The sequence below is a fragment of the Streptomyces sp. NPDC014764 genome (genome assembly GCF_043082785.1).
GTDB classification, from domain to species: Bacteria; Actinomycetota; Actinomycetes; order Streptomycetales; family Streptomycetaceae; genus Streptomyces; species Streptomyces althioticus.
Genome location: NZ_JBIBXY010000011.1, coordinates 55,245 through 168,146, shown reverse-complemented (window position 1 = coordinate 168,146; position 112,902 = coordinate 55,245). Strand labels below are relative to the sequence as shown.

Annotated in this window: 101 protein-coding genes (1 of these 101 cut by a window edge); 48 read left to right on the top strand and 53 right to left on the bottom strand. The window is 73.3% G+C overall.

Translation table 11 applies throughout. The features are described 5' to 3' along the window. Positions 1 to 4 precede the first annotated feature (4 nt). Positions 5 to 2,962, top strand: a complete 2,958-nt coding sequence (locus ACF1AG_RS24520) for a BTAD domain-containing putative transcriptional regulator (RefSeq protein ID WP_359605606.1) — start codon at positions 5 to 7, stop codon at positions 2,960 to 2,962. A gap of 209 nt (positions 2,963 to 3,171) precedes the next feature. Further along, positions 3,172 to 3,360 carry a sigma-like protein gene (locus ACF1AG_RS24515; RefSeq protein ID WP_359605608.1) on the top strand — a complete coding sequence of 63 codons (189 nt, stop codon included), beginning with the start codon at positions 3,172 to 3,174 and terminating at the stop codon, positions 3,358 to 3,360. 129 nt (positions 3,361 to 3,489) lie between these two features. Here the strand turns inward: ACF1AG_RS24515 and ACF1AG_RS24510 are convergent, their stop codons facing one another. From ACF1AG_RS24510 to ACF1AG_RS24500, 3 genes are all read right to left on the bottom strand, one after another. Next, positions 3,490 to 4,035, bottom strand: a complete 546-nt coding sequence (locus ACF1AG_RS24510) for a hypothetical protein (RefSeq protein ID WP_391810392.1) — start codon at positions 4,033 to 4,035, stop codon at positions 3,490 to 3,492. Between the two features lie 184 nt (positions 4,036 to 4,219). After that, complete coding sequence (locus tag ACF1AG_RS24505; protein ID WP_359606094.1) at positions 4,220 to 6,580, bottom strand: PQQ-binding-like beta-propeller repeat protein; 2,361 nt, start codon at positions 6,578 to 6,580, stop codon at positions 4,220 to 4,222. 222 nt (positions 6,581 to 6,802) lie between these two features. Next, positions 6,803 to 7,525, bottom strand: coding sequence for a VOC family protein (locus tag ACF1AG_RS24500; RefSeq protein ID WP_359606092.1), 723 nt, complete (start codon positions 7,523 to 7,525; stop codon positions 6,803 to 6,805). A 134-nt stretch (positions 7,526 to 7,659) separates the two neighbouring features. Between ACF1AG_RS24500 and ACF1AG_RS24495 the strand changes: the two genes are divergently transcribed. The 3 genes from ACF1AG_RS24495 to ACF1AG_RS24485 all read left to right on the top strand — a co-directional run bounded on the left by ACF1AG_RS24495 (position 7,660) and on the right by ACF1AG_RS24485 (position 9,623). Further along, positions 7,660 to 8,295 (top strand): TetR family transcriptional regulator, encoded by a 636-nt coding sequence (locus ACF1AG_RS24495; protein WP_359606099.1) that lies wholly within the window; start codon positions 7,660 to 7,662, stop codon positions 8,293 to 8,295. 218 nt (positions 8,296 to 8,513) lie between these two features. Further along, positions 8,514 to 8,939 carry a pyridoxamine 5'-phosphate oxidase family protein gene (locus ACF1AG_RS24490; protein WP_359606090.1) on the top strand — a complete coding sequence of 142 codons (426 nt, stop codon included), beginning with the start codon at positions 8,514 to 8,516 and terminating at the stop codon, positions 8,937 to 8,939. A gap of 18 nt (positions 8,940 to 8,957) precedes the next feature. After that, complete coding sequence (locus ACF1AG_RS24485; protein WP_359606089.1) at positions 8,958 to 9,623, top strand: pyridoxal 5'-phosphate synthase; 666 nt, start codon at positions 8,958 to 8,960, stop codon at positions 9,621 to 9,623. A gap of 42 nt (positions 9,624 to 9,665) precedes the next feature. Here the strand turns inward: ACF1AG_RS24485 and ACF1AG_RS24480 are convergent, their stop codons facing one another. Then, entirely contained in the window at positions 9,666 to 10,265 is a 600-nt protein-coding gene (locus tag ACF1AG_RS24480; RefSeq protein WP_359606087.1) for a GNAT family N-acetyltransferase, read from the bottom strand. Between the two features lie 102 nt (positions 10,266 to 10,367). Here ACF1AG_RS24480 and ACF1AG_RS24475 point away from each other — a divergent pair, with 102 nt between their 5' ends. Continuing rightward, positions 10,368 to 11,567: an NAD(P)/FAD-dependent oxidoreductase gene (locus ACF1AG_RS24475; protein ID WP_359606085.1), complete on the top strand. Its 1,200-nt coding sequence runs from the start codon at positions 10,368 to 10,370 to the stop codon at positions 11,565 to 11,567. A 28-nt stretch (positions 11,568 to 11,595) separates the two neighbouring features. On the opposite strand, the gene ACF1AG_RS24470 is transcribed toward ACF1AG_RS24475, so the two are convergent. Beyond that, on the bottom strand, positions 11,596 to 12,903 hold the full coding sequence (locus tag ACF1AG_RS24470; RefSeq protein ID WP_359606083.1) for an MFS transporter: 1,308 nt from the start codon (positions 12,901 to 12,903) through the stop codon (positions 11,596 to 11,598). A 72-nt stretch (positions 12,904 to 12,975) separates the two neighbouring features. Between ACF1AG_RS24470 and ACF1AG_RS24465 the strand changes: the two genes are divergently transcribed. After that, positions 12,976 to 14,019, top strand: a complete 1,044-nt coding sequence (locus ACF1AG_RS24465) for a helix-turn-helix domain-containing protein (protein WP_359606081.1) — start codon at positions 12,976 to 12,978, stop codon at positions 14,017 to 14,019. Positions 14,020 to 14,434: 415 nt separating this feature from the next. Here the strand turns inward: ACF1AG_RS24465 and ACF1AG_RS24460 are convergent, their stop codons facing one another. The 3 genes from ACF1AG_RS24460 to ACF1AG_RS24450 all read right to left on the bottom strand — a co-directional run bounded on the left by ACF1AG_RS24460 (position 14,435) and on the right by ACF1AG_RS24450 (position 16,465). After that, on the bottom strand, positions 14,435 to 14,902 hold the full coding sequence (locus ACF1AG_RS24460; protein ID WP_359606097.1) for an ATP-binding protein: 468 nt from the start codon (positions 14,900 to 14,902) through the stop codon (positions 14,435 to 14,437). Positions 14,903 to 15,397: 495 nt separating this feature from the next. Beyond that, a complete protein-coding gene (locus ACF1AG_RS24455; RefSeq protein WP_359606079.1) occupies positions 15,398 to 15,910 on the bottom strand; it encodes an EF-hand domain-containing protein in 513 nt (170 codons plus the stop codon). 174 nt (positions 15,911 to 16,084) lie between these two features. Next, positions 16,085 to 16,465, bottom strand: a complete 381-nt coding sequence (locus tag ACF1AG_RS24450; RefSeq protein ID WP_359606077.1) for an STAS domain-containing protein — start codon at positions 16,463 to 16,465, stop codon at positions 16,085 to 16,087. A 363-nt stretch (positions 16,466 to 16,828) separates the two neighbouring features. Between ACF1AG_RS24450 and ACF1AG_RS24445 the strand changes: the two genes are divergently transcribed. Both ACF1AG_RS24445 and ACF1AG_RS24440 read left to right on the top strand, forming a co-directional pair. Next, positions 16,829 to 17,410 carry a sigma-70 family RNA polymerase sigma factor gene (locus ACF1AG_RS24445; protein ID WP_359606075.1) on the top strand — a complete coding sequence of 194 codons (582 nt, stop codon included), beginning with the start codon at positions 16,829 to 16,831 and terminating at the stop codon, positions 17,408 to 17,410. Then, positions 17,407 to 18,585 (top strand): maleylpyruvate isomerase N-terminal domain-containing protein, encoded by a 1,179-nt coding sequence (locus ACF1AG_RS24440; protein WP_387797707.1) that lies wholly within the window; start codon positions 17,407 to 17,409, stop codon positions 18,583 to 18,585. The genes ACF1AG_RS24445 and ACF1AG_RS24440 overlap by 4 nt, the downstream gene beginning before the upstream one ends. Positions 18,586 to 18,807: 222 nt before the next feature. Here the strand turns inward: ACF1AG_RS24440 and purU are convergent, their stop codons facing one another. Both purU and ACF1AG_RS24430 read right to left on the bottom strand, forming a co-directional pair. Next, entirely contained in the window at positions 18,808 to 19,689 is an 882-nt protein-coding gene (gene purU, locus ACF1AG_RS24435; protein ID WP_391810391.1) for a formyltetrahydrofolate deformylase, read from the bottom strand. A 47-nt stretch (positions 19,690 to 19,736) separates the two neighbouring features. Next, positions 19,737 to 20,183, bottom strand: a complete 447-nt coding sequence (locus tag ACF1AG_RS24430; RefSeq protein WP_359599979.1) for a hypothetical protein — start codon at positions 20,181 to 20,183, stop codon at positions 19,737 to 19,739. A 172-nt stretch (positions 20,184 to 20,355) separates the two neighbouring features. Here ACF1AG_RS24430 and ACF1AG_RS24425 point away from each other — a divergent pair, with 172 nt between their 5' ends. Beyond that, positions 20,356 to 21,663, top strand: coding sequence for an ABC transporter substrate-binding protein (locus ACF1AG_RS24425; RefSeq protein ID WP_359599978.1), 1,308 nt, complete (start codon positions 20,356 to 20,358; stop codon positions 21,661 to 21,663). A 90-nt stretch (positions 21,664 to 21,753) separates the two neighbouring features. On the opposite strand, the gene ACF1AG_RS24420 is transcribed toward ACF1AG_RS24425, so the two are convergent. Further along, positions 21,754 to 23,469 (bottom strand): hypothetical protein, encoded by a 1,716-nt coding sequence (locus ACF1AG_RS24420; protein ID WP_391810390.1) that lies wholly within the window; start codon positions 23,467 to 23,469, stop codon positions 21,754 to 21,756. Positions 23,470 to 23,657: 188 nt separating this feature from the next. Then, a complete protein-coding gene (locus tag ACF1AG_RS24415) occupies positions 23,658 to 25,043 on the bottom strand; it encodes a transcriptional regulator (RefSeq protein ID WP_387797710.1) in 1,386 nt (461 codons plus the stop codon). Positions 25,044 to 25,352: 309 nt separating this feature from the next. On the opposite strand from ACF1AG_RS24415, the gene ACF1AG_RS24410 reads away from it, so the two are divergent. The 4 genes from ACF1AG_RS24410 (at position 25,353) to ACF1AG_RS24395 (ending at position 29,426) form a co-directional block, all read left to right on the top strand. Continuing rightward, positions 25,353 to 26,015 carry a bifunctional DNA primase/polymerase gene (locus ACF1AG_RS24410; protein ID WP_359599986.1) on the top strand — a complete coding sequence of 221 codons (663 nt, stop codon included), beginning with the start codon at positions 25,353 to 25,355 and terminating at the stop codon, positions 26,013 to 26,015. 93 nt (positions 26,016 to 26,108) lie between these two features. Beyond that, on the top strand, positions 26,109 to 26,885 hold the full coding sequence (locus tag ACF1AG_RS24405) for an ABC transporter ATP-binding protein (RefSeq protein ID WP_359599973.1): 777 nt from the start codon (positions 26,109 to 26,111) through the stop codon (positions 26,883 to 26,885). Then, on the top strand, positions 26,882 to 28,474 hold the full coding sequence (locus ACF1AG_RS24400) for a transporter (protein WP_359599971.1): 1,593 nt from the start codon (positions 26,882 to 26,884) through the stop codon (positions 28,472 to 28,474). The genes ACF1AG_RS24405 and ACF1AG_RS24400 overlap by 4 nt, the downstream gene beginning before the upstream one ends. Positions 28,475 to 28,679: 205 nt before the next feature. Then, positions 28,680 to 29,426, top strand: coding sequence for an alpha/beta hydrolase (locus ACF1AG_RS24395; protein ID WP_391810389.1), 747 nt, complete (start codon positions 28,680 to 28,682; stop codon positions 29,424 to 29,426). Positions 29,427 to 29,463: 37 nt separating this feature from the next. Here the strand turns inward: ACF1AG_RS24395 and ACF1AG_RS24390 are convergent, their stop codons facing one another. Together ACF1AG_RS24390 and ACF1AG_RS24385 are read right to left on the bottom strand one after the other, a co-directional pair. Further along, complete coding sequence (locus ACF1AG_RS24390) at positions 29,464 to 30,342, bottom strand: alpha/beta fold hydrolase (protein ID WP_391810388.1); 879 nt, start codon at positions 30,340 to 30,342, stop codon at positions 29,464 to 29,466. A 592-nt stretch (positions 30,343 to 30,934) separates the two neighbouring features. Further along, positions 30,935 to 31,627, bottom strand: coding sequence for a metal-dependent transcriptional regulator (locus ACF1AG_RS24385; protein ID WP_359599968.1), 693 nt, complete (start codon positions 31,625 to 31,627; stop codon positions 30,935 to 30,937). Between the two features lie 232 nt (positions 31,628 to 31,859). Between ACF1AG_RS24385 and ACF1AG_RS24380 the strand changes: the two genes are divergently transcribed. Then, positions 31,860 to 32,615 carry an SIS domain-containing protein gene (locus ACF1AG_RS24380; RefSeq protein ID WP_387797716.1) on the top strand — a complete coding sequence of 252 codons (756 nt, stop codon included), beginning with the start codon at positions 31,860 to 31,862 and terminating at the stop codon, positions 32,613 to 32,615. Positions 32,616 to 32,847: 232 nt separating this feature from the next. Here ACF1AG_RS24380 and ACF1AG_RS24375 read toward each other — a convergent pair whose 3' ends face one another. Together ACF1AG_RS24375 and ACF1AG_RS24370 are read right to left on the bottom strand one after the other, a co-directional pair. Then, entirely contained in the window at positions 32,848 to 34,242 is a 1,395-nt protein-coding gene (locus tag ACF1AG_RS24375) for a PAS domain-containing protein (protein ID WP_359599966.1), read from the bottom strand. 585 nt (positions 34,243 to 34,827) lie between these two features. Further along, positions 34,828 to 35,928, bottom strand: coding sequence for a citrate synthase 2 (locus ACF1AG_RS24370; protein ID WP_359599964.1), 1,101 nt, complete (start codon positions 35,926 to 35,928; stop codon positions 34,828 to 34,830). A gap of 287 nt (positions 35,929 to 36,215) precedes the next feature. Between ACF1AG_RS24370 and pdxH the strand changes: the two genes are divergently transcribed. Further along, positions 36,216 to 36,902, top strand: a complete 687-nt coding sequence (gene pdxH / locus ACF1AG_RS24365) for a pyridoxamine 5'-phosphate oxidase (protein ID WP_387797719.1) — start codon at positions 36,216 to 36,218, stop codon at positions 36,900 to 36,902. A gap of 338 nt (positions 36,903 to 37,240) precedes the next feature. Here the strand turns inward: pdxH and ACF1AG_RS24360 are convergent, their stop codons facing one another. The 10 genes from ACF1AG_RS24360 to ACF1AG_RS24315 all read right to left on the bottom strand — a co-directional run bounded on the left by ACF1AG_RS24360 (position 37,241) and on the right by ACF1AG_RS24315 (position 50,033). After that, positions 37,241 to 37,855, bottom strand: a complete 615-nt coding sequence (locus ACF1AG_RS24360) for a TetR/AcrR family transcriptional regulator (RefSeq protein WP_359599961.1) — start codon at positions 37,853 to 37,855, stop codon at positions 37,241 to 37,243. A 7-nt stretch (positions 37,856 to 37,862) separates the two neighbouring features. Further along, the gene (locus tag ACF1AG_RS24355) at positions 37,863 to 38,597 is read right to left on the bottom strand and encodes an enoyl-CoA hydratase family protein (protein WP_359599960.1); all 735 of its coding nucleotides are present in this window, start codon (positions 38,595 to 38,597) and stop codon (positions 37,863 to 37,865) included. Continuing rightward, positions 38,594 to 40,177 (bottom strand): 4-coumarate--CoA ligase family protein, encoded by a 1,584-nt coding sequence (locus ACF1AG_RS24350; RefSeq protein ID WP_391810387.1) that lies wholly within the window; start codon positions 40,175 to 40,177, stop codon positions 38,594 to 38,596. Before ACF1AG_RS24350 ends, ACF1AG_RS24355 begins: the two co-directional genes overlap by 4 nt. Before the next feature lie 36 nt (positions 40,178 to 40,213). Continuing rightward, positions 40,214 to 41,377, bottom strand: a complete 1,164-nt coding sequence (locus ACF1AG_RS24345; protein WP_359599958.1) for an acyl-CoA dehydrogenase family protein — start codon at positions 41,375 to 41,377, stop codon at positions 40,214 to 40,216. Positions 41,378 to 41,596: 219 nt separating this feature from the next. After that, a complete protein-coding gene (locus ACF1AG_RS24340) occupies positions 41,597 to 43,444 on the bottom strand; it encodes a biotin carboxylase N-terminal domain-containing protein (RefSeq protein WP_359599957.1) in 1,848 nt (615 codons plus the stop codon). An 8-nt stretch (positions 43,445 to 43,452) separates the two neighbouring features. Next, the gene (locus ACF1AG_RS24335; RefSeq protein WP_359599956.1) at positions 43,453 to 45,051 is read right to left on the bottom strand and encodes a carboxyl transferase domain-containing protein; all 1,599 of its coding nucleotides are present in this window, start codon (positions 45,049 to 45,051) and stop codon (positions 43,453 to 43,455) included. Then, positions 45,048 to 46,739, bottom strand: coding sequence for an acyclic terpene utilization AtuA family protein (locus ACF1AG_RS24330; RefSeq protein ID WP_391810386.1), 1,692 nt, complete (start codon positions 46,737 to 46,739; stop codon positions 45,048 to 45,050). Before ACF1AG_RS24330 ends, ACF1AG_RS24335 begins: the two co-directional genes overlap by 4 nt. Beyond that, on the bottom strand, positions 46,736 to 47,536 hold the full coding sequence (locus ACF1AG_RS24325) for a TIGR03084 family metal-binding protein (protein ID WP_391810385.1): 801 nt from the start codon (positions 47,534 to 47,536) through the stop codon (positions 46,736 to 46,738). The genes ACF1AG_RS24330 and ACF1AG_RS24325 overlap by 4 nt, the downstream gene beginning before the upstream one ends. A gap of 396 nt (positions 47,537 to 47,932) precedes the next feature. After that, positions 47,933 to 48,652, bottom strand: a complete 720-nt coding sequence (locus ACF1AG_RS24320; RefSeq protein ID WP_391810384.1) for a hypothetical protein — start codon at positions 48,650 to 48,652, stop codon at positions 47,933 to 47,935. 424 nt (positions 48,653 to 49,076) lie between these two features. Continuing rightward, positions 49,077 to 50,033, bottom strand: a complete 957-nt coding sequence (locus ACF1AG_RS24315; protein ID WP_359599951.1) for an EamA family transporter — start codon at positions 50,031 to 50,033, stop codon at positions 49,077 to 49,079. A gap of 244 nt (positions 50,034 to 50,277) precedes the next feature. Here ACF1AG_RS24315 and ACF1AG_RS24310 point away from each other — a divergent pair, with 244 nt between their 5' ends. Next, positions 50,278 to 50,730: an NUDIX domain-containing protein gene (locus ACF1AG_RS24310; protein WP_359599949.1), complete on the top strand. Its 453-nt coding sequence runs from the start codon at positions 50,278 to 50,280 to the stop codon at positions 50,728 to 50,730. 25 nt (positions 50,731 to 50,755) lie between these two features. Here the strand turns inward: ACF1AG_RS24310 and ACF1AG_RS24305 are convergent, their stop codons facing one another. Beyond that, complete coding sequence (locus ACF1AG_RS24305) at positions 50,756 to 52,816, bottom strand: restriction endonuclease (protein ID WP_359599948.1); 2,061 nt, start codon at positions 52,814 to 52,816, stop codon at positions 50,756 to 50,758. Between the two features lie 139 nt (positions 52,817 to 52,955). Here ACF1AG_RS24305 and ACF1AG_RS24300 point away from each other — a divergent pair, with 139 nt between their 5' ends. Next, entirely contained in the window at positions 52,956 to 53,420 is a 465-nt protein-coding gene (locus tag ACF1AG_RS24300) for a VOC family protein (protein ID WP_387797826.1), read from the top strand. Positions 53,421 to 53,429: 9 nt separating this feature from the next. On the opposite strand, the gene ACF1AG_RS24295 is transcribed toward ACF1AG_RS24300, so the two are convergent. Beyond that, positions 53,430 to 56,300, bottom strand: coding sequence for an FAD-binding and (Fe-S)-binding domain-containing protein (locus tag ACF1AG_RS24295; protein ID WP_391810383.1), 2,871 nt, complete (start codon positions 56,298 to 56,300; stop codon positions 53,430 to 53,432). Positions 56,301 to 56,587: 287 nt separating this feature from the next. Between ACF1AG_RS24295 and ACF1AG_RS24290 the strand changes: the two genes are divergently transcribed. The 7 genes from ACF1AG_RS24290 (at position 56,588) to serC (ending at position 63,922) form a co-directional block, all read left to right on the top strand. Next, entirely contained in the window at positions 56,588 to 58,834 is a 2,247-nt protein-coding gene (locus ACF1AG_RS24290; protein WP_391810382.1) for an ATP-binding protein, read from the top strand. Beyond that, positions 58,831 to 59,238, top strand: a complete 408-nt coding sequence (locus ACF1AG_RS24285; RefSeq protein ID WP_359599941.1) for a roadblock/LC7 domain-containing protein — start codon at positions 58,831 to 58,833, stop codon at positions 59,236 to 59,238. Before ACF1AG_RS24290 ends, ACF1AG_RS24285 begins: the two co-directional genes overlap by 4 nt. Then, the gene (locus ACF1AG_RS24280) at positions 59,235 to 59,582 is read left to right on the top strand and encodes a DUF742 domain-containing protein (protein ID WP_359599939.1); all 348 of its coding nucleotides are present in this window, start codon (positions 59,235 to 59,237) and stop codon (positions 59,580 to 59,582) included. Before ACF1AG_RS24285 ends, ACF1AG_RS24280 begins: the two co-directional genes overlap by 4 nt. Next, positions 59,563 to 60,198: an ATP/GTP-binding protein gene (locus ACF1AG_RS24275; RefSeq protein ID WP_387797731.1), complete on the top strand. Its 636-nt coding sequence runs from the start codon at positions 59,563 to 59,565 to the stop codon at positions 60,196 to 60,198. The genes ACF1AG_RS24280 and ACF1AG_RS24275 overlap by 20 nt, the downstream gene beginning before the upstream one ends. Continuing rightward, complete coding sequence (locus tag ACF1AG_RS24270; protein WP_359599938.1) at positions 60,195 to 61,427, top strand: cytochrome P450; 1,233 nt, start codon at positions 60,195 to 60,197, stop codon at positions 61,425 to 61,427. The genes ACF1AG_RS24275 and ACF1AG_RS24270 overlap by 4 nt, the downstream gene beginning before the upstream one ends. After that, positions 61,424 to 62,674 carry a cytochrome P450 gene (locus ACF1AG_RS24265; protein WP_391810381.1) on the top strand — a complete coding sequence of 417 codons (1,251 nt, stop codon included), beginning with the start codon at positions 61,424 to 61,426 and terminating at the stop codon, positions 62,672 to 62,674. Before ACF1AG_RS24270 ends, ACF1AG_RS24265 begins: the two co-directional genes overlap by 4 nt. 129 nt (positions 62,675 to 62,803) lie before the next feature. Beyond that, positions 62,804 to 63,922, top strand: coding sequence for a phosphoserine transaminase (gene serC / locus ACF1AG_RS24260; protein WP_391810380.1), 1,119 nt, complete (start codon positions 62,804 to 62,806; stop codon positions 63,920 to 63,922). A gap of 73 nt (positions 63,923 to 63,995) precedes the next feature. Here serC and ACF1AG_RS24255 read toward each other — a convergent pair whose 3' ends face one another. The 3 genes from ACF1AG_RS24255 to ACF1AG_RS24245 form a co-directional block, all read right to left on the bottom strand. Beyond that, the gene (locus ACF1AG_RS24255) at positions 63,996 to 65,117 is read right to left on the bottom strand and encodes an IS30 family transposase (RefSeq protein ID WP_391810404.1); all 1,122 of its coding nucleotides are present in this window, start codon (positions 65,115 to 65,117) and stop codon (positions 63,996 to 63,998) included. A 168-nt stretch (positions 65,118 to 65,285) separates the two neighbouring features. Next, positions 65,286 to 66,107, bottom strand: a complete 822-nt coding sequence (locus tag ACF1AG_RS24250) for an ABC transporter permease (RefSeq protein ID WP_359599933.1) — start codon at positions 66,105 to 66,107, stop codon at positions 65,286 to 65,288. Continuing rightward, positions 66,104 to 67,078 (bottom strand): ATP-binding cassette domain-containing protein, encoded by a 975-nt coding sequence (locus tag ACF1AG_RS24245; RefSeq protein WP_359599932.1) that lies wholly within the window; start codon positions 67,076 to 67,078, stop codon positions 66,104 to 66,106. The genes ACF1AG_RS24250 and ACF1AG_RS24245 overlap by 4 nt, the downstream gene beginning before the upstream one ends. 86 nt (positions 67,079 to 67,164) lie before the next feature. Between ACF1AG_RS24245 and ACF1AG_RS24240 the strand changes: the two genes are divergently transcribed. Then, positions 67,165 to 67,956: a TetR/AcrR family transcriptional regulator gene (locus ACF1AG_RS24240; protein ID WP_359599930.1), complete on the top strand. Its 792-nt coding sequence runs from the start codon at positions 67,165 to 67,167 to the stop codon at positions 67,954 to 67,956. A gap of 18 nt (positions 67,957 to 67,974) precedes the next feature. Here ACF1AG_RS24240 and ACF1AG_RS24235 read toward each other — a convergent pair whose 3' ends face one another. Then, positions 67,975 to 68,304: a hypothetical protein gene (locus tag ACF1AG_RS24235; RefSeq protein ID WP_359599929.1), complete on the bottom strand. Its 330-nt coding sequence runs from the start codon at positions 68,302 to 68,304 to the stop codon at positions 67,975 to 67,977. Positions 68,305 to 68,342: 38 nt separating this feature from the next. Beyond that, on the bottom strand, positions 68,343 to 69,332 hold the full coding sequence (locus ACF1AG_RS24230) for a WD40 repeat domain-containing protein (RefSeq protein WP_359599927.1): 990 nt from the start codon (positions 69,330 to 69,332) through the stop codon (positions 68,343 to 68,345). A gap of 88 nt (positions 69,333 to 69,420) precedes the next feature. Here ACF1AG_RS24230 and ACF1AG_RS24225 point away from each other — a divergent pair, with 88 nt between their 5' ends. Both ACF1AG_RS24225 and ACF1AG_RS24220 read left to right on the top strand, forming a co-directional pair. Further along, entirely contained in the window at positions 69,421 to 70,098 is a 678-nt protein-coding gene (locus tag ACF1AG_RS24225; RefSeq protein WP_359599925.1) for a GDSL-type esterase/lipase family protein, read from the top strand. A 72-nt stretch (positions 70,099 to 70,170) separates the two neighbouring features. Then, positions 70,171 to 71,163 (top strand): aldo/keto reductase, encoded by a 993-nt coding sequence (locus ACF1AG_RS24220; protein ID WP_359747089.1) that lies wholly within the window; start codon positions 70,171 to 70,173, stop codon positions 71,161 to 71,163. A gap of 132 nt (positions 71,164 to 71,295) precedes the next feature. Here ACF1AG_RS24220 and thpR read toward each other — a convergent pair whose 3' ends face one another. The 3 genes from thpR to ACF1AG_RS24205 all read right to left on the bottom strand — a co-directional run bounded on the left by thpR (position 71,296) and on the right by ACF1AG_RS24205 (position 73,959). Continuing rightward, positions 71,296 to 71,868 carry an RNA 2',3'-cyclic phosphodiesterase gene (thpR, locus tag ACF1AG_RS24215; protein WP_359599923.1) on the bottom strand — a complete coding sequence of 191 codons (573 nt, stop codon included), beginning with the start codon at positions 71,866 to 71,868 and terminating at the stop codon, positions 71,296 to 71,298. 253 nt (positions 71,869 to 72,121) lie between these two features. After that, positions 72,122 to 73,486 carry an MFS transporter gene (locus ACF1AG_RS24210; protein ID WP_359599921.1) on the bottom strand — a complete coding sequence of 455 codons (1,365 nt, stop codon included), beginning with the start codon at positions 73,484 to 73,486 and terminating at the stop codon, positions 72,122 to 72,124. A 35-nt stretch (positions 73,487 to 73,521) separates the two neighbouring features. Further along, on the bottom strand, positions 73,522 to 73,959 hold the full coding sequence (locus ACF1AG_RS24205; protein ID WP_019524522.1) for a MarR family winged helix-turn-helix transcriptional regulator: 438 nt from the start codon (positions 73,957 to 73,959) through the stop codon (positions 73,522 to 73,524). A 226-nt stretch (positions 73,960 to 74,185) separates the two neighbouring features. Between ACF1AG_RS24205 and ACF1AG_RS24200 the strand changes: the two genes are divergently transcribed. After that, a complete protein-coding gene (locus ACF1AG_RS24200; RefSeq protein WP_033276586.1) occupies positions 74,186 to 74,368 on the top strand; it encodes a hypothetical protein in 183 nt (60 codons plus the stop codon). Positions 74,369 to 74,389: 21 nt separating this feature from the next. Here the strand turns inward: ACF1AG_RS24200 and ACF1AG_RS24195 are convergent, their stop codons facing one another. Beyond that, the gene (locus ACF1AG_RS24195) at positions 74,390 to 75,841 is read right to left on the bottom strand and encodes an NCS2 family permease (protein ID WP_359599920.1); all 1,452 of its coding nucleotides are present in this window, start codon (positions 75,839 to 75,841) and stop codon (positions 74,390 to 74,392) included. A gap of 221 nt (positions 75,842 to 76,062) precedes the next feature. On the opposite strand from ACF1AG_RS24195, the gene ACF1AG_RS24190 reads away from it, so the two are divergent. From ACF1AG_RS24190 to nhaA, 3 genes are all read left to right on the top strand, one after another. Continuing rightward, entirely contained in the window at positions 76,063 to 76,356 is a 294-nt protein-coding gene (locus ACF1AG_RS24190) for a DUF2530 domain-containing protein (RefSeq protein WP_359599918.1), read from the top strand. 142 nt (positions 76,357 to 76,498) lie between these two features. After that, positions 76,499 to 78,907 carry a cation-translocating P-type ATPase gene (locus ACF1AG_RS24185; RefSeq protein ID WP_359599916.1) on the top strand — a complete coding sequence of 803 codons (2,409 nt, stop codon included), beginning with the start codon at positions 76,499 to 76,501 and terminating at the stop codon, positions 78,905 to 78,907. Positions 78,908 to 78,988: 81 nt separating this feature from the next. Further along, positions 78,989 to 80,893: a Na+/H+ antiporter NhaA gene (gene nhaA / locus ACF1AG_RS24180; protein ID WP_359599914.1), complete on the top strand. Its 1,905-nt coding sequence runs from the start codon at positions 78,989 to 78,991 to the stop codon at positions 80,891 to 80,893. Between the two features lie 79 nt (positions 80,894 to 80,972). Here nhaA and ACF1AG_RS24175 read toward each other — a convergent pair whose 3' ends face one another. After that, complete coding sequence (locus tag ACF1AG_RS24175; RefSeq protein WP_359599913.1) at positions 80,973 to 84,128, bottom strand: sacsin N-terminal ATP-binding-like domain-containing protein; 3,156 nt, start codon at positions 84,126 to 84,128, stop codon at positions 80,973 to 80,975. A 98-nt stretch (positions 84,129 to 84,226) separates the two neighbouring features. Here ACF1AG_RS24175 and ACF1AG_RS24170 point away from each other — a divergent pair, with 98 nt between their 5' ends. Further along, a complete protein-coding gene (locus tag ACF1AG_RS24170) occupies positions 84,227 to 85,489 on the top strand; it encodes an SLC13 family permease (RefSeq protein WP_359599911.1) in 1,263 nt (420 codons plus the stop codon). 349 nt (positions 85,490 to 85,838) lie between these two features. Then, complete coding sequence (locus ACF1AG_RS24165) at positions 85,839 to 86,513, top strand: M23 family metallopeptidase (RefSeq protein ID WP_391810379.1); 675 nt, start codon at positions 85,839 to 85,841, stop codon at positions 86,511 to 86,513. Between the two features lie 67 nt (positions 86,514 to 86,580). On the opposite strand, the gene ACF1AG_RS24160 is transcribed toward ACF1AG_RS24165, so the two are convergent. From ACF1AG_RS24160 to ACF1AG_RS24150, 3 genes are all read right to left on the bottom strand, one after another. Continuing rightward, the gene (locus ACF1AG_RS24160; RefSeq protein ID WP_359605867.1) at positions 86,581 to 86,766 is read right to left on the bottom strand and encodes a DUF397 domain-containing protein; all 186 of its coding nucleotides are present in this window, start codon (positions 86,764 to 86,766) and stop codon (positions 86,581 to 86,583) included. After that, the gene (locus tag ACF1AG_RS24155) at positions 86,763 to 87,641 is read right to left on the bottom strand and encodes a helix-turn-helix domain-containing protein (RefSeq protein ID WP_391810378.1); all 879 of its coding nucleotides are present in this window, start codon (positions 87,639 to 87,641) and stop codon (positions 86,763 to 86,765) included. The genes ACF1AG_RS24160 and ACF1AG_RS24155 overlap by 4 nt, the downstream gene beginning before the upstream one ends. Positions 87,642 to 87,761: 120 nt before the next feature. Beyond that, on the bottom strand, positions 87,762 to 88,127 hold the full coding sequence (locus ACF1AG_RS24150; protein ID WP_033276156.1) for a VOC family protein: 366 nt from the start codon (positions 88,125 to 88,127) through the stop codon (positions 87,762 to 87,764). Between the two features lie 95 nt (positions 88,128 to 88,222). Here ACF1AG_RS24150 and ACF1AG_RS24145 point away from each other — a divergent pair, with 95 nt between their 5' ends. The 4 genes from ACF1AG_RS24145 (at position 88,223) to ACF1AG_RS24130 (ending at position 90,944) form a co-directional block, all read left to right on the top strand. Further along, positions 88,223 to 89,221 carry a helix-turn-helix transcriptional regulator gene (locus tag ACF1AG_RS24145; RefSeq protein ID WP_391810377.1) on the top strand — a complete coding sequence of 333 codons (999 nt, stop codon included), beginning with the start codon at positions 88,223 to 88,225 and terminating at the stop codon, positions 89,219 to 89,221. Between the two features lie 244 nt (positions 89,222 to 89,465). Next, positions 89,466 to 90,350, top strand: a complete 885-nt coding sequence (locus ACF1AG_RS24140; RefSeq protein ID WP_359605875.1) for a helix-turn-helix domain-containing protein — start codon at positions 89,466 to 89,468, stop codon at positions 90,348 to 90,350. A gap of 88 nt (positions 90,351 to 90,438) precedes the next feature. Next, positions 90,439 to 90,786 carry a hypothetical protein gene (locus tag ACF1AG_RS24135; protein WP_359605877.1) on the top strand — a complete coding sequence of 116 codons (348 nt, stop codon included), beginning with the start codon at positions 90,439 to 90,441 and terminating at the stop codon, positions 90,784 to 90,786. Then, entirely contained in the window at positions 90,783 to 90,944 is a 162-nt protein-coding gene (locus tag ACF1AG_RS24130; RefSeq protein WP_359605879.1) for a hypothetical protein, read from the top strand. The genes ACF1AG_RS24135 and ACF1AG_RS24130 overlap by 4 nt, the downstream gene beginning before the upstream one ends. Before the next feature lie 55 nt (positions 90,945 to 90,999). On the opposite strand, the gene ACF1AG_RS24125 is transcribed toward ACF1AG_RS24130, so the two are convergent. After that, complete coding sequence (locus ACF1AG_RS24125) at positions 91,000 to 91,926, bottom strand: DUF3027 domain-containing protein (protein ID WP_359605881.1); 927 nt, start codon at positions 91,924 to 91,926, stop codon at positions 91,000 to 91,002. Positions 91,927 to 92,279: 353 nt separating this feature from the next. Between ACF1AG_RS24125 and ACF1AG_RS24120 the strand changes: the two genes are divergently transcribed. From ACF1AG_RS24120 to ACF1AG_RS24105, 4 genes are all read left to right on the top strand, one after another. After that, complete coding sequence (locus ACF1AG_RS24120) at positions 92,280 to 93,710, top strand: MFS transporter (RefSeq protein ID WP_359605883.1); 1,431 nt, start codon at positions 92,280 to 92,282, stop codon at positions 93,708 to 93,710. A gap of 82 nt (positions 93,711 to 93,792) precedes the next feature. Further along, positions 93,793 to 94,248, top strand: coding sequence for a hypothetical protein (locus ACF1AG_RS24115; RefSeq protein WP_033276150.1), 456 nt, complete (start codon positions 93,793 to 93,795; stop codon positions 94,246 to 94,248). Between the two features lie 23 nt (positions 94,249 to 94,271). Next, positions 94,272 to 94,961, top strand: a complete 690-nt coding sequence (locus tag ACF1AG_RS24110; protein WP_359605885.1) for a futalosine hydrolase — start codon at positions 94,272 to 94,274, stop codon at positions 94,959 to 94,961. Further along, a complete protein-coding gene (locus ACF1AG_RS24105; RefSeq protein ID WP_359605887.1) occupies positions 94,958 to 95,815 on the top strand; it encodes a 1,4-dihydroxy-6-naphthoate synthase in 858 nt (285 codons plus the stop codon). Before ACF1AG_RS24110 ends, ACF1AG_RS24105 begins: the two co-directional genes overlap by 4 nt. A gap of 24 nt (positions 95,816 to 95,839) precedes the next feature. Here ACF1AG_RS24105 and ACF1AG_RS24100 read toward each other — a convergent pair whose 3' ends face one another. Continuing rightward, positions 95,840 to 96,223 carry a cold-shock protein gene (locus tag ACF1AG_RS24100; RefSeq protein WP_019523900.1) on the bottom strand — a complete coding sequence of 128 codons (384 nt, stop codon included), beginning with the start codon at positions 96,221 to 96,223 and terminating at the stop codon, positions 95,840 to 95,842. Between the two features lie 164 nt (positions 96,224 to 96,387). Here ACF1AG_RS24100 and ACF1AG_RS24095 point away from each other — a divergent pair, with 164 nt between their 5' ends. Then, a complete protein-coding gene (locus tag ACF1AG_RS24095; RefSeq protein WP_359605889.1) occupies positions 96,388 to 96,675 on the top strand; it encodes a hypothetical protein in 288 nt (95 codons plus the stop codon). Here ACF1AG_RS24095 and ACF1AG_RS24090 read toward each other — a convergent pair. Together ACF1AG_RS24090 and ACF1AG_RS24085 are read right to left on the bottom strand one after the other, a co-directional pair. Continuing rightward, entirely contained in the window at positions 96,645 to 97,328 is a 684-nt protein-coding gene (locus ACF1AG_RS24090) for an HAD family hydrolase (protein WP_359605891.1), read from the bottom strand. The two genes, ACF1AG_RS24095 and ACF1AG_RS24090, sit on opposite strands and share 31 nt — an antisense overlap. Positions 97,329 to 97,660: 332 nt before the next feature. Beyond that, complete coding sequence (locus ACF1AG_RS24085; protein ID WP_359605893.1) at positions 97,661 to 98,647, bottom strand: hypothetical protein; 987 nt, start codon at positions 98,645 to 98,647, stop codon at positions 97,661 to 97,663. 117 nt (positions 98,648 to 98,764) lie between these two features. Here ACF1AG_RS24085 and ACF1AG_RS24080 point away from each other — a divergent pair, with 117 nt between their 5' ends. Together ACF1AG_RS24080 and ACF1AG_RS24075 are read left to right on the top strand one after the other, a co-directional pair. Beyond that, the gene (locus ACF1AG_RS24080; RefSeq protein WP_359605895.1) at positions 98,765 to 101,437 is read left to right on the top strand and encodes a helicase-associated domain-containing protein; all 2,673 of its coding nucleotides are present in this window, start codon (positions 98,765 to 98,767) and stop codon (positions 101,435 to 101,437) included. Between the two features lie 162 nt (positions 101,438 to 101,599). Next, positions 101,600 to 103,243: a DNA repair helicase XPB gene (locus ACF1AG_RS24075; protein WP_359605897.1), complete on the top strand. Its 1,644-nt coding sequence runs from the start codon at positions 101,600 to 101,602 to the stop codon at positions 103,241 to 103,243. A 19-nt stretch (positions 103,244 to 103,262) separates the two neighbouring features. Here the strand turns inward: ACF1AG_RS24075 and ACF1AG_RS24070 are convergent, their stop codons facing one another. The 4 genes from ACF1AG_RS24070 to ACF1AG_RS24055 form a co-directional block, all read right to left on the bottom strand. Next, positions 103,263 to 103,631, bottom strand: a complete 369-nt coding sequence (locus tag ACF1AG_RS24070) for a hypothetical protein (RefSeq protein WP_359605899.1) — start codon at positions 103,629 to 103,631, stop codon at positions 103,263 to 103,265. 87 nt (positions 103,632 to 103,718) lie between these two features. After that, positions 103,719 to 104,513 carry an ABC transporter permease gene (locus ACF1AG_RS24065; protein ID WP_359601397.1) on the bottom strand — a complete coding sequence of 265 codons (795 nt, stop codon included), beginning with the start codon at positions 104,511 to 104,513 and terminating at the stop codon, positions 103,719 to 103,721. Next, complete coding sequence (locus ACF1AG_RS24060; RefSeq protein ID WP_391810376.1) at positions 104,510 to 105,466, bottom strand: ATP-binding cassette domain-containing protein; 957 nt, start codon at positions 105,464 to 105,466, stop codon at positions 104,510 to 104,512. The genes ACF1AG_RS24065 and ACF1AG_RS24060 overlap by 4 nt, the downstream gene beginning before the upstream one ends. Before the next feature lie 29 nt (positions 105,467 to 105,495). Then, positions 105,496 to 106,164, bottom strand: a complete 669-nt coding sequence (locus tag ACF1AG_RS24055) for a DUF4097 family beta strand repeat-containing protein (protein WP_387797760.1) — start codon at positions 106,162 to 106,164, stop codon at positions 105,496 to 105,498. A 224-nt stretch (positions 106,165 to 106,388) separates the two neighbouring features. Between ACF1AG_RS24055 and ACF1AG_RS24050 the strand changes: the two genes are divergently transcribed. Then, positions 106,389 to 107,135, top strand: coding sequence for a helix-turn-helix domain-containing protein (locus ACF1AG_RS24050; protein ID WP_387797762.1), 747 nt, complete (start codon positions 106,389 to 106,391; stop codon positions 107,133 to 107,135). On the opposite strand, the gene ACF1AG_RS24045 is transcribed toward ACF1AG_RS24050, so the two are convergent. After that, positions 107,132 to 107,317, bottom strand: coding sequence for a hypothetical protein (locus ACF1AG_RS24045; RefSeq protein ID WP_359601401.1), 186 nt, complete (start codon positions 107,315 to 107,317; stop codon positions 107,132 to 107,134). The genes ACF1AG_RS24050 and ACF1AG_RS24045 overlap by 4 nt on opposite strands. A 273-nt stretch (positions 107,318 to 107,590) precedes the next feature. Between ACF1AG_RS24045 and ACF1AG_RS24040 the strand changes: the two genes are divergently transcribed. Next, positions 107,591 to 109,669, top strand: a complete 2,079-nt coding sequence (locus ACF1AG_RS24040; protein ID WP_359601402.1) for an AAA family ATPase — start codon at positions 107,591 to 107,593, stop codon at positions 109,667 to 109,669. Between the two features lie 176 nt (positions 109,670 to 109,845). Here ACF1AG_RS24040 and ACF1AG_RS24035 read toward each other — a convergent pair whose 3' ends face one another. The 3 genes from ACF1AG_RS24035 to ACF1AG_RS24025 form a co-directional block, all read right to left on the bottom strand. Then, positions 109,846 to 110,535, bottom strand: a complete 690-nt coding sequence (locus tag ACF1AG_RS24035) for a copper homeostasis protein CutC (RefSeq protein WP_359601403.1) — start codon at positions 110,533 to 110,535, stop codon at positions 109,846 to 109,848. 94 nt (positions 110,536 to 110,629) lie between these two features. Continuing rightward, the gene (locus ACF1AG_RS24030; protein ID WP_391810375.1) at positions 110,630 to 111,307 is read right to left on the bottom strand and encodes a maleylpyruvate isomerase family mycothiol-dependent enzyme; all 678 of its coding nucleotides are present in this window, start codon (positions 111,305 to 111,307) and stop codon (positions 110,630 to 110,632) included. An 83-nt stretch (positions 111,308 to 111,390) separates the two neighbouring features. Next, a complete protein-coding gene (locus tag ACF1AG_RS24025; RefSeq protein WP_359601405.1) occupies positions 111,391 to 112,266 on the bottom strand; it encodes an alpha/beta hydrolase in 876 nt (291 codons plus the stop codon). Between the two features lie 243 nt (positions 112,267 to 112,509). Between ACF1AG_RS24025 and ACF1AG_RS24020 the strand changes: the two genes are divergently transcribed. Then, positions 112,510 to 112,902: the beginning of a virginiamycin B lyase gene (locus ACF1AG_RS24020; RefSeq protein ID WP_359747144.1), read on the top strand. Its footprint extends 507 nt past the window's final position; the window shows 393 of its 900 coding nt (coding positions 1-393); its start codon is at positions 112,510 to 112,512; its stop codon lies beyond the right edge, outside the window.

Here is a 112,902-nt window from a genome sequence, read left to right as displayed (position 1 = left end):
CTGCATGGACGGTGTGCCGCGAGGACCCGAGCAGCGGGGTCCCGGCTCCTCCCCGGAGCCGGCGGCGCTGCGGTTCGGGGTGCTGGGCCCGGTGCGCGCCTGGCGTGACGACGTACCGGTCGCCACCGGCAGTCCGCAGCAACGCGCCCTGCTGGCCGCACTGCTGCTGCGCGAGGGCCGCACCGCGACGGCCGCCGAGCTGATCGACGCCCTGTGGGGCGAGGAACCGCCCTCGCAGGCGCTGGCCGCGGTGCGCACCTACGCGTCCCGGCTGCGGAAGGTGCTGGACCCCGGCGTCCTGGTCAGCGAGTCCGGCGGCTACGCCGTGCGGGGACTCGGCGAGGGCGCGCTCGACCTCGCGTCCGCGCAGGAGCTGGCGGCGGAGGCGGAGAAGGCCCGCGCCGCCGGGGACCTGAGCCGAGCCCGCGACCTGCTCAACCAGGCGCTGGCGCTGTGGGACGGCGAGACGCTGGCCGGGGTGCCCGGCCCGTACGCGGAGGCGCAGCGCGTCCGTCTGGAGGAGTGGCGGCTCCAACTCGTCGAGACGCGGCTGGACATGGACCTGGAGCAGGGCTGCCACGCGGAGGCCGTCTCCGAGCTGACCGCGCTGACCGCCGCCCACCCCCTGCGGGAGCGGCTGCGTGAGCTGCTGATGCTGGCGCTGTACCGCAGCGGCCGCCAGGCGGAGGCGCTCGCGGTGTACGCCGACACGCGCAGGCTGCTCGCCGACGAGCTGGGCGTCGACCCGCGCCCGGACCTGAGCGAGCTGCAGCAGCGCATCCTGGAGGCCGACCCGGCCCTCGTCGAACCGCCCGCCAGGCCGTCCACCACGGAGCCCGTGACCGTACGCCCGGCGCAACTTCCGGCGTCCGTGCCGGACTTCACGGGCCGTGCGGCGTTCGTGCGGGAGCTGGGCGAGGTCCTCGCGTCGGCCACCGGTGACCAGGCGCAGGTGATGGCGGTGTCCGCCCTCGCCGGCATCGGCGGCGTCGGCAAGACCACCCTGGCCGTGCACGTGGCGCACGCCGCCCGGGACGCGTTCCCCGACGGCCAGCTCTACGTCGACCTTCAGGGCGCCGGCGCGCGCGCCGCGGAGCCGGAGACGGTCCTCGGCTCCTTCCTGCGGGCGCTGGGCACGGCCGACTCGGCGATCCCGGACCCGCTGGAGGAGCGGGCGGCGCTGTACCGCTCGGTGCTGGACGGCCGCCGGGTGCTGGTGCTGCTGGACAACGCCCGCGACGCGGCGCAGGTACGGCCGCTGCTGCCGGGCACGGCGGGATGCGCGGCGCTGGTGACGTCCCGGGTGCGGATGGTGGGCCTGGCCGGGGCGCACCTGGTCGACCTGGACGTGATGTCGCCGGAGGAGGCGCTGGCGCTCTTCACGAAGATCGTCGGCGAGGAGCGGGTGCGTTCCGAGCGGGAGGCCGCCCTGGACGTGGTGGCCGCCTGCGGCTTCCTGCCGCTGGCCATCCGTATCGCCGCGTCGCGGCTGGCCGCCCGCCGCACCTGGACCGTGTCGTTCCTCGCGGCGAAGCTCGCCGACGAGCGGCGCCGCCTGGACGAGCTGCAGGCCGGGGACCTGGCCGTGAAGGCGACCTTCGAGCTGGGTTACGGCGCGCTGGACGCGGCGCAGGCCCGTGCGTTCCGGCTGCTGGGACTGGCCGACGGCCCCGACATCTCGCTGGCCGCCGCCTCCGCCCTGCTGGACCTGGAGGCGGAGGCGACGGAGGACCTGCTGGAGTCGCTCGTCGACACGTCCCTGCTGGAGTCGGCGGCCCCCGGCCGCTACCGCTTCCACGATCTCGTGCGGCTCTACGCGCGTGCGTGCGCCGAGCGGGACGAGCAGCCGCCCGCCGAGCGGGAGGCGGCCAGGTCGCGGCTGCTGGACTACTACCTGGCGACGGCGGTGCGGGTGTACGGCATCGAGCGGCCGGGCGACCGGACCGTGGCGCACCTGGAGAAGGGCCGTTTCGAGGGCGAGGAGTTCTCCGGCGCGGCGAAGGCGCTGGACTGGCTGCACAGCGAGGCCGGGCCGCTGCTGGCGTGCGTGCAGCAGTCGCTGGGCGCGTCCATGGTGCGCCGGGCCGTGGACCTGCTGGTCGCCACCATCGACCTCGCGGAGTCCGGGGTGGACTCGCGCCAGTACCGCAAGACCGCGCGGGCCGCGTGCGAGGCGGCGGCCGCCCTCGGGGACGCCCGCGCCGAGGTGCGGGCCCGGGTCACCGTGGCCCAGGTGCTCAGCCAGGCGGGCCGGTTCGAGGCCGCCGAGGAGGAGACACGGCGGGCGGACGCACTGCTGCGGGAGGCGGACGACCCGTGGGCGAACGGCACCGCCCCGAACCAGCTCGGCATCATCGCCCTGTGCACCGCCCGGTACGCGGACGCCGAAGGGTACTTCCTGCGCGCGATCGACGCCTTCCGCGCCGACGGCAACCGGCCCGGCGAGGCCAGCGCGGTCTGCAACCTCTCCCGCAGCCTCGCCTCCATGGGCCGCAGCAACGAGGCCGTGGAACTCGCCCGGCGGGGCGTCGAGATCTACGACGAGCTGGGGATGTCGATGCGGCTGGCGAACGCCCGGTACGCGTCCGGGATCGTGCTCAGCCAGGCGGGGCGCTCCTCGGAGGCGCTGGCCCAGCTCGACGAGGCGCTGTGCATCTTCGCGGAGAACCGTCAGTCGCTGTGGGAGGGCACGACCCACTACCGCATCGCCGAGGTGCACCTGCGTGCCGGACGCCCGGCGCGGGCCGCCCGGCACGCGGAACAGGCCCTGGCGATGGGCTGCATCGGCGGCGACTGGATGCGGGCCAACGCCCTCACCCTGCTCGGCCGGGCGCTGGACACCCTGGACCAGGGCGACCGGGCGCGCGCCTGCTGGCGCGAGGCGCTGACCCTGTACGACGAGACGGGTTCCGCGGAGGCCGTCCAGGTGCGCAGGCTGCTCGCCCCGCTGTCGGCGGCCTGACGGCGGCCCGCCGGGGGCGTTCATCGAACGTTTATGGCGGGCTGCCACTCTCATGGAACGGATGCGTCGCGTCGGGGGGCAGGCGGATCCGAGGGGCTCATCTCCAGTCTGAGACCCGCTGGAACGCCCGTTCGGCGGCCTTCGGGGGAGTCGCCGAGCGGGCCGTTCAACCGCACGTCCCAGTCCACCTGTTGGGGGTTGTACACGTCATGACGGAAGCCACGAACGAGCCGGAGCTCACCACGCAGGACCAGCACGCGCCGACGCCGCCGAGCAAGGACGACCCGGAGGTCACCACGCTCGACCAGCACGCGCCGGCCCCGCCGAGCATCGGCGAGGTCACCACGCTGGACCAGCACGCCCCGGCGCCGCCCGCCTTGGACCGGGACGGCCGCTGAGCCTTCTTCCCGCACGGGGACGGCCGCGGCGGCACGGAGGGGGAGCCACCGCGGCCGAGTCGTGAAGAGGGGCCCTGGCGCGGAGTCGTACGACTCCGCGCCAGGGCCCCTCTTTTCGTGCCGTCGTGGTCAGGCCGCCGGGGCGTAGGAGTCGAGCTCGCAGTCGTCGACGAGCGGGACGCTCGCCTCGTCGTCCACCGGGACCCTGGCCGCGGTGGTCTCGCCCGCCGGGACGGAGACCTCCTCGGTGCCGCGGGTCAGTTCCTCGCCGGCGGCGTCCTTGAAGACCACCGTGACGGAGAAGATGCCGTCCACCGTGTCGGTGTTGGTGACCTCGACGGTGGCGTACGGCGTCTCCTCGGACGCGCAGTCGACCAGCGTCACCGTGGCGGCGTCCGGGGACGTCGACGCCTCCGAGCCGCCGGAGCCGCTGCTGCTGCCGTAGTCGTCGTCGTAGTCGTCATCGTCGTAGTCGTCATCGTCGTCGTAGTCGCGGTGCGAGCCGCTCGACGAGTCGTGGTTCTGGCTGGAGCTGCTGCATCCGCCGCCGCCCCCGCCGTCGTGGTCGCCCCCGCTGGTGCCTCCGTGCCCTCGGCCGGTGGAGAAGCCGGTGAGCGCGAGGACGACGAGTGCCGAGACAGCGGTGAGCCTGAGTGTCTTCCCCCGAGAAGTCATGGCCCTCAGGTTAGCGATCTCTGTGTCACGGCCATGTCACTGCCTGGCGACCGTCCCGTACCCGGCGTAGCGCCGGCCCCGAGGGCGGCGGGCGCCGCCGCCCCGCAGCGGCGGCCGCCGTCCGGGCCCCTTCCGTACAGCCGGCACGACGGCCGTCCCACGGGGACACCGGGGACGACGCGTCTCACGCCGTCCGCGCCGTGCCCGTGCCCTTCTCCGCGTCCAGCGCGTACACACAGCGGTCCTTGCTGCACGCGTACACCACGCCGTCCCGCACCACCGGGGAGCCGGTGATCTCGCCGCCGGTCGCCAGCTTCCAGCGCAGCCGGCCGTCGTCGGCCTTCAGCGTGTACAGCAGGTGGTCGCTGGAGCCGAAGTGGATCCGGCCCTCGGCGACCGCGGGCGCGCCGACGATCTCGCCGCCGGACTGGAAGCGCCACTTGGGCGTCCCGGTGACCGCGTCCAGCGTGTAGAGCCCCTTGCCGCTGCCCACGTGGACATGGCCCGCGGCGACCAGCACCGGCTCGACCGAGGAGCGCGCCTCGGTGGCGATGCGCCAGCGGTCGCGGCCGTCGGTGGCGTCCAGGGCGTACACCGTGCCGAGGTAGTCGGCGAGGTACACCCCGCCGCCGGTGACCGCGGGGCCGGGCACGAAGGCGGGCGGGCACAGGAAGACCGCCGGGGCCTCGAAGTGCCAGCGGACGTGCCCGGAGGCGGCCTCCAGGGCGAGCACCCGGGTGCCGGCGCAGACGTAGACGTAGCCGTCGGGCGCGGCGGTGAGGCGGATCGGGACGCCGCCGCAGGAGGCCGCGTCACCGATCGGGTACGACCAGCGCTCCTCGCCGGTGCGGACGTCCAGGGCGCGCAGCCGGGCGTCCTGCCAGACGTAGGCGGTGCCGTCGAAGAGGGCGGGGCCGGCCTCCGGGGACTCGAAGTCGGTCTGGCAGCCGGTGATCTCCCACAGCTTCTGCCCGGTGGACGCCTCCCAGCCCTGGACGCCGCCGCCGCGGGTGCCGGTGAGGACGGTGCCGCGGCCGGCTTTGAGGGAGTACACCCAGGCGTCCGTGTTCAGCCGCCACAGGTCGCCGCCCTCGCGGGCGTCGAGCGCGTAGAGGGTGGGCCCGTCGGAGGCGTGGATGCGGCCGTCCGCGACCGCCATCGACCAGGCGACGTCCCGCGTCTTGAAGCGGCGCCGTCCGGTGGCCACGTCCAGCGCGTGCACCTCGAAGGAGGTGACGTACACCAGGTCGCCGGCGACGGCGGGGGTGCCCCACACGTCGTTGGACATGCGGAACCGCCAGGGGCGCCAGCCGCCGGGCTGCTCCGGCTGCGCGGCGGGCGCCGGGGGCACGGGCGCGACGGCCGGCTCGGCGCCGTTGACGCCGGGGCGGGGCTTGGTCCAGGTCGCGGCCAGGGCGGCGGCGGGCGGGGGCACCTGCACGGCGGCCGCGCGCGTGTCGGCGACGCGCGGGCCGGGGCCGATGGGCACCGCGGCGCCCGCCAGCCGGACGGGGCCGGTGCCGGGCGCGCCCACGGGGGCCGGCTGGGGCGGGGGCGGCGGGACGACCGGGTCGTGCGGCGGCGGAGGCGGTACGTGGGGACGCGCGCCGCCCGCGCTGCGGCCGCTGTTCTGCGCCGGTCTGGCGGGGCGGCCGCCGCGGCGCGTCTCGATCAGGGCGACCGCCCGCTCGGGCAGCCACGCGGACGCCGTGCCGCTGTCGTCGGAGCCGGAGCCGAACAGGTGCGGGGCGAGCTGGGCCTGGAGGTCGGCGGGGTTGGGCCGGGCCGTGGGGTCCATCTGCATGCACGACTCGATGAGCGGCCGCAGTTCGTCCGGCAGGCCCTCCAGGTCCGGGCCCTCGCGCAGCAGCATGAAGACCGTCTCGACCGGGTTGGCGCCGTGGAACGGGGGGTGGCCGGTGGCGGCGAAGACCAGCATGGAGCCGAGGGAGAACACGTCGCTCGCGCCGGTGACGCTGCGGGAGTCCTTGGCCTGCTCCGGGGACATGTAGGCGGGGGTGCCGACGGCCACGTTGGTCATCGTCAGCCGGGTGTTGGACACCCCGGAGGCGATGCCGAAGTCGATCACCCGGGGGCCGTCCTCGACCACCAGCACGTTGGACGGCTTGAGGTCGCGGTGGACCAGGCCCGCGCCGTGGATCGACTGGAGCGCCTCGGCGACGCCGGCGGCGAGCCAGCGCACGGCCTGCGCGGGCAGCGGCCCGCACTCGTTCACTATCTCCTCGAGCGAGGGGGCGGGGACGTAGGCGGTGGCCAGCCACGGCACGGCGGCGCGCGGGTCGGCGTCCACGACGGCCGCCGTGTAGAAACCGGAGACCGCGCGGGCCGCCTCGACCTCGCGCGTGAAGCGGACCCGGAAGAGCTGGTCCTCGGCCAGCTCGGTCCGGACCGTCTTGATCGCCACCCGCCGGCCGGACGCCGAGCGCGCGAGATAGACCAGCCCCATGCCGCCGGCTCCCAGCCGTCCCAGCACCTCGAACGGCCCGATTCGCCGCGGATCGTGCTGCGTCAGCTGATCCACCACTTGCCTGCCACCTCCCCGTACGCGTCGCGCCACCACCTGTGCGCGACCGTAGTGCAGCGTCTCACCACCGCACCGCCGTGGCGGCACGCACCCCGATTCTTCCTGTCCGGGCCCCCTGGTGCGAACCGGCCGACAAATCGGGTGTCCAGGTTTACATATGACTCGAATGGACGGACGGACGGTGTACAGGAGCCGGACCGCGACGGCGCACCGAGCGTACGGTCAGCGCCGCAGCAGCGCGAAGGACGCCCCCTGATTGTCGGTGACGACGGCCGCCGTCCCGTACGACGTCTCGAAGGGTGGAACCTGCGTGCGTCCGCCGAGCCGGGCGACCTGCTCCAGGGCGGCCTCCAGTTCCGTCACGGCGAAGTGGACGAGGAGGTGCGGCGGCATCTCGGGGGCGAAGACGTCGGAGACGGGCGCGCGTCCGAAGTCGGGGTCGGCGCCCTCGCCGAACAGGGCGTCATGGAAGAGGTCGCCGTAGAAGGTGTTGGCCGTCTCCGTGTCCCGCGCGTAGAGCTGGACCCAGGCGAAGGTGCCCGGTTCGTGGCGGCGTCCGAAGCCGGTCGCGGTCCCGGGCTGCCACAGCGAGAACACCGCGCCCTCGGGGTCGGTGACGAGCGCGGTGCGGCCGAGGCCGCCGAACGGCGCCGGCGGCGCGACCACCTGTCCGCCGGCCGCGCGGATGCGCGCGCACAGGGCGTCGGCGTCCGGGGTGGAGAAGGACACCGTCCACACCGTCGGCAGCCGTCCGTCCGTCTTGTGCGCGAGGGACGCCACGGGGTCGCCGTCCTTCAGCGCCCGGACCGTCCCGGTGGGCCGGTCCTCGAAGGTCCAGCCGAACAGCTCACCGTAGAACCGCTTGCCCGCCTCCAGGTCGGGCAGCTGCGCGTCCACCCAGCAGGGGGTGCCCTCCGTGTACTCCGACGCCCTGTTTTCGGCCATGCCGACAACGTAGCCGCGCCGCCCGCACCCCGCCGACCAGGCACACCAGGGTTTTTCGGGCCCCGCACCCCATTTGCAGTCGGCCGAATCGCGCTCCCGAACCCCGTCGGTAAGCTGACGGCATGACAGGACAAGTGCGTACCGTCGACGGCCGCGTGGCCGGCCGGCGTGGGCAGGAGACCCGGCAGAAGCTGCTCGACTGCCTCAGCGAGATGCTCAGCTCGTCCCCGTACCGGGATGTCAAGGTCATCGACGTCGCCCGCCGTGCGGGGACCTCGCCGGCCACCTTCTACCAGTACTTCCCGGACGTCGAGGGCGCCGTCCTGGAGCTCGCCGAGACCATGGCGGCGGAGAGCGGCTCCCTGAGCGAGCTGGTCGAGGGACGCTCCTGGAGCGGGCGGGCAGGCTGGCAGACGGCACAGGAGCTGGTGGACGGTTTCCTGGAGTTCTGGCGGAAGAACGACGCGATCCTGCGTGTGGTGGATCTCGGCGCCGCCGAAGGGGATAAACGTTTCTCCAAAATCCGTCTGAAGGTCCTCAACGCCGTGGAGGCCTCCCTCGCCGAGGCGGTCTCCGAGCTCCAGGCGAAGGGGCGGATCGACAAGGACGTGAACCCCGGCGCGGTCGCCGGGTCCCTGGTCGCCATGCTGGCCGCCGTGGCCTCGCACCAGAAAGGTTTCTCCTCCTGGGGCGTCAAGCAGGCCGAGATCAAGCCGAACCTGGCGCTGCTGGTGCACCTGGGGGTCACCGGGCGCAAGCCGACCAAGTAGCCGCGCGCGGCCCCGCTCCTCCCCCGCGACCTCGTCGTTCCTGTCATCCGGGCGGCGGTTCACTCCGGTGGACCGCCGCCTGTCGCGTTCCCGGGGGTCGTCCGGTTCCGATGGTGGGGGAACGGCGTGAGGAACACGTCCGGGCGGGACCGGCGTTGTTCCGTCCGGCCGCAGGCCCGAGTGCACGCCCCGACGCCGACGACGCTGGAGGAACCACCATGGCCCTGTCCCCCGAAGAGCGCGAGAAGTTCCTGTCCGAACCGCGCGTGGCCGCGTTCGCGGTGGACGCGGGCGAGGGCCGCGCCCCGCTGACCGTGCCGATCTGGTACCAGTACGCGCCCGGTGAGGACGTGTGGATCCTCACCGGACTGCACTCCCGCAAGAACCGGCTGCTCCAGGCGGCGGGACGCTTCTCCCTCCTGGTGGAGCGCGTCGAGCCGACCATCCGCTACGTCTCCGTCGAGGGCCCGGTCGTCGACACCTCCCCCGCCACGATCGAGAAGCTGCGGGAGATCTCCGCGCGCTACCTGCCCGCCGAGAAGGTCGAGGGGTACGTGGACTTCGCGTGGAAGAACCACGGGGAGCAGATCATCGTGCGGATGCGGCCGGAGCGGTGGGTGTCGTCGGACCTGGGGTCGATCTGAGGGCCGACAATCGGCCGCATGGAACCCGACCTTCACGCATTGCTGCGGTCCCTGCGGGTGTGGGACCCGGCCGTCACCGACCTGCGCCCCTTCGACGTCGGGCGGGCCCCCGCCGAGCCGCTGCCGCTGTTCGCGCGGTGGCTGGCGGACGCCGCGGCGGCCGGGCAGCCCGAGCCGCACACCATGTCCCTGGCGACGGCGGACGCGGACGGCCGGCCTGACGTACGGATCGTGATGCTGCACGGCGCGGACGAGCGGGGCTGGTCGTTCGCCACGCACGCGCACAGCCGCAAGGGCGGGCACCTCGCCGCCCGCCGGTACGCGGCCCTCGCCTTCTACTGGCCGGTCCTGGGCCGCCAGGTGCGGGTCCGGGGTCCCGTCACGGCCGCCCCGCCCGAGGAGGCGCGGGCGGACCTCCACGCCCGCTCCGCGGGCGCGCTGGCTTCCGCCCTGACCGGCCGCCAGAGCGCGGTGCTCGCCTCTCCCGAGGAACTCGCCCTCGCCTCGGAGGCAGCCTGGGAGAAGGCCCGCCGGGCCCCTGACACCCCGGCCCCCTCATGGACCCTGTACCACCTGGCCCCGGAGGAGACGGAGTTCTTCCAGGGCGCCGCGGACCGCCGCCATGTGCGGCTGCGGTACCGCAGGGAGGAAGAGGGGTGGGTGAGGGAGCTGCTGTGGCCGTGAGGGGATCGCCGGGAGCCTGCGGGGTGGCGTCCCGGAGCGGGATCACGGCCCCGGCGGGGCCGGGTCCGTCGCGAGGCGGGCATGGAGGTGGGTGTCGCGGAAGGCGTCGTGGCGGTCGCGGGCGAACATCGCGTCGCGCAGCGTGCCCTCCGGGAGGAAGCCGCAGCGGTTCGCGACCCGGCAGGACACCTCGTGGCCGACGGCGTGGCCCAGTTCCAGGCGGTGGAGGGCGCCTTCGGTCAGCGCCCAGTCCGCGGCGAGCAGCACCGCCCGGGTGGCCACGCCCCGGCCGCGCGCCTCGGGCAGGACCCAGTAGCCGATCCTGCCGGCGGCCATGACCGGCCGGATGTCGTCGATGCCGACGTGGCCGAGCGGGGTGCCGTCGGTCCCGTCGGCGACGTGGAAGGAGACGACGGTCCCCTCCTCGGCGAGGGCGGCCCGGGTGCGCAGCGACCGCCGGGCGCCGTCCAGGTCGCCGACCGGACGCAGCGGGGTGTTCCAGCGCCGGAACTCCGGGTCGGTGAGGCCGCGCAGCCAGGCCTCGGCGTCGTCGTCGGAGTGCGGGTCCCAGGCGCGCAGGAGCAGTCCGTGGCCGCGGAGTTCGGACGGCGGGCGGGAACGGGTGCGCTGCGGTGAAGACATAGGGACATTGAACCCGCGATCACGACATCATGTGATCATTCCGCAACCAATTCCGGTCTTGACCGAGACCCATCAACCTCGTGCCGGATTACGCTCGCGGTCATGGCCGACTCCACCACGTCCGCGCAGCCCACCGCGCCCCTCCGGGCGGACCGCCCCGTCTACGTCGTCGGCGGCGGCCCCGGCGGACTGTCCGTCGCCTACGCCCTGCGCGCCCACGGGGTGCGGGCCGTCGTCCTGGAGCGCTCCGAGCGGGTCGGCGATTCCTGGCGCCGCCACTACGACCGGCTGCACCTGCACACCACCCGGCGCCGGTCAGCGCTGCCCGGCCTGCCGATGCCCCGCCGCTTCGGACGCTGGCCGTCCCGCGACGACGTGGTCCGCTACCTGGAGAAGTACGCCGAGCACCACCGCCTGGAGATCGTGACCGGCGTCGAGGTGTCCCGCGTCGAGCGCACCGGGGACGGCACCGGCTGGCTGCTGCGCGCCACCGGCGGACGGGAGCTGACCGGCGCGGCGGTCGTCGTCGCCACCGGCTTCAACCACACCCCGCGCGTCCCCGACTGGCCCGGACGGGACTCGTACACCGGGGAGCTGCTGCACGCGTCCCGGTACCGCAACGCCAAGCCGTTCGCCGGGCGGGACGTCCTGGTGGTGGGCGTCGGCAACACGGGCGCCGAGATCGCCGTGGACCTGGTGGAGGGCGGCGCCTCCCGGGTGCGGCTGGCGGTGCGGACCCCTCCGCACATCGTGCGCCGCTCGACGGCCGGCTGGCCCGCGCAGTACTCGGGGATCCTGGTGCGCCGGCTGCCGGTGCCGCTGGTCGACCGGATCAGCCGCCTCCAGGCGCGGATCGCGGTGCCGGACCTGTCCGGGCACGGCCTGCCCCGCCCGGACACCGGGCTCTACAGCCGTGTCCTGGAGGGCGCGATCCCCGTGCAGGACGTCGGTCTGATCGACGCCGTGCGCAAGGGCGAGGTGGAGGTGGTCGCCGCCGTGAAGGGCTTCGAGGAGGGCGAGGTGCTGCTGGCCGACGGCGAGCGCGTGGCGCCGGACGCGGTGGTCGCGGCCACCGGGTACCAGCGCGGCCTGGAGGGCCTGGTCGGCGGCCTCGGGGTGCTGGACGAGCGGGGCAGACCCGTGGTCCACGGCGCCCGCACCCCGGCCGGCGCCCCGGACCTGTACTTCACCGGCTTCACCAACCCGATCAGCGGCAACCTCCGCGAGATGGCCCTGGACGCCCGGCGCATCGCCCGCGCGGTCGCCCGCAGCGGCAAGGCGTCCCGGCTGCCGGGCGCCTGACCCTCGGGGCGTCCGCCCCTCGGACGCCTCAGCTCGCCGTGAGGACCGCCGGCCGCTTCCGGATCACCAGCGCCATCAGCGCCGCCGCCGCGCACAGCGCGCCCGACGCGAGCCACACCACGTCGTACGAGCCGAACGCGTCCCGCGCGAGGCCCCCGGCGAAGGCGACGATCGCCGCGCCCACCTGGTGCGACGCCAGCACCCAGCCGAACACGATGGGGCTGTCGTCGCCGTAGTGCTCCCGGCACAGCGCGAGGGTGGGCGGCACGGTGGCGACCCAGTCGAGGCCGTAGAAGACGATGAACAGCAGCATCGGCGGGTGCACGGAGGGCGCGAGCAGCAGGGGCAGGAAGAGCAGGGAGACGCCGCGCAGCGCGTAGTAGACGGCGAGCAGCCGGCGCGAGTCGAAGCGGTCGGTGAACCAGCCGGAGGCCACCGTGCCGACGACGTCGAAGACGCCGATGACGGCGAGCAGGGACGCGGCGGTGGTGATGGGCATGCCGTGGTCGTGCGAGGCGGGCACGAAGTGGGTCTGGATCAGACCGTTGGTGGAGGCGCCGCAGATCGCGAACGTGCCGGCGAGCAGCCAGAACGGGCCGGTGCGGGCGGCGGAGGCGAGCACGGCCAGGGTGCGCCGGGCGGCCCCGGGCACGGGCACCGGCTTGGGCACGAACTCCTTCGCCCCGTACGGCTTCTGGCCCACGTCGGCCGGGTGGTCGTGCAGCAGCAGCCAGACGAACGGCACCACCGCGAGCGCGGCGAGCGCCACCGTCACGGCCGCGGGACGCCAGGAGTACCGGTCGACGATCCACGACAGCAGCGGCAGGAAGATCAGCTGCCCGGAGGCGGACGCGGCGGTGAGGATGCCGCTGACCAGGCCGCGCCGCTCGGTGAACCAGCGGTTGGTGACGGTGGCGGCGAAGGCGAGCGCCATGGAACCGGAGCCGAGGCCCACCAGCAGGCCCCAGCAGAGCATCAGCTGCCAGGCGGCGCTCATCCACACGGTGGTGCCGGAGCCCACCGCGATCACCGTCAGGGCGACCGCGACGACCCGGCGGATGCCGTAGCGGTCCATCAGCGCCGCCGCGAACGGGGCGGTGAGGCCGTACAGCGCCAGGTTGACGGAGACCGCGGCGCCGATGGTGCCGCGCGACCAGCCGAACTCCTCGTTCAGCGGGTCGATGAACAGCCCCGGCACGGCGCGGAAGGCGGCGGCCCCGATGATCGTCACGAAGGTGACGGCGGCGACGAACCAGGCGCGGTGCACCCGGCGGCGGGTCGGCTTGCCGCCGCCTGCGGACGGCCCGACGGCGGTGGTTTCACTGGTCGTGGTCACGTCGTACAGCTTCAGCCAAGCATGTCCGCTTCAACGAGTGGCCCGAGGGACAGCATTCGCTAGGATCGGGCCATGCCTCCGGAACCGGTCGAGCGACCCCACTCCCCCGTCGGCCACCGGCCCCACCGCGTGGTCGTCCTCGCCCTCGACGGCCTGCTGCCGTTCGAACTGGGCATCCCGCACCGCGTGTTCGGCCGCCCCCGGGACGAGCAGGGGCGCCCGCTGTACGAGGTGGTCACCTGCTCGGTCCGCCCGCCGGGACCGGTGCAGACGGACGCCGACTTCACCATCCATGTGCCGCACGGCCCGGAGGCTTTGGCCACCGCGGACACGGTGGTCGTCCCGGCCTGCTACCAGCTGGGCCCGGTGTTCGAGCGGGGCGAGCTGACGGACGAACTGGCCGACGCGCTCGGCCGCATCCCGCCGACCGCGCGCATCGCCTCCATCTGCACGGGCGTCTACGTCCTCGCCGCCTCCGGCCGCCTCGACGGCCGCCGCGCCACCACGCACTGGGCGGACGCGGAGCGGCTCCAGCGGCTGTTCCCGCAGATCGACGTCGACCCGGACGTGCTGTTCGTCGACGACGGCGACATCCTCACCTCGGCGGGCGTGGCGGCCGGGATCGACCTGTGCCTGCACATGGTGCGGCGCGACCACGGCGCCGCCGTCGCCAACGACGTGGCCCGGCGCACGGTCGTGCCGCCACACCGGGACGGCGGCCAGGCGCAGTACATCCGGCTTCCCGTGCCGGACCCGCAGCAGGCGTCCACGAGCGACGCCCGCGCCTGGGCGCTGGGCCGGCTGCACGAGCCGGTCCAGCTGCGCGACATGGCGGAGCGGGAGTCGATGTCGGTGCGTACCTTCACCCGCCGCTTCCGGGAGGAGACCGGGGTCAGTCCGGGGCAGTGGCTCACCCGTCAACGGGTGGAGCGGGCGCGGTACCTGCTGGAGACCACCGGGCTGACCGTGGACCAGGTGGCGCGGGACTCCGGGTTCGGAACGGCCCAGTCCATGCGGGCCCACCTCCAGGCGGCCCTCGGCGTGACCCCCACGGCCTACCGGCGCACCTTCCGTGCGGCCTCGGAGCGCGGGGAAGGGGCGGCGGTCACGGTCTGAGCCCCGCACGCGTCCGTCTGTCCACAGGCTGTGGACGGAGCTCGCCCCGCGGCGGTGCGGCGCCGCTCGCCCCGAGCGCGACAGCCCCGCACCGCCCTGCGACTCCGGCGGCCCCGCCAGGTCCCCCGCCCCCGGGAGGCGTGCGCCGGATCACGACCCACACTCGCCGAGGGCTCCCGTCGCGGCGCCCTCGCCGTCCCCTCGCGGCGAATCGCTGACGACCAGCGTGATCACCCGGTGACGGCACGTCAATACCGTTTCGACAGACAATGCGGCATTCACGACTATTGCCCGTTTCGTCGGGTCGGCGCACGGGAGCACACCCGGCGCACCGGATCACGCACGACACCGGAACGCCGTCCCACCGTGCACCCGTGCCTCCCCGAAGGAGCGGCAACCGTCGGGCGCGGCGCGCTCAGACCGCCTCGTACGCCAGCCCGTCGTACGTCACCGCGCCGCCGCCGCAGGAGGCGCGGGCGGTTCCGGACGCCGCGCCGCAGCGGTCGAGTTCGCACCAGATGCGCTTGCCGGCGCCCTCGGTGCTCCAGCCCCAGCGGTCGGCCAGCCCGTCGACCAGGGCGAGTCCGCGCCCGCCGGTCGACTCGTCGCCCGCGCAGCGCGGCACCGGCGCCCTGCCGCTGCGGTCGGCGACCTCCAGACGGACGGTGACCTCCTCGGCCGCGTCCGCGCCGGGCAGCGAGAGCCGCAGGACGGCCGGACGACCCGTGTGCACCACGGCATTGGTGACCAGCTCGGAGACGAGCAGGATCAGCGTCTCGGCCAGCGGTTCGTCGGCCCCTATGCCGGACCCGGCCAGCCGTGAGCGGGCCCAGCGCCGGGCCCGCCCCACCTCAGCGGGGTCGGGCCGGATCTCCAGCTGCACTTGAAGCACCTGCACCGCTCACACCATCCGAACCGGCGGACACTTGGACTCGCGCCTCACGAGGGCCACGATCCTAGCCATTCCCTGCATGGCCAGAACAACGGCCGGGACCGGGATCACGGACCGTGACTCCCTTGTGGGACAGCATGGTTGACCTACAGTCACCTCAACAAGCGCTTCGGGCATATTCCAGCGCGAAGGAGTACCTGTGCGGCATACTGTGCGACGCTTGCCGCGCGGACTCGAACGGAGCGCGGTGCACGGCCCGTTGACCCCACGAGCACCCGTGGGAACGGCGCCTCGGGCAACTGCCTCGAGGGCGCCCGGCCGCGGCGGACGCTCACGACGACTCGCATCCCGCACAACGTACCGGAGACGCCGCCCGACTCCGGGCCGTGACGAAGGAACTCACCCGGCCCGGGGCCGTACGGACGCTGCGTGATCAGGAAAATGCCACGATCCGCGACACGAACGGGGGCGCGGACGCCCGGCGCGTCACTCGGGGACGGTGAAGTAGCGGGCGAACGCGGAGACGACGTCCTCCTCGCCGATCCGGCCGTCCCCGTCGGTGTCCAGCTGCGCCGCGGCCTCCGCGGCGACGTCCCCCTGGATGCCCAGCACCTGGAGCACGCGCGCGGTGTTCTCCACCCCGACGGCTCCGTCACCGGTGGTGTCCGCGACGGCGAGCGCCGCGTGCAGGAAGGGGCGGGCGATCTCGGCGAAGCGCTCCGGGTTGTCCCGCAGCCGCTTGAGCGCGCCGGTCACGAACTCCTCGCGGGTGATGCGCTGGTCGCCGTCCCGGTCGGCGATGCCGGCCATGCCCTGCCAGAACGCCTCGGCGCCGACGTACAGGGCCTGGCCCCGGTCGGAGCGGGCCGCCGTGCCGAACTCGGCGAGCAGCGCCTTGGCCGCCGCCATGAAGTCCTCGCGGTCGATGTAGCCGTTGCCGTCCTGGTCGAAGCCGGCGAAGCGGGCCGCGATCCTGCGCTCGTACTCGCTGGTGACCATGTCTTGTTCAGGCCGCCTTAGGTCGGAGGGGTCGTCTCGCTGGGAGCGTACGGGGTGTGGGGGCGCGGGGGAGCCGGAAAGCGGGGCTTGGACCAGGACCGGGGGAACACCGGGACACACGTGTGACACGTGTGAGGGGCACCACGCGCGGGCGGAGGGGTGAGGCGGCGGGGCTCAGGCCGAGAGCGGGCGGGCGTCCTCGTCGACGGCGGACGGCACGTCCGGGTGGACCTCGAACAGCCGGCGCACCCCGAGCGCGCCGAGCACCTTGTTGACGTGGCTGCCGTCGGCGGCGCCGCGCGCGGGCAGGATCAGCCGCAGCCGGCCCTGGCAGGAACGCAGCAGCCGGCGGGAGGCTATGAGCACGCCCACCCCGCTGGAGTCGCAGAACCACACCTCGGAGAGGTCGAGGACGAGCCGGTGCCGCCCTTCCGCCACGACGTCGTGCACCCGCTGCCGCAGCACCGGGGACGTCACCAGGTCCAGCTCGCCGGAGACCCGGAGGACGGCCCATTCGCCGTTCTCCTGGTCGGTCACGTTGAAGGTCACCACCACGCCCCTCGCTCGCCGAAACGGAAGCAATGCCTACGCTTCCTTGCTGCGCGGCTGCCCACCGGCCGTTCCCTGAAACACGGCCCCAGAAACGGTTACCGAAGAGAACGGGCTTGTTCTGGTCGCAATCGATCCGATTCGATCGGTTCCGATCGGGGGACGACGGGGCAGAGATGATCCGCACGGCGTGCCACCTGCGCGGGCGACCCTCTACCACGGAAGCCGCCCCATGGGGCGCACAATGCCACAAAGGGGCGTGCACGCGCGTCCACGGCGACTACATTCGTGGCGTCGCCGGTCACACGCCGGACCCGGGAACCGACCGCCCCGGGGGCCCGCGGGACGAACAGGGGGTGAGGGGACCGCATGCGGAAGAAGGACGCACCGCCCCGCTGGGACCGCAAGATGCAGCAGCGGCTCGCCCGCGGGGAGGCGGCGGCCCTGGGCGAGCTCTACGACCGCTTCGCCTCCCTGGTGCACGGCCTCGCCCACCGCGTCCTGGGGGACGAACACGCGGCCGACACCGTCACCCGGGACGTCTTCGCCCACGTCTGGCAGCACCCCGACACCTACGACCCCCGGCAGGGCCCCCTGCGCAGCTGGCTCGCCGCCCTGACCAACCGGCTGGCCGTGGAGCGGCTGCGCACCACCGAGACCGCCGCGCTCGCCCGGGGCGGCCCCGGCACCACCGAGGACCTGGAGCGCAAGGTCCGGCACGCCTCGGTGGCCGCCCGCGCCGACTACATCGTCCAGTCCATGCCCGCACCCCTGCGGGCCGCGCTGGAACTGGCCTACTTCCAGCGCCGGGACTACCGGCAGACCGCCGCGGACCTCGGCGTCACCGACGAGGAGGCCCGCCGCCGGCTGCGCCTCGGCCTCCAACTGCTGGCCACCGCCCACGACGTGGGGGCGCCGGGCGCACCGCCCGGGGTCGGGGGTGCCGCGTGAGCGGGCGCGGCCCCGGGCCGTACGACGACCGCGGCTCCCTCGCCGCCGGTCCGGACGAGCTGCCACCGGGGCCGGAGCACCAGGTGCTGAAGTCGCTGCTGGGCGCCTGGGCGCTGGCCGCCTGCGCGCCCGCGGAGGCCGACGCCGTCGAGGAGCACCTCGGTGTCTGCGGCCCCTGCGCGGACGAAGCGCTGCGGCTGCGCGAGGCCGTCGGCCTGCTCCAGCGGCCCGAGAGCCTCGACCTGAAACCGGCGCTGCGCACCCGCGTCCTGGAGACCTGCCTGGAGCGGCGTCCGCCCCGCGTCCCGGTCCCCGACTGGGCCGCCGCCTACGACGCCGAGACCGCGCGGCTCGACGCGCTGCTCCAGGACTTCGGCGACAACGAGTGGCACGCCCCGGTGCGGCTGCGCTGGTACGAGGGCGACGAGGTGAGCAGCCGCCGCACCACCGTCGCCGGGGTCATCGCCCACCTCATGACCGTCGACGGGCTGGTCGCGGTCGCCCTCGGCCTGGAGGACCCGCTCGGCGAGGTCCGGCCCGAGCGGCCCACACCCTCCGGCCGCACCGAGGCGTACTGGCGGGCCGCCCGCTTCCCGCCCACCCGGACCGTCCGCGGCCCCTGGCGCGAGCAGAGCCACCGGCTGGTCCGCACGGTCTCCTTCACCGGCAGCGACACCGGCCGCATGACCGTCCCCTACGGCGACTTCGCGCTGCCGCTGCACGACGCGATGCTGGACCGGGCCTTCGAGTGCTGGGTCCACGCGGAGGACATCGCCGAGGCGGTGGACTATCCGTACGACCCGCCCGCCGGGCGCCATCTGCACGACATGGTGGACCTCGCGGCCCGGCTGCTGCCGGTGGTCCTGGAGAGCCGCCGCCACCACGGGCTGGCGGCCCCTGTGGAGCGCCGGCTGGTCGCCGCGGGCGAGCCGGGGCGCAGCCTGCGACTGGAGATCGAGGGGTCGGGCGGCGGGGAGTGGCTGATCCCGCTGGACTCGTCGGCGGCGAAGGGGTCCGCCGAGCACGAGGTGGCGCATGTCGCCCTGGACGGGGCGGAGTTCTGTCGGCTGGCGGCCGGACACGTGCCGCCCCGGGAGGCTGCCGCGGGACAGGAAGGCGACCGGGAGGCGATCAGGGACGTACTGTTCGCTGCCGCGAGCTTGAGCAGGATGTAAGGACGCCTTGCGTCACGCCGGCGGCTGCGGATGCGTCGTGGCCGTCCGCGCGGTTCCCCGCGCCCCTGATGCGTGGACGGGTGCGGGTACGTCGTGGTTGCGCGCGCAGCTCCCCGCGCCCCTGACACGGTGCAGTGGACGCGCCCTGAAGGGGCGCGGGGAACTGCGCGAACGGCCCCCTGCGGCCCGCAGTCGCCGACGAGACCCGTGAAGCCCCGCCTCTCAGGCGAACACGACCGTACGGCGACCGTTCAGCAGAATCCTCCGCTCGGCGTGCCACTTCACCGCCCGCGCCAGCGCCTGGCACTCCACGTCCCGCCCGATGGCGACGAGCCCTTCGGGCGTGACGTCGTGCGACACCCGCTCGACCTCCTGCTCGATGATCGGCCCCTCGTCGAGATCCGCGGTGACGTAGTGAGCGGTCGCCCCGATCAGCTTCACACCCCGCGCATGTGCCTGGTGATACGGCTTCGCGCCCTTGAAGCTCGGCAGGAAGGAGTGGTGGATGTTGATGATCCGCCCCGACAACTGCTTGCACAGGTCGTCCGACAGCACCTGCATGTACCGGGCGAGGACGACGAGTTCGACCTCGTCCTCCCGCACGATCTCCAGCAGCCGCGCCTCCGCCTCCGGCTTGGTGTCCCTCGTCACCGGGATGTGGTGGAAGGGGATGTTGTAGGAGGCGACGAGCTCGGCGAAGTCGGTGTGGTTGGACACCACACCGGCGATCTCCACGGGCAGCGCCCCGGTCTGCGCACGGAACAGCAGGTCGTTCAGGCAGTGCCCGAACTTGCTGACCATCAGCAGGATGCGCATCTTCTCGTCGGCCCGGTTGATCTGCCAGTCCATCTGGAAGGAGTCGCCGATCGCCGCGAAGCTCGCCCGCAGCTTGTCCACCGTGACCGGGGCCTCCGCGGAGAAGTGGACGCGCATGAAGAACAGACCCGTGTCGTGGTCGCCGAACTGCTGGCTGTCCTCGATGTTGCAGCCGGTCATGAACAGGTAGCTGGACACGGCGTGCACGATGCCCTGCTTGTCGGGGCAGGACAGGGTGAGGACGTACTGGTCGGCGGGTGCCGCGGCTCGGGTGGACTGCTCGCTCATGGGGGAAAGGGTCGCACACCCGCACCGGCGCCCGGCCGGTCGTCCCGCTACGCGGAACGGGTCATGATGCGCAGCACCTCGAGGGTGCTGGGCACGGCGTCCGGGTCGTCGCCGTCGCTCGACGCCATCCGCACGTGCGCGTCACGCGCGGCGCGCACCGCCTCCGGCCAGCCCTCGTGCTCCAGGTACGCGGTCACCTGGGCGTCCGGCCCGACCTGGTGCATGATGCGCAGCACGCGCAGCACTGCGGTGTCGACGAGCGCGGCCTCCTGCGAGTCGCGGAAGATCGTGCCGACGTACTTCTCGGCGGACCAGTTGTCCAGCCAGGTGTCCTCGACCAGCCGGTACACGGCGTCGGTGACGTCCCCGTAGCCGGGCACGCCGGCCAGCCAGACGTCCCGCTGGAAGGCGGGGTCGGAGAGCATGTGCAGCGCGGAGCGCACATTGCTGCGCCAGCGCCACCACGGCATGTCGTTGAGTGGCATGCCGCCCATGGTGGAGGAGCGACGGCCGCGACGGGAAGAGTTCTCCGAACCTTGCACGGTCGTCGATCGTACGTTTCCGCTCCGTACGCGCCGGACGGGCCCCCGCAATTCACCTCCGCGTCACCTTCCGTCGACCGAGCGTCACGGAGCGGTTCGCCGTGTGAGGGAATGGTGCGGGGGCATGACCGGCAGGCGACGCATCCGCAGCACCGTCCTCCCCCGTTCCCTCGTCCGGCCCGCCCGCGCCGGCGCCCTGTCCGCGGGCGCGCTGGCGGCGTGTGCCGCGCTGCTCGCCGGCTGCGGGATCGTCCCCGGAGTCACGGAGGGCTCAGGGGACGACACGATCACCGTGATGACCTGGGCGCCCGAGAACACGGGCGCCACCAACAAGCCCGGCATGCCCGCGTTCGCCGAGGCCTACGGCCGCTGGGTGAACGCCCACGACGGCATCGGCGGCCGCACTCTGAGGGTGCTGACCTGCAACGAACGCGACGACGCGGTTGCCGCGGCGCGCTGCGCCCGGCGCGCGGTCGCGGAGAACGCCGTCGCCGTGGTCGGCTCCTACAGCCAGCACGGCGACGCCTTCCTGCCCACGCTGGAGGCCGCCGGCATCCCGTACATCGGCGGCTACGGCCTCACCCACGACGAGTTCACCAGCCCACTGTCCTACCCGGTCAACGGCGGACAGCCCGCGCTGCTCGCCGGGCTCGGCCGCACCCTGGCCGACACGTGCGGTCCTGTCGCCCTGGTCCGGCCCGACACCATCATGGGCGACCAGCTGCCGCCGCTGCTGGAATCCGGCCTCGCGGCGGGCGGCCACGCCCCGGCCGGCGACCTGCGCGCCGCCGAGGCCGCGACCTCCTACGACGACGCCGCCGAGCGTGCGCTGCAACACGCCGCCTCCGGCACCGGGGAGCGGGGCTGCGTGGTGCCCGCGCTCGGCGACCGCACCGGCACCTTCATGGATTCCTTCCGGCGCGCCCGCGCCCGGCACCCCGAGGTGCGCACCGCGACGGTGCTGGGCAGCGTCGACCAGACGGTGCTGGACGCCTCCGGGGGCGCGTCGGGTCCCTACGAGGGGGCGTACGTCTCCGGCTGGTACCCGGAGGCGGGCGACGCGCGCTGGGACCCGATGAAGGAGGTGATCCGGGCGGAGGCCTTCGGCGACAACCGCATCGACCCGGCGGACGCGGGCGTGCAGACGACGTGGATCGCCTACACGGTGCTCCGCCAGGCCGTGGAGTCGCTCGGGGACGGCGAGGTCACCGCGGACACGGTGACGGCCGCCCTGGACGGCGGCCTGAAGGTCACCACCGGCGACCTCACCCCCACCCTCCGCTGGAAGTTCCAGGACACCCTGGCCGCCATCGGCCTTCCCCGCCTGGTCAACGCGAACGTCACGCTCCACGTGGTGGAGAAAGGCCGTCTCACCGCCGCGGCGGACGGCTTCACGGACGTGACGTCCACGTTGAAGGACGCGGCGCTCTAGAAAGGGGCGCGGGGAACTGCGCGACAAGCCACAGCGAACCGGCAGCCGCACGCGCACCTGGACCCCCCGCCTCTCGGGCGACCCGAGCCCCTACAGCTGCGTAGGAGCCCGCTCGGTCAGCCCGTACTGCCGGGCGATGACGTTCCACAGCTCGGACGCCTTCTTCTTCTGCTCGGTGGCGGTACCGCTCTCCCGGTTCCCCGCGGCGGTCTGCTCGGTGTTCCGGGCAGACCCCTTCTTGCACCCCTTCTTCCCCTTGCCCTTGGTCTGGTCCGCCCACTTCGCGTAGTGGTCGTCGGCCGAGGCGGACGCCTTCCACGCCTTCCGCAGCGCCTCGCTGAGCGCCTCGTGCTGGGGCAGCTTGTCCACGGAGAGCCCGGACAGGTCGGTCACGAGCTGCTTCCGCTGCTTCGCGGCCTCCCGCAGGTCGGACGCGGCCTTGTCGAGGTCACGGCACGCCTTGACGTCCTCGACCGCGTTGATCACGCTGCTGCGGCTGTCGCCGCTGTGCGCGAGCAGCTTGTCCAGCTCGACGGCCTGCTCGCGGGCCGGGTCCACGGTCGGCGACGGCGAGGCCTCGGTGCTCGCGGGCGCGGTGGCGGAGACGGGCTGGTTGGCTTCGGCGCCGTCGTCCTTGCTGCCGCTGCCGAGCAGGGCGCCGGCACCGACGCCGACGACGGCGAGGCCGACGCCGACCGCGGCGATCAGCGGCCAGCGCGGGCCGCCGTTGCCGCCGCCACCGCCGCGTCCGCCGCCGTGGCCCGAGACGGGCGGGGCGGGCGGTCCGGGCGGGACGCGGCCGGGCCGGGCGGGACGGCCGTAGTCCATGCGCGGCATCTGCTGCGTGGCGCCGGCCGCGCCGTCGTCGTTGCGGAAGAGGTTGTCGAACTCGGCCGGCGGCTGCCGGCCCTCGTCGCCCTGTGCGGCGCCGTACGGCGGGGGCGGCCCCTGGTCGGTGACCGGGGCGATGAACTGGGTGGGCTCGGCGTCCGGGCTGCCCGGGTGCGGCAGCGGGCCGGGGCCGGCCTGCGGCTGGGCGATGCCGAGGTTGCGGGTGAGCTCCGCGTCGTGCGTGGCCGGCATTTCGGGCGGCAGCGCGCCCGGTGCGACCGGGGGTATGTACTGGGTCGCGCCCTCGTCGGCGCCTGCCGCCGGGACCGGCGGTATGACCTGCGTGGCGCCCTCGTCCACGCCGGGCGCGGGGGGCGGCAGCGGGGCGCCGTGGGCGGGCGGGTAGCCGTATCCGCCGCCGGGCGGGGCGTAGGCGGCGCCGTTCTGCGGGGGCAGCTGGCCGCCCGCGGTGTGCCCGCCGTAGGCGGCGCCTCCGGCGGGCCGGCCGTAGCCGTCCGTGGCGGCGTACCCGCCGCCCTGCCCGTACGCGTCCTGTCCGCCGTGCGCGGGCGGGTAGCCGCCCTGGGACCGGGCGCTCTCGGGCGGGAGCGGCCCGGGGCCGCCCTGGGCCTGCGCCCCGGCGTCCCAGGAGGGCTGCCCACCCTGCTGCTGATGGCCGGTGTCCCACCCGGACGGCGACTGCTGCTGCCACTGTCCGTCGTTCGCCGGCGGCCATTCCTGGCCCGCGGACGGGGCGGCCGCCTGCTGGTCGGGGCCCCATGGGTTCCCCCAGGTCTGGCCGCCGGGCGGCGCCGACGCGGGGAACCCGCCGGCGGGCGGGCCGTCCGTGCCGCCGGGCGCGACCGGTCCGGACGTCATGCCCGGCAGCAGGGGCTCACCACCGTCCGAGGGCAGCACGATGCCTTCGCGCGCGGGGCGCGCCGAGGGCTCCTCGCCCTGTCCACTCTGCGTCACCGGGACTCCTACCAATGGGGGACCTTGTGAATCGCGCTCACGCTACCGGGTCCCCGGAGCCCGGTGCCACGCAGCACAGAACCCGACCTCCTGCCCTGTGAGCGCGGTAACAAAACCAGGTCACCGCACGCTGATTAGGTCCCCTCCTTCCCGTCCGCCTCCCGTGTCGCACGGGACTGTCACGCACGTCACGCCGCCGTCCGGAGCTCCATCCGCGCCCCGAACTCCCTTACCACCGGCTCCTCCCGGTACGGCTCGAGGCGCTGCTGGAGGTCTTCCAGGTACTCCGCGCCCCGGTCGGAGCGCAGACCGCCCAGCAGTTCGGCGGCCTTCAGGCCGGTGGCGCAGGCCTGTTCGATCTCGCGCTGCTGCACCTGGGCGGTGGCGAGCAGCACGTAGCCGATGGCCCTACGCCGTGCGCGGGTGGGCGGGTGGCCGTCCAGCGACTCCTGCGCGCACCGCGCGGCGGCCTCCGCCTGGCCGAGGTCGCGGTGGCAGTGCGCCAACTCGTCGGCCAGGTACGCCTCGTCGAAGTGCGCGATCCACGGCGGGTCGTCACCCGAACCCGGGTCGGCCGCCTCCAGGGCGCTCACCGCACGGCCCGCGGCGGCGTGCGCGGCCGCGGCGTCGCCCGTCAGCGCGTGCCCGCGGGCCTCCGCGGCGAGGAACATCGCCTCCGCGCGGGGTGTCACGCGCCCCCGTGCTCCTTCCTGGGCCGCGCGCGCCAACTGGCTGATCTCACGCGGGTTTCCGAGCTGCGCGGCGAGGTGGCTCATGGACGCGGCGAGCACGTACCCGCCGTAGCCGCGGTCCCCTGCGGCCTGCGCGAGCCGCAGCGCCTGGATGTAGTACCGCTGGGCGAGGCCCGGTTGGCCGGTGTCGACGGCCATGTACCCGGCCAGTTCCGTGAGCCGGGCGACGGCGGCGAACAGGTCGCGCCCCACCGCCTCGCGGTACGAGCCGGCCAGCATCCCCGAGACGACGCTGTTGAGGTAGTGCACCACGACCGGGCGGACGTGCCCGCTGCCGTACTGGTGGTCCAGCGCGACCAGCGCCTCCGTCATGGAGCGCACCGCCGCCACGTCCGACTGGCCCACGCGCGGGCCGGTGTTGCGCGCGACCTGACCGTCGGGCGCGGAAATCAGCCAGTCGCGGCTGGGCTCCACCAGCGCGGACGCGGCGACGGACGAGCCGGACAGGAAGTCCCGCCGCCCCACGTCGCTGCGCCACAGCTCGCAGACCTGCTCGATGGCTCCCAGCACCGTCGGCGAGAACTGGAGGCCGACCCCGGACGCGAGGTTCTTGCCGTTGGCCATGCCGATCTCGTCGATCGTGACCGTGCGGCCCAGCTTGCGGCCCAGCGCCTCCGCGATGACGGCCGGCGCCCGGCCCCGCGGCTGCTGTCCCCGCAGCCAGCGGGCCACCGACGTCTTGTCGTAGCGCAGGTCGAGGCCGTGCTCCGCGCCGCACATGTTGACCCTGCGGGCCAGTCCGGCGTTGGAGCATCCGGCTTCCTGGATGAGCGCCTGCAGCCGTTCGTTCGGCTGCCGGGCGACGAGCGGCCTTGCGGCCATGGCGTACCCCCTGAGGCTGCGGTGCCTGCCCACGCACCGGGTTGACGTGTTGTCCGCGGCCGTACGTCTCACGTCGTCCCGGCGAGACGTCCGGCCGGGAGGATCAATGCCCCGTCGACATACCGACAATGCGGGACATGTGAGAATTGCCGGGGTATCGACGGTTGCCGACCCCCCTCCTGGTTACCCCGATGCGGTGGCGGATCCTCCCGCGCGCCCCCATGGATGCACCCATGCGCCCCGGGGACGGGCCCGATGCCCCTCCCCCGCGCATCCGGCAGGGCGTAACCCCTGGTGACGGGTGAAGTTGTGTTCATCGTGGAAGAGACGATCGCGGGCGCCGACGCCGTACAGATCCCGAAGCAGCGCGGGGAATCGCTGCTGGACACCGCCGTGCGCTATGCCGAGGAACGCCACTGGGACGTGGTGCCGGGCACCTGGACCGAGGTCGTCGACGGGGTGCACGTCTGCTCGTGCGGTGACGTGGCGTGCCCCGCGCCCGGCGCGCACCCGGCGGAGCCCGGCTGGGCGGACCTGGCGACCGGAAGCGCCAGCGCCGCCCGGCGAATGTGGCAGAAGCAGCCCGGCGCCTCGGTGCTGCTGCCCACCGGGCGGGCGTTCGACGCGATCTCCGTGCCGGAGACGGCCGGTCTGCTGGCGCTGGCGCGCATGGAGCGGATGGGGCTCACGCCGGGCCCGGTGACCCTGACGCCGTACCGGCGTACGGAGTTCTTCGTCCTGCCCGGTGCGGCGGCGAAGCTTCCGCACCTGCTGCGCACGCTGGGCTGGTCGGAGTCGTCGCTCGACCTGGCCGTGCTGGGCGAGGGGTCGTACGTGGCCGCGCCGCCGACCCGGGTCGGCCGGCACGGGGCCGTGCAGTGGGCCCGTCGGCCGACCCAGGAGAACCGCTGGCTGCCGGACGCGGAGGAGCTGCTGCCGTCGCTGGCGTACGCCTGCGGCCGGGACCGGTGACGGGGACTCCCCGGGCCCGCGGCCCCCGTCGTCCTCCCCGGGCCCACGGCTCCTGTCGCCCTCCCCGTAGGCTCGGGGACGACGGAGGGAGACGTGGTGGGCACTGTTGCCGTGCGCGTGCAGGGGCTGTGGAAGCGGTTCGGGGAGCAGGTCGCCGTCGGCGGGATCGATCTGGAGCTGCCCGCCGGGCGGTTCATCGGTCTGGTCGGGCCGAACGGCGCCGGGAAGACCACCACCCTGTCCATGGTGACGGGGCTGCTCCGCCCGGACCAGGGCACCGTCGAGATCGCCGGGCACGACGTCTGGCGCGACCCGGCGCAGGTGAAGGCCCGGATCGGCGTGCTGCCGGAGGGACTCCGCCTGTTCGAGCGGCTGTCCGGGCGTGAACTGCTCGCCTACACCGGCCGGTTGCGCGGGCTGCCGGGCGAGGAGGTCGACAAGCGGGCCACCCAGCTGCTCGACGTGCTCGACCTTGCGGGCTCCCAGCACAAGCTCGTCGTCGACTACTCCACCGGCATGCGCAAGAAGATCGGCCTGGCGGCGGCGCTGCTGCACAACCCCGAAGTGCTTTTCCTGGACGAGCCGTTCGAGGGCGTCGACCCGGTGTCCGCGCAGACCATCCGGGGCGTCCTGGAGCGCTACACCGCCTCCGGCGCGACGGTGGTGTTCTCCTCCCACGTCATGGAGCTGGTGGAGTCGCTGTGCGACTGGGTGGCGGTGATGGCCGCCGGCCGGATCCGCGCCCACGGCCCGCTCGCCCAGGTGCGCGGCGACGCGCCGTCCCTGCAGCGGGCCTTCCTCGAACTCGTCGGCGCCGACAGCCGCGACGCCGGGTCCGACCTCGACTGGCTGGGCGGTGGCGCCCGGTGAGCGCGCCCGCCCTCACCCCGGTCGTCGTCCGGCTGAAGCTGTCGCTGCTGCGCAACGGCCTGCGCCAGTCCGGCGGGCGTCGCGCCGCCTGGATCGCCTCCGCCGTCGTCGCGCTGCTGTTCGCCGCCCTCCAGATGCTCGGTCTTGTGGCGCTGCGCGGCGTCGGCGGCGCGGAGTCGCTGGTGGTACTGCTGGTGGCGGTACTGGCGCTGGGCTGGGCGGTGATGCCGCTGTTCTTCCCCGGGGGTGACGAGACGCTCGACCCGACCCGCCTGGTGATGCTGCCGCTGCGCCCGCGGCCGCTGGTGCGGGCCCTGCTGGCCGCGTCACTGGTGGGCATCGGGCCGCTGTTCACGGTGTGCCTGCTGGCCGGCTCGGTGATCACCGTCGCCCGTGGCGCGGCGGCATGGACGGTGGGCGTCGTCGCCGTGCCGCTGGCGCTGCTGGTGTGCGTGGCGCTGGCGCGGTCGGTGGCCGCGGCGAACGTACGGCTGCTGACCAGCCGCAAGGGGCGGGACCTGGCGGTGCTCAGCGGCCTGGTGGTCGCGATCGGCGCGCAGGTCGTCAACTTCGGTGCGCAGCGGCTGGGTTCCGGGGGCCTGGAGCAGCTCGACCCGGTCGCGGACGTGCTGCGCTGGCTGCCGGGCGCGTCGGCGATCGGCGCGGTGCACACCACCGGCGAGGGAGCGTACGGGGTTGCCGTGGCGCAGCTGGCGGTGAGCGCGGGGGCGCTCGCGGTGCTGCTCGCGCTGTGGTCGCGCACCCTGACCCGGCTGATGACCGCGCCGGACGGGTCCACCCTCCAGGCGGGCGACTCCGCGGTCCGCGACCGCCCCTCCACGGGTCTCGCGCGCCTGCTGCCGTCGGGCAGGACCGGCACGGTGATGGAGCGCAGCCTGCGCTACATCTGGCGCGACCCGAAGACGAAGGCCGCGTGGGTGACGTCGCTGGCGATCGGCCTGATCGTGCCGGTGTTCAACGCCTGGCAGGGCACCGGCTCGGTGTACTTCGCCTGCTTCGCGGCCGGGATGCTCGGCATCCAGATGTACAACCAGTTCGGGCAGGACACGTCGGCGTTCTGGATGGTCGCGATGACGATCTCCTCCGCCCGCGACGCCTACGCCGAACTGCGCGCCCGCGCCCTGGCGCTGCTGCTGATCACCCTCCCGTACGCCACGCTCGTCACGGTGCTGACGACGGCGATGCTGGACGACTGGGCGCGGCTGCCGGAGGCGCTGGGCCTGTCCTTCGCGCTGCTCGGCGCGATGCTCGCCACCGGCGCGTGGACGTCGGCGCGGTTCCCGTACTCCGTCCCGCAGGAGGGGTACAAGAACGTGGCCCCCGGGCAGGTGGGGCTGGCGTGGATCTCCATCTTCGGCGGCATGATCGCGGCGGCCCTCCTCTGCCTCCCGGTGATCGCTCTGACCATCTGGCTGAACATCGGCGACGCGGGCCAGGGCCTGCGCCTGCTCCTCCTGCTCGCCGGCACGGCCTACGGCGCCCTCCTCGCCTTCGGGGGTCTCCGCCTGGCCGCCCCGCGGACGGCGGCGCGACTGCCGGAGATCGTGTCGGCGGTGAGCAAGGGGTGAGCGGCACCTGCCCGGCGGCTGGGCGAAATCCCGTGGAAGCCGGACGGGGACCCTGCTAGCGTCCGCCCCGACCGTGCCTGGACCGAGGAGGTGGTACCCGTGACCGCAGCAGCAACGACATGGGTGCTCCCCTCCGGGGTCATGGTCGGGTGACGGACGGGTCGCCCGGGAGCGCCGTAACAGCGCACTCCCGGAAGGCACGACCATGCACTTCACCTCGGAACTTCTCCTCGACGACGGCGTCCTGGAACGCCGCTTCACCCTCGACGGCATCCCGGGCCTCCTGTGGACGCCCGCGACCGCGTCCGCTTCCGCACCGGCCCCGCTGATCCTGCTCGGCCACCCGCCGCTCGGGCTGGGTGCGATGTACCCCCGCCTGGTGTCCCGCGCCCGGCACGCGGCGGCGGACGGTTTCGCGGCGGCCACGATCGAACTGCCGGGCAGCGGTGACCGCCCGGCCTGGCCGGCCCTGAACCGGGCTCGGGAGGACCTCCGCCGCGCGATGCAGGCCGGCGCACCGGTCGGCGACGACCTCGTGGACGCCCTTGTCCTCCCCCTGGTCGACGCGGCGGCCCCGGAATGGCGGGCGGCGCTCGACACCCTGCTCCCGCTCCCCGGGATCACCGGCCCGGTCGGCATCTCGGGCGGTCTGATCTCCCTCGGCGTCCGGCTGACGGCGACGGACCCGCGCATCGCCGCCGCGGTGCTCTTCGCGGGGAGCTTCGTCCCACGCGTGATGTTCGAGGAGGCCCGCCGGGTCACGGTCCCGCTGCACGTCCTGCTCCAGTGGGACGACGAGGGCAACGACCGCGCCTCGGCCCTGGCCCTCTTCGATGCCTTCGCCTCCCGGGACAAGTCCCTCCACGCCCACCTGGGCGGCCACACGGGCGTCCCGGCCTCCGCGGCGGAGGCGGCGGCGGGGTTCTTCCGACGGCATGTCAGGACGGCGTGATCCAAGGCCCGGGGCCCGGCGGAGTCCGGGCTCCGGGCTACTCCCCGGCGAGCGGGTCCAGGAACGGTTCGATCGCGGCGAGCCAGGCTTCGGGCTGGTCGTAGTGGACGAGGTGGCCGGCGTCGGAAACCTCGGCGTACTGGCCTCGGGGGAGGACGCGGACCATTTCCTGGGCCTCGGCGCGGCCCAGCTCACCGTCGAGGCCGCGGACGACCAGGGCGGGGCAGCGGACCTGGGCCAGTTCCTCCCAGTGGGCGTCGTGGACCCAGGTCGCGCGGGAGCGCAGCATCTGGTCGGGGTCGAAGACGGGGCGCCAGCCGTCGGGGGACTCGGCCATCACCTCGGCGTAGAACTCGCCGCGGGCCGGGTTGGGGCGCTCCACCCAGGGGTCGTCCTCACCGAACCACTTCCGTACGTCGGCGAGGGTGGCGAAGGGGACCGGCCAGGACGCGAACCACTCCGCCCACTCGCGCTGCGAGGCGCCCCCGAGGGCGGAGGCCCGCATGTCGCAGATGACCAGGCCGCGGACCAGGTCGGGGCGTTTGGCGGCCAGCTGCCAGGCGGTGAGGGCGCCCATCGCGTGGCCGATCAGGACGGCGGGGCCGAGGCCGAGCTGTTCCAGGGCGGCCTCCGCGTCGTCGACGTAGGCGTCCCGGGTGAAGGCGCCCTCCGGGGGCTTCTCGCTGCGGCCGTGACCGCGCTGGTCGAGGGCGACCGCGCGGTACCGCGCGGCGAGGCGGCGGGCGGTGGACGCCCAGTGCGAGGCGCGGCCCATCAGGCCGTGCAGTAAGAGCACGCCGGGCGCGCCCGGCGCGGTCCCCTCCTCAGGACCGGCTCCGGCCTTGGCCGGGTCGCCGAACTCCCAGGCGGCCAGGCGTACGCCGTCCGCCCCCGTCACGTCGATGCGTCGCGCCACGGTCTGGCACCCCCCACGCTCGCTGCCTGCCCACTGACCCTGTCTGTCGCCGGTGCTCCGGACCCCGCCGGTGCTCCGGACCCCGCCTGTCGCCGGACTCTGCCCTGTCGCCACTGCCGCAACGCTATCGAATGAGCATTCGAAAATGCCGTTCTCTCCGGCAACACCCCTCGTTCGAGTGACCCCGCACGGGGATTGACCGGCGCGGGCCGGGGGAGATCTTCATCGGGAGGCGGACCGCTCGGGGAAACCGGTCCGTGGGGAATGACCCTGAGAGCTCGGGGCTCCGGGTCAGCACAGGGGAGGACAGGCCCCGGCGCCGTGCGGCGCCGGGGCTCCTCACGTGGTCACGGCACATCGTCCCGCCCCTCCCCGGCCCGGGCGGCCTCCGCGCCACCGGACCAAGAACCCCTCAGGTCATATGCCTCACGCGACAGCCTCGCACGCCCGCCGGGCGAACGCTGCGATTCGGCGCAACGCGGACGCGGCGGAGCCGGATCCGGCGGGAGAATCGGCGCGTTCGCGTCCCGGCCGTGTCCGGTGACAAGCGCCGTCCGCCCCCTGGGCCCCGGCAGTCCCGCCGGCCCCGGCGTCAGGGCTTCGCGACGAAGACGTGCGAGGCGACCTCCGACTCCAGCTCCGCCGCCTCGCCGCTGCTGCCCACCAGCACGCCGCCCGCGGACTCCGTCACGCTCACCACCGAGCCGGGCTGCACGCCCGCCCGGCGCAGCGAGTACATCAGCTGCGCGTCCGTCTGGATGGGCTCGCCGATCCGGCGCACCACGACCGTCTTGCCCTCGGCGCCCGGGTCCAGGTCGGCCAGCGACACCATGCCCTCGTCGAGGAACGGCACCGTGCCGTCCGTCTCGCCCAGCTCCTCGAGCCCCGGGATCGGGTTGCCGTACGGCGACTCGGTCGGGTGCCGCAGCAGCTCCAGGACGCGGCGCTCGACGGCCTCGCTCATCACGTGCTCCCAGCGGCAGGCCTCGGCGTGCACCTGCTCCCACTCCAGGCCGATCACGTCGACCAGGAGACACTCGGCGAGACGGTGCTTGCGCATCACGCGGGTGGCCAGCCGGCGGCCCTCCTCCGTGAGCTCCAGATGGCGGTCCGGGGCGACGGCCACCAGGCCGTCGCGCTCCATCCGGGCCACCGTCTGGCTGACCGTCGGCCCGCTCTGGTCGAGCCGCTCGGCGATCCGGGCGCGCATGGGGACCACACCTTCCTCCTCCAGCTCGAGGATGGTGCGGAGATACATCTCCGTGGTGTCGATCAGTCCGGACATACTTGCCCCTCGATGAGATCTGCGGATTGGCTCTGCCGGAAGGCTGGACGGCTCACCGGCGTGTGCGCTGGCCCGAGCCTCAATTCTTACGCATACGACGGACAACCGGGCCGTGCCCCGGAAACGCGCGGCTCCGGCTCGGCGGCGGACGGGGCGTCCGGACACCGTATTGACACGGCAGTGGTCCAGACCGCACGGTGATCCGCGACACGTCCGCCCCGAAGGGAGCCGCATGAGCGACCGCACGCCCGCCGGTCAGTTCCTCGACGCAGCGATCGGGCTGCTGGGGCGGCTCCGCGACGAGGAGGCCGGGCCCATCGCGGCGGCGGGCACGATGATCGCGGACACGGTCGCCGACGGCGGACGGCTCTTCGCCTTCGGCGCGGGCCACTCCTCCCTCGCCGCGCAGGACCTCGTCTACCGCGCGGGCGGACTCGCCCTGATGAACCTGCTCAGCGTGCCGGGGGTCGTCGGCGTCGACGTCCGGCCGGCGACGCTGGGGTCCGCGCTGGAACGGGTGGAGGGGCTCGCGGGAACGGTGCTGGAGTCCTCCCCGCTGCGGGAGGGCGACCTGCTGGTGATCATCTCCCTGTCCGGGCGCAACGTGATGCCCGTGGAGATGGCGACGAGGGCGCGCGCCAAGGGCGTGAAGGTGATCGGCGTGACGTCGGTGGCGTACGCCTCGGAGACCTCGCCGCGGAACCCCTCAGGGACGTTCCTCAAGGACCACTGCGACGTGGTGCTGGACTCGGGGATCCCGGTGGGCGACGCGGAGCTGACGTGGGAGGGCGTGTCGGCGCCGTTCGCGCCCGCGTCCACGGTCGTCACCTCGGCCCTGCTCCAGGCGGTCATGGCCACCGCCGCGGCCACCCTCGCCGACCGCGGCGTCGAGCCGCCCCTGCTCCGCTCGGGCAACGTCGACGGCGGCCACCTCTGGAACACCCAGGTGATGACGGAGTACGGCGACCGGATCTTCTACCAGCACTGAGCCCGGTACGGCCTCGGGCCGCCCCGGCCGGTTCGTCTTGGCGCCCCGGCGGGGTGCGTCCGCGCGACGGCGGCTGCGGCCCGGCGGGGGCTTGCCGCGCAGTTCCCCGCGCCCCCAAGGGTGACGGCGGGACCGCGGCCCCCGAGGGGCGCGGCGATTGCGCGAACAGCTCCTACGGACCCCGTGGCCGACATCCGCAGGCCGCGTCCGCGCCCCGGCACGGCGGGCCCCCTCACCCCTCCCCGGGGAGCAGTGCTGCCAGATCCAGCGCGGACGCGATGTGCGCCGCCACGTCCTCCGCGTACACCGCGTCCGCGCGTTCGAAGGCCGTGCGGTTGGACGTGCGCAGAAACGTCACGGCGCCGAGCGTGCGGCCGCGGCTGCGCAGGACCGTGCACAGGGCGTGGACCGTGTCCTGAGGCCACTGGCGGGACAGCGCCCACTCGCGTGCCGCGTCACCCCTGAGCGAGCCCGCGCCCGCCCGCACCGTCCCGGCGCGCTCCACGCACTGCACGGCCGGGTGCCCGTCGGCGTACAGCACCGGAAGGCCCGCCCGGCCGTCGAGGCGGCAGGGCCCCGGGGCGCCGGAGGGGGTCTCGGCGATCCGCACCAGGCGGACCCGGTCGCTGTCGCCGCCGCCCTCGGCGACCCGGTCGATCACCGCGTGGTCGGCGAACCCGGCGAGGGCGAAGTCCAGGTGGACGGCGGCCGCCTCGGCCGGGTTCTCGCACTCCGCCGCCGCGCGGGCGGCCCGGTGCAGTTGCTGGGTGCGGAACCGCAGCAGCGACGCCTCCTGCTCGCCCTGCCGCGCCTCGGTCACGTCCTGGAACAGCCAGCCCACCCCGAGCGGCACCGGCTCCTCCGCGAGCGGGGACGAGAGCCGCACGAACCCGCTCCGCCAGCAGCGCCGGCGCTCGCCCTCGGGCGTCCGCACGGTCACCCACAGCTCGGCCGGCGCGGGCGGCGCGCCCTCGGCGAGCACATGGGTGAGCGCGCTCTCCAGCTCCTCCACGCCCTGTGCCAGCAGCTCCCCGAGCGGCCGGCCCAGCACCGACGTGCGGCCCGCGCCGAGCGCCCGCGCCGCGTACGCGTTGACGACGGCGGGCCGCAGGTCGGCGTCGACGAGGACGACGCCCCAGCCGGCGTCCTCCAGCAGTGCCTCGCTGAGCGCGATGGAGCGCTCCAGGTCGATCTGCGCGTGGACCTCGCTGAACGCGCAGTAGACACCGGCGGGCTCGCCGTCGGGACCGCGTACGGCGGCGGACTGGGTGCGCACCAGGACCCGGCGGCCGTCCTTGGTGAGGAGCGCGAACTCGTTCACCTGCCGGCCGGGCGCGTCCATGGCCGACATCAGCCGCGCCTCGACCTCCTCGGCGTCCGCGCTGCGGACGGCCCACCCGGCGAACCCGGCGCGCCCGACCGCCTCCTCGGCGGACCAGCCGAGGATGCGCTCGGCCTCACGGTTCCAGTGGGTCACCACGCCGTCCGCGTCGAAGGCGCACAGGGCGGCGTCCATGCCGTCGAGCAACGCCGCGAGCAGGTCGGAGCCGGCCGGCCCCTCCCGCTCGGGCCCGGACCCCTCGGGCCCGAGCTCGTCGGTGGCCCCACTACGCCGGGATGCACTCACCTGAACCCCCTGCAGGCTGTGTCCGCACGTACGGCACGACGATTCGCTCACCAACAATCATTCAACTTGAACGTGACCCAGCGCACATCGAGTTCCCGACAAGATTGTGGGAATTGTTGCCTGCTCCCTCGTACCCACGCTTTCACGAGGCAAAAGACCTCGTGCGGCGGTGCGGGGCCCGAGTCGCGCCATCGGCGCGGAACGGGTTCGAGCCGCGCCATGAGCTCGGAGCGAAGGGGGGTCGGCCGAGGGCGCCCGGCCCGACGAGAAGGCCGCGAACCGCGCTCCGGAAGGTCGGCACAGAAAAGTGGTTGATCCGGCGGCGGGCGGTTCTTAGGCTGGCGGTACTTCGGAAAGGAGGTGGTTCGGCAGATGTATGACAACCGGACGGAAGAGGTGGCTGCGGGCTAGTGGCCCGCCGCCGTACTCGGTTCGGCGCCGGACCGGCGTGCGAGTGATGCACGCAACCGGCCCAATCCAACGCAGTCACCCGACCCGCGAGTCGCCGGTATCGTCCGGCCGGCTCCCCCGAGGGGGAACCAGACTCGCGGGTCGCCTGCGTTCCCGGCGGCTTCCCGGCCGCACTCAGTGCGCGAGGGACGCGTAACCCTCGATCTCCCGCGGGTCGCGCGAACCCGGTCCCACGTAGCGGGCCGACGGGCGGACCAGCCGGCCCGTGCGCTTCTGCTCCAGGATGTGCGCCGACCAGCCCGCGGTGCGGGCGCAGGTGAACATCGACGTGAACATGTGCGCCGGCACCTCCGCGAAGTCCAGCACGATCGCGGCCCAGAACTCCACGTTCGTGGCCAGCACCCGGTCCGGGCGGCGGGCGTGCAGCTCGGCCAGCGCGGCCTTCTCCAGCGCCTCGGCGACCTCGTAGCGCGGGGCGCCCAGCTCACGGGCGGTGCGGCGCAGCACGCGGGCGCGGGGGTCCTCCGCGCGGTAGACGCGGTGGCCGAATCCCATCAGGCGCTCGCCCTTGTCGAGGGTCTTCCGGACGTACGCCTCGGCGTCCCCGGTGCGCTCGATCTCCTCGATCATGTGCAGCACGCGCGAGGGTGCGCCCCCGTGCAGCGGGCCGGACATGGCGCCGACGGCCCCGGAGAGGGCGGCCGCGACGTCCGCGCCGGTGGAGGCGATGACCCGGGCGGTGAACGTGGAGGCGTTCATGCCGTGCTCGGCGGCCGACGTCCAGTACGCGTCGACGGCGGCGACGTGCTTGGGGTCGGGCTCGCCGCGCCAGCGGATCATGAAGCGCTCGACGACCGACTCGGCCTTGTCGATCTCGCTCTGCGGCACCATCGGCAGCCCCTGGCCGCGCGCCGACTGGGCAACGTACGACAGGGCCATCACGGCGGCGCGGGCGAGGTCGTCGCGGGCCTGGGCGGCATCGATGTCGAGGAGCGGTTTCAGGCCCCACACGGGGGCCAGCATGGCGAGCGCGGACTGCACGTCGACGCGGATGTCGCCGGAGTGCACGGGGATGGGGAACGGCTCGGCGGGCGGCAGTCCGGGCGCGAACGCCCCGTCGACGAGCAGCCCCCATACGTTGCCGAAGGAGACGTGACCGACCAGGTCCTCGATGTCGACGCCCCGGTAGCGGAGGGCGCCGCCCTCCTTGTCCGGTTCGGCGATCTCCGTCTCGAACGCGACGACTCCTTCGAGCCCGGGTACGAAGTCGGACATCAGGCGGCTCCCTCGATAGGTGGGTGACAGATGGTGTTGTGGGGTGGGACGACCATGTGTCGTGACGCGATCGGCGTGGGTCCGGGGATCCGCGGTCGGCTCGGTGGAACTCGCGGTCTGGACGTCACCCCTGTGATGCCCGGCTGGCGGTCACCCAACCGGATCAGTGCCAGCACGATATCCCTGAGTGCCAGTTTTGGGGAGGGTTCGCGGCACTGAGTGCCATCCGTGAGGTTGGGCACCGGCTGTTTGTGACGCGGGCCACCGCGCTCTCGCCGCCGGGGCGGATGCGGCAGGATGACGCCGTGACCGACCGAGACGCCGTCCCCCTCGATCTCGCTTCGATGCGCAAGCAGTACCGGACCGAGGGGCTCTCCGAGACCGACCTCGCCGCCACCCCCGTCGAGCAGTTCGCGCGCTGGTTCGCGCAGGCCGCGCGGGAGGGCGGGCTGTTCGAGCCGAACGCCGTGATCGTGTCGACCGCGGACGCGGCGGGCCGGCCCAGCTCCCGCACGGTGCTGCTGAAGCACTTCGACGAGAGCGGGTTCGTGTTCTACACGAACTACGAGTCCCGCAAGGGCCGCGACCTGGCCGAGAACCCGCACGTCTCGCTGCTGTTCCCGTGGCACCCGGTCGCCCGGCAGGTCGTCGTCACCGGCACGGCGCGGCGCACCGGGCGCGACGAGACCGCCGCGTACTTCCGTACCCGGCCGCACGGATCCCAGCTGGGCGCGTGGGCCAGCGGCCAGTCGACGGTGATCGCGTCCCGCGAGGAACTGGACACGGCGTACGCCGGCCTGGCGGCGCGCTACCCGGAACACGAGCGGGTCCCCGTCCCCCCGCACTGGGGCGGCTTCCGGGTCGTCCCGGAGACGGTGGAGTTCTGGCAGGGCCGCGAGAACCGCCTCCACGACCGTCTGCGGTACGTGGCCTTGCCCGGCGGGGGGTGGAGGGTGGAGCGGCTGGCGCCGTGAGCGGATGTCCTGCGGGACGCCTCGGGTCGTGCCGGAAGCGGCCCGTAAGGGCGGGCTGCGAAGCGGTCACCGCGCGCCCGGGAGCACGGCCGGGCGAGCGGTGCAGCCAGGGCACGCGAGCGCGCCGGACCGGGGGTCCCACCCGGCGTGCGTCTTCCCCGGCAAGGACGACGTCGCCGCGCTCGGCAGGAAGGCAAGCCGCGAGGTACTCGCCACGGGCGGCCGTGGCCGGCGCCGGGATCCAGACGCGCTCGGGCGCGCCGTCCCGCACGCTGTGAGGGCCGGTGCGCCTCGGCGCGGCCTCACAGCCTGCCGTAGCCCGGCCACCGACAGCGATCTCAGCGCAGGGCGTCGTCCAGCAGGTCCGCCCACTGGGCGACGACCCGTTCGCGGCGGGCGGTGTCGTCGCTGAGGAGGTTGGCGAGGCCCAGGCCGCGGGCCATGTCGAGGAGCCCCTGGACGGTCTCGCGGACGCCGGGGCGGGACTCGTCCGCGCCGAGGAGTTCCACCGCGATGCGGTGCGAGTCGCGCCCGACCCGCAGCTCCAGCTCGGTCACCCGCGGCCGCAGCTGCTCCTCGTCGGAGGCCGCCACCCACAGGTGCAGGGCGGCCCGGAACAGGGGCCCGGTGTAGAGGTCGACGAGCGCGGCCACCACCGCGCGGCGGTCGGATGTCGCGGCCCCTTCGGGGAAGAGGGCGCGCAGGGCGGTGGAGCGTTCCTCGGCGACGTACTCGACGGCGGCCGTGAACAGGTCCTCCCGGGTCGGGAAGTGATGCTGGGCGGCGCCCCGGGAGACGCCGGCCCGTTCGGCGACGACGGAGACCGTGGAGCCCGCCCAGCCGTGTTCGGCGAGGCAGGACACGGCGGCCTCCAGCAGCCGCTGGCGGGTGGCCCGGCTGCGGTCCTGCTTGGGGACGCGTCCGGCACGGTCGGCCGTGCTCACCTCACCCATGCCGCGCTCACACCGCCCATTCCGGATCCCGTCGTTCGAGGAACGCCGTCATGCCCTCGCGCGCGGGCGCGGAGGCGAAGAGGCGTGCCGAGAGCGCGGTCAGGGCGTCCGCGTCCCGGTCGAAGGTCTCCAGAACCTTAGCCGTGAGCAGCCGTTTCGTCTCGGCGAGGGCCTCGGGGGCGGACCGGCGCAGACCGTCGAGGATCGGCTCCAGGGTGTCGTCGGCCTCCTCACCGGCCGCGGTGAGCAGGCCGATGCGGGCGGCCTCGTCGGCGTCGAAGCGTTCCCCGGTGAGGTAGTAGCGGGTGAGCGCGCGCGGGTCGGTGCGCGGCAGCAGCGGCAGGGAGATCACCGCCGGCGCGACCCCGATGCGTACCTCGGTGAAGGCGAACGTCGCCGCGCGGGAGGCGACGCCGATGTCGCAGGCGGCGAGCAGCCCGAGCCCGCCCGCGCGGACGTGCCCGGTGACGCGGGCGACGACCGGTTTGGGCAGCTCGACGATCTGCCGGAGCAGACCGACGAGCGCGGCGGGCTCGGGCGGGTCCTTCAGGTCGGCCCCCGCGCTGAACGTGTTGCCGGTGTGGGTGAGGACCACCGCGCGGACGCCGGGGTCCTTCCCGGCGTCGGTGAGCGCGGCGGCAAGGCCGCCGACGAGCGCGGCGGACAGGGCGTTGCGGCGTTCCGGGGCGTCGAGGGACAGGATCTCGACGCCCCGGGTGCGACTGCGGCCGATCAGGGTCACGAGGGCTCCTTGTGCGCCGCCCGGAGTTCGCGGCGCAGGATCTTTCCGGAGGCGGCGCGGGGCACGCCGTCGATGAAGGTGACGTGCCGGACCCGCTTGTACGGGGCGACGCGCTCGGCGACGTACATCACGACTTCGCCGTCGGTGAGCTGCGGGGCGGACGGGTGGCGGACGACGAAGGCGTGCGGGACCTCGTTGCCGTCCTCGTTGTAGACGCCGATGACGGCGGCGTCGGCGACGCCGGGGTGGGTGAGCAGCAGCGCCTCCAGCTCGGCGGGCGCGACCTGGAAGCCCTTGTACTTGATGAGTTCCTTCACCCGGTCGACGACGAACAGCCAGCCTCCCTCACCGTCCACATAGCCGACGTCCCCGGTGTGCAGCCACCCGTCCTCGTCGATCATCGCGGCGGTGGCGTCGGGACGTCCGAGGTAGCCCTTCATCACCTGCGGGCCCCGGATGAGGATCTCCCCCGACTCGCCGGGATCGAGGTCCTTGCCGGGGTCGTCGAGGGACACGATCCGCATCTCGGTGCCGGCGATGAGCTTGCCGACGGTGCCGGGCGGCGCCTGGTCCATGAGGTCCAGCGGGACGACGTGGGTGCCGGGCGACAGCTCCGTCATGCCGTACGCCTGCCCGACCGGCGGCAGGCCGAGCCGCTGCGCGCAGGCGGCGGCGAGCTTCGCGTCCAGGGGCGCGGCGGCGCTGATGACGTGCTCCAGGGAGGACAGGTCGTACTCGGCGACCAGCGGGTGCTTGGCGAGGGCCAGCACGATCGGCGGGGCGACGTACAGGGCTGTGATGCGGTGGTTCTGGATGGCGGCGAGGAACTGCTCCAGGTCGAAGCGCGGCAGCACGACGACGGTCGCGCCGTGTCGCAGCGGGGCGTTCATCAGGGCGGTGAGGCCGTAGATGTGGAAGAACGGCAGCACGGCGAGGACGCGGTCACCGGGCCCGGCCGTGATCGCCGGCTGGAGCTGGGCGAGGTTGGTGGCGATCTGCCGGTGGGTGAGCATCACGCCCTTGGGGACGCCGGTGGTCCCGGAGGAGTACGGCAGTGCGGCGACGTCCTCGGCCGGGTCGATGTCGACGACCGGCTCGGGGCCCGTACAGGCCAGCATGTCGATCAGCGAGCGGTGTCCGGGCGCGCTGTCGCAGACGAAGATCTCCTCGACGCCGCCCGCGAGTTCGGCGGCTCTGCGCGCGCTGTCCAGCAGGGGTGACACGGTGACGATCCAGCGGGCCGCGCAGTCCTTCAGCTGCTTCGCGAACTCCTCGGGTGTCGCGAGCGGGTGCACGGTGGTGACGGAGGCGCCCGCGCGGGTCGCCGCGTAGAAGGCGGTGGGGAAGGCGATCGTGTTGGGGCTGTGCAGGGCGAGCACGTCCCCCTTGCGCACGCCCGCCTCGGCGAGCCCGGCGGCGACCCGCCGGTGGAACCGGTCCAGCTGTTCGTAGGTGAGGGTGGTGCCGTCGGTGCCGTCGATCAGGGCCGGGATGCTCCCGAACTCGGCGGCGCGGGCGAGCACCGCCTCGTGGATGGGGAGTTCGACCGGCGTGACGTCTGCGTACGCGCTGCGGAACATGGTTCCTCCAAGACGGCCGGGAGGCCTGCCGGTCGCCTAGTACGACTTGGGCAGGCCCAGGGTCTGGTGGGAGACGTAGTTGAGAATCATCTCCCGGCTCACCGGCGCAATACGAGACACGCGCGCGGCCGTTATCAGCGAGGCGAGTCCGAACTCACGGGTGAGGCCGTTGCCGCCGAGGGTGTGCACGGCCTGGTCGACGGCCTTGACACAGGCCTCGGCCGCCGCGTACTTGGCCATGTTGGCGGCCTCCCCCGCGCCGATGTCGTCGCCGGCGTCGTAGAGGTGGGCGGCCTTCTGCATCATGAGGCGGGCCAGTTCGAGGTCGATGTGCGCCTGTGCGAGGGGGTGCGCGATCGCCTGGTGGGAGCCGATGGGCGCCTTCCAGACGGTGCGGTCGCGTGCGTACTCGACGGCGCGGGACAGCGCGAAGCGGCCCATGCCGATCGCGAAGGCGGCCGTCATGATCCGCTCGGGGTTCAGGCCGGCGAACAGCTGGAGCAGACCGGCGTCCTCGTCGCCCACCAACGCGTCGGCGGGCAGCCGTACGTCGTCGAGGGTCAGCTCGAACTGCTTCTCCGAGGCGTTGAGTTCCATGTCGATCTTGTGGCGCTGGAAGCCCGGGGTGTCGCGCGGGACGATGAACAGGCAGGGCTTCAGGCTGCCGGTGCGGGCGTCCTCGGTGCGGCCGACGATGAGCGTGGCGTCGGCGATGTCCACGCCGGAGACGAAGACCTTGCGGCCGGTGAGGAGCCAGTCGCCGGTGGCCTCGTCGCGGCGGGCGGTCGTGGTGATGCGGTGGGAGTTGGAGCCGGCGTCGGGTTCGGTGATGCCGAAGGCCATGGTGCGGGTGCCGTCGGCGAGGGCGGGCAGCCAGTCCCGCTTCTGCTCCTCCGTGCCGAAGCGGGCGATCACCGTGCCGCAGATGGCCGGGGAGACCACCATGAGGAGGAGGGGGCAGCCGGCGGCGCCGAGTTCCTCGAGGACGATGGACAGTTCGGCGATGCCGCCGCCTCCGCCGCCGTGTTCCTCCGGGAGGTTGACGCCGAGGTAGCCGAGTTTGGCGGCCTCCGCCCAGAGTTCGGTGGCGGGCCTGCCTTCCTCGACGGTTCGGGTGAAGTAGGCGCGGCCGTATTTGTGGCCCAGGGCGGATACCGCTGCGCGGAGGGCCTTGTGTTCTTCTGACTCGATCACCGGCATGTGGGCTCCTTGGGAGGAGGGGCTGTGAGTCGGCGGGTGGGTGCGGGTTGTGTGTGGCTGGTCGCGCAGTTCCCCGCGCCCCTACGGGGTGGCGTGGGACGCGCGGTCTCTGCGGGTGCGTCGTGGCTGGTCGCGCAGTTCCCCGCGCCCCTGGGGGGCGGTTGCGGTCGTGCGGTTCCTGCGGGTTCGTGGGGGGTGCTCGCGCAGTTCCCCGCGCCCCTAGGGCGTGTTCGGCTCCACGACCGCCAACAAGGTGCCGAGCTCCACCTGTTGGCCCTCCTGTGCGTGGAGGGTGGTCAGGGTGCCTGTGGTGGGGGCCGTGATCTTGTGCTGCATCTTCATCGCCTCCAGCCAGAGCAGGGGCCGGCCCGCCTCCACCGACGCGCCCTCGGTGACGCCCTCGGCGATGCGGACCACCGTGCCCGGCATCGGGGCGAGGAGGGAGCCCGGGGCGTGGTCGGCCTCGGGATCGGGAAAGCGGGGAAGGACGGTGAGGGCGGTGGAGCCCGCGTACACGCGGTCGCCGTAGCGGCTCACCTCGTAGCGGCGGCGTACGCCGTCGGCTTCGAGGATCACCAGGGCCGCGTCGGCGTGGACGACCGTCACGCCGTCGGCCGCCAGGCCGGTGCGGGTGTGGCGGTAACGGACCTCGTGCTCCTCGCCGTTCACCGCGTACCGCTTGACCTGCGGCTGCGACGGCACGTTGCGCCAGCCGCCGAAGCGGGAGCGGCCGTGCGCGTCGGCGAGGGCGGCGGCGAGCGGGGCGTACGGGTCGGCGGCGGGCGCAGTGAGGGCGGGCAGGTGGCGGTCGTAGAAGCCGGTGTCCATGCGGCCCTGGGTGAATTCCTCGTGGCGCAGGGAGCGGACCAGCAGGTCGCGGTTGGTGACGGGGCCGTGGATCACCGCGCGTTCAAGGGCGGCGGCCAGCTTGCGGACCGCCTCCGCGCGGGTGGGGGCGTGGGCGACGACCTTGGCGAGCATCGGGTCGTAGTGGACGCCGATGTCGTCGCCGTCGGTGTGGCCGGTGTCGAGGCGGACGGCGCCGGGGACGGCGAGGCGGTGGAGGCGGCCGGTCTGCGGGGCCCAGCCGTGGGCGGGGTCCTCGGCGTAGAGGCGGGCCTCGACGGCGTGGCCGCGCGGGGCCGGCGGCCCGGGGTCCAGGGCGTGCCCCTCGGCGACCCGGATCTGCTCGGCGACGAGGTCCACGCCGAACACCTCCTCGGTGACGGGGTGTTCGACCTGGAGCCGGGTGTTCATCTCCAGGAAGTGCGCCCGTTCGCCCGCGACCAGGAACTCCACGGTGCCGGCGCCGACGTAGCCGACCGCGCGGGCGGCGCGTACGGCGAGGGTGTGGAGCTCCTCGGTGAGCGCGTCGGAGAGGCCGGGCGCCGGGGCCTCCTCGATCACCTTCTGGTGACGGCGCTGGAGGGAGCAGTCACGGGTGCCGAGCGCCCACACGGTGCCGTGGGTGTCGGCGAGGACCTGCACCTCGACGTGGCGGCCGTTCTCCAGGTACGGCTCGACGAACACCTCCCCGTCGCCGAAGGCGCTCGCCGCCTCCGCGCGGGCGGCGGCGAGTTCGGCGTCCAGGTCGGCGAGGTCGCGCACCACGCGCATGCCGCGTCCGCCGCCGCCCGCCGCGGCCTTCACCAGCACCGGCAGGTCGGCCTCGGTGACGTCGGTGAGCGGCTCGACGCCCATGAGCTGCTTGGCGCGCGTCTTGGACGCCATCGCCTCGATCGCCTCCGGCGGCGGCCCGATCCACACCAGGCCGGCGTCCCGGACGGCGCGCGCGAAGCCGGCGTTCTCGGAGAGGAATCCGTAGCCGGGGTGCACGGCGTCCGCGCCGGCCGCGAGGGCTGCCTTCACGATCAGGTCGCCGCGCAGATACGTGTCGGCGGGCGCCGATCCGGGGAGCCTTACGGCGGTGTCGGCGACGCGTGTGTGGAGGGCGTGCGCGTCGGCGTCGGAGTGCACGGCGACGGTCGCGATACCGAGGTCGCGGCAGGTGCGGGCGATGCGGCAGGCGATCTCGCCGCGGTTCGCGACAAGGACGGAAGTAATCAAGGGTTGCCTCACATCCGGAAGACGCCGAAGCCGCCGCGCGCGCCCTCGTAGGGCGCGGTGTGCACGGCGGACAGGCACAGGCCGAGGACGGTGCGGGTGTCGCGCGGGTCGATGACGCCGTCGTCGTACAGCCGCCCGGACAGGAACATCGGCAGGGACTCGGACTCGATCTGCTGCTCCACCATGGCCCGCAGCGCCGCGTCCGCCTCGTCGTCGTACGGCCGGCCCTTCGCCGCCGCCGACTGGCGGGCGACGATGGACAGGACGCCGGCGAGCTGCTGCGGGCCCATGACGGCGGACTTGGCGCTGGGCCAGGCGAACAGGAAGCGGGGGTCGTACGCCCGTCCGCACATGCCGTAGTGGCCGGCGCCGTAGGAGGCGCCCATGAGGACGGACAGGTGCGGGACGCGGGAGTTGGAGACCGCGTTGATCATCATGGCGCCGTGCTTGACGATGCCGCCCTGCTCGTACTCCTTGCCGACCATGTAGCCGGTGGTGTTGTGCAGGAACAGCAGTGGAATGTCACGCTGGTTGGCCAGCTGGATGAACTGCGCGGCCTTCTGCGACTCCTCGCTGAAGAGGACGCCCTGCGCGTTGGCGAGGATGCCGACCGGGTGGCCGTGCAGGGACGCCCAGCCGGTGACGAGGCTGGCGCCGTACAACGGCTTGAACTCGTCGAAGTCGGAGGCGTCGACGATCCTCGCGATCACCTCGCGTGGGTCGAAGGGGATCTTCAGGTCGCCGGGCACGATGCCCAGCAGTTCCTCCGGGTCGTACTTGGGCGGCTCGGCGGGACCCGGATCGGGGTACGCCTTGCGGTGGTTGAGGCGGGCGACGACCCGGCGGGCCTGGCGCAGCGCGTCCGGCTCGTCCACGGCGAAGTGGTCGGCGAGGCCGGAGACGCGGGCGTGCATCTCCGCACCGCCCAGGGACTCGTCGTCGCTCTCCTCGCCGGTCGCCATCTTCACCAGCGGCGGGCCGCCGAGGAACACCTTGGCCCGTTCCTTGACCATGATCGTGTGGTCGGACATGCCGGGCACGTACGCGCCGCCCGCCGTGGAGTTGCCGAAGACGACGGCGATCGTGGGGATGCCGGCCGCCGAGAGCCGGGTGAGGTCGCGGAAGATCGCGCCGCCCGGGATGAAGATCTCCTTCTGCGACGGAAGGTCGGCGCCGCCGGACTCGACCAGGCTGATCAGCGGCAGCCGGTTGGCGAGCGCGATGTCGTTGGCGCGCAGGGCCTTCTTCAGCGACCAGGGGTTGCTGGCGCCGCCGCGCACGGTCGGGTCGTTGGCGGTGATCACGCACTCCACGCCCTCGACGACCCCGATGCCGGTGACCATGGACGCGCCGACGGTCCAGTCGCTGCCCCAGCCGGCCAGCGGGGACAGTTCCAGGAACGGGGTGTCCGGGTCGAGCAGCAGCTCGACACGTTCGCGGGCGAGCAGCTTGCCGCGCTTCCGGTGCCGCTCGACGTACTTCTCGCCGCCGCCCGCGAGAGCCTTCGCGTGCTCGGCGTCGAGTTCGGCCAGCCTGGCGAGCATCGCCTCCCGGTTCTCCCGGTGGTCCGGGTCGGACGGGTTCAGGGCGGACGCGAGGACCGTCACAGGAGCACCTCCGGGATGTCGGCGTGCCGGGAGCGCAGCCACTCCCCCAGCGCCTTGGCCTGCGGATCGAAACGGGCCTGCGCGGCGACGCCCTCGCCGAGGATGCCCTCGACGACGAAGTTCAGGGCGCGCAGGTTTGGCAGCGCGTGCCGGGTGACGGGCAGCTCGGGGGCCTCGGGGACCAGCTCCCGGAACCGCTCGACGGTCAGCTCGTGCGCGAGCCACCGCCAGGCGTCGTCCGTCCGCGCCCACACGCCGACGTTGGCGTTCCCGCCCTTGTCGCCGCTGCGCGCGCCGGCGACCCGGCCGAGAGGCGCGCGCGTGGTCGGCCCCGGCGGCAGCGGTTCGGGGAGGGCGGGTGACGGTACGGCGTCGAGGACGGCGGTGTCCTGGGGCGGGTCCACGGTGATCCGACGCCCGTCATGGAGGGCGGCCACATGGTCGACGTCCCCATGGGGCACGTACACATCCTCGAAGACCCCATAGGGCGAGCCCTTCCCCGGTGGGGCCACCACATGAAAGCCGGGGTAGCCGCCCAGCGCCAGTTCGATCGCGGCCCCGCTGAGCACCCGCCCGACCTTCTGCTGGTCCGGGTCCCGTACGACGAGACGCAGCAGCGCGCTGGCGGTCTCCTCGGTGTCGGCGTCGGGCCTGTCGGTACGGGCGAGGTCCCACCGCACCTCGGCGGGCGGGGACGTGGCGAGGGCGTCGCCCATCTGCTCTCGGACCAGCGCGGCCTTGGCCTCGATGTCGAGTCCGGTGAGCACGAAGACGACCTCGTTGCGGAACCCGCCGAGCCGGTTGCGCCCCACCTTCAGCGTGGGCGGCGGGGCCTCCCCGAGCACCCCCTCGATCCGCACCCGGTCGGGCCCGTCCTGGGTGAGCGTGACGGTGTCCAGCCGCGCGGTGACGTCCGGCCCGGCGTAGCGGGCGCCGCCCGTCTCGTAGAGCAGTTGCGCGGTGACCGTGCCCACGTCGACGAAGCCGCCGGTGCCGGGGTGCTTGGTGACCACGCAGGAGCCGTCGGGGTGGATCTCCGCGAGGGGGAAGCCGGGCCGCCGCAGGTCACGGGGGTCGTGCTCGGCGAAGAAGGCGTAGTTGCCGCCGGTCGCCTGCGCCCCGCACTCCAGGACGTGCCCGGCGACGACCGCCCCGGCCAGCCGGTCGTGGTCCGTCGGCTCCCAGCCGAAGTGCGCGGCGGCGGGCCCGGTGACGAGGGCGGCGTCGGTGACCCGCCCGGTGACGACCACGTCGGCGCCGGCCCGCAGGCACTCCGCGATGCCGAAGCCGCCGAGGTACGCGTGCGCGGCGAGGCTGCCGGGGTGGCGGGCGGTGAGGTCGTCGCCCTCGACGTGCGCGACGCGGAGGGGGATGCCGAGGCGGACCGCCAACTCCCTTACCGCGTCAGCCAGTCCGGCCGGGTTGAGCCCGCCCGCGTTGGTGACGACGCGGACGCCCTTCTCGTGGGCGAGGCCCAGGGTGTCCTCGAGCTGGCGCAGGAAGGTGCGGGCGTACCCGGCGGAGGGGTCCTTCAGCCGGTCGCGGGCCAGGATGAGCATGGTCAGTTCGGCGAGGTAGTCGCCGGTGAGGACGTCGAGGTCGCCGCCGGTCAGCATCTCGCGCAGCGCGTCGAAGCGGTCGCCGTAGAAGCCGGAGAAGTTGCCGATGCGCAAGGGCTCCGTCGTCACGGGGTGCCGTCCCCCTTCGGTTCCCGCCCGCCGCCGGGCGGCCCGGCGAAGGCCTGCGCGATGTCCAGCCAGCGGCCGGCGTCGGGGCCTTCGGCGGTGAGGTCCAGGTCGGCTCGGTGGGCGCGCCGGGTGACCAGGAGACAGAAGTCGAGCGCGGGGCCGGTGACGCGCTGCGAGGCGTCCTCGGGCCCGTACGCCCACACGTCACCGCCGTCCGGCGCGGTCAGCTCGACGCGGAAGGGGCCGGCGGGCGGGGTGAGGCCGTGCACGCCGTAGGCGAAGTCGCGGGTGCGGACGCCGAGCCAGGCGATGTGGCGGAGGCGGCCGGTGGGCGGGCGGGTCACGCCCAGCGTGTCGGTGACGTCCTGGGCGTGCGCCCAGGTCTCCATCAGACGCGCGGTGGCCACGGAGGCGGCCGACATCGGCGGCCCGAACCACGGGAACCGCGCCCCGTCCGGCGCCTCCCGCAGCGCCTTCTCCAGCGCCGCGCGCCCCTCCCGCCAGCGGGCCAGCAGCGCGGCGGGCTCGGCGCGGGCGTACTCCTCGGCGCCGTCGTCGACGTAGGTGTGCGGGGCGGCGAGGGCCTGTTCGACGATCGCGCGGAAGCCGTCGGCGTCGGTGACGGCGGTCAGGGCGCAGTGGTCGGTCCAGGCGAGGTGCCCGATCTGGTGGGCGACGGTCCATCCGGCGGCAGGCGTGGGCAACGCCCACCGCTCCGGCTCCAGCCCGGCCACCAACCGGTCGAGCTCCTCACTCTCCTCACGCAGATCGTCGATCACAGGCGTCGGATCGGACACGAGGTCGCTCCCCTCGGGACACGGACACGGCGGTGTGCGGCGTGCTGAGGAGCATGGCAGCGGCCACGAAAACAAGCAAGCATGCTTGCATGATTGATGTCGTCCGGTGCACGACCGACGGCGAAGGCCGCGCCCCGCACCGGGGACGCGGCCTTCGTCAGGGAGGAGCCCGGCGCGTACGGCGTGGCCGGCCAGGGCGGTTCGGCTTCCGGGTCCGCGTCGATCAGTTCGGCGGTGTACGCGCCCTTCAGGGTCCGGGCCACCCTGATCTCCTGGGCCAAGCGCCGCCGGAAGGTGGGGTTGTCGGCCGGTTCCGACCGCACGGCCTTGACCGCCCCGCCCGGCCGCGCCGTGTGTGCCCGCGAGCTGCGCAAGGAATGGCAGCAGCCTCCGGGCTCACGCCCCGCGTGTGAAGGCGACGTCCGTGAGGTCGCGTTCCAGGACGACACCCTGATGGCCGTAGGTGCGGATCGAAGGCACCTTCAGCAGCAGGCAGAAGCGGTCGGTCGAGGCGACCGTGTCCGCTATCCGGCGGCAGGAACGGCGGAGGAAGTAGAGGGCGGCGTGGTTGGTGAGGGCCGACTGCCCGCAGACCAGGATCACGGGCCGCTCACCGCCGGGAGCGGTGAACTTGGCGAGAAGCACGTACCCCTCGTTCCCGCTGTCCCACCGGTGGATCGTCCCGCCCGCCTCGAACGCCAGCGGGTGCTCCGGGTGGGTATAGGGATGGAACGTGACGCCGGGCAGGCTGTGGGCGACGTGGCCCGCGCTCCGGACGTTCGATCCGAGCGGCCCCCCGATGCAGAACTCGGGCTTGTCCCCGTTGCTCCCCCGGAAGTCGTCGCCGCGGACGACCTCGACCTCGCACTGCAGGCTGTGACTGACGACGGCCGCCTCGATCATCGCCTGGACGTCGTGGTGATGCGTGGTGCCCGGGGCGCCGTACTTGTTGTTCATGACGATCAGACACGTGTCGCCGGGCCGGGCCCCGACCACGCGCATCCGTAGTCGCAGGTCACGATTGTGCTTGCCGCGCTGCCACAGCCACACCGCCAGGCCGCTCAGACAACTGGCGATGAGCCCCAGCATGAGATCGCCCAACGCCCCCGCCAGCATGCCGCTCCCCCCTGTGCGTGCCCGTACCCTACCCGGCCGGGCGGCGGGCGACGCCGCACCCGCCTCACGAGCCGATCGCCCCCTTGACGTCTCGGCGACGGCGGCCCACGACCGGCGCGAGCGGTCAGGGAAGAGGGTGGGACCGGAGTCACGCTCGTCTCTCCGAACAGCCGGCCCTCTCACGTGACCGGACCCCTCCCGGAGCCACGAAGGGGACAGCGCCATGCCGGTGTCCGCCAGGTGCAGTACCTCAGCCGCCCGCACCGGTTCACCGGCCGTCTTCTCCACCTCGGCGAGGAAGTCCTCGGCAGGACACCTTCGTCGCCGGCGGCTTCTTCGTCCACATGATCACGCCGCGCCCGGAACTCCTCACCGTCGGGCAGGTGACACCCGGACCGCCGCGTCTCGACGTGCCCGGCGGTCGTCAGGAGCCACCCCCGGCCCCCTTCACCCTCCCCCGGCCCACCTGCGTCCGCACCGCGCCCATGCTCGCCGCGATGACCAGCGCGATGGCGGCGGCCTCCGTCGCGGCGAGGGCCTGGTCGAGGATGAGGAAGCCGGCGGTGGCCGCGAGGGCCGGCTCCAGGCTCATCAGGATCGCGAACGTCGACGCGGGCAGGCGTCGCAGCGCGAGGAGTTCGAGGGTGTAGGGCAGGACGGACGACAGCACCGCGACCGCCGCGCCCAGCGCGAACGTCGTCGGGTCCAGCAGCTTCGTGCCGGACTCCAGCACGCCCAGCGGCAGGAACAGCACCGCCGCCACCGCCATGGCGAGCGCGAGCCCGTCCGCCTGCGGGAAGCGGCGTCCGGTCCGCGCGCTGAAGACGATGTACGCCGCCCACATGGCGCCTGCGGCCAGGGCGAACGCGACGCCCAGTGGGTCGAGGCCGCTGAAGCCTCCGCCGCCGAGGAGGAACACACCGGCGAGGGCCAGCGCGGCCCACACGAGGTTGACCGCGCGTCGGGAGGCCAGCACGGAGAGGGTGAGCGGGCCCAGCACCTCCAGGGTGACCGCGGGGCCGAGCGGGATGCGGGCGACGGACTGGTAGAAGAGGCCGTTCATCGCGGCCATGGCGATACCGAAGACGATCACCGTGCCCCAGTCGGTGCGCGAGTGACCACGCAGCCGCGGCCGGCACAGCACCATCAGCACCACCGCCGCGACCAGCAGCCGCAGGGTCACCACCCCGAGCGCGCCGGCGCGCGGCATCAGTGTGACCGCGAGCGCCCCGCCGAACTGGACGGAGATGCCGCCGGCCAGCACCAGTCCGACCGGCCCGAGGGAGCCGCGGCGGCCGCCCGGGGCGCCGGCCTGCGCGGGGGCGGGGCCGGGGGCCTGCCCGGAAGCGGTGGACGAGGTGGCGGCGCTGGGGGTGGTCACGGTGCCTTCCAGGGACGTAGGAGACGCGAGCGGTGCGGGGTGACGCGCGACTGCGTCGAGTGTGCACCTCGATGTACTCGCGGGTCCAGCATATTGGACTACGTCAGCACCGTGAAGCGTTTATATGCCTGACGATGCGACCCGTGTCCCGTCCGGGTCAACTCCGTCCACGGTGCGGACGTCCTACCCGGTACGGTTCCCCCTGGTGACACCCCGTCCGCTCCCCCTTTTCGGCTGAGGTTCCGTGCGACGACTCCTGGTCCGTGTCTGGCGACTCCTGCGCCCGCTGCAGAGCCGCATCGTGTGGCTGCTGCACGCCAAGTTCGTGGTCGGCGTGACCGGAGTGGTGCGCGACGACGAGGGACGGGTGCTGCTGCTGAATCACCGGATGTGGCCGCCCGGCCGCCAGTGGGGCCTGCCGAGCGGCTTCGCGCGCAAGGGTGAGGACTTCCGGGCGACCGTGGTGCGCGAGGTCAAGGAGGAGACGGGCCTCGACGTGGAGGTCGGCCGCCTGGTCATGCTGAACAGCGGCCTGCGCACCCGCATGGAGGTGGCCTTCGAGGCCCGCCTCCTCGGCGGGGAACTGCGCCTGGACCCGTTCGAGATCCTGGAGGCCCGCTGGTGCGAACCGGACGCCCTGCCCGAGGGCGTCCAGCCGGTGTGCCACCCCCTGGTCCGGGGCGAGACGACGCCCTGAGGGGCGTGAGCGCCCCCGCGCAGGGCTACCGCACCTCGATCCCGAAGTCCTGCACCAGCTCCTCCAGCCCGCCCCGGTACCCCTTCCCGCCCAGGACGAAGTCCCAGTCCCCGTTCGAGCGGCGGCGGAAGGAGCCGAGGACCAGGGCCGTCTCTCCCGCCCGGCCGTCGGACACCTCGAGCTGTCCAAGCTCGGTCAGGCTCGGGTCGAGGAGGCGGATGCGGGCGTCCGTGAAGCCCGCGAGGTCCGCGTCCGGGTTGATCTCCGGGTCGACGGCGGCGACGAGCACGAAGCGGTCGGCCTCGTCGGGCAGGCCGTCGAAGGTGACGCGGATCGCGGCCTTGTCGGGGGCGGTGGCGTCCAGGGCGCGGACGGCGCCGTCCGGGGTACCGGGGTTGTTGAAGAAGACGAAGTGGTCGTCGCTGAGCACACGGCTGCCGCGGCACACCAGCGCGCACACGTCCAGGGCGACACCGCCGGTCCAGGTCATGCCGAGGACGTTGTAGTCGTCGGGCAGCCGGTCCTCGTCCGGGTCCGCCGGAGGGGCCGTGTCCCTCGTCGTCCCGTCGCCCAGCCGCCCCCGCAGTCCGTGCCGGTGGAGGAGGTCGACCAGTTCGGGGCCCGCGATGAGCTCCAGGGGTTTGCCGTTGGAGAAGGTGTGCGAGCCGGGGCCGAAGCCGGACGTCGTGACGAGGACGCCCTTGTTGGCGCCGGCGTCCTGCACGGTGCCGTAGAGATCGCGTACGGCGGTGGGCGGGACCGTGTTCCGGTAGCGCTTCACCTGGACGACGATCTTGCCGCCCCGGATCGGCGTCGGGTCCAGCGCGTCGACGTCCACGCCGCCGTCGTTGGAGCGCTGGGTGGTCACCGCCTGCATGCCCATGGCGCGGAAGAGGTCGGCGACCAGGTTCTCGAAGGCCACCGGGTCCATCGCGAAGAGATCGGGGTCCTCGTCGCCGCCGTGGGCGACGACCCGGCTGCCGACGTCCTGCGGCCGCCTTCCCGGCCGTACCGCCGCGAGTTGGTCGGGGCGGGCCGAGATCTGCCCGCGCAGCGCGTCGGAGAAGCAGCTCTCCGGGTCCACCTGCGCCAGGTGCAGCTCCTGGAACGCGGCGCGCTCGGCCATGACGGTAGCGAGGTGGATCCGCCCGGGGCGGCCTGTCGTCGGGTCGTGGCCGTCGACGAAGCCGTTCAGCGCCACCGACTCCAGCGCGCCCTGCTCGTCCGCGGCGAACAGCTCGTGCAGCACGAGCAGCATGCACTGGGCCAGGATTTCCTTGTACAGCGCACGCCGCTGGCCCACGGGGCGGGGCGTCTCCTTGTCCTGGTCGACGCTCGCCATGTACCGGACCGACTTGGTCTCCGGCACCACCTCGTACGCGGGCAGCTCCCAGTCCAGGACGAGCTGTCCCGCCGCCGGGTCGTAGGCCGCGGCCACCTGGCGCGGGAAGCCCTCCGGCCAGGCCGTCGAGGAGTAGAGGGCGGCGGAGAAGTACTCGATCACCGCGTCGGGCTCGCGACGGCGCACGCCCTCGACGGTCGCGGTGACGCCTGCGTTGTGGCGGCGCACCTCGGCCAGCTGGGCGTCGGCCCACTCCTGGTACTGCCGCTGGTAGGCGGCGAGCTGCTGCTGCCGCTGCGCCTCGGCGGCCTGCGCCGCGTGCCGGTCCCGCTCGAACCGCGCCCGCGCCTCCGCCTGCGCCTGGGCCCTGCGGTTCGCGGTCCAGCCCCCGCCCTGCGGCTGGTAGGCGCGGGCGTCCGGCATGGGTACCGGCTGGGCGAGCGGGCCGGGCGCGAACGGCTGCACGGTCTCCGCCCGCATCAGCGCCGCGGCCCGGAACGGCGTCGCCCGGCACCCCGCCGCGAGCAGCTCCCGCAACGACGCGACCTGCGCGTCCAGTTGCTCCGTACGCCGGAGGGCCTCCGCCTTCCGGTACTCGCGGTGGTCCCGCTCGACGCGCCGCTGATGGGCCCGCGCCCGCTGTCCCTCCTGCCGGAGCCGCCTGGCGTCGGCCTCCTGCTGACGCTGCTGCTGCCGCTGCATCTCGGCCCAGACGCCGACAAAACCGGTGGAACGACGACTCATGAGCTGCGGGCCCTCCCCCCCCCAATGCACTCCGGCTGTCCCCACAACCAGGTGTGACGCACGACTTTAGCCAGCACCAGCTGCCCCGCACATCGACTTGACAGAGGCGGTCCCGGGGCTTCGGGCGCGGCTCGCAGAAATGCGGTGGCGGCCGGCCGACCGCTTGTTAGGGTGCCCCGTGGCAGAGATCAGGCAGGTGCAAGTCACCTTCGACTGTGCGGAGCCCGAGCGGCTGGCGCGGTTCTGGTGCGAGGTGCTGGGGTACGCCGTCACGGCGCCCAAGGGGTTCGCGTCGTGGGACGACTTCAACCGGGTCCAGTTTCCCGAGGGGGACGGGGCGTGGTGCGCGTGCGCCGACCCGACCGGCGCCGGCCCGCGGCTCTTCTTCCAGCGGGTGCCCGAGGGCAAGACCGTCAAGAACCGCGTCCATCTCGACGTCCGCGTCGGCACCGGGCTGACCGGTGAGGAGCGGCTGGCCGCACTGGAGGCCGAGTGCGCCCGGCTGATCCCCCTCGGCGCCACCCGGCAGCGGCTGCTCTACGACGGCACCGACTCGTGCATCGTCATGCAGGACATCGAGGGGAACGAGTTCTGCCTCGACTGAGGCATCCCCTCACGCGTCCAGCGCCTCCGCCAGGATCTCCGCGAGATGGCGGCCCCGCACTCCTCCCAGCTGCTCGAGCTGCGTCCGGCAGGAGAAGCCGTCCGCCTGGACCACCGCGTCCTCCGGCGCCTCCCGTACGGAGGGGAGCAGCTGCTCCTCCGCGCAGGCGCGCGAGACGTCGTAGTGGCCCTTCTCGAAGCCGAAGTTGCCTGCCAGGCCGCAGCACCCGCCTGCCAGTTCGCCCGTGAGTCCGGCCGCCTCCCGCAGTCTGCGGTCGGGTTCGTCGCCCAGGACCGCGTGCTGGTGGCAGTGGGTCTGGCCGGTGACCGGGCGGTTCACGGCGGGCGGGGTCCAGCCGGGGGCGTACCGCTCCAGCGCCTCCGCGAACGTCAGGACGCGGGACGCGAGCCGCGCCGCACGCGGGTCGTCGTGCAGAAGCTCCGGCGCGTCCGTGCGCAGTGCCGCCGCGCAGCTCGGTTCGAGGACCACCAGCGGCGCGTCCGTCGCGAGGACCGGTTCCAGCAGGTCCAGGGTGCGGCTCAGCACCGTACGGGCGCGGTCCAGCTGGCCCGTGGAGATGTACGTCAGGCCGCAGCAGACCCTGCCCCGGCGCGCGGTCAGCAGGGACAGCGCCGCACGTGACCGGGCGTCGCCCACACGTCCGCCGGAGGCCGGCCGCAGCGTCGGCGGCAGCGCCACCCGCAGCCCCGCCGCCTCCAGCACCCGTACGGCCGCCCGGCCGACCGACGGCGAGAGATGCTCGGTGAAGGTGTCCGGCCACAGCACCACCAGCGGACCCTCGCTCGCGGCGGACGAGCGCCTCCTCCGCCACCAGCGGGTGAACGGCTCCCGCGCCACCCGCGGGATCTCCCGCTCTTCCGCGATCCCGCCCACCCGTTTCGCCGGCCGCGCGAGCGGTCCCACCGACGCGAGCGCGTTCGCCACGCCCGCCGTCCGGGTCCGGGCCGCCCAGGACAGCCACACCGGCAGCCGTCCCATCGCGTAGTGCGCGGCGGGACGGCGGCGGCCCGCGTAGTGGTGGTGCAGGAACTCCGCCTTGTACGTGGCCATGTCGACGCCCACCGGGCAGTCGGACCTGCACCCCTTGCAGGACAGGCACAGATCGAGCGCGTCCCGCACCTCCGGGGAGCGCCAGCCGTCCGTCACCACCTCGCCCGCGAGCATCTCGTGCAGCAGCCGGGCGCGCCCCCGCGTGGAGTGCTCCTCCTCCCCCGTCACCCGGAACGACGGGCACATCACGGCGGACCCCGACACGGACGTCGTACGGCACTTGGCGACGCCCACGCAGCGCCGCACGGCGGCCGGGAAGTCGCCGGCGTCGGCGGGGTAGCCGAAGGCGACGTCGACCGGTTCACGGGGCAGGGCGGTGAAGCGGAGGTCCGCGTCGAGCGGTGCGGGGCGGACCAGCATGCCGGGGTTGAGTAGGCCGTCCGGGTCCCACACGCCCTTCACCCGCTCGAAGAGGGCGACCGTCTCCGCGCCGTACATGCGCGGGAGCAGTTCCGCGCGTGCCTGCCCGTCGCCGTGCTCGCCGGAGAGGGAGCCGCCGTGGGCGACGACGAGGTCCGCCAGCTCCTCCGAGAAGCGCCGGAAGCGGGCCACGCCCGGCCCGGTCAGCAGGTCGAAGTCGATACGGACGTGGATGCAGCCGTCCCCGAAGTGCCCGTACGGGGTGCCGCGCAGGCCGTGCTCGGCGAGCAGCGCCCGGAAGTCCCGCAGATAGTCGCCGAGCCGGGCGGGCGGCACCGCGCAGTCCTCCCAGCCGGGCCACGCCTCGCTCCCGTCCGGCATCCGGGTCGCCGTCCCGCTCGCGTCCTCCCGGATGCGCCACAGCGTGCGCATCCGGGCCGGGTCGGTGACCACCAGCGCGTTCACGACGTCCGCCGCCCGCACGATCGCCTCGGCGGCCGCGCGGGCCTCCGCCTCGGTGTCGCCACCGGCCTCGACGAACAGCCACGCCCCTCCGCGGGGCAGGTCGGCGGCGGACGGCACCAGGTCGGCCGCCATGCCCTCCACCGTCAGCGGCCGGTACGGCAGCAGCCCCGCCGCCGCCTGCGCGGCCCCGCTCTCGTCGGCGTACGCCAGCACGGCGAGCGCCCGCGCACGGGGCGCCCGTACGAGGGTCAGCTCCGCCTCGGTGAGCACGGCGAGGGTGCCTTCCGAGCCGCAGAGGGAGCGGGCGACGTCGGCGCGGTTCTCGGGGAGCAGGGCGTCCACCGCGTACCCGGAGATACGGCGCGGCAGGTCGGGGAAGCCCGTGCGCAGACGCGCCAACTCCCCCTCCACCAGCGCGCGCAGACCTTCCGGGGCGCCCGCCCAGCCGGGTCCGGGGCGCAGCCGCTCGCCTCGCGCGGTGATCACCGACAGGGTGCGCACGTTGTCGGCGGTCGTGCCCCAGGCGACCGAGTGGGAGCCGCAGGAGTTGTTGCCGATCATGCCGCCGAGGGTGCAGCGGCCGTGGGTGGACGGGTCGGGGCCGAAGCGGAGACCGTGCGGGGCGGCGGCCTCCTGGAGCCGGTCGAGGACCAGGCCCGGCTGCACGACGGCGGTGCCCGCCTCCGGGTCGAGGGACAGCAGACGGTTCATGTGGCGTGTGAAGTCGAGCACGATGCCCGTGCCGGTCGCCTGTCCCGCGATCGACGTGCCGCCGCCGCGCGGCACGACGGGCACCCCGTGCTCCCGGCACACCGCGAGCGCCGCCGCGACGTCGTCGGCGTCCCGGGGCGCGACCACGCCGAGCGGAATCCGGCGGTAGTTGGAGGCATCCATCGTGGTCAGCGCCCGCGCGGTGACTCCGAGGTCCACCTCGCCGCGTACCGCCCCGCGCAGCGCCGCCGCCAGTTCCCGCTGATCCGTCATGCCCTCAGGATGCCTCCGCGGGGGCGCGGCGGGGGCGGCGGCACACCCGCCGCGGAACGGTCCGGGGAGGCGCCGTACCGACTGTTTAACCAAGAACGGAAGCAGAATCTTCCCAACCCGATCACGAACTCCCATATAGTGACCGCGAGTTGCGCGCAGTTGTCGGACCTCGTTCGCAAAGCGACCCCTGCATCAGGTCCGGCGACCCACGAACCGCCCGAGGGCCGCGCAGCCACGACGGCGCACGCCCGCGGACCCGACCGAGGACCTGACCGAGGACCTGATTGATGACCTCCCCCCTGCTCCCCGGCGACCGCCCCGCCCCCCGCAGACTGCTGCCCGCCCCCGTGCTCACCGCCGCGTTCTGCGCGGTCGCCGTCGTGGCCTCCTTCGTCCTGGTCCCGGACGCCGCGGCCAACGCGGTCCTGGTGACCGGCGTGGTCGCGTCCGTGCTGCTGTGCGCCGCCGTCACGGCCGCCGCGTACGCCCGTCTGACGGCGCGCGCCGCCCGGGAGCGGCTGGAGGCCGTCACCCAGGACGTCGGACGGCTGCTCCAGGAGCGGTCCCGGCTGACCGAGGACGCCCGTCGCCGGCACGAACTGCTCACCGGCGAACTCACGCATGAACGCGCCCGGTTGTCCGACGAGCTGGACCGGGAGCGGGCCCGTCTCGCCGAGGCGCTGGCCGAGGAGCGCGACCGGATCACCGAGCAGCACGCGGCCGAGCTGGACCGGCTGGCGAACGAACGGGCCGAGGAGCGCACCCGGGTCGACGACGCGCACACGGCGGAGCTGGCCCGGTCCGCCGAACGGCACACCGCCGAACTGGACCGGCTCACCGCCCAGCACACGGACGAACTCGCCAAGCTGACCGGGGAGCACACCGAGGAGCGGGAGCGGCTGGAGGAGGAACTCGACCGCCTGACGCGCGAGCGGATCCGACTGGCCGGGGAGAACGCGCGGCTCGCCACCCGGCTGCGGGAGGCCGAGGGGGGTCGCGCGGCCGCCCTGGCCGCCACCGCCAACGCGGCCGGACGGATGCAGGCGCTGGCCACCGGCATGCTCGCCGACCTGCGCGCGATGGAGGAGAAGCACCACGACGAGGAGGTCCTCGCCGACCTGCTCCACCTCGACCACCGCACCGCCCAGGCGGGTCGCCTCGCCGACTCCGTCGCCGTCCTCACCGGCGCCCGCTCCGGCCGCCGCTGGGCCCGCCCCATCCCGATGGAGTCGATCCTGCGCGGCGCGATGGGCCGCATCGCCGGATACCAGCGGGTCCGCGTCCACTCCGCCAGCGACACCTCCGTCGCCGGGCACGCCGCCGAGGGCGTGATGCACGCGCTCGCCGAACTCCTCGACAACGCCTCCAACTTCTCGCCCCCGACCGCCGAGGTCCACGTCTACGTGGAGGAGGTCCCGGCCGGTGTCATCGTGTCCGTCGAGGACAGCGGTCTGGTGATGGGCGAGGCGCAGCTGCGGCGCGCCGAGCGGGCCGTCTCCGGCGAGTCCACCGAGCTGGGAGGTCTCACCGGCACCCGGCTGGGTCTCGCGGTCGTCGGCCGGCTGGCCCGGCGGTACGGGCTGCGGGTGTCGTACCGGCCCAGCGCGCGCGGCGGCACGGGCGTGCTGGTGCTGCTGCCGCAGGAGATCCTCGTACCGGGGGACGCGACGCCCCTGCGGCCGGTCACGGCCCCGGCGACGAACGGGACGCCCGCCCGCACCCTGACAGCGACGGTGAAGGCGGCGGACGAGAAGGAGCAGGAAGCGTCCGCCGCGAGCGCAGTGGTGTCGTCCGCCGCGAAGGCCGCGTTGCCGTCCGGCACGAACAGCGCGGAGCCGTCCGACGCGCCGGGCGCGGATCTCTCCGCCCCGGAAGACCCCTCCGCCACGCGCGGCGCGGAGCCGTCCGGCACGGGGGACGGCCAGTCGTCCGCCGCGCAGGACCGGAAGCCGTCCGGCACGAAGGACGACCACCCGTCCGCCGCCGAGGACAAGGCGCCGGCCGCCGAGGACGCGCCCCTGGTCCTCCCGCAGCGCCGCTCCGTGACCCGCAAGGACACCGAGCCCGAGCCCCGTCACGGCGCCACCGAAGACACCGCCGTCTCCTCCGCCTCGCCGGAGACGGAGCGCCCGGCCGCCCCCGCCCGCGCCGCCGTCCTCCCCGCGCCCTCCTACGCCGCCGCCCGTTCCGGCGGTGACGTGGACGCCGACCCGGTGCCGGCCCACGCGTCCGGGGACGACGGCGCCCCGCCCCTGGTGCTGCCCCGCAGGCGCCGCGGCCGCACCCTCGCCGAGGCGGAGCGCCGGGCGGGCGGAGCCGGCCGTGCCGCGGAGTCCCGGCCCGCGCCCACGGCCGAGGAGACCCGCGCCCGCACCGCCCGCTTCAGCAGTTTCCGCCAGGCCGTGCGGACCCCCACCCCGGACGACACGGCCGACCCGGACGCGGGCGTCACCCCGGTCCGCGACACCACCCCCGACCCCGAGACCGCAGCTCGACCCACCCCCGTGACTTCGGAAGGCGACACCACCTCATGACCGGCACGACCACAGCGGACGAGAAGCTCACCTGGCTCATCGAGGGCCTGTTGGAGCGCACGCCGGGCGCGCGGCATGCGCTCGTGCTGTCCCGCGACGGCCTGAAACTGTGTCGCACGACCGAGCTCTCCAACGACCAGGCAGACCAGCTCGCCGCCATCGCGGCCGGCATCCAGTCGCTGTCGCACGGCGCGTCCGTCGAGTTCGGCGACGGCACCGGCGGGGTGCGCTCCGCGATGACCGAGTTCTACGGCGGTGTGCTGTTCATCGTGGAGGCCGGCGAGGGCGCGCACCTGGCCGTCGTCACCGCCGAGGACGCGGACGCCGGGCTCGTCGGGCACAACATGAGCGAGCTGGTGGAGCAACTCGGCGAGCACCTGACCGCGCAGCCGCGCAACTCATGAGCCGGCCCGGCAGGGACGACGCGCCCGACCGGCTGTACACCCTCACCGGGGGGCGCAGCCGGTCCGGGCCCGACAACCCCTTCGACCTGGTGACCCTGGTCGTCGCCGAGTGCGACCCCGTGCCCGGCATGCAGTCGGAGCACGCGGCGATCCTGCGCCTCACCGGACGGCCCACGGCGGTCGTGGAGATCGCGGCCGAGCTGAGGCTGCCGGTGAGCATCACCCGGATCCTGCTGTCCGACCTCCTCGCGGCGGGCCGGGTCAGTGCCCGTCACCCCCGAAGAGCCGCCGTACCCGACCCCGACATCCTGGAGCAGGTGCTCGTTGGACTCCGCAACCTCTGAGACGCCCGTGGCGTCCGAGACGCGCACCCCGCTGGGCGCGTCGGCCGACAACGGCCTGAAGATCGTGGTCGTGGGCGGCTTCGGCGCCGGCAAGACGACGATGGTCCGCTCCGTCAGCGAGATCCGTCCCCTCAACACCGAGGAGACGATGACCCAGGCCGGCGAGGGCGTCGACGATCTCAGCGGGGTGCACGGCAAGACCGCGACGACCGTCGCCTTCGACTTCGGCCGCATCACGCTGGACGAGCGCAACGTGCTGTACCTGTTCGGCGCGCCGGGGCAGGAGCGGTTCTGGTTCCTGTGGGACCGGCTGTTCTCCGGCACGCTCGGCGCGGTCGTGCTGGTCGACACCCGCCGCATCGACGACTCCTGGTACGCCATCGACCGGCTGGAGCGGCACGGCACGCCGTTCATCGTGGCCTGCAACGACTTCGGCGGGCCCACGTTCACCCCGCAGCAGATCCGTGAGGCGCTCGACCTGGACCCGCACGTGCCGCTGGTGAACTGCGACGCACGGTCCCGTGAGTCCAGCAAGATCGTGCTGATCACGCTGGTGGAGCACATCCAGGCCCTGTACGCCGATCCGGCCCGAGCCCCCCGTCAGGAGCTGGTGTGAGTCCCGCCTCCGTCCCCGACGCCGTCCGTTTCAGCGGCCCCCTCCTGCAGGACGACCCGGCCCGCGTCTACCGCGAACTGCGCCGCGAGCACGGCAGTGTGGTGCCGGTCGTGCTCGACGGCGACGCCCCCGCCTGGCTGGTCCTGGGCTACCGCGAGCTGCACCAGGTCACCGGCGACCCGGTGCTGTTCAGCCGCGACTCCGAGCTGTGGAACCAGTGGGAGGACATCCCCGACGACTGGCCGCTGCTGCCGATGATCGGCCGCCGTCAGCCGTCCATCCTCTACACCGTCGGCGAGCGGCACCGGGAGCGGGCCGCGATGCTGGGGAACGCGCTGGAGGCGGTCGACCCGACCGAACTGCGCGGCCACAGCGAGCGGTTCGCGGACGAGCTGATCGACGCCATCTGCCCGCGTGGCTCCGCCGACATCATCGGCGAGTTCGCGATGCTGCTGCCGGTGCGCGTGCTGGCCCGGCTGTACGGGTTCCCCGACGACAAGGGGCCGGCGCTGGTCACCGCGCTCAACGACATGATCGACGGGCGGGAGCGGGCGCTCGCCGGGCAGACGCACCTGTTCACGTCGATGACGGAGCTGGTGGCCCAGCGGCGCAAGGAGCCCGCGGAGGACGTGGCCTCCCGGATGCTCGCGGACACCTCGGGCTTCACCGACGAGGAGATCGTCCAGGATCTGATGGTGATGATGGCGGCCGGGCACCAGCCGACCGCCGACTGGATCGGCAACTCGCTGCACCTGATGCTCACCGACTCCCGTTTCGCGGCCTCGCTGTTCGGCGGCCGCAACAGCATCGCGGAGGCGATGAACGAGGTGCTCTGGGAGGACACCCCGACGCAGAACGTGGCCGCGCGGTGGGCGTCGCGCGACACGCAGCTCGGCGGCCGCCGCATCCGCGCCGGCGACATGGTGCTGCTGGGCCTCCAGGGCGCCAACTCCGACCCGCAGGTGCGCACCGACGGCTCTCTCACCGGCGGCAACAGCGCGCACTTCTCCTTCGGTCACGGGGAGCACCGCTGCCCGTTCCCGGCACAGGAGATCGCCGAGGTGATCGCCCGGACCGGCATCGAGGTGGTCCTGGACCGGCTGCCGGACATCGACCTGGCCGCGTCGGCCTCCTCCCTGACCCGCCGCCCGTCGCCCTGGCTGCGCGGTCTGTCCGAGCTCCCGGTCACCTTCACACCCACCCCCGCCCTTGGAGGCTCGCTCGCATGACGGCTGGTACGGACCTCACCGCGACCGACACGGAACAGACCCGCATCCCCCTCGACCCGTTCGTCTCCGACCTGGACGCCGAGAGCGCCGCGCTGCGGGCCGCCGGGCCGCTGGCCGCCGTGACCCTCCCCGGTGACGTGCCCGTGTGGGCGGTGACCCACCACGCCGAGGCGAAGAAGCTGCTCACCGATCCGCGGCTGGTGAAGGACATCAACGTCTGGGGCGCCTGGCAGCGCGGGGAGATAGCACCGGACTGGCCGCTGATCGGGCTGGCGAACCCGCCGCGCTCCATGCTCACCGTGGACGGCGGCGACCACCGGAGGCTGCGCACCCTCGTCGCCCAGGCGCTCACCCCCAGACGGGTGGAGCGGATGCGGGAGCGGATCACGGAGCTGACGGAATCACTGCTGGACCAGGTGGCGGCGCAGCCCGGCGACAGCGTCGACCTGAAGGCGGTGTTCGCCTACCCGCTGCCGATGTACGTGATCGCCGATCTGATGGGGCTGGCGGAGGAGCGGCTGCCGCGGCTGAAGGAGCTGTTCGAGAAGTTCTTCTCCACGCAGACCCCGCCGGAGGAGGTCCTCGCCACGCTCACGGAGCTGGCCGGGATCATGGCCGAGACGGTGGCGTCCAAGCGGGAGAACCCGGGCGACGACCTGACGTCGGCGCTGATCCAGGCGTCGGAGGACGGCGACCGGCTCACCGACGAGGAGATCGTCGCCACGCTCCAGCTGATGGTGGCGGCCGGGCACGAGACCACGATCTCCCTCATCGTCAACGCGGTGGTCAACCTCTCCACCCACCCGGACCAGCGCGAGCTGGTGCTGTCCGGGAAGGCGGACTGGTCGGCGGTGGTCGAGGAGACGCTGCGCTGGTCCACGCCGACCTCGCACGTGCTGATCCGGTTCGCCACCGAGGACGTGCCCGTCGGGGACAAGGTGCTGCCCGCCGGGGACGCGCTGATCGTGTCGTACGCGGCGATCGGGCGGGACGAGCAGGCGCACGGGCCGACGGCCGGCGACTTCGACATCACCCGGGAGAGCGCGAACCGGCACATCTCCTTCGGGCACGGCCCGCACGTCTGCCCCGGGGCCGCGCTGTCCCGCCTGGAGGCGGGCGTCGCCCTCCCGGCCCTGTACGCCCGCTTCCCGAAGCTGGACCTGGCGGTCCCGGCGAGTGAGCTGCGCAACAAGCCGGTGGTGACCCAGAACGACCTGTACGAGCTGCCGGTGGCGCTCGGCGGGTGAGTGACGCGGGTGGCGGACGGACCTCCCCCCGGACCGTCCGCCACCCGTACCGGTGACGTGTCTCAGCGGCGCGTCTCAGCGGACGGACGATGTTGCGCCCGTGTTTCCCCCAGCCGCTAGGCTCCGCTCGTGGCTGAGATCCGGATTCCTGCTGACATCAAGCCCGCCGACGGTCGTTTCGGTGCGGGTCCCTCCAAGGTGCGGACGGAAGCGCTGGACGCGCTGGCCGCGACCGGTACGTCCCTGCTGGGCACCTCCCACCGCCAGGCGCCGGTGAAGAACCTGGTCGGCCAGGTGCGCGAGGGCATCCGTGAGCTGTTCCAGCTCCCCGACGGCTACGAGGTGATCCTCGGCAACGGCGGGTCCACCGCGTTCTGGGACATCGCGACCCATGGTCTGATCGAGAACAAGTCGCAGCACCTCAGCTTCGGCGAGTTCAGCTCCAAGTTCGCCAAGGCCGCCAAGCTCGCCCCGTGGCTCGCCGAGCCGGACGTCATCTCCGCCGACCCGGGCACGCACCCGGAGGCGGTCGCCGGGGCGGGCGTGGACGTGTACGCCCTCACGCACAACGAGACCTCCACCGGCGTCGCCATGCCGATCAAGCGCGTCGCCGGCGCCGACGAGGGCGCGCTGGTCCTGGTGGACGCCACCTCCGGCGCGGGCGGCCTCCCGGTCGACATCGCCGAGACGGACGTCTACTACTTCGCCCCGCAGAAGTCCTTCGCCTCCGACGGCGGCCTGTGGATCGGCGTGTTCTCCCCGGCCGCGATCGAGCGCGCCGAGCGGATCCACGCGAGCGGCCGGCACGTCCCGGAGTTCTTCTCGCTGCCGACGGCGATCGACAACTCCCGCAAGAACCAGACGTACAACACCCCGGCGCTGTCGACGCTGTTCCTGCTGAACCAGCAGCTGGAGTGGATCAACGGCCAGGGCGGCCTGGACTGGGCGGTCCGCCGCACCGCGGCCTCCGCGCGCACGCTGTACGGCTGGGCCGAGGACATCAAGTACGCCAACCCGTTCGTCACCGACCCGGCGAAGCGCTCGGCCGTCATCGGCACGATCGACTTCACCGACGAGGTGGACGCGGCGGCCGTCGCCAAGGTGCTCCGCGCCAACGGCATCGTCGACACCGAGCCGTACCGCAAGCTGGGCCGCAACCAGCTCCGCGTCGCGATGTTCCCGGCGATCGACCCGGCGGACGTCGAGGCCCTGACGAAGTGCGTCGACCACGTCATCGAGCAGTTGTAGTCCCGCTCACGCAGGAAGGGGCGCCCGGTGGATCTTGGGTTCTAGGAGTCGTTGCAACACGTGGTCGTGCTGGTCAGGCCGCGAGTAGTTTATGCAGGCGCTCGGCTGGGGTTTCCCAGCCGAGCGTTTTGCGTGGGCGGCCGTTCAGTTCGGCGGCGACGGCGTTGAGGTGCTCGCGGGTGTGGACCGAGAGATCGGTGCCCTTGGGGAAGTACTGGCGGAGCAGGCCGTTGGTGTTCTCGTTCGAGCCGCGCTGCCAGGGGCTGGCCGGGTCGCAGAAGTAGACCGGGACGTTGGTGGCGACGGTGAACGCTCCATGGCTGCTCATCTCCGATCCTTGGTCCCAGGTCAGGGACCGGCGGAGGTGGTCGGGCAGGGTCTGGACCGTGGTGACCAGCGCGGCCCGGACGGTCTCGGCGCGGTGGTCTTCGGGCAGGTGCAGCAGCATGACGTAGCGGGTGGCGCGCTCGACCAGGGTGCCGATGGCCGACTTGCCGTCCTTGCCGATGATCAGGTCGCCCTCCCAGTGGCCGGGAACCGCGCGGTCATCGGCTTCGGCTGGACGTTCGCTGATCATGACCATGGGGGTCGCGAATCTGGGCCGGCGCTGCTGGGCCTGACGGCGGGGCTTGCGCCGGGCACGTCCGGTCCGCAGGGCGCGAGCCAGTTCGCGGCGCAGCTCACCGCGGCCCTGAATGTAGAGGGCCTGGTAGACCGTTTCGTGGACCACATGCATCTCCGGCCGGCTGGGGAACTGGATCCGCAGAGCCTGGCAGATCTGTTCCGGGCTCCACCGTAGGCCCAGGTGGTCCTGGATGAAGTCCCGCAGCTCGGGATTCTGGCGGATCTTGCCGGCCCTGGGCCGGGGACGGCGGGCATCGGCGCGGGCCTGCGCGGCGTGCGGCCGGTAGGTGCCGCTGACCAGGTGGCGGTTGCGGCGGACCTCTCGGCTGATGGTGGACGGGCTGCGGCCCAGCTCCGCGGCGATCGCCCGCATGGTCGCCTTCTCCCGCAGCCGGTCGGCGATGTGAATGCGGTCTTCCTCCCGCAGGTAGCGGGACGGCCCGGAGGGCGCTGCCACCACGCTGATCGGTGGCAGCGCCCTCCGGTTTCCGTATGCGTGACGCCCGTTGCGCCACTTCTGACCGGTCCGGTTGTCGACCCCGACGATCCGGCACGCTTCCCTGTTGCTCAAGCCCTGCTGCATGAGCCGGGAGTATGCCTCCCGTTCCCGGGTGAGCTTCCTCCTGCCCTGAGGCCTCGTCCGGTCCCTGCGAATCTCGAAGTCCATCGCACCCCTTCAACTGGGGTGTTGCAACGACTCCTAGAACCCAAGGATCCCACCGGGCGCCCCTTTCACGTCTCACCTGCTCAGACGCCGGAACCTCCGTACCGCCAGCGGCAGGAAGACCACCGTCAGGATCACCGGCCACACCCCCGCCATCAGCAGCGCGTGCTGTTCGACCCACGAGTCGCCGCCGCCGACCGGGGTGCCGAAGAGGTCGCGGGTCGCCGCGGCCGTGGAGGAGATCGGGTTCCAGGCGGCCACCCAGCCGAGCCAGTCGGGCATCAGCTGCGGGGCGACGAAGATGCTGGAGATCATCGTCAGGGGGAAGGCCACCGCGAAGAGGCCGCCCGCCGCCTCCGGGTTGGGGACGAGGAGCCCCAGCCAGACGCCCAGCCAGATCAGCGCGAACCGCAGCCACAGCAGCAGTCCGAACGCGGCGAGGAATCCCCAGCCGCCGTCCGGGCGCCAGCCCATCACCAGGGCCGTCAGCATCAGGATCGCCAGCTCCGCGCAGGCGACGATCAGATCGGTCACCCCGCGCCCGGCGACCACCGCCGACGACGCCATCGGCATCGAGCGGAAGCGGTCGATGACGCCCTTGGTGGAGTCGTAGACCACCACGGTCGCGGTGTTGATGAAGCCGAAGGCCATGGTCATCACGAACATGCCCGGCATCAGGAAGTCCTTGTAGTCCCCGCCGCCCGGCACCCGCATCGCGCTGCCGAAGACATAGCCGTACAGCAGGACGGAGAGGATGGGAAAGCCCAGCTGCCAGGCGATGTTGACCGGCTGGCGCTGGTAGTGGGTCAGGCCGCGGCGGACGACGTTCCAGCAGTCCGCGAGCGCCCAGTACACGCGGCCGTGCCCGGCCGGTCCGGTCAGGTCGAGCGCGCTCATGCCGCCGCCTCCTTCTCCGTCGTCTCCGTGCGGTGTCCGGTCAGGCGCAGGAACACGTCGTCGAGGCTGGGCCTGCGCAGCCCGATGTCCTCGACCCGTACGCCCTCGTCCTGGAGGGTGCGCGCCACGTCCGTCAGCGCGGTCACCCGGTCGGTGACGGGCGCGTGCACCCGCAACTCGGTGTCGTCCGACTCGGGTTCGCCGTCGGAGACCCGTGCGACGACCTTCACCACGCGCGGGATGTCGGACCGTTCGGCCACGACGACCTCGACGCGGTCGCCGCCGACGCGGTTCTTCAGCCCGTCCGGGGTGTCGTCGGCGATGGACCGGCCCCGGTCGATGACGGTGATGCGGGAGGCCAGCCGGTCGGCCTCCTCCAGATACTGGGTGGTCAGCAGCACGGTCGTGCCGCCGGCCACCAACGCCCGCACCGAGTCCCAGACTTCGCCCCGGCTGCGCGGGTCGAGCCCCGTCGTCGGCTCGTCCAGGAACAGCACGGCCGGCGTCAGGATCATCGACGCCGCCAGGTCCAGCCGGCGCCGCATGCCGCCGCTGTAGTCGCCGACGCCCTTGTCGGCGGCGTCGGTGAGGTCGAACTGCTCCAGCAGCTCCGCCGCGCGCGCCTTGGCGCGCCGCCCGCCGAGGTGGAACAGCCTGCCGAACATCTCCAGGTTCTGCCTCCCGGTGAGCACCTCGTCCACCGCCGCGTACTGCCCGGTGAGCCCGATCCGCGCCCGCACCTCGCGGGCCTGCCGCTCCACGTCCAGCCCGGCCACGGCCGCCCGCCCGCCGTCGAGCCGGATCAGCGTCGACAGGATCCGCACGGCGGTGGTCTTGCCCGCGCCGTTCGGTCCCAGCAGTCCGTGCACCGTCCCCGCCCGCACGGTGAGGTCGAAGCCGTCCAGGGCGCGCTTCTCGCCGTACCGCTTCTCCAGCCCCTCGGCCCGCACCGCGTACCCGTCGTCCTTCATGGGTCCCCCTTCCAGAAACCGAGTACACCGTACCCGATTACGCGTACGACGTACCCAGTTTTTTGGCGCGGATCTACACTGGCCGCATGAGCAGCGGTGGAAGCGGTACGGAGACCAGCGGCAGCGGCGACATCGCGCGCACCCTCGACCTGCTCTGGGGCACGGCGCCGCGGCCCAGCCGGGGCCCGAAGCCGGGGCTGACCCTGGAGCGGATCGTGGAGGCCGCGGTCGACGTCGCCGACCGGGACGGCCTCGGCGCGCTGTCGATGCGCAGGATCGCCACGGAGCTGGGCACCGGCACGATGTCCCTGTACCGCTACGTCCCCGGCAAGGCCGAACTGCTCGACCTGATGCTGGACCGGGTGCAGCGCCCGTCGGAGAACCCCGCGGACCCCGGCGACGGCGGCTGGCGCCCGGCCCTGGAGGCGCTGGCCCGGGCCACTCTCGCCCTCTACCGGCGCCACCCCTGGCTGCTGGAGGTCAACCAGTCCCGCCCGATCCTCGGCCCGAGCGCGCTGGACGGCATGGAGAGGGTGTTCTCCCGGATCAAGCCGATGGGCCTGTCCGACCCCGAACTGCTGTCGGTGATCGTGATGATCGACGGGTACGTGGTCGGGGCCGCCCGGACGCAGCTGTACCAGGAACAGGCCGAGCACAACTCAGGGCTGACGGACGCGGAGTTCTGGGAGGCCCAGCGGCCCGCCCTGGAGAAGGCGATGAGCAGCGGGCGCTATCCCCTCATGGCCGGGCTCTCCGAGGACACGTTCGACTCGGGCTTCGACCACTTCGAGTTCGGCCTCCAGCGCATCCTGGACGGCCTGGCGGAGTTCGTCGCCCGGCGCGCGGCGCAGCCAGGGGAACAGTCCGCCGGCGGGTGACCGCCCGGCGTACGCCCGCTACCGTCCGGACCCGTCCTCGTCCGGGGCCTGCCAGAGCATCTCCAGTCCCAGCACGATGGCGCACAGCACCGCCACGGAGCCCGGGGCCGCCACCAGCGCCACGTGGACCGGGCTGCCCTCGTCCGGGAGGAAGAGGTCCACCCAGCCCAGCGCCAGTGCCACCGCGGTGGCGATGCCTCCCACCCGGGACGCCCACTCGAAGAGGTGCGCGTGCCAGGGCTTGGACACCCCGGCCGTCCTGGACCTCACGTCGATGCTGAAGAAGACGAGCAGCACGGCGAGGAACGAGATCAGGCCGACCATGTCGGACGACGGCATCTGGCGCATGGCGTGACCTTAGAGGCCCGCGCCCCGATCAGGACGGATCAGCGGCGTCGCCGTCTGCGTCCCAGCCCGAACAGAGCCGCGACGAGCACGGCCACCACCACGGCTCCCCCGACCTTCACCGAGTCGCCCGTCCCGTCCCCTGAGGCGCTGTCGCCGCCGTCCGCGCGGGAGCCGGGGCCGCCGCTGGAGCCGCCCTCGTCCGCGCCGGGCGCCGGGCGGCTCACCACCCCGCTCTGCTCCCCCTCGCTGCCGAACAGCAGCCGGGAACCGTCGGCGGAGTAGGTCACCGACTCGCCCTGCCCCTGCAGCGGCACACTCAGCCGCCCCTTGCGCTCCAGCTTGCCGCCGTTCCAGGCGTAGTGGATGCCGCCGAAGTAGCCGCGCACGGCGAGGTCCTGGCCGTCCGGGGAGAGCGCCGCGTCGGTGGTCCACAACTCGACGGGGGCGATCGGCCTGAACACGTTGTCGCCTTCCGGCGAGAGCTTCGCCGGTCCCTCGTAGAGGTGCCCGCCCTCCTCGTGCTTGTCGATGAGGTACACCCGCCCCGTCTTCGGGTGGACGACCATCGCCTCGGCGTCGCGCGGGCCGTCGGCGTACTTCACCACGTACTGGGTGGCCTGCACCGTCGCGTCCTGGAGCCGCTTCGGCTCGGGGAGTTCGTAGATCCACACGTACGGCCAGGTGCCGCCGAGGTTGTCGCCGACGTCGGCGACGAAGAGGCGGTTGCCGGGGCCGACGGAGATCGCCTCGACGTCCCGGGGCGTGCCGATGCCGGTGAGGGTGAGGCGGGCCACCGTGTCGCCGGTGCTGCTGTCGACGGCGTAGAGGTAGGGGCCGTCGTCGCTGTCGTTGTGGGTCCAGTAGACGCCCGGGTGCTGCCGGGAGGCGGCGAGCCCGCTGGACTCGGTGATGCGCGGGTCGTTGATGGTGAACCCCTCGTCCCCGTCGTCGTTGTCGGCGGCGGAGGCGGGCACGGCGAGCGCGGCCGTCAGCAGGGTCGCGGCGAGCAGGGCGAAGGGTCTGCGCATGAGCCAAGACTGCCATCAGCGCGGGCCCCCCGGTGCGGGTGTCGGGGCTCACATCGCGGTGAACGCGCTGATCCAGCATGATGATCGGGTGCTCAGGTTCATGCCCGTAGGTGACTCGATGACGATCGGGAGCGCGGGTGAACACACCTGGCGCTACCGCCTGTGGCAGCACCTGTGCGCCGCGTACGGCGGCCCCTTCACACTGGTCGGCCCGCGGGAGACGCTGCACGACCCGTCCACCGACGAGCCCACCTCGTACGCGTACGCCGACCCGGACTTCCCACGGGCGCACCTGGCCGGCTGGGGCGAGGGCTGGTGCCACATGGCGCCGTTGATCGGCGACGCGGTGCGCTCCTGCCGCGCGGACGTGCTGCTGGTCTCGCTGGGCCTGATCGATCTCGGCTTCTACACCAACGCCGAGCAGACCGCGGACAACGTGCGCGCGTTCGTCGCCGAGGCGCGGGCGGCCCGCCCGAAGGTGCGGATGGCGGTGATGCCGGTGGTCCGCAACATCCGGGTGGACGCGGACGACACCTTCGCGGGGCAGGTCGACCGCTTCAACACGCTGCTGGTCGAGACGGTCGCCGACCTGGACACGGCGGCCTCCCCGCTGCTGCTCGTCCCGCCTCCCGCGACGTACGACTTCCACGTCGACACCTACGACGGCACGCACCCCAACGAGAGCGGCGAGCACAAGATCGCGGGGGCGTTCGCCGAGGCGATGTGGCAGGAGTGGTCGCTGGGCGGCCCGTACAAGCCGTCCTGACCGTTCCGGGCCGACGCCCTGACGCGGGAAGCCCTTGCATGGAGCGCACTCCAACACGTTGGCTTGACCTCCATGAGGTACACGCAGCTCGGACGCACAGGACTCAAGGTCAGCCGGCTCGTCCTCGGGACGATGAACTTCGGTCCGCAGACCGACGAGGCCGACAGCCACGCCATCATGGACGCGGCACTCGACGCCGGTATCAATTTCTGCGACACCGCGAACGTCTACGGCTGGGGTGAGAACAAGGGCCGCACCGAGGAGATCATCGGCAGCTGGTTCGCCCAGGGCGGCGGCCGCCGCGACAAGGTCGTCCTCGCGACGAAGGTGTACGGCAACATGGGCCCGGGCGGCGAGGCGTGGCCCAACCACGACAAGCTGTCCGCGGTGAACATCCGCCGGGCCGTCGACGCCTCCCTCAAGCGGCTGCAGACCGACCACATCGACATCTACCAGTTCCACCACATCGACCGGTCGACGCCGTTCGACGAGATCTGGCAGGCGGTCGACGTCCTGATCCAGCAGGGCAAGATCCTCTACGTCGGTTCGTCGAACTTCCCCGGCTACAAGATCGCCCAGGCCAACGAGACCGCCGCCCGGCGCGGCGGGACCATCGGGCTGGTCAGCGAGCAGTGCCTGTACAACCTCGCCGAGCGGCGCGCGGAGATGGAGGTGATCCCGGCCGCGCAGGACTACGGGCTCGGGGTCATCCCCTGGTCGCCGCTGCACGGCGGTCTGCTGGGCGGGGTCATCAAGAAGGAGGCCCAGGGCGGCCGCCGCGCCTCCGGGCGGGCCGCGGACACCCTGGCCGACCCGGTGGCGCGCAAGCAGATCCAGGCGTACGAGGACCTGCTGGAGAAGCACGGGATGGAGCCGGGCGAGACGGCGCTGGCCTGGCTGCTCACCCGTCCCGGCGTGACCGGTCCGATCGTCGGCCCGCGCACGCGCGAGCAGCTCGACTCGGCGCTGCGCGCGCTGGAGCTGGAGCTGAGCGAGGAGCTGCTGGCCTCGCTGGACGAGATCTTCCCGGGCCCGGGTCCGTCGCCGGAGGCCTTCGCCTGGTAGCGGCGGGCACGCGGTGACGGCCGGCGGCGGCGCTACCTGCCGAGCGCCGCTGCCAGAGCCACCACGACGAACATCATCACGAGCGCACCGGCCATGATCCGGTTCCGGGTCTTCGGGTCCACGCCGTCGAGCCTAACGGGCCGCGCCGAGCGCGTGGCGGGCGACCGCCTCATAGCGGGGTTGCTCGCCCGGGACGCCCGACCTGGGGAGGTGGCTGCGCACCAGCACCAGCTCCTCCACGGTCCAGGTGCGGCTGCGGAAATCCTCCAGCGCCGCGAGGTACGGCCTTACGTCCACGGCGTCCCGGCTGCGCGCCACGGTCAGGTGGGCCGTGTAGCGCCGGTGCTCGTCCGTCTTCACGCCTGCCTTGCGGCCGGCCGCCTCGGAGCGCTCGGCCAGCAGCCGCATGGTGTGCAGGTCGCCCGACGCCCCGGCCCACAGGGCGCGCCCGCGGCCGAACTGGCCGCCGCCGGACAGCGCCACCGGGAACGGCTCCGTCCGCGCGGCGGCCCGTCCCAGCCGCGCGGTCAGCTCGGGCACGGTGTCCTCGTCCACCTCGCCGTAGAACGCGAGCGTGAAGTGCCACCCGGCCCGCTCGGTCCACCGCAGTCCGTCGGCCCCGTCCAGTTTCCGCAGCGCGCCCACCTCGGCGTCCAGCGCCCCGGTCACGTCCTCGGGCGGCAGCACGGCGGCGAAGAGTCTCATGCCTCCAGTGTCCCGCGTGCCCTGGTCACCGTGCGTATCGTTGTAGTGCGCGGCTGTACGCATCGAGCGCCGGCCGGGGAGGAGCGTCACGGTGACCGTCCTCGAAGACCGGATCGAGATGGCCGGGAGCGGCGGCGAACTCACGCTCGCTTCGACTTCGGCACCGAGATCGACCTGACCGGGACGGTCGTCGGTCTCGTCTCAGGACCGACGACTTTCCCCGCGGCCGACCGCGGCCCCCGGCCCGGGCGGCTCACGCCGCCGGGGCCAGGACCTTCACGCGGTCCCGCGGGACGAAGCGGACGCTGGGGTGGCCGTGGTGCCAGCCGACCGCGAGGCGGAGACCGCCGGCGCGGGCGAGGATCAGGCCGATGACGGCCGCCGCGGTCATCGCGATCGCGCCGCCGGCCGCGAAGCCGACGCGGGCGCCGTAGGTGTCGGTGACCCAGCCGACGACCGGCGCGCCGACGGGGGCGCCGCCGAGGAACACCATCATGTACAGGGCCATGACGCGGCCCCGCACCGACGGGTCGGTGGACATCTGCAGGCTGGTGTTGGTGGTGACGTTGACCGTCATCGACACCAGGCCCAGCGGCACCATGATCAGCGCGAACATCCACAGCTCGGGCGACGCTGCGGCCAGGATCTCCAGCGCTCCGAAGGCCAGCGCGGCCACGATCAGCAGCCGCAGCCGGGCGGTGCCGCGCCGGGCGGCGAGCAGGGCGCCGGAGACGGAACCGACCGCCATCAGCGTGTTGAACATGCTGTAGACGCCCGCGTCCCCCTGGAAGACGTCTTCGGCGAAGGCCGACAGGTACACCGGGAAGTTGAAGGCGAACGTGCCCATGAAGCCGACCAGCACGATCGGCCACAGCAGGTCGGGCCGTCCCGCCACGTAGCGCAGGCCCTCACGGAGCTGTCCCTTGCCCCGCGGGGCGCGCTCCACGGGGTGCAGTTCGCGGGTGCGCATCAGCATCAGGCCGGTCAGCGGCGCGACGAAGGACAGGCCGTTCAGCAGGAACGCCCATCCGGTGCCGACACCGGTGATCAGCAGGCCCGCGACGGCGGGACCGACCAGCCGGGCGGACTGGAAGTTCGCGGAGTTCAGGCTGACCGCGTTCTGCAGCTGTCCGGGGCCGACCAGTTCGGACACGAAGGACTGGCGGGCGGGGTTGTCGACGACGGTCGCGAAGCCGAGGGCGAGGGCGGCGACGTAGATGTGCCACACCTCGACGAGGCCGGTCAGGGTGAGGACGGCGAGCGCGATCGACGTGAGGGCCATCGCGGACTGGGTGACCATCAGGGTGGGCCGCTTGCGCAGCCGGTCGACGAGGACCCCTCCGTAGAGCCCGAACAGCAGCATCGGCAGGAACTGCAGCGCCGTGGTGATGCCGACGGCGGCCGAGGAGCCGGTGAGGCTGAGCACCAGCCAGTCCTGGGCGATGCGCTGCATCCAGGTGCCGATGTTGGAGACGACCTGGCCGAGGAAGAACAGGCGGTAGTTCCTGATCCTCAGCGAGGAGAACATGGAGTTCTTGCGGGCGGGGGAGTCGAGGGCGGTCTTGGTGTCGTAGGGGTCAGGTGCGGGGGCGGAAGCTGCTCCGGATCCCGTACTCAAAAGGTTCGCCTCCTGTGGCTGCCGGGGGGGGTGGTTCAGATGTGCGCCAGCTTCTCCAGCACGGGGGCGGCGGCGCGCAGGGTCGCCCACTCGTCCTCGTCGAGCTCCTCGACCAGCGTGGCGAGGAACGCGTTGCGCTTGCGCCGGCTCTCCTCGAGCATCGCCTCGGCCCGCTCGGTCTGGGTGACGACCTTCTGGCGGCGGTCGTCGGGGTGCGGCTCGAGCCTGACCAGGCCCTTGGCCTCCAGCAGCGCCACGATGCGGGTCATCGACGGCGGCTGGACGTGTTCCTTGCGGGCGAGCTCGCCCGGGGTGGCACTGCCGCAGCGGGCCAGGGTGCCGAGCACCGACATCTCGGTGGGGCTGAGCGATTCGTCGACCCGCTGGTGCTTGAGACGGCGGGACAGCCGCATCACGGCGGAGCGGAGGGCGTTCACGGCGGCGGCGTCGTCGCCATGGCTGAGATCCGGCATGTTTCTTAGCGTAACTCATTACCTTCGCTAAGGACCACCCGGTATGCCGCGCCCCGCCCGTGAGTCGCGCCACTCCCGCCCCACGAGCCGCCCCACGAGCCGCCCCGTACGGGAAACCGAGCCGCGAGCCGAAATCAAGACGCCCTCCGACCGAGATCACCCATATGAGTGATCGACGCACGAAATGCCACGCGCCGCAGCACGAGGTGCGGCGACTCTCATGTCCATGGGGACCGACGTGCTCAGCCTGCGGATAGACCACGAACTGCTCGAACGGCTCCGCGACCATGCCGCCAAACGCGGCATGAGCGTCCAGGACTATGTCGTCCGGACGCTCATGCGCGATGACTTCGACCAGCGGTTCCGCACCGCCGTCGAGGAGACGGAGAAGTTCTACGGGGTGACCTGATCCCGCGCTCCTCCGGTGGGATCAGGTCAGGCCCAGCGCCGGCAGCAGGTAGTAGAAGGCGAAGACCGCCGCCACCACGTACATGGCCTTCGGGACCTCCCGGCCGCGGCCGGCCGCCAGACGCAGCACCACGAAGGTCAGGAAGCCCATTCCGATGCCGTTGGTGATCGAGTAGGTGAACGGCATCATCACCATCGTGACGAAGGCGGGGATCGCGATGGTGTGGTCGGCCCAGTCGATCTCCCTGATCCCGTTGGCCAGGATCAGGAAGCCCACCGCGAGCAGCGCCGGGGTGGCCGCCTGCGACGGGACCATGGTGGCGACCGGCGCGAGGAACAGCGCCACGGCGAACAGGCCGCCGGTGACGACGTTGGCGAAGCCCGTCCGCGCGCCTTCGCCGACGCCTGCGGTGGACTCCACGAAGGCGGTGGTCGCGGAGGCGGAGCTGGCGCCGCCCGCGGCGACCGCGACACCGTCGATGAACAGGACCTTGTTGATGCCGGGCATCTGGCCCTCGCCGTCGGTGAGCTTGGCCTCGTCCGAGACGCCCATGATCGTGCCCATCGCGTCGAAGAAGCACGACAGCAGCACGGTGAAGACGAACAGCACGCCGGTCAGCACACCGACCTTGGAGAATCCGCCGAACAGACTGACCTGGCCGATCAGGCCGAAGTCGGGGGTGGCGACCGGGTTGCCGGGCCACTCGGGCGACGTGAGCCCCCAGGAGGGAACGTCGGCGACGGCGTTGATCGCCACGGCCACGACGGTCATCACGACGATCGAGATGAGGATCGCGCCGGGCACCTTGCGCACGATCAGCGCCAGCGTGAGCAGCGCGCCGAGCACGAAGACCAGCACGGGCCAGCCGTTGAGGTGGCCGTCGGCGCCGAGCTGGAGGGGCACGGTGGTCTGGGCGGCGTCCGGGATACGGGAGACGAAGCCCGAGTCGACGAGCCCGATCAGCATGATGAACAGGCCGATACCGATGGCGATGGCCTTGCGCAGTCCGTAGGGCACGGCGTTCATCACGCGCTCGCGCAGGCCGGTGGCGACGAGGAGCATCACCACGAAACCGGCCAGTACCACCATGCCCATGGCGTCCGGCCAGGACATGCGGGGCGCGAGCTGGAGCGCGACGACCGAGTTCACGCCGAGGCCGGCGGCCAGGGCGATCGGCACGTTGCCGATGACGCCCATGAGGAGCGTGGTGAACGCGGCGGTCAGGGCGGTCGCGGTGACCAGCTGGCCGTTGTCCAGCTGGTTGCCGTACATGTCCTTCGCGCTGCCCAGGATGATCGGGTTCAGCACGATGATGTAGGCCATCGCGAAGAAGGTGGCGAAACCGCCCCGGATCTCGCGCGGGAGCGTGCTGCCGCGCTCGGAGATACGGAAGTAGCGGTCGAGGGCGCCGTTCGCGGCACCGGACCCCGGCTGCTCGGGGGTGGGTGCCTTGGCGGGGGCCGACGTGGACATGTGCAGGGACCTCATCACCGGCGGGCTCCCCCGGAGCCCGGGCCTTTGGTGTTTTCTACGAATAAAAGCGGTCAGAGGCAAACGAATTCAGTATGAACATATAACGCCGCGGACACCATCTCCGCGCGTAGACCGCCGGTGGCCGGTGTGATTCCGGCTCCACCGCCGGCGCCGTCCGGTGCGGGGCGCCGCACCGTCGGAGCTCCTCGTAAGCTGTCCGCATGGCGAAGTGGACCCCCAAGCACGAGGCGCCGGAGCCCCTGGAGGGCCCCGTGGTCGCCACCATCACCGGCGGCACGATCGTCTGGTTCGTCCTCTTCCTGGTGCAGCTGCCGTTCTACGGCTGGTTCGACGAGCACGGGCACACCTGGTGGGTGTGGACCTGCCTGGCCGGCGGCGGTCTCGGCCTCATCGGCATCTGGTACGTCCGCGGGCGCGACGCCGCGATCAAGCGGGCGCAGACCGAGAAGACCGGCGCGGAGGCAGGCGGCGCCTCGGCGGCGCACACCGACTGAATCACGCCAACCCGGCACCCCGAGAAGGGAGTTGGGGGGACTCCCCCCGCGGTAGGACCCCGGGGGGACGCCCGTCGTCCCCTGGTCGGATCTTCCCCGCTCCAGCGGGTGAAGCACCGGGTCCGCACGTACTGTCGAAGGCATGACGCATCTCGACGCGGGCGACCGGACCGATGCCGTCCGGCCCGCCACGGCCACGTCACCGGCGACCGGTCTGACCTCGGCGGAAGTGGCCGAGCGGGTGGCGCGCGGACAGGTCAACGACATCCCCGTGCGCAGCAGCCGGTCCGTCACGGAGATCATCCGCGCGAACGTCTTCACCCGGTTCAACGCGATCATCGGCGTGCTCTGGGTGATCATGCTGATCGTCGCCCCGTTCCAGGACAGCCTGTTCGGCTACGTCATCCTCGCCAACACCGGCATCGGGATCATCCAGGAGTGGCGGGCGAAGAAGACGCTCGACTCGCTCGCACTGATCGGCGAGGTGCGGCCCACGGTGCGCCGGGACGGAGTGGCCGCCGAGATCGGCACCTCCGAGATCGTGCTGGACGACCTCATCGAGATCGGGCCGGGGGACAAGGTCGTCGTCGACGGGGTGGTCGTCGGGGCGGACGGTCTGGAGATCGACGAGTCGCTGCTCACCGGTGAGGCCGACCCGGTGGTGAAGCAGCCCGGCGACCAGGTGATGTCCGGCAGCTTCGTCGTCGCGGGCGGAGGCTCCTTCCAGGCGACCCGGGTGGGCCGCGAGGCCTACGCGGCGCAGCTCGCCGAGGAGGCGTCCCGGTTCACCCTGGTCCACTCCGAGCTGCGCAGCGGCATCTCCACGATCCTCAAGTACGTCACGTGGATGATGGTGCCGACCGCGATCGGCCTGGTCATCAGCCAGCTCGTGGTCAAGGACAACGAGCTGAAGAACTCGATCGCCCGTACGGTCGGCGGGATCGTGCCGATGGTGCCCGAAGGGCTGGTGCTGCTCACCTCGGTCGCCTTCGCGATCGGCGTGATCCGGCTGGGCCGCAAGCAGTGCCTGGTGCAGGAGCTGCCCGCGATCGAGGGCCTCGCCCGGGTGGACACGGTGTGCCTCGACAAGACGGGCACGCTCACCGAGGGCGGCATGGACGTCACCGAGCTGCGGGTGCTGGGCGACGCCGACGAGACCTACGTACGGAAGGTGCTGGGGGAGCTGGGCTCCGCGGACCCCCGGCCGAACGCCTCCCTGAAGGCGATCATCGACGCGTATCCGGACACCACCGAGTGGCGGCTCACCGACACGCTGCCCTTCTCCTCCGCCCGCAAGTACAGCGGCGCGACCCTCGACGAGGGCGACGGGCGGACCGTCACCTGGCTGCTGGGCGCCCCGGACGTGCTCCTCCCCCACGACGACCCGGCGCTGGCCGAGACCGAGCGGATGAACCACGAGGGCCTGCGGGTGCTGCTGCTGGCGCGCGCCCGTGACGGGGTGAACGCCGACGACCTGGCCGACCCGGCCGCCGTGGACGGCGTACGGGCGGTGGCGCTGGTGGTGCTGGAGCAGCGGCTGCGGCCCGACGCCGCCGACACCCTGCGCTACTTCGAGGAGCAGGACGTCAGCGCGAAGGTGATCTCGGGCGACAACGCGGTGTCGGTCGGGGCGGTCGCCGGCAAGCTCGGTCTGTCCGGCACCACGGTGGACGCGCGCCGGCTGCCCGGGGAACCGGAGGCCATGGCCGACGAACTGGAGGCCGGCACGGTCTTCGGGCGGGTCACGCCCCAGCAGAAGCGGATCATGGTGGGCGCGCTCCAGTCGAAGGGCCATACGGTCGCGATGACCGGTGACGGCGTGAACGACGTGCTGGCGCTGAAGGACGCGGACATCGGCGTGGCGATGGGCTCCGGCTCGGAGGCCACCCGGGCGGTCGCGCAGATCGTGCTGCTGAACAACAGCTTCGCCACGCTGCCGTCCGTGGTGGCCGAGGGCCGGCGGGTGATCGGCAACATCACACGGGTCGCCACGCTGTTCCTGGTGAAGACGGTGTACTCGGTGCTGCTGGCGGTGCTGGTGGTGGCGACGCAGGTGGAGTACCCGTTCCTGCCCCGCCATCTGACCCTGCTGTCCACGCTGACCATCGGCGTGCCCGCCTTCTTCCTCGCCCTCGCCCCCAACAAGGAGCGGGCCAGGCCGCACTTCGTCCGCCGGGTCATGCGGTACGCCGTCCCGGGCGGGGTGCTGGCGGCGCTGGCCACCTTCGCCACGTATCTCCTGGCCCGTAGCCACTACAGCGGCGCGGGCGCGCTCGCCGCGGAGACCAGCGCGGCGACGCTGACGCTGTTCCTGATCTCCATCTGGGTGCTGGCGATCATCGCCCGCCCGTACACCTGGTGGCGCATCGCCCTGGTCGCCGCCATGGCCGGCGCCTTCCTCCTGGTCCTGGCGGTCCCCTGGCTCCAGGACTTCTTCGCCCTGCGCCTGGTGGGCATGACGATCCCCTGGCTGGCGGCCGGCATCGCGGCGGTCACGGCGGTGATCCTGGAGTTCCTCTGGCGCTGGGTGGACCGCAGGTTCCCCGCCTGACCGGGTCGATCGGACGTAATGCCCGATATGTGGGTGACCATGGGAGTCTGCCGCCGCAGGTGATCGGAGACGGAAGACCTCATGAAGCTGCTGCCCCGGAAGAAGTCCGACGAGTCGCAGACACGGTCGAGCAGGGGTGAGCTCGCGGCTCAGCTGGCCGCGCCGGTGCGCAGGTTCCTGGCGACCGAGGCGGGCAGCTCCGGGCTGATGCTGCTCGCGGTGGTGATCGCCCTGATCTGGGCGAACTCCGGCTGGTCGGAGTCGTACTTCTCGCTGTGGCACACCGAGGCGTCCGTCTCGGTGGGCGACGCGGAACTGGCGATGGACCTGGGGCACTGGGTCAACGACGGGCTGATGGCGCTGTTCTTCTTCGTCATCGGGCTGGAGGTCCGCTACGAGCTGTCCGTCGGCTCGCTGAACGACCGCCGCCGGATCATGATCCCGGGCCTCGCGGGCATCGGCGGCATGCTCGTGCCGGTGCTGTTCTACCTGCTGATCGCCCCCGGCACGGAGGCCGCGAACGGCTGGGGCATCGTCATCGGCACCGACACGGCGTTCCTGCTGGGCGCGCTCGCCGTGGTCGGCCCCCGCTTCGTCACCCAGCTGCGGATCTTCCTGCTGGCCATCACCGTCATCGACGACATCGTCGCGGTCACCGTCATCGGCGTCGTCTACTCCGGGTCGATCCAGCTGCCGGAACTGATCGCCGCGCTGCTGCTGGGCGCGGTCCTGTCGTCGCTGTCCCGGTTCGACGTGTGGCGGGCCGTCCCGTACGTGCTGATCGTGCTGGTGATGTGGTACCTGACCCTGAACGCCGGGCTGCACGCGTCCATCGCGGGCATGCTCGGCGGTCTGCTCATCCCCGCGCGCGAGCCGTCCCGCGAGGGCGTCGAGCAGGCGACGCGGCTGTTCCGGGCCTTCCGTCAGTCGCCCCGCGCGGACGTGGGCAGGACCGCTCGCAAGGGCCTGCAGAAGGCCGTCTCGGTCAACGAACGCCTCCAGATGTATCTGCACCCCTGGTCCAGCTATGTCGTCGTCCCGGTGTTCGCCCTGGCCAACGCGGGTGTCGATCTGCGCGACGGCGTCCTCACCGACGCGCTGGGGTCCGCCCTCACCTGGGCCGTGGTCGTTGGTCTCGTCGGCGGCAAGCTCATCGGCATCTGGGGCGGGGCGCGGCTCGGCACCCGGTTCGGTCTGGGCGAGCTGCCCCCCGGGGTGGGTCAGGGCCATGTGCTGGGCGGCGCGGCCCTGTCCGGCATCGGTTTCACCGTCTCCCTGCTGATCGTGGGACTCGCCTTCAACGACGAACCGGAGCTGCTCGCCCGGGCGACCGTCGGCGTGCTGCTCGCGGCGGTGATCGCCACCCTCGTGGGCTGGCTGGCGTTCCGGCTCTCCACGATGCTCGGCGGCAAGACGGACGCGGACCTGCCCCGCTACCTGGACCGGCTGGTCGACCCGGACACGGACCACATCCTCGGCCCGGTCGACGCGCCGCTGACGCTGGTGGAGTACGGCGACTTCGAGTGCCCCTTCTGCGCCCGCGCCACCGGCGTCACCAAGGAGCTGCGCAACCGCTTCGGCGACCGGTTCCGCTACGTCTTCCGGCACCTGCCGCTCCCCGACGTCCACCCGCACGCCGAGCTGGCCGCGCGGGCTGCGGTCGCCGCGGGCGCCCAGGGCCGCTTCTGGGAGATGCACGACCTGCTCTACCAGCACCAGGACGAGATGGAGTTCGAGGACACCGTCGTCTACGCCATCGACCTGGGCCTCGACATGGAGAAGTTCCTGAAGGACCTCGAGTCCGACTGGGCGGCCGAACGGGTCCGCCAGGACGCCCGCAGCGCGGAGGCGAGCGGCGTCCAGGGCGCCCCGACCTTCTTCATCGGCAACCGTCGGCACACGGGCCCGTACGACGCGGAGACGCTGGCGCGGGAGCTGGAGCAGCTGGAGTTCGAGGGGTCGGGGGCGACGCCCACGGAGCCCTGATCCGTCCCCGGGGCTCCGCCCCGGGCCCTCGGACGCCGGAGGGACTGCGTGCGGCCCCGTCCGGCGTCCGGGGCCGAGGTCAGTCGAACCAGCGGTCCCTCGCCAGTTCCTCCGTCCGTGACGGGTCCTCCAGCAGCGCCGCCACCTCGAACCGCCGCGGCCACTGGCCCGCCGCCCAGGCGAGGCCCGCGGCCACCCCCTCCAGGGTGGACGCGTGCAGCACCCCGTCGTCGGTGAGGCGCCAGTCGATCTCCACCCCGTCCACGACGAGCTCCTCGTGCTCGACGTAGGACTCCGGGGTCCGCGGGCCCAGCAGGACCCGCACCGGCTCCGGCACCTCGTGCTCCGTGCCCTCGGAGTCCACCCGGCCGGTGACGGACTCGCTGAGGCGGCGTACCTGGAACAGTTCCGCGAGTTCGGCGGCCCGTGCCGGGCGGACCGGAAGCAGGGCGACGCCGGAGGTGAACGGCAGCAGGTCGGGCGAGTCGACGACCACCGCGTCGGAGGCGTCCACCGTCTCCACCCGCCCGTCGACGACCGCGCGCAGCTCGTCCGGCAGGGTCACCTGCTCGGGGTCCAGCTCCGCGAGCGCCCCGTACAGCCCGTGCAGCTGCGCCGCCGTGACCGGGCGGCCGGGGTCGGCGAGGCGTTCCAGCAGTTCCGCCGCGCCGCCCGGCTCGTCCAGCAGCGCCGCGACCGACGTGCGCACGCCGAGCGCCCGCAGCACCTGCTCGTCGTCGAAGCCGGTCGCGTCGGCCTCGTCGTAGAGGCCGCGCAGCAGCGGGTCGCCGCCCGCCGCGCGCAGCCCGGCCGGGCGGCGCCCGCCGAGCACGGGGTGGCCGCGCAGCCACCACGCGGTGTACGGCCGTACGGTCTCGTGGGTGCCGTCGTGGAGCAGGATCCGCACCGGCTCGACCAGCGCGTCCCGCAGCGGTGGCCGGGAGAGCAGGGCGAGCGCCTGCGGCCAGCGGTCGTCGTCCACCAGGTCGAGGTCGCGTACGGCGACGATCTCGGTGGCGACGGGCGGGACCGGGGCGTCGGGGAAGCGGTCGAGGATGTCCTCGGCCCACACGTCGACGGCGTCCAGCAGCCCCGGGTCGTCCGGCTCCGCGTAGTCGCTCTCCCGCGGCTCCAGCTCGTCCGGGTCGAGGACGACGTCGGTGGCCCGCACCAGCGCGAAGTCGACGAGCACCCCGCATGCGGCCAGCGGCTGCTCGCCCCACTTCGCGGCGAGGTCCGCGTCCACGGCGGGCAGCTCGCCCTCCCGCATGACCTGAGCGAAGGGCCCGCCGGGGAAGACGAGTTCGCAGGCCGGGGAGAGTTCACCGTCCTCGTCGGGCAGCGCGAGGGCGCCCAGCCAGGGCTCGTCGCCCGGTTCGAGTCCGGCGTCGCGGACCAGGCCGAGCACGGTGTCGGCGAGTTCGTCGGCGTCCGGGGCATCCTCCTCCCAGTTCACGCCGCCCTCGTCGTCGAGCGACGCGGCGACGGCGGCCCGCACCTGCGGGGTGGTGAGCACCGCGCGCGGGGTCGCGGGCAGCGCGCCCAGCTTCTCCAGGAGCGGGTGCGCGGCGTCCGGGTGGGCGACCTTGAGGCCGAGCCGGGCCAGCAGCTCGGGTTCGAGGGCCGCGTCGGGGGTGGGCAGCAGCACCTGCCGGGGGCCGATCGTCGTGCGCCCTCCCCCGGAGCCGAAAGCCTGGGCGGCGCCCCCGGCGAGCGGCACGGGGAGTCCGGACAGCCGCTCGGGGTCGACGCCGGCGAGGCTGTCGTAGAGCCGCCGCCACCAGTCGGGGGACTTCTCCAGTCCGGCCAGCCGGTCGACCGCGTCGGTCAGCGGCACCCGCGCGACCCCGAGGGTGCGCAGTTCGGCGCGCCGTTCCAGGCCGGCGGGCAGCAGCGTGGGAAGCACCTCCGCCAGCACCCGTACGGTGTCGGCGCCCGCACCCTCGACGATCTCGGCGTCGCGCGGGCGCAGCGCCTCGGGCAGCTCGAAGTCGTCGTCGGCGACGGGAACGGCGGCGGGCGGCAGGAAGGCGGTGCGCGGCAGCCGCTCCAGGATCGCCGCGCGCAGGGCGCCGTCCAGTTCGCCCTTGCCGAGCGGGCCGGGCACGAGGTCGATGGCGCCGGCGGTCACCGGGCGCCAGTCGGCCAGGAGCCCGGCGTAGGCGTCGGCGGCACGCTGCACGAGGAAGTCGGTGAGGGGGCCGGGGGCGGCGTGCCGGCGGGTGGAGTCCAGCGGCAGGGAGGCGATGAGCAGGGCGGGGACGCCGAGCGGCTCGTCGCTGGGGGTGGGCGCGTGGACCACGGGGGCGGTGCGCGGCCGGGCGGGTGCGCCGTCGGGGCCGACGGGGACGGCCCAGGTGACCGACCAGTGCGGGCGCAGCCGCTCCTCGACGGGCCGGCCGGCGAGCAGTTCGGGGGTGAGGGCGCCGTGCGCGGCGGCGGTGCGCCAGCGGGTGACGCCGTCGCGGGAGTCGGTGACCACGGTCAGGTCGCCGTCGGTGCTGCGGCTCAGCGTGCGGGGCGCGTCGTCGCCGGTCTCGACGACGACCTCCTCCAGACCCGGCAGGGCGAGCAGGAGGGCGTCGTCGACGGCGTGCAGCAGCCGCTCGGCGAGGTCGGCGGCGGCGGTGTCGCGCAGCGGCAGGATGACGGCGGTGTCGTACGGGTCGGGGGCGGTGCCCTCGGCGGCGAAGGGGAGCCGCAGCAGCGGTACGTGCCCGTCACGGCGGCGGACCTCGTCGCCGAGGCCGGGGCTGTGCCGGGCGGTGTCCCGCGCGAGGTCACGCGCCTCGGCGAGCGACCAGCGCACCCCGCCGTGCCGGCCGACGACGGCGGGCTCGTCGGTGACGGCGAGCACGGCGGCGAAGCCGACGCCGAACCGTCCGACGGCCCGGTCGGGGGCGTCCCGCTTCGCGGAGGCGCGCAGCGTGGACAGCGATTCGACGCCGGCCGCGTCCAGCGGGGCGCCGGTGTTCGCGGCGACGAGGACCCCGTCCCGGAGGGTGAGCCGGAGGCGGCCGGGCACGCCGGCCCGGGCGGCGGCGTCGGCGGCGTTCTGCGCGAGCTCGACGACGAGCCGGTCCCGGTAGCCGCCGAGGACGAGGTCCTCCTCGGCGTTGGCGTCCTCGCGGAACCGGGCGGGACTGGTGGCCCAGGCGTCCAGGACCCCGCGCCGCAGACGCGCGGTACCGAACGGGTCGGCACCCTCGGCGGCGGGCCGCACGAACTTGCTCACGTTGACTCTCCTCATCGGGCCCTGATCTGCGTGAGGTCGAAGGTACCGCTCCGCGACACCACGGGGACGCGGTGTCCGGGACGCCGCCCGCTGCGTGGATGATCAGCACCGTGCTGCTCGAATCGCTGTCCGTCGCCGCGCTGGCCGTGGTGCTGGTGTGTGCCGTCGTCCGTCCCTTCCGCTGGCCGGAGGCCGCGTTCGCGGTGCCCGCCGCCGGGGTGGTGATCGCGACGGGCGCGATCACCACGGAAGCCGTGCGGGAGGAGGCGGAGCGGCTCGGCCCGGTGATCGGCTTCCTCGCCGCCGTGCTGGTGCTGGCCAAGCTGTGCGACGAGGAGGGCCTCTTCCACGCGTGCGGCACCTGGATGGCCCGCTGGTCCCGGCACCGCCCGCGCCGGCTGCTGGGCGCGGTGTTCGCGCTGGCCTCGCTGATCACCGCGGTGCTCAGCCTGGACGCGACGGTGGTGCTGCTGACGCCGGTCGTGTTCGCCACCGCGACCCGCATGGGCGCCCGCCCCGCCCCGCACGTGTACGCGGGCGCGCACCTGTCGAACACGGCGTCCCTGCTGCTGCCGGTGTCCAATCTGACGAACCTGCTCGCGTTCACCGCGACGGGCCTGACCTTCACGCGGTTCGCGCTGTTGATGCTGCTGCCGTGGCTGGCGGCGATCGCCGTGGAGTACGTCGTCTTCCGCCGCTTCTTCGCCGCCGACCTCGCGGCGGGGCCCTCCGCGCCGGACACGGCGGGCGAGCCGGCGGAGGTGCCGGTGTTCGCGCTGGTCACGGTGGCGGCGACGCTCGCCGGGTTCGCGGTGGCGTCCGCCGTCGGGGTGGATCCCGCGTGGGCGGCGGCGGCCGGGGCGGGCGTGATGGCGGTACGGGCCCTGACCCGCCGCCGCACCAGCGCCCTACGGCTGCTGCGCGCCGTGGACCTGCCGTTCCTGGCGTTCGTGCTGGCGCTGGGCGTGGTGGTGCGGGCGGTGCTGGACCAGGGTCTCGGAGATGCGCTGGACGCGGTCCTGCCCGACGGCACCGGGCTGCTGTCCCTGCTGGCGGTCGCCGTGCTGGCGGCCCTGCTGGCGAACCTGATCAACAATCTGCCCGCCGTGCTCGCCCTGGTCCCGCTGGCCGCGCCGTCCGGCCCCGGCGCGGTCCTCGCGGTCCTGCTCGGCGTGAACATCGGCCCGAACCTCACCTACGCGGGTTCGCTCGCCACCCTGCTGTGGCGGCGCATCGTCCACCACCACGAGCACGAGGTGAGCCTGGTGCGCTTCACCCTGCTCGGGCTGGCCACGGTTCCGGCCGCGCTCGTGGTGTCCACGGCCGCCCTCTGGCTGTCGCTGGAACTGTTCGGCACCTGAGTACGGCGCTGCGGCCCCGAATACGGAGACCCACGCCACATTCATGTGGGGCCCTCGGTGACATGCTCCACAGGGCTCGACGGGTGTACTACCCGGAATAGTGAAGAAATGCCCGATTTCAAATCGGACATAAAGGGCGCAAGCCTGATCGATCGGCTTGAAATGGGGGTTTTGCCCTCTATCAAGGGTTCCGTCAAGAGACGTGCATCTCATGCCCTATGTACGACGTTACGTCGTAGGTCACACCTTTGCGGCATTTGACCGGAGGCGGTTACCAAGGAACAGCCATCACGGCACGGACCCCGTTCCGCCGATGGCATCCCCAAGTCCCCTCCCCCATGAGGTTTCGATGTTCGAGCGCGTCACGTCCCGTTTCCCCCGCATGACCGTCACCCGCACCCGCGCCGCCGTCATGGCAGCCGGTCTGGGCTCCACGGCCGTCCTGGGAGCCGGGGTCGCGGTCGCCGCCTCCGGCAACTCCGCCGCGTCCGGCACCGCCACGTCGGTCCAGGCGCAGTCCGCCGCACAGGCCGAGGCCGCGAAGACGCAGGCCGTGAAGTCCTCCGCGGTGAAGAAGGCTGCCGAGGCCGCCAAGAAGTCCACCGCGTCCTGGGTCTCCCCGGTCAAGAGCTACAAGCTGTCCGCGAGCTTCGCGCAGAACGGCGGCATGTGGGCCTCCAAGCACTCCGGCCAGGACTACGCGGTCCCGACCGGCACCCCGGTCGTCGCCGCCCACGGCGGCACGGTCGTGAAGGCCGGCGGCAACGGCGCCGGCGACGGCCCCGCGTACGGCAACGCCATCGTGATCAAGCACGGCAACAAGACGTACAGCCAGTACGCCCACCTGTCGTCCGTGAACGTGAAGGTCGGCCAGGTCGTGAAGACCGGCCAGAAGATCGCCTCGTCCGGCAACACCGGCAACTCCAGCGGTCCGCACCTGCACTTCGAGATCCGCACCACCCCGAACTACGGCTCCGCCGTCAACCCGGCGACCTTCCTGCGCAACCACGGCGTCAACCTCTGACGCAGGTCCGCACCCCCACGCGCCCCCGAGGCCGGCCCCAGGCCGGCCTCGGGGGTTCGTCGTGCGTTCAGGCCTGCCGCACGCAGGGAAGGAAACGCGCCCACGCGTCCGGGGCGAAGGCCAGCCGGGGGCCGGTGGTGTCCTTGGAGTCCCGGACGTGGACGGTCTGGGGGGTGAGGGCGAGTTCGACGCAGGAGTTGCCGTCGTTGCCGCCGCTGTAGCTGCTCTTGAACCAGTTCAGCTCACTGCTCATGCTTCTCCCAGCAGTTGTCGGACGAAGGCCAGCGACTCACGCGGAGGGAGCGCCTGCGCTCGGATCGTTCCATACCGCAGCTCGAGGATGCGAAGTTGTCGTGGATCCGAGGTCGGGCGGCCGTTGAACGCGCCGTCGGAGCGCCCCATCGCCGTGCCGTCGTCGAACTTCAGCAGCTCGATCCTGCCGTCCAATCCGGAGTGGGTCTCGCAGTCCGTCGGCATCACCTGGAGCACGACGTGATGCAACTGCGCGACGTCCAGCAGCCGTTGCAGCTGCTCCCGCCAGGCGGCCCGCCCGCCGACGGGGCGGCGGAGCACGCCCTCCTCCATGACGAAGCTGAGCGCCGGGCACGGATCACGGTCGAAGACCGTCTGGCGGGCCAACCGTGCGGCCACCATGCGCTCCACGTCGTCCGGCGAGTAGGGCGGCTGAGCCGCACCGATCACCGCACGAGCGTGTTCCGGCGTCTGCAAAAGGCCGGGGATGATGTGGCACTCGTAGAGGCCGATCTCGACCGCACGGGCCTCCAACTTACCGAGCGCACGCACCTTCCTGGGATAACGGACCTTCTTGACGTCCTCCCACGCGGCCGACAGGAGGCCCCCGGCCTCCAGCAGCTCGTCCGCCCGGTCCAGGAACTCCTGGCGAGGAATCCGCTTCCCGCTCTCGATCTTGTAAATCATGTCCTCGCCGTAGCCGACGGCCCGGCCGAAGTCGGGAACCCTCAGCCCCGCCGCCTCGCGGCGCAGCTTGATCTGCCGGCCCACGGTGGTGATGACCGCGACGCCCCACTCGTCGTCGGGGTCCACCTCCCAGCCCGGCTCGTCCGCCTCGTCGTCGTGCCGACCCGGCTCCGCCTCCACCGCCGTCATCCCGCACCTCTCCCTCGGATCCGTCCGTGACGCACCCCGGCGCCCTACCCGCACCAACGGCGGGTACGGCGCCGACGGCTACGGACGACCTCCGGACAGTGACCGGACACACACGACGTGTCAGCGCGTGAAGAAGTTGACGAGGTTGCCGTCGGGGTCGCGGAAGAGCAGGGAGCGGTTGCCCCACGGCATGGTGGCGGGTCCGTTGACGACGTCGGTGAGGGCGTCGCCCAGCTCCTTGTGGACGCGGTCCACGTCGTCGACGTGGAACTCGACGATCGCGCTGTGGTTGGCCGCCGGGCGGGCGGAGCCGGGGGCGAACATCGGGACGGTGGCGGTGCCGGCGATCGCGAGCGTGGCGCCGTCGGTCCGCAGTTCGGCGAAGTGCTCGGTGGCCCAGGTCGCGGGCACGCCCAGGACGCGCTCGTAGAAGGCGACGAGGCGGGCCACGTCGGCGGTGATGATGCGGACGGATGCGAACTGCATGGGAAATCTCCTCGGCCGTACGGAAGGCGTGCACGGTCGACCGTAGAAGCGATACCGGACAGAACCCGCCCGGTATCCGCAGTAACTTTGTGCGTATGCCTCGACCCGCCGCCCGCGTGCTGACCCTGCTGGACCTGCTGCAGTCCGGCGGGACCCGGACCGTGGCGGAACTGGCCGACCGGCTCGGCGTGGACGGACGGACCGTGCGGCGGTACGTGGACCAGCTGATCGAACTGGACGTGCCGGTGGAGTCGGTGCGCGGGCGCTACGGCGGGTACCGGCTGGGGCCGGGTTATCGCGTGCCGCCGCTGATGTTCGGCGACGAGGAGGCGCTGGCCGTGCTGCTCGGGCTGGTCGCCGGGCGGAGGGCGCGCCTGACGACGGCCCAGCGCACGGCGAACGAGACGGCGGCGGCGAAGATCCGCCGCGTGCTGCCCCGGCATCTGGCCGGCCGACTGGACACCCTGATGGAGTCGCTGTCCTTCACGGAAGAGCCCGGGGAGTTCGCGAGCCCGGACGCGGACGTGCTGCTCACCCTGGCCGACGCGGTGCGCCACCGCCGGCCCGTCTCCGTCAGGTACACCGACCGCGAGGGGCGCCGCAGCGACCGCACCCTGCATCCGTACGGGATCGTGGCGCACGCGGGCCGGTGGTACGTCACCGGCAGGGACGCGGACCGTGACGAGGACCGCACGCTCCGGCTGGACCGCATCGCGGACGCACGCACCCTGCCGGGCTCCTTCGAGGTGCCCGAGGGCACGGACCCGGCGGCCCGCGTGGTGACGGGCTTCGCGACGGCCGCGTACCGGTACGAGGTGACCCTGCGCGTCCGGGCGACGCCCGAACACATCCGCGCCCACCTGCCCCCGACGGTCGCGACCCTGGAGGAACTCGAGCCCGAGTGGCAGCGTGTCGGTGTCCACGCGGAAAGCCTGGACTGGCTGCCGCCCGTACTGGCCGCCCTGGACCGGCCCTTCGTCATCGAAGCCCCCGCCGAACTCCGCACCCTCATGTCCGAGTTCGCCGCGCGCCTCACGGCGTACGCCCACCGGACCGGCTCAACCATCGCTACGGCACCGGAACCCGGGACTTGATGCTCCGGTGCCGTCGGCGCCTACCCCCTCAAGAACCTGGGGGAAAGAACCCCACCGAGCCCCACCCCTCCCGCCCGCAGGGCGTGATCACTCGGGCGAGTGAACATCCGCCGCTCGGCTGGCTTTTCGAGACCTCCGCACCTCTACGCTCAGCGCAACAGAACGCGAAAAAGACTTCGGCCCCCGCCGGGATTGCCGTCCCAGTGCGAGGGCCTGACCACCAAGGAAGACAAGGCCCTTCCCGATGGATACCCAGAACCCTAGCGCGCCCTCGCGCGCCCAGTCAGCCGTCGCCGGCAATCCGACCCGATCGCGTCACCACACCGGCGGTGTCATCCACGACAACACCCGCCACACCGAGCGTTTCACTGTGATCGGCAACCACCTCACCCAGCACAGGGAACTCTCCCTGCTGGCCATCGGCCTCGGCTGCCACATCCAGTCGCTCCCCACCGGCGCCCCGGCCGACATCAAGTCCCTGGCCGCCCGCTTCAAGGAGGGCACCACCCGCATCGCCGCCGCCCTGCGGGAACTGGAAACCCACGGCTACCTCCGCCGCGAACGCGTCCGCACCGCCACCGGCCGGATCCTCACCCGCACGACGTCTTGCAACCAGCCGGGCCGCCGACGCGAGGCGGCGACCACCGACTGCCCCGCACCACGGCCCCGGCAAGCCACAGCCGACCGCGCACCCCAGCCCCGCCCCCGCAAGGCCCTCCCCGCCGTCCCCCAGCCCACCCAGGCCGCCGCCGTCGCCCTCCAGCAGCAGGCCGCCGACCTCCTCACCGCCCTGCGCCGCCACGACCCCCGCCTCCTACTCTCCGCCACCGACACCGCACACCTCGCCCCCGGCGTCATCGCCTGGCTCGAACGCGAGGTCGCCCCCACCACCGTCCGCCACGCCCTCACGGCCGACCTTCCGGCCGACGCCCTCCGCCGCCCGGCAGCCCTCCTCGCCCACCGCCTGACCGCCCAACTGCCACCCCCACCCCCATACCGCGCCCCGGCCGCCCCGCCTCCCGTCCGCCACGCCCTCCGCTCCTGCGACGGCTGCGACCGCGCCTTCCGCGCCCCGCAGACGGAAACCCACTGCCGCGACTGCCGCACGGCCACACCATTCACCCGTTGAGCAGGACAAAGACACCGTCATGTTCGCGCACGAATACCTCGGCCGCCCCGGACGACTACCCTGGCCCGTGCACTCCCGGGAGGACTCCATGAGCACCCAGGCCGACCACGGACACGAGCTGGTTCCCCGTCCCGAACAGACCCCCGACGCCCTACGGGCCGCCCTCGCCGTCGTCGACCCGAAGCGCCTGCCCGAGATGCAGCGGACGAAGGACGAGGCTTTCGCCAAGGCCGTGGAGTGGCAGTCGCTCAGCCCGGTACGGAGCTGGGTACTGGCCTGGGCACGGGACATCGAGATCGCCCGCCGTCCCGACCTCTCCTCCCGTCATGCCCGCGCCAGGAGCAACCTGGAACACGAGGACGCCACGACCGCCAGGGAAGCTCTCCGGGAGCTGAGCGCCGTCCTCGACGAAGCGATGAAGGCAGTCCGCGCTTGAGCTGGACCCGGGAGTACGTCTTCGGCGCCGAGGAGGCCGCCCGCACCGCCCCACCTGCTTTCCTCACCGAGATCGAGCGCAAGGCCGACGAACTGGTGAGGGCCGCCGAGGCGCAGTACCTGCACGGCCCCACACACGACGGAGACGATCCGAAGTGAGCAAGGCGCCTGAGAGAGGCAGCACGCCGACGCGGCGTGCCGCCCCCGGGCGGCGCTACGAGTGCCCCAGCTCCGCCGACGACTCGTCCTCCGTGGCCGGGACCGAGCCGGAGTCGGGGGACGGGCGGAGGGGGAAGGGATCGACGCGGGTCTCGTCGATGACCGGCGGGGCCGGCTGCGCGGGCTTCGGCATGACCGCGGCCTCCGAGTGGCCGCCGCAGCCGTAGGCGAGGGAGACGACCCGGCCGTCGGCCGGGGAGAACTCGTTGGCGCACACGCCGAACGCCTGGCCCAGCGAGCCGCCGATCGGGGCGAGGAAGCCGCAGGACATGCAGGAGGCGGGGGCCGCCTGCGCCATCGGGGTCTTCGGGCCGAACGCCTCCTCCCAGCGGTCGGCCGCGGCGTGCAGGCCGTACCGGGAGAGGACGCGGGCGCGGCGCATGCCCAGTTCCTCGGCGAGCGCGGCGATCGAGCCGCGGGACGGGGCGACGGTCTGCTCGGCGGGGCCGCCGCCTGTCACCTCGGCGTCCTCGGCGTCCGCGAGGTCCGCCAGGTCCTCGGTGAGCGCCGAGTTCGGCGGCGGCTCCTCCGCGCCGGTGTAACCGGGCTCCAGGCGCAGGTCGTCCGCCTCGGTGGGCAGCAGGTCGCCGGGGCCCATGTCGCCGGGGCGCAGCCGCTCGCTCCACGGCACCCACTCGGGTGCCAGGACGGCGTCGGGTCCGGGCAGCAGGACGACCTCGTCCACCGTGACGATCTTGGCGCGGGAGGCGCGGGCGACGGTGACGGCCCAGCGCCAGCCGCGGTAGCCGAGCTCGCGGCACCCGAAGAAGTGCGTGACGACGCGGTCGCCCTCGGAGACCATCCCCTCGTGCTCGCCCACGACCCCGGGCGCGGCGGCCTCCTCGGCTGTGGCGCGGGCGAGGTCGACGGCCTCGGCGCACAGACGGTCGGGGGTGCGGCTTCGCGTTGTCGCTGCGCTCACAGGTATCGCTTCTCTCCTACGCCGTCTCACGAGTGCGCCACTCCCAGCTCGGGGGGCGGACGGAGCGGACCGGGGGACCGCGTCGACGTCCGCGCCGCATCGTGCTCGGGCGCGCCCACCATCCATTCTGCGGGATGGCTGAGATACGCACGCTACCTGCTCGCGTGCGCTGGGCCTACACCGACGGTTGTTACGGAACGGCGCGCGCCGGTTTGTCGGGCGTCTGCGGGCGGCGTCGGACGGCCGCGGAGCCTCCGCCCGCGCCCCGGCGCGTTCGGCCGTACAGTGGCACCGAAGGCCCCGCCCCCGGTGTTACGGCACTACGCACCGCCATCTCGGGGCACTATGACGTCGTGGCTACCGCGAGGACACCCCAGGACGCCACCGGTACCGGTGGGCCCGTGGGGGGCAAGGGACGCGGCCGCCGCCTCGGATCGGTCCGGGCGGGCGGCCGTCTCCGTGCGCTCGGCCGGGCACTGCGCTTCCCGGTGACCGGAACCGCTCGCGGCATCCGCAAGGTGACCCACGCGCACGGCGCGGGCGAGTCCGGCCTCGGCAAGCTGATCGAACTGCACGGGGTGAACGGCGCGGGCGACGTGATGATCACCGTCGCGCTGGCCTCCACCGTGTTCTTCTCCGTCCCCACCGACGAGGCGCGCGGGCGCGTCGCCCTGTACCTGGCCATCACGATGGCGCCGTTCACCCTGCTCGCCCCGGTCGTCGGGCCGCTGCTGGACAAGCTGCCGCACGGCCGCAGGGCCGCCATGGCGGGCGCGATGCTCGCGCGTGCGCTGCTCGCGCTGGTGCTGTCCGGCGCGGTGGTCAGCGGCGGCCTCGAGCTGTACCCGGCGGCGCTGGGGGTCCTGGTGGCATCCAAGGCGTACGGGGTGGTCAGAAGCGCCGTCGTGCCACGGCTGCTGCCGCCCGCCTTCTCCCTGGTGAAGGCGAACTCGCGGGTGACCCTCGGCGGGCTGCTCGCCACCGGCATCGCCGCGCCGATCGGTGCGGGGCTCCAGCAGATCGGGCCGCGCTGGCCGCTGTACGGGGCGTTCGTGCTGTTCGTGACGGGCATGCTGCTGTCGTTCCGGCTGCCGCCGAAGGTGGACTCCGCCAAGGGCGAGGCCGTCGCGCTGCTCGCCGCCGACGAGCAGCATCTGCACGGCCCGCACCGCAGGGCGGAGAAGCCGGGACTGCGCACGGTCGGCCCGGCGGTCACCCACGCGCTGGCCGCCAACGCCTCCATCCGCTGCCTCACCGGCTTCCTCATCTTCTTCCTGGCGTTCCTGCTGCGCGAGCATCCGATGACGGGTCAGAGCGCGGCCGTGTCGCTGGGCATCGTCGGCGTGGCGGCGGGCGCGGGCAACGCGCTGGGCACGGCGGTCGGGGCGGGGCTGCGGTCCCGCGCGCCGGAGATCATCATCGTGACGGTGGTGGCGGTGGTGCTGGGGGCGGCGATCACGGCGGCGGTGTTCTTCGGCGCGGTGCTGGTGGCGTGTCTCGCGGCGGTCGCCGGGTTCGCGCAGGCGCTGGCCAAGCTGTCGCTGGACGCGCTGATCCAGCGGGACGTGCCGGAACAGGTGCGGACGTCCGCGTTCGCCCGGTCGGAGACGCTGCTGCAGATGGCGTGGGTGCTGGGCGGCGCGATCGGCATCGCGATGCCGCTGATCGGCGGCCTGGGGCTGGCGGTGGGCGCGGCGATCGTCGGCGCGGGCTGGCTGACGACGGTCCGCGGGCTGCTCCGTTCGGCCCGTCACGGGCACGCGGGACGCCCGCGAGTGGCGTAACCGGGGGCCACGCCGTACCCCACGTGGCGGACGGGGCACACCTGCCCGATAGCCTTCCGCCATGACCACGTTGCAATCCGCTGTGCGACGCCGCCGCGCCGTCGCCGCCGCCGGCGCCGTATCCGCCGGACTGCTTCTTCTGTCCGCCTGCGACAAGCCCACGGCGATCTCCACGATCACGGTGGGCAGCGACTCGGTGAGTTCCGAGGCGACCTGCGGCGGCGAGGGCAAGGCCCTCACCACCGAGGCCCTCAACAAGTGCCTCCAGGACAAGGGCATCGACGAGATCAAGGTCGACCCCACGGAGACCGTGCGCTTCGGCGTGGACCCGGAGATCGCCGACCACGGCTGGACGATCCTGCTGAACGGCCAGCCGCTCGTCGAGTCGACCAAGAAGACCTACCAGGCCATCCCGGGCAGCGTGTTCTTCAACGCGCAGTACGGCGCGCAGGGCGACTCGACCCTGGTGTCCGTCAAGGAGGGCGAGGACGAGGCCACCGGTCTGTGGTCCTTCCGGCTGAAGAAGGACGAGGACTGATCACGTCCCTCGCACGCGTCCTCGTGGCCACCGCGGTCCCCGCCGAGCGGGACGCGGTGGCCGAGGCGTTCCCGGGGCCGGTGCGGAAGCGGGAGCTGCCCGGCGCGGTCGTCCATGAGACCGCCGGCGGGCCCGGCCTGCTGGCCGCCGGGGTCGGCCCGGCGCTCGCCGCCGCGTCGACGGCCGTCGCACTGACCGCCGCCGCCCTGGAGGGCCGCCCCTACGGCCTCGTCGTCTGCGCGGGGATCGGCGGCGGCTTCGCGCCGGACGCGCCCCTCGGGTCCCTCGTCGTCGCCGACGCGATCACCGCGGCGGACCTGGGCGCCGAGACGGCCGAGGGATTCCTGCCGGTGACCGAGCTCGGCTTCGGCACCGTCACCCACCACCCGCCCGCGTCCCTGGCCGCGGCGGCCGCCGCCGCGTCCGGCGCGCGCACCGGCACCGTCCTCACCGTGTCCACGGTGACCGGCACCGCCGCCCGCGCGGACGCCCTGCGCGCCCGCCATCCCCGCGCCCTCGCCGAGGGCATGGAGGGTTTCGGGGTCGCCGAGGCCGCCGCCGCGCAGGGCGTGCCCGTCCTGGAGGTGCGGGCGGTCTCGAACCCCGTCGGCCCGCGCGACCGCGCCGCCTGGCGCATCGGCGACGCCCTGTCCGCCCTCACCGAGGGCTTCGGGAAGCTCGCGCCCGTACTGGAGAGTTGGAACACGGCATGACCACCAGTGAGCAGCAGCGGCTGCGCATCGCCTACTCGCCCTGCCCGAACGACACCTTCGTCTTCGACGCCCTCGCCCACGGCCGAGTGCCGGGCGCGCCCGGACTCGACGTCACCTTCGCCGACATCGACATCACCAACGGCATGGCCGAGCGCGGCGAGCTGGACGTGCTGAAGGTGTCGTACGCGGTGCTGCCGTACGTCCTCGACGAGTACGCGCTGCTGCCCTGCGGGGGCGCGCTGGGGCGGGGCTGCGGGCCGCTGGTGCTGACCCGGGAGCCGGGCGTGGACCTCACGGGCCGCACGGTCGCGGTGCCGAGCGAGAAGTCGACCGCGTACCTGCTGTTCCGGCTGTGGGCGGCGGACGTCGTCCCCGGAGGTGTGGGCGAGATCGTGGTGATGCCGTTCCACGAGATCATGCCCGCCGTACGGGACGGGAAGGTCGACGCCGGTCTCGTCATCCACGAGGCGCGCTTCACCTACCAGAACTACGGGCTGCACAAGCTCGCGGACATGGGCGAGCACTGGGAGAACACCACCGGGCTGCCGATCCCGCTCGGCGCGATCCTCGCGCGGCGCGCGCTCGGCGAGGAGACGCTGACCCGGCTCGCGGACTCCGTCCGCGCGTCCGTGCGGGCGGCCTGGGACGACCCGGAGGCCTCCCGCCCGTACGTGATGGAGCACGCCCAGGAGATGGACCCGGCCGTCGCCGACCAGCACATCGGGCTGTACGTCAACGAGTTCACCGCCGACCTCGGTGAGGACGGCTACGCGGCCGTGCGCGGGCTGCTCACGCGCGCGGCGGCCGAGGGGCTCGTACCTCCCCTCGGCCCGGACGCGCTGCGGTTCCCCTGACGCGGTCCGTCCCGCGACGGGGGTCTAGACGTCGAGCTGGTCGGCGACCGCGCGGAGCAGTCCGGCGATCTTCTTGCCGGCCGCGCGGTCCGGGTAACGGCCCCGCTCCAGCGACGGCGTGATGTTCTCCAGCAGTGTCGTGAGGTCCTGCACGATCGAGGCCAGTTCGTCGGGCTTCTTGCGCTGGGCGGCCGCGACCGACGGGGTCGGATCCAGGATGGTCAGGGAGAGGGCCTGGTCGCCGCGCTGCCCGGCGACCACCCCGAACTCCACGCGCTGGCCCGGCTTCAGGGCCTCGACTCCGGCGGGGAGGACCGAGGAATGCACGAAGACGTCGCCGCCGTCGTCACGGGAGAGAAAGCCGAAGCCCTTCTCGCTGTTGAACCACTTGACCTTGCCGGTAGGCACGTCTGTCCTCGTCCTCGTACTCGTCGGGAAAATTGCATCGGAAAACGGCTCTTGATAGCACTCGGGCGGGCCCGATGACCCGCCGGTACCAAGGCTAATGGTCTTCGAGCCGGTGACAAGACGTCACCGCGTCGTTCCCTCGCGCAGGGAACTACCCTGGTCCGGTGCGCGACAAAACCCAAGCGAATTCCGCCCAGCCCGGTGACGGCCTCGTCCGTGCCGGCGCCCTCGTCTTCTTCGTCGGCGCCGTGGCCACTCTGGTCACGGTCGCCCCGCTGTTCCTCGGGACGACGCCCTTTCCGACGTACATGTTCGGATTGAGCATGCTCATGGGCGTCGGATTCGTCATCGCCGGTGCGGGCGTACTGCGTTCCGCCGCCGAGGGGCGACGGCGGGCCCGGGCCGCTCGTGCGGGTTCCGGTCAGTTGTCCGAGCAGATGTCCGAGCGGTAGTCCGAGCAGTAGTCCGAAAACCAGCGGGGGAATTCCGTCAGGTCCGTGAGAACGGTGTCCGCTCCGGCCTCCCTGAGTTCTTCAGCGCCGCACGGTCCGGTGGCGACCGCTACGGACACCGCGTCCGCGGTGCGCGCTCCGCGCACGTCGCCGGTGTGGTCACCGACGTAGACGGACGCGCCGTGCTCCCGCAGCGCCAGCGCCTTCTGCTCGGCCCACAGGCCGCCGATCACCGCGTCCGGCTCGATGCCGAGGTGCGCGAGGTGCAGCTTGGCGTTGGGCTCGTACTTCGCGGTCACCACGATCGCCCGCCCGCCCCGCGCGCGTACGGCGGCTATCGCGTCCCGCGCACCGGGCATCGCGAGCGCCGGCGTGATCGCGTACTCGGGGTACATCGCCCGGTACAGCTCCGCGACCTCCTCGACCCGCTCGGCCGGGAACCAGTTCACCAGCTCCTCCACCAGCGGCGGCCCCAGTCGGCTGACGGCCAGATCGGCATCGACGTAGGTCCCGGTCCGCTCGGCCAGAGCCACGTAACAGGCCCGGATCCCGGGCCGCGAATCGATGAGCGTCATGTCGAGATCGAACCCGACGGTGGGCGCGGTGGTCCTGCCGGACGGGGTGGGTGGGGTCACGTTGGCCATGCGGGCCATTGTCCGCCATGCCCCTGCGGGGCCGGGTGCCTCCCCGGCTGCGGGCAGTCCGCGGCAGGCCGCGCAGTTCCCCGCACCCCTGACGCGCGCCACAGCAGCAGGCAGTCGTGCCGCCGGGACGGCACGGGCGGGCGCAACCGCACCCCGCCAACGCCGGACGCGGGCAGTCCGCGGCAGGCCGCGCAGTTCCCCGCACCCCTGACGCGCGCCACAGCAGCAGGCAGTCGTGCCGCCGGGACGGCACGGGCGGGCGCAACCGCACCCCGCCAACGCCGGACGCGGGCAGTCCGCGGCAGGCCGCGCAGTTCCCCGCACCCCTGAGGGACGCCTCCTCAGCGTTGCCGCTGCGACCTCCACACCAGGAACAGCGCCGACATCACCGCCGCCGTGCGGATGACCCACGGCCACGTCTCCGTGAGCGCCGTGTTCATCTGGCCCTCGGGGACGGGGGCGCCCCATCGGCCCACCGCGCGGCCCCAGAGCCAGACCATCCCCCCGATCAGCGACAGCCCCGGCAGGACCACCACCGCCGCCTTCACTTCCCCACGCGTCAGCCGGCGCGAGGCGTACGCGATCAGCCACCCCAGGATCAGCGCGAACCAGTTCCCCAGCACCGCCCCGGCCACCAGCGACGCCGCGGCGATCAGCAGCAGCGGGTTGCTCCATCGCCGTGACGGCAGTCGCAGCAGACGGCGACGGGCGGGGACGGCGACCTCCTCGGCCTCCTCCGCCGCCTCGGCGGCTGGCGCCGGCTCCTCCTTCGACGCCGGCCGCTTCAGAAGCTCAGGGATCTCCACCCCGCCCACGAACCCCGGCACCTCGTCCCCCACCCCGAAGGGACTGCTGTCCACCCGCCACCAGTCGGGCTGGCTCCCGCTGTCACCGACCTCGTGGATACCGGCCCGATGCGGCGGCGACGGCACGTCGGCCGGGGCGGCGGGCGGAGCCGCGGTCTCGGGCGTGGACGACCGGGGCCGGGGCACGACCTTCCGGAACACCCCCGCCGCCTTCGCCTCCCGCTGCACGGGAACACGCGCCGGCCGCTCCCGCTCCGACGCGCCCGGCGCGGGCCCGGACGCGGAACCGGGCGTCGAGTCCTCCGCCTTGGAGACCACCTCCGTGGGCGTCCCCATCCGCGCGATGATGCGCCGCACCGCCGCCGGCGAGTCCACCACGGCCTTGGCACGACGCCGGTCGATCTCGTCACGGAGCTCCGCGACCAGCCGCATCCGCGCCGCCGACGGCAACTGCCGTTGCTGCGCCACGTCGCCGACGCGGCTCAGATACTCGTAGACGACCTGGTCACTCTCGATACCCACGAAGTCCCCTCCGGGACGGATGCGTCGGGACACCGTCGCCCGACGGTACCGCGAGTGCGGCGACCCGACCCAACTCACGGCACGCCACGGACGTACCCACCCGCTAACGTGATGCGGATGAGCACCGAGGAGAACCCCGCGGCGGCCCCCCGATCCCTCGCCGAGGCGCTCCGGGGGCGGGACGACGTCTCCCTGGCCGCGCTCCTGCGCAGCCGGCCGGATCTCATCACGCCCGTGCCCACGGACCTGACCCAGCTCGCCACCCGCGCGGGCACGCGCGCCTCCGTGGTCCGCGCGCTGGAGCGCCTCGACCGGTTCACGCTGCAGACCGCGCAGGCGCTGGCGATCGCGTCCGACCCGGCGACGTACGACGAGCTGCTCGGGCTGATGGCGGGCGACGACGGCGACCCGGCGGTGTCCGCCGCGCTGCCGCACGCCCTCGGCACGCTCCGCGAACAGGCCCTGGTGTGGGGCGGTGACGACCGGCTGCGTCTGGTGCGCACCGCCCGCGAGCTGCTGGCGCCGTCGCCGCAGCACCCGTCGCCGACGGGGCTCGGCCCGACCGTGCGGGAGGCCGGGGCGGGGATCTCGCCGGGCCGTATCCAGGAGATCGTGGCGACGGCCGGGCTGCCGTCGACGCACGACTCCGTCTCCGCGCTGGAGGCGCTGACCGGCCTCTTCAACGAGCCTGAACGAATGTCCGCGCTGCTCGACCAGGCGCCGAGCGAGTCGGTGGAGGTGCTGGAGCGACTGGTGTGGGGCCCTCCGTACGGGCAGGTCACCGCCGATCCGGCGCCCCGGCTGCGCTGGCTGCTCGACCGGGGGCTGCTGCTGCCGACGGCGCCCGGCACGGTCGTGCTGCCTCGCGAGGTGGCGCTGCGGCTGCGCGCCGGGCGGGCGCACCGGACGACGGAGCCGGTGCCGCCGCCCGTGGAGGCGGCCGCCGCGCACCGGCCGCAGATGGTGGACGCGACGGCGGCCGGCCAGGCGTACACGGCGCTGGCGACCGTCGAGGAGCTGCTGAAGGACTGGCACGAGGGCGGCCCGGCGGTGCTGCGGGCGGGCGGGCTGAGCGTCCGGGACCTCAAACGGACCGCCGTGGCGCTGGACGTGCCGGAGCCGGTGGCCGCGTTCTGGGTCGAACTGGCCTATGCGGCCGGGCTGCTGGCGTCCGACGGTGAGGCCGACGAGCGGTACGCGGCGACCCCGGCGTACGACGAGTGGCTGGAGCGGCCGGCCGGCGAGCGGTGGGCGCGGCTGGCCACGGCGTGGCTCGCGGCGACCCGGACGCCAGGGCTGGTCGGGGAACGGGACGCGAAGGACCGCACGCTGTCGGCGCTCGGCCCGGGCCTGGACCGCTCGGCCGCACCGGAGGTCCGGCGCCGGGTGCTTGCCCTGCTGGCGGGACTCCCGGAGGGCGCCGCTCCGGACACCGGGTCGATGCTGGCGCGGCTGCGCTGGGAGCGGCCCCCGCGCGCGGACCGCACCGGGGGCGGCACGCCCTCCCCTTACGCCCGCCGGACGCCTGCGCACCCCGCCGAGCAGGCGCGGGGTGCCGCGGCCCGCGCGGGCGGGATCGGGGTGCCGGGGTATCCGGCCGACGGCGCGAGCGGGGAGGGCGGGGACGACGACCTGCGGTCCCGGCTGGCGCGCTGGACGCTGGCGGAGGCGGAGATGCTCGGTGTCACCGGACGCGGCGCCCTCTCCTCGCACGGGCGGGCGCTGATCGGCGCGCCGCCCGCTCCCCGGCACGCGGACACGCAGACCGAGCCGACGGGGCCGGGCGACAAGCTGCCCGTGCACCACCGGCAGGCCCCGCCGCCCGTTCTCTCCCCCGCCGGGCAGGCGACCGCCGCCGCGGCCGCCGCCCGGCTGCTCGACCCCCTGCTGCCCGAGCCTCTGGACCACGTGCTGCTCCAGGCCGACCTGACGGCCGTCGCGCCCGGCCCGCTGGAGCGGCCGCTCGCCGACATGCTGGGCGTGCTCGCGGACGTGGAGTCGAAGGGCGGGGCGACCGTCTACCGGTTCACGCCCGCCTCGGTACGGCGCGCACTGGACGCCGGGCAGTCCGCGGCCGACCTGCACGCCTTCCTCGCCGCCCACTCCCGTACGCCGGTGCCGCAGCCGCTGGCGTACCTCGTCGACGACGTGGCCCGTCGGCACGGGCACCTGCGGGTGGGCGCCGCCTCGTCCTACGTGCGGTGCGACGACGACGCGGTGCTGAACGAGATCCTGGCCGACAAGCGCGCCGCCGGGCTGGGGCTGCGGCGGCTCGCCCCGACGGTGCTGGCGGCGCGGACCGACCCGGCGGCCCTGCTGGAGGGGCTGCGGGCGATGGGGTTCGCGCCGGCCGCGGAGTCCGCGGAGGGCGATGTGCTGATCGCCCGCGCGGACGCGTACCGCACGCCTCCGCGGACGCCTCCCGAGCCGGTGCCGGACGGGCCGCCCGTGCCGGACGACACGTTGCTCGCCGCCGCGATCCGGGCGGTTCGGGCGGGTGATCTCGCCTCCACGGCGCCGCGCAAGCCTGTCGCCGGGTCGGCGGGTGCGGCGCCGGGGGAGCTGCCGCGCACCACCGCCGCGGACACGTTGGCCGGCCTGCAGGCTGCCGTGCTCACCAACGACGCGGTGTGGATCGGGTACGTCAACGCGGAGGGCGGTGCCAGTCAGCGGGTCATCGCGCCGATCAGGGTCGAGGGCGGGTTCGTGACGGCCTACGACCACACTGCGGACGAGGTCCGCACCTACCCCCTCCACCGGATCACGGGTGTCGCAGAGCTGGCGGACTGATCCGCCCGGCGGGTGGGCGCGGGTTCGTCGTGGTCTCTCGCACAGTTCCCCGCGCCCCCTGAGGGGGGGGCGCTTCGGGGACGGTGTGGAATGCGATCAGGCAAACTGGACGTTTGGCCGTGCAGTGCCCGTGCCGAGCCCGTCGCAGAAAGGCAGCCGCGCGTGAATGGTCCGCTCATCGTCCAGTCAGACAAAACCCTGCTCCTCGAGGTCGATCACGAGCAGGCCGACGACTGCCGTCGCGCCATCGCGCCGTTCGCCGAACTGGAACGCGCCCCCGAGCACATCCACACCTACCGGGTGACGCCGCTCGGCCTGTGGAACGCCAGGGCGGCGGGCCACGACGCCGAGCAGGTCGTCGACGCGCTCGTGCAGTACAGCCGCTACCCCGTGCCGCACGCGCTGCTCGTCGACATCGCCGAGACGATGGACCGCTACGGCCGGCTGAGCCTGGTCAAGCACCCCGCGCACGGCCTCGTCCTCACCACCACCGACCGCCCGGTCCTGGAGGAGGTGCTGCGCTCCAAGCGCGTCGCCCCCCTCGTCGGCGCCCGCCTCGACCCCGACACGGTCCAGGTGCACCCCTCCGAGCGCGGTCAGATCAAGCAGACCCTGCTCAAGCTGGGCTGGCCCGCCGAGGACCTCGCCGGGTACGTGGACGGCGAGGCACACCCGATCGAGCTGCACGAGGACGGCTGGGCGCTGCGCCCGTACCAGAAGCAGGCCGTGGAGAATTTCTGGCACGGCGGATCCGGCGTCGTCGTCCTGCCCTGCGGCGCCGGAAAGACGCTGGTCGGCGCGGGCGCGATGGCGCAGGCGAAGTCGACCACGCTGATCCTCGTCACCAACACCGTCTCGGCCCGCCAGTGGAAGCACGAGCTGGTGAAGCGGACGTCGCTCACCGAGGAGGAGATCGGCGAGTACAGCGGCACGAAGAAGGAGATCCGCCCGGTCACCATCGCCACCTACCAGGTGCTGACGACGAAGCGGAAGGGCATCTACCCCCACCTGGAGCTGTTCGACTCCCGCGACTGGGGCCTGATCCTCTACGACGAGGTGCACCTGCTGCCCGCGCCCGTCTTCAAGTTCACCGCCGACCTCCAGGCCCGCCGCCGCCTCGGTCTGACGGCGACCCTGGTGCGTGAGGACGGCCGCGAGTCCGACGTCTTCTCGCTGATCGGCCCGAAGCGGTTCGACGCGCCGTGGAAGGAGATCGAGGCGCAGGGCTACATCGCGCCCGCCGACTGCGTCGAGGTCCGCGTCAACCTCACCGACTCCGAGCGGCTGGCGTACGCGACGGCCGAGCAGGAGGAGAAGTACCGCTTCTGCTCGACGACCGCCACCAAGCAGAAGGTGACGGAGGCGATCGTCCGCCGCTTCGAGGGCCAGCAGATCCTCGTCATCGGCCAGTACATCGACCAGCTCGACGAGCTCGGCGAGCACCTGGACGCGCCCGTCATCAAGGGCGAGACGTCCAACGCCCAGCGGGAGAAGCTGTTCGAAGCGTTCCGGCAGGGCGAGCTGAGCGTGCTGGTGGTGTCGAAGGTCGCGAACTTCTCCATCGACCTGCCGGAGGCGACGGTCGCCATCCAGGTGTCCGGCACCTTCGGCTCCCGTCAGGAGGAGGCGCAGCGCCTCGGCCGTGTGCTGCGGCCGAAGGCGGACGGTCACCAGGCGCACTTCTACTCCGTGGTCGCCCGCGACACCATCGACCAGGACTTCGCGGCGCACCGCCAGCGGTTCCTGGCCGAGCAGGGGTACGCCTACCGGATCGTCGACGCGGACGAGCTGCTCACGGAGAGCTGAGGGCCTTCGAGGGCGGTCGTCACCCCTGCGGCAGGTTGAACACCAGCGTGATCACGGCCAGCCAGGGGAGCAGCGACAGCCCCGCCAGCCAGAGGCGCGGCACCGCCCAGCGGCGGGTCCGGGGCAGCAGCCACGCGGCCACGCAGGCGGCCACCCCGAGCAGCCCGCCGAGGAACAGGGTCCCGTGCACCACGTCCAGGGCGGTCGTCAGCGCGGTCGAGCAGTCGTCGGGGCCGCAGCTGTCCGTCGCCATGACGGACAGCGCGCCGAACAGCAGCGCGAGCGGGGCGAGCATCACCCCGAGCACGGTGGCGACGGCAGGCGCCACGTACGCACGGGGGTCCCTCTCGTCCCCGTACCGCCGGTCCGGCGAGCTGTTCCGGTTCATACGGCCAGTGAAGCGGCCCCGGTGCGGTGGGCGCACCGGGGCCGCTACTCAATGTGCGGGAGTACTCGTACTCACTCGTGCGCGTGCTCACTTCGGGTCGCGGGCGAAGGAGGCCGTCGACCAGAAGTAGCCGAGCAGCACCAGCGCCACGCACCAGCCCACGGCCAGCCACCCGTTGTGCCCGATCCCGCTGCCGAGCAGCAGCCCGCGGAGGGTCTCGATGGCCGGCGTGAACGGCTGGTACTCGGCGACCGGCCGGAACCACCCCGGCATCCCGTCGACCGGGACGAAGGCGCTGGACAGCAGGGGCAGCAGGATCAGCGGGGTGGCGTTGTTGCTGGCGGCCTCCGCGTTGGGGGCGCCGAGGCCCATGCCGACCGCGATCCAGGTGAGCGCCGTGGCGAACAGCACCAGCAGGCCGAAGGCGGCCAGCCACTCCAGTGCCGTGGCGTCCGTCGAGCGGAAGCCGATCGCCACGGCCACCGCGCCCACGACGACCACGCTGAGGACGGCCTTCAGCACGCTGCCGACCACGTGTCCGACGAGCACCGAGCCGCGGTGGATGGCCATCGTGCGGAAGCGGGCCACGATCCCCTCGGTCATGTCCATCGACACGGACACCGCGGTGCCGATGGCGGTGGAGCCGACGGTCATCAGCAGCAGCCCGGGCACCAGGTAGGCGACGTAGGCGGACCGGCCGCCGCCGCCCAGCCCGGCGCTCATCACGTCGCCGAAGACGTACACGAAGAGCAGGAGCAGCATGACCGGCGTGAGCAGCAGGTTGAGGGTGAGGGACGGGTAGCGCCGGGCGTGCAGCAGGTTGCGGCGCACCATGGTGGACGAGTCGCGCAGGGCGAGGGAGAGGGTCTGCGGGGTGCTCATCGGACGGCCTCCTTGGCGGGAGCGGGGACGGCGGCGCCTTCGGTCAGGGCGAAGAAGACGTCGTCGAGGTCGGGGGTGTGCACGGTCAGCTCGTCCGCCTCCACCCCGGCGGAGTCGAGCCGGTCCAGCACGGCGCGCAGTTCGCGCTGGCTGCCGCCGCTGGGGATGCTCAGGGTCAGCGCCGCGTCGTCCGGGGCGGCCCCGGTCAGGACGGCGGCGGCCGACCGGTAGCCGCCCGGGTCGGTGAAGCGGAGTCGTACGTGCCCGCCCGGGACGAGCCGCTTCAGCTCCTCCGCGGTGCCCTCGGCGGCGATCCGGCCGTCGTGCAGCACGGCGATGCGGTGGGCGAGCTGGTCGGCCTCCTCCAGGTACTGCGTGGTGAGGAAGACGGTCACCCCGCCGTCGACCAGCTCGCGGATGATGCCCCACATGGTGTGACGGGAGCGCGGGTCGAGCCCGATGGTCGGCTCGTCGAGGAAGATGATCCGCGGGTCGCCGACCAGGGTCATGGCGATGTCGAGCCGGCGCTTCATGCCGCCGGAGTACGTGGACGCGGGCTTCTTCGCCGCGTCCGCGAGGTCGAACCGCTCCAGCAGCTCGGCGGCGACCCGCCGGCCCTCCCGGCGGGGCAGATGGTGCAGGTCCGCCATGAGCAGCATGTTCTCCTCGCCGGTGATCAGACCGTCGACGGCGGAGAACTGGCCGGTGACGCCGATCGCGGCCCGCACGGCCTGCGGGTCGGCGGCGAGGTCGTGCCCGCCGACCCTCAGGTCGCCCGCGTCCGCGCCGACGAGCGTGGACAGGATCTTGACGACCGTGGTCTTGCCCGCGCCGTTCGGCCCGAGCAGGGAGAAGACCGTGCCTTCCTCGACGGCGAGATCGACGCCGTCGAGGACGACCTTGTCGCCGTACGCCTTGCGCAGCGCGCTCGCCGCGATGGCATGACCGGTCATGGGTGTCTCCTTCATGGGTGAAGTGGCGGTCACAGGCTGCGGGCGGTGATGTCGCCGTGGGCGGTGGTCGCGTGGACGGTGAGGCCGGCGGCGGCGCCGTCGGTGTTCCTGAGCGTGTTGTGGACCCGGCCGTAACCGGTGTGGGCGTCCAGGGAGGCGGAGACCCCGCGGGCGGCGCCGACGGCGATGTCGCCGTGCTCGGTGCGCAGGGTGACCGTGCCGCGCAGGGCCTCGGTGACGCGGATGTCGCCCTTCCGGACGCTGATCTCGGCGGGCCCTCCCAGACGGCCGACCGAGACGTCGCCCGCGAGAACGGTGAGGCGGGCGCTCGCGGCCTCGTCGAGCTCCACCGGGCCCTGCGCGCCGTCGAGGACGACGTCGCCGAGCCGGCCCTCGCCCCGCAGCTCCGCGCCGGCGGCCTTCGCCTCGACGCGGGAGCCGGCGGGCAGCCGGACGGTGATGTCGACGGATCCCGAGGGGCCGAGAAGCTGGTTCCTCGCCTGCGGGCCGTCGATCCGCAGGATTCCGCCGCGGTACTCGACCCTGGTCTGCTCCGCCGCCTTCGTGTCGCGGCTCTTCGTGGCGTCCACGGGCCGGACCTCGACCACGGTGTCGGTCCGGTCGGCGGCGACGAACCGGACGCGGCCGGCGGCGACGTCGAGGTCGACCGAGACGGGGGCGGGGGTGTCGAACTGCATCGTGCTCCTCCAGACGTCGCTGTTTCTGACACCGGAAACGCTACGTTGCGTTTGAATAACCGACAACGCCTTTGTTGCACGTGAATATTGTTTACGCAGGTCAAACCGCTAATATCGTTGCAACGCACTGAGACGCAACGCAACAGACAGCCCATGGATCGTTGCAATGTAAAGCAGGTGAACGCTATGCTCGCCGCACCCACGGACCACGAAGGAGACCCGCGTTGCCAGGAGGCAGGCTCACTCAGCAGGAGCGGCAGCAGATCGCGTCGGGGCTGGCCGACGGGCTGGCGTACGCGGAGATCGCGCGGCGGCTCGACCGTCCGACCTCGACGGTCACACGGGAGGTCATGCGCAACGGCGGACCCACCGCCTACCGCCCCGAGCTGGCGCAGCGCGCGAGCGAGCAGCGCGCCCACCGGCGCAGGCGCGGCGCGCGGCAGGCGACAGCCGCGCCGGACGCGTACGGGCGGGATCCGGAGGCGGTGCGGGCGTACGAGGAGACCCTCACCACGGTCTTCATCGCCTCGGGCACGCCCCGGATGATGGCCAGGGTCATGGCCTGTCTGACCCTCAGCGACTCCGGCAGCCTCACCGCCTCCGAACTGGCGGAGCGGCTCCAGGTCAGCCCGGCGTCGGTGTCGAAGGCCGTCGCGTTCCTGGAGAGCCAGGACCTGGTGCGCAGGTACCGCGAGGAGGGGGACCGACGGGAGCGCTACGGCTTCGACGAGGACATCTGGTACCAGTCGATGGTCGCCAGCGCCCGGTCCACCGCGCAGGTGGCGGCCGCCTCACGGGAGGGCGTGGCCGTCATGGGGCCCGGCACGCCGGCCGCGACCCGGCTGGAGAACGCCGCGCGGTTCCTGGACTTCGTCGCCAACACCATGCTCAACGCGGTGGAGGAGGCACGCGACGTGCTGTTCGCGAAACCGGGGAGGAACGAACCGGAGGAGAACGAGGGGAAGGGCTAGCGGCGGCGGACGCCGGCCTCGGCGCCGTACTCGCCGAGGAGGATCACGTCGAGGGCCGCGCCGAGGAACACCTTCACGGCGCGCAGGGCGTCACCGACGCGGTGCGGGTGACTGCCCTCGGCCGGGGCGGTGCCGCTCGGGCGGACCGGCGGGCTGGTGGGGTGGACGGTGGCTGCGCTCATGTGTTCATGCTCGCTCCTTGACCCCGGTACGGGCATCGGCCCACGGGACCGAACCGCGGGGCCGCCGCATACACCTGCGGGACGAGCCGTCCCTCTCAAGCAGGACGGGGTCACCCCTAGGGGGTGGGAAAATCGTTTGGACCACCCCCGCCCCACGACCTAGAATCTCCGCTCTCTTCCCGCCTCCCTCACGGAGCGCCGCCGTCCGGACGGAAACCGGCCGGCATTCCTTCCGCGCGGCACACCCGCAGCAGGTCCTTCGGAGGCACCCCCTTGTCCGCGTCCACGCCCGTAGACGAACCCCTGGACGGTACGACCGCCCCGGCCGGCGACCCCCTCGCCCGCGAACGCTCCCACCTCACCGCGTCCCGCGCCGCCCTGCGCGCCATGCGGGAGGACGCGGAGGCGCTCGACATCCGCGACGTGACCGCCAACTGGGTTAACGCGGCCGTCCTCCGGCACCAGATCGACGAGCGGATCAAGGCGCTGGCCGACCTCAGCGACACCCCGCTGTTCTTCGGGCGCCTCGACTATCTGCGCGCGCCGGGCGCGGAGCAGGCGGAGGGCGCGGAGGGAGAACGCTTCTACATTGGGCGCCGCCATGTGCACGACGCGGACGGCGACCCGATGGTGATCGACTGGCGGGCGCCGGTGTCGCAGCCGTTCTACCGGGCGTCCAAGAAGGACCCGATGGACGTCGGGCTGCGCCGCCGCTTCGGCTACACCGGCGGCGACCTCACCGCGTACGAGGACGAGCACCTCTCCGACCCGGCCGAGGCGGCGACCACCAGCAAGCTGCTCCAGCAGGAGATCGAGCGCCCGCGCGTCGGCCCGATGCGCGACATCGTCGCGACGATCCAGCCCGAGCAGGACGAGATCGTACGGTCCGGACTGTCGGGCAGCGTGTGCGTGCAGGGCGGTCCCGGCACCGGAAAGACGGCCGTCGGCCTGCACCGGGTCGCCTACCTGCTCTACGCCCACCGCGAGCGGCTCGCCCGCACCGGCACGCTGGTCGTCGGCCCGAACCGGTCGTTCCTGCATTACATCGAGCAGGTGCTTCCCGCCCTGGGCGAACTCGCCGTGGCCCAGGCCACGGTGGACGACCTGGTGGCGCACGTGGAGGTGCGGGGGGCGGACGACGCGACGGCGGCGACGGTCAAGGGCGACGCGCGCATGGCGGAGGTGCTGCGGCGGGCGCTGTACTCCCACGTGACGATGCCGACGGAGCCCGTCGTGGTGGTGCGCGGATCCCGTCGCTGGCGCGTCCCGGCGTACGAACTCGAGGAGATCCTGCGCCAGTTGCTCGACCGGGACATCCGCTACGGCGCCGCCCGCGAGGCGCTGCCGCAGCGGATCGCGCACGCGGTGCTGGTGCAGATGGAGCGGGCGGGCGAGGCCCCGGACGACCGGGTGCAGGACGCGGTGGCGCGCAACGCGGCGGTGAAGGCCGCGGTGAAAGCGGTGTGGCCGGCCGTCGACCCGGCGAAGCTGGTGCTGCGGCTGCTGGGCGACGCGGAGTTCCTGGCGGAGCACGCGGAAGGGCTGCTCGACGAGCAGGAGCAGAAGGCGGTCCTCCGGGCGAAGCCGGCCCGCTCGGTGAAGTCGGCGAAGTGGACGGCGGCGGACACGGTGCTGATCGACGAGGCGGCGGACCTGATCCGGCGGACGCCGTCGCTCGGCCATGTGGTGCTGGACGAGGCGCAGGACCTCTCCCCCATGCAGTACCGGGCGGTGGGCCGCCGCTGCACGACCGGCTCGGCGACCGTCCTCGGCGACCTGGCGCAGGGCACCACGCCGTGGGCTACGCGCAGTTGGAAGGAGGCGCTGTCCCACCTGGGCAAGCCTGACGCGGTGGTGGAGGAGCTGACGGCGGGCTTCCGTGTCCCCACGGACGTCATCACGTACGCCTCCCGCCTGCTGCCGCACATCGCGCCGGGACTCACCCCGGTCGCCTCGATCCGTGAGAACCCGGGCTTCTTCGAGGTACGCGGCGCGTCGGGCCCGGACGACGTCCTCGCGGCGTGCCGCGAACTGCTCACCCGCGAAGGCTCGGTGGGCCTCATCGCGGCGGACCACCGCGTCCCGGACCTGACGGAAGCCCTGGCCGCGGCGGGCCTGCCGTACGTGTCCCCCGGCGAGGAGACGACGGAGTCCACCCGCCTCACCCTGGTCCCGGCCTCCCTGGCGAAGGGCCTGGAGTACGACTACGTGCTCCTGGACGAACCCCGGGCGATCGTCGACGCGGAACCGGACGAACGCACGGGCCTGCGCCGCCTGTACGTGACGCTGACCCGAGCGGTCTCGGGCCTGATCATCACGCACGGAACCCCGCTGCCGACGCAGCTGACGTAACCCACGCCGCCCCGCGAACGCGCCGCCTGGCCCCCGCGGACACGCCGCGGACGCCGTGCTGCGGCACCGCTCCCCGCTCCCCGCGGGCAGTCGTGCCGCGGGGCGGCACGGGTGGGCGCGGACGGCACCCCGCAAACGCCGGGCTGCGAAAACACCCCCCCGGCGTCAGAGAGGCCTCAGTCCCCCAGCACGCCCCGCCACCGACGCACGGCTTCCGCCGACACCGGCCCGCTCCAACCATCCGGCCGCGCCGCCCCACCGATGTGGAAGGCGTCCACACCCTCGCCCAACAGCCCAGGCACATGCTCCAACCGCAGCCCACCCCCCACCAGCAACTGCTGCCCGTACCCAGGCTCACCACGGCGGCCCGCCTCCGCACACAGCACAGCCAGACCCGAGTCGACCCCCTCCGCCGACCCGGCGGTCAGATACGTGTCCAACCCGGGGAGGTCCGCGAGCTGCTTCCGCAGGGCATCACGGTCCGCCGCATGGTCGATCGCACGGTGGAACGTCCACCGGCACCCCTCCAGCTCACCCGCGACCCGCTCCACCGCCGCCAGGTCCACCTGGCCGTCCGCGTCGAGGAAGCCGAGGACGAACTCCTCCGCCCCCGCCTCCCGCATCTCGCACGCCGCGGCGGCCAGCCGCTCCACCGCGCCCGCCGCGAAACCGTCCGCGAGCCGCAGCATGACCCGGACCGGGATGTCCACGGCCGCGCGGATCGCCGTCACCGTCGCCGCCGCGGGGGTCAGCCCGTCGGCGGCCATGTCGGTGACCAGCTCGAGGCGGTCCGCACCTCCCGCCTGGGCGGCGACGGCGTCCTCGACGTCGAGGGCGATCACCTCCAGGACTGCACGCTTGCTCATGGGGCCCCATTCGTCGGCTAGGAACGGCTCCTACAGGTCTAGTCCAATCCAAGCCTACGCCCGGCCCCGCGCGGGAAGCCCGCCCACCCGCCGCTCAGCCGAAGATGTTCAGCTGAGCCGCGTCCACACCCACCAGCTCGTACGACGCCCCGTCCACCGGGCGCCCCGCGTACAGCCGCACCAGCGTGGGCCCGTCGCCGATGAAGCGCGCCGGCGGCCGTTCCCCGGACGCGTCGCCCAGCCGTACCGGCTCGTCCACGTCGTCCAGGTCGGCATGCAGCGGCACATGCCCCCGCGCACCGGTGACCTGCGCCAGCAGCCGGAGCGCGAGCGGCAGGCCCGAGCCCGCGTACGCCCCCGGCTCGCCGAGCGCGACGCGCACGTCACCGGCGTGCACCCACTCGCCGAGCGCCACCGCGTCCAGCCGCCCGCCCGCCTTCGCGATGACCGGCCCGGCCTCGGTCATCCCGCGGTCCAGTTCGTCGAGGATCTCGGCGTGGGTCCGGCCGGACCGCTCGTCGATGTCCCGCTGGTTGCTCGCGGGCGAGAACACGTCCTTCTCGTACCGGCTCTCCACCACCCGCGACAGCGCCGCCGAACAGTGCGCCAGCAGGTCCCGCACCGTCCAGCCGGGACACGCCGTCACCGGCAGTGCGAAGTCGCCGTCGCCGCGCGCCCGCAGCAGCGGCAGCAGCGCGTCCCGCTCGACGCCCAGCAGCCGTCCCGGCAGTTCGGGGTCCCGTACCTCGTACACATCCGCAGGAGTCGTCATGCGTCCACGCTAGTGGCGGCGCCGCCGCCGGCACGGACATCGCGGCGGAACGGCCGGCGGGAGTCGTTCCCGGCCGGTGTCGGTCACGGTCGGCCGGACGGGTCCGTGAGGTCCGCGACGTCGCTCAGGACCCTGGCCGCGGGCGCCGGGTCGACCAGCCACTTCAGGTGGCTGCCCGGGAGGGTGCGGACGTCGTAGGGGTTGTCCGGCGTCAGCGCGTCGCCCTCGCGGATCAGCCGGTCCTGGAGGGCGAGCGGCATGCTCGCGTCGTCGGCGAGGCGGACGTAGGTCCTCGGGATCGTGCCCCAGGTCGCGGCCTGTGCCCGGTCGGCGGAGGTGCCGACGTCCAGGTTCTCGTCCGGCTGGAAGGTGTTGAGGAAGACCAGGAACTCCTCGTCGGTGCCGTCGGCGAGGAAGGCCGCCTTGAACGCCGCGAGGGCGGCCGGGTCAGCGGTGCGGAAGTTGACGCGGAGCAGGCCGAGTTCGGCGGGGTCCCCGGCCGCCGCCAGGGCCAGCGAGGCGGCGTCGACCTCCGCCATCTCCGGCTCGGCGTAGTAGTCGCCCACGTCGAGCGCGACCGGGCACCACGCCGAGACGTAGACGATGCGGTCGATCAGGTCGGGCCGCGCGTTGGCCGCGGCGGTGGCCGTCATGCCGCCCCGGCTGTGCGAGACGAGGATCACCGGGCCGTTCCGCTTCGCCCGCTCCAGGACGCCGATCAGGTGCGCGGCGTTGTCGGCGAGCGTGACGCCCTTGATCGCGCCGGGCGCGGTGGCGAGCCCTTCGGGGTCCTGCGGCGCCTGGTAGGCGCGGGTGTAGGTGGCCCCGAAACCGTGACCGGGCAGGTCGACGGCGACGGAGCGGTGCCCCAGGAGACCGAGCTCGGCCTGGAGCGGCGCGAAGGAGAACGAGTTGGCGAAGGCCCCGTGGACCAGGACGAACGTCGGCCTGCTGCTCACTGCTTCCGGTCTCCTTCGGGTCGGGAGCCTGCGGGGTGGCGTACGCACGGCAGTTCACGCTCCGGCGGATCACACTACTCACCGGAAGATCACCGGCACCAGCCGTTGTCAGCCCTGCCGTTCGTGAACGTGCCCCGCGTACCCCGTGGCCGGCATCCGCGGCGCGCCGGGGACGAAATGAGGTTGCGTCGGGCGTTGTGTCCGGACAAGGTGCCGGGGTGACCGCCCCCCACGGGAGTTGATGTGCCGTTCCCCCACACCCCCACCGTCACGCAGTTCCGCCTCACGGACGACAAGGCCGGGCCGTACGGCATCGCGGCCGGCCCCGACGGCGCGCTCTGGCTCACCCTCGTGCACCGCGGCAGCGTCGCACGGCTCACCCTCGACGGCGCGTACGAGGAGTACGCCTTGGACGCGGCCGACTGCCGTCCCACGGTCATCGCGGCCGGCCCGGACGGCGCGCTGTGGTTCACCCGCCATCAGGACCACCGGATCGGCCGCGTCACCACGGACGGCGAGGTGACGTCCTTCCCGCTGCCGGTCGCCGACGCCGGTCCGTACGGCATCACGGCGGGGCCCGACGGCGCCATGTGGTTCACGGAGACGACCGGCGACCGCATCGGCCGCGTCACCGTC

Coding starts and splice junctions, on each gene's coding strand:
- ACF1AG_RS24105 (WP_359605887.1), top strand. CDS start 94,958: ATGACCACCAGTGAGCAGCAGCGGCTGCGCATCGCCTACTCGCCCTGC.
- ACF1AG_RS24090 (WP_359605891.1), bottom strand. CDS start 97,328: ATGGCCCGCATGGCCAACGTGACCCCACCCACCCCGTCCGGCAGGACC.
- ACF1AG_RS24305 (WP_359599948.1), bottom strand. CDS start 52,816: ATGAGTCGTCGTTCCACCGGTTTTGTCGGCGTCTGGGCCGAGATGCAG.
- ACF1AG_RS24195 (WP_359599920.1), bottom strand. CDS start 75,841: ATGTCCACGTCGGCCCCCGCCAAGGCACCCACCCCCGAGCAGCCGGGG.
- ACF1AG_RS24170 (WP_359599911.1), top strand. CDS start 84,227: ATGATCAGCACCGTGCTGCTCGAATCGCTGTCCGTCGCCGCGCTGGCC.
- ACF1AG_RS24395 (WP_391810389.1), top strand. CDS start 28,680: ATGCACTTCACCTCGGAACTTCTCCTCGACGACGGCGTCCTGGAACGC.
- ACF1AG_RS24030 (WP_391810375.1), bottom strand. CDS start 111,307: ATGACGACTCCTGCGGATGTGTACGAGGTACGGGACCCCGAACTGCCG.
- ACF1AG_RS24380 (WP_387797716.1), top strand. CDS start 31,860: ATGAGCGACCGCACGCCCGCCGGTCAGTTCCTCGACGCAGCGATCGGG.
- ACF1AG_RS24455 (WP_359606079.1), bottom strand. CDS start 15,910: ATGGTCACCAGCGAGTACGAGCGCAGGATCGCGGCCCGCTTCGCCGGC.
- pdxH (WP_387797719.1), top strand. CDS start 36,216: ATGCGGCAGGATGACGCCGTGACCGACCGAGACGCCGTCCCCCTCGAT.
- ACF1AG_RS24385 (WP_359599968.1), bottom strand. CDS start 31,627: ATGTCCGGACTGATCGACACCACGGAGATGTATCTCCGCACCATCCTC.
- ACF1AG_RS24160 (WP_359605867.1), bottom strand. CDS start 86,766: ATGAGCAGTGAGCTGAACTGGTTCAAGAGCAGCTACAGCGGCGGCAAC.
- ACF1AG_RS24285 (WP_359599941.1), top strand. CDS start 58,831: ATGACCGGCACGACCACAGCGGACGAGAAGCTCACCTGGCTCATCGAG.
- ACF1AG_RS24515 (WP_359605608.1), top strand. CDS start 3,172: ATGACGGAAGCCACGAACGAGCCGGAGCTCACCACGCAGGACCAGCAC.
- ACF1AG_RS24265 (WP_391810381.1), top strand. CDS start 61,424: ATGACGGCTGGTACGGACCTCACCGCGACCGACACGGAACAGACCCGC.
- ACF1AG_RS24135 (WP_359605877.1), top strand. CDS start 90,439: ATGAGCACCCAGGCCGACCACGGACACGAGCTGGTTCCCCGTCCCGAA.
- ACF1AG_RS24080 (WP_359605895.1), top strand. CDS start 98,765: ATGAGCACCGAGGAGAACCCCGCGGCGGCCCCCCGATCCCTCGCCGAG.
- ACF1AG_RS24185 (WP_359599916.1), top strand. CDS start 76,499: ATGACGCATCTCGACGCGGGCGACCGGACCGATGCCGTCCGGCCCGCC.
- ACF1AG_RS24240 (WP_359599930.1), top strand. CDS start 67,165: ATGAGCAGCGGTGGAAGCGGTACGGAGACCAGCGGCAGCGGCGACATC.
- ACF1AG_RS24150 (WP_033276156.1), bottom strand. CDS start 88,127: ATGCAGTTCGCATCCGTCCGCATCATCACCGCCGACGTGGCCCGCCTC.
- ACF1AG_RS24190 (WP_359599918.1), top strand. CDS start 76,063: ATGGCGAAGTGGACCCCCAAGCACGAGGCGCCGGAGCCCCTGGAGGGC.
- ACF1AG_RS24350 (WP_391810387.1), bottom strand. CDS start 40,177: ATGTTCCGCAGCGCGTACGCAGACGTCACGCCGGTCGAACTCCCCATC.
- ACF1AG_RS24155 (WP_391810378.1), bottom strand. CDS start 87,641: ATGACGGCGGTGGAGGCGGAGCCGGGTCGGCACGACGACGAGGCGGAC.
- ACF1AG_RS24045 (WP_359601401.1), bottom strand. CDS start 107,317: ATGAGCGCAGCCACCGTCCACCCCACCAGCCCGCCGGTCCGCCCGAGC.
- ACF1AG_RS24370 (WP_359599964.1), bottom strand. CDS start 35,928: ATGTCCGACTTCGTACCCGGGCTCGAAGGAGTCGTCGCGTTCGAGACG.
- ACF1AG_RS24035 (WP_359601403.1), bottom strand. CDS start 110,535: ATGAGCAAGCGTGCAGTCCTGGAGGTGATCGCCCTCGACGTCGAGGAC.
- ACF1AG_RS24520 (WP_359605606.1), top strand. CDS start 5: ATGGACGGTGTGCCGCGAGGACCCGAGCAGCGGGGTCCCGGCTCCTCC.
- ACF1AG_RS24485 (WP_359606089.1), top strand. CDS start 8,958: ATGGAACCCGACCTTCACGCATTGCTGCGGTCCCTGCGGGTGTGGGAC.
- ACF1AG_RS24280 (WP_359599939.1), top strand. CDS start 59,235: ATGAGCCGGCCCGGCAGGGACGACGCGCCCGACCGGCTGTACACCCTC.
- ACF1AG_RS24445 (WP_359606075.1), top strand. CDS start 16,829: ATGCGGAAGAAGGACGCACCGCCCCGCTGGGACCGCAAGATGCAGCAG.
- ACF1AG_RS24165 (WP_391810379.1), top strand. CDS start 85,839: ATGTTCGAGCGCGTCACGTCCCGTTTCCCCCGCATGACCGTCACCCGC.
- thpR (WP_359599923.1), bottom strand. CDS start 71,868: ATGAGACTCTTCGCCGCCGTGCTGCCGCCCGAGGACGTGACCGGGGCG.
- ACF1AG_RS24430 (WP_359599979.1), bottom strand. CDS start 20,183: ATGGGCGGCATGCCACTCAACGACATGCCGTGGTGGCGCTGGCGCAGC.
- ACF1AG_RS24425 (WP_359599978.1), top strand. CDS start 20,356: ATGACCGGCAGGCGACGCATCCGCAGCACCGTCCTCCCCCGTTCCCTC.
- ACF1AG_RS24220 (WP_359747089.1), top strand. CDS start 70,171: ATGAGGTACACGCAGCTCGGACGCACAGGACTCAAGGTCAGCCGGCTC.
- ACF1AG_RS24140 (WP_359605875.1), top strand. CDS start 89,466: ATGGATACCCAGAACCCTAGCGCGCCCTCGCGCGCCCAGTCAGCCGTC.
- ACF1AG_RS24510 (WP_391810392.1), bottom strand. CDS start 4,035: ATGACTTCTCGGGGGAAGACACTCAGGCTCACCGCTGTCTCGGCACTC.
- ACF1AG_RS24360 (WP_359599961.1), bottom strand. CDS start 37,855: ATGGGTGAGGTGAGCACGGCCGACCGTGCCGGACGCGTCCCCAAGCAG.
- ACF1AG_RS24070 (WP_359605899.1), bottom strand. CDS start 103,631: ATGAACCGGAACAGCTCGCCGGACCGGCGGTACGGGGACGAGAGGGAC.
- ACF1AG_RS24490 (WP_359606090.1), top strand. CDS start 8,514: ATGGCCCTGTCCCCCGAAGAGCGCGAGAAGTTCCTGTCCGAACCGCGC.
- ACF1AG_RS24320 (WP_391810384.1), bottom strand. CDS start 48,652: ATGCTGGCGGGGGCGTTGGGCGATCTCATGCTGGGGCTCATCGCCAGT.
- ACF1AG_RS24465 (WP_359606081.1), top strand. CDS start 12,976: ATGCCTCCGGAACCGGTCGAGCGACCCCACTCCCCCGTCGGCCACCGG.
- ACF1AG_RS24415 (WP_387797710.1), bottom strand. CDS start 25,043: ATGGCCGCAAGGCCGCTCGTCGCCCGGCAGCCGAACGAACGGCTGCAG.
- ACF1AG_RS24235 (WP_359599929.1), bottom strand. CDS start 68,304: ATGCGCCAGATGCCGTCGTCCGACATGGTCGGCCTGATCTCGTTCCTC.
- ACF1AG_RS24055 (WP_387797760.1), bottom strand. CDS start 106,164: ATGCAGTTCGACACCCCCGCCCCCGTCTCGGTCGACCTCGACGTCGCC.
- ACF1AG_RS24290 (WP_391810382.1), top strand. CDS start 56,588: ATGACCTCCCCCCTGCTCCCCGGCGACCGCCCCGCCCCCCGCAGACTG.
- ACF1AG_RS24205 (WP_019524522.1), bottom strand. CDS start 73,959: ATGCCGGATCTCAGCCATGGCGACGACGCCGCCGCCGTGAACGCCCTC.
- ACF1AG_RS24345 (WP_359599958.1), bottom strand. CDS start 41,377: ATGCCGGTGATCGAGTCAGAAGAACACAAGGCCCTCCGCGCAGCGGTA.
- ACF1AG_RS24480 (WP_359606087.1), bottom strand. CDS start 10,265: ATGTCTTCACCGCAGCGCACCCGTTCCCGCCCGCCGTCCGAACTCCGC.
- ACF1AG_RS24230 (WP_359599927.1), bottom strand. CDS start 69,332: ATGCGCAGACCCTTCGCCCTGCTCGCCGCGACCCTGCTGACGGCCGCG.
- ACF1AG_RS24065 (WP_359601397.1), bottom strand. CDS start 104,513: ATGAGCACCCCGCAGACCCTCTCCCTCGCCCTGCGCGACTCGTCCACC.
- ACF1AG_RS24300 (WP_387797826.1), top strand. CDS start 52,956: ATGCGGTGGCGGCCGGCCGACCGCTTGTTAGGGTGCCCCGTGGCAGAG.
- ACF1AG_RS24475 (WP_359606085.1), top strand. CDS start 10,368: ATGGCCGACTCCACCACGTCCGCGCAGCCCACCGCGCCCCTCCGGGCG.
- ACF1AG_RS24500 (WP_359606092.1), bottom strand. CDS start 7,525: ATGGCCGAAAACAGGGCGTCGGAGTACACGGAGGGCACCCCCTGCTGG.
- ACF1AG_RS24145 (WP_391810377.1), top strand. CDS start 88,223: ATGCCTCGACCCGCCGCCCGCGTGCTGACCCTGCTGGACCTGCTGCAG.
- ACF1AG_RS24245 (WP_359599932.1), bottom strand. CDS start 67,078: ATGAAGGACGACGGGTACGCGGTGCGGGCCGAGGGGCTGGAGAAGCGG.
- nhaA (WP_359599914.1), top strand. CDS start 78,989: ATGAAGCTGCTGCCCCGGAAGAAGTCCGACGAGTCGCAGACACGGTCG.
- ACF1AG_RS24250 (WP_359599933.1), bottom strand. CDS start 66,107: ATGAGCGCGCTCGACCTGACCGGACCGGCCGGGCACGGCCGCGTGTAC.
- ACF1AG_RS24200 (WP_033276586.1), top strand. CDS start 74,186: ATGGGGACCGACGTGCTCAGCCTGCGGATAGACCACGAACTGCTCGAA.
- ACF1AG_RS24060 (WP_391810376.1), bottom strand. CDS start 105,466: ATGACCGGTCATGCCATCGCGGCGAGCGCGCTGCGCAAGGCGTACGGC.
- ACF1AG_RS24295 (WP_391810383.1), bottom strand. CDS start 56,300: ATGACGGATCAGCGGGAACTGGCGGCGGCGCTGCGCGGGGCGGTACGC.
- purU (WP_391810391.1), bottom strand. CDS start 19,689: ATGAGCGAGCAGTCCACCCGAGCCGCGGCACCCGCCGACCAGTACGTC.